Consider the following 92,546-nt stretch of genomic DNA (forward strand, 5'->3'; position numbering starts at 1 on the left):
TCGCCTGCAGGAAGCGGCTCCCACGTACAACAACGGTCGCAACACGTCCCGCCAAATAGGTGCCCCACCAGTCAGGCCAGCGGGAACCGCCGCAGCGGCGCCACTTTTCACGCCAGCCGCCGAATCCCGTCCCGCCGATCACGTACCCCGAAAGCCTGCCCGTGTCGGGCAAGCGCGACGAAATCGCGCGCGCGATCGCCGGTCATCAGGTCGTCATCGTCTGCGGCGAAACGGGTTCGGGCAAGACCACGCAGTTGCCGAAGATCTGTCTCGATCTCGGCCGCGGCCTCGGCGCCGGCGGCACGGGCCTGATCGGCCATACCCAGCCGCGCCGGCTCGCCGCGTCGTCGACCGGTCGCCGGATCGCCGAGGAACTCGGCACGCCGTTCGGCGAGGTGGTCGGCTACAAGGTGCGCTTTACCGACAATCTCGCGCCGGGCGCGTCCGTGAAGCTGATGACGGACGGCATCCTGCTCGCCGAGACGCAGACCGACCCGCTGCTGAAGGCGTACGACACGCTGATCATCGACGAGGCGCACGAGCGCAGCCTGAATATCGATTTCCTGCTCGGCTACCTGAAGGAAATCCTGCCGAGGCGGCCGGACCTGAAGCTGATCGTCACGTCCGCGACGATCGACGCCGATCGCTTCGCGCGCCATTTCGGCACCGACGAGCGCCCGGCGCCCGTGATCGAGGTGAGCGGGCGGCTGTATCCGGTCGAGATGCGTTACCGCCCGGTGGCCGAGGATCGCCCGGCCGTGAAGCATGCCGAAGGCACGGGCGGCCGCGACCGGGTGAAGACCGCGCGCGAAGCCGAGCGCGACCTGATGGACGCGATCGTCGACGCGGTCGACGAGCTGTGCCGCGAGGGCCCCGGCGACGTGCTGGTGTTCCTGCCCGGCGAGCGCGAGATCCGCGAGGCGGCCGAGGCGCTGCGCAAGCACCATCCGCCGCACACCGAGATCCTGCCGCTGTTCGCGCGGCTGTCGGCGGCCGACCAGGACAAGGTGTTCAAGGCGTCGAACGCCCGCCGGATCGTGCTGGCGACCAACGTCGCCGAAACCTCGCTGACGGTGCCGGGCATCCGCTACGTGGTCGACACCGGCCTCGCGCGCGTGAAGCGCTATTCGTACCGGAACAAGGTCGAGCAGCTGCAGGTCGAGTCGATCTCGCAGGCGGCCGCGAACCAGCGCGCGGGCCGTTGCGGCCGCGTGGCCGACGGCGTCTGCATCCGCTTGTACGAGGAAAGCGACTACCAGGCGCGCGCGCGCTTCACCGATCCGGAAATCCTGCGCTCGTCGCTCGCGTCGGTGATCCTGCGGATGAAGTCGCTGCACCTGACGGCGATCGAATCGTTCCCGTTCCTCGAACCGCCGCCCGGCCGCGCGATCGCGGACGGCTACCAGTTGCTCAACGAGCTCGGCGCGGTCGACGACGACAACGCGCTGACGCCGCTCGGCCGCGAACTCGCGCGGCTGCCGCTCGATCCGCGCGTCGGCCGGATGATTCTCGCCGCGCGCGACCAGCAGTCGCTGCGCGAGGTGCTGATCATCGCGAGCGCGCTGTCCGTGCAGGACCCGCGCGACCGGCCGATCGACGCGCAGGAGCAGGCCGACCAGGCGCACCGCCGGTTTGCCGACGAGCGTTCCGAATTCCTGCAGTGGCTGAAGATCTGGGCATGGTTCGAAGAGGCCGTCGCGCACAAGAAGTCGAACCGCCAGCTCGTCGACGCGTGCCGCCAGAATTTCCTGTCGCACCTGCGGCTGCGCGAATGGCGCGACGTCCATTCGCAGTTGCTGACCGTCGTGCGCGAGCACGGCTGGCGCCTGAACGAAGTCGAGGCGACCTACGAACAGGTCCATCTGGCCCTGTTGACGGGGCTGCTCGGCAACCTCGGCCTGAAGGCCGACGACGATCCGCACTATCTCGGCGCGCGCGGCATCAAGTTCTACCTGTGGCCGGGCTCCGCGCTCGCGAAGAAGGCCGGCCGCTGGGTGATGGCGGCCGAGCTTGTCGAGACGAGCCGGCTGTACGCGCGCTGCCTCGCGAAGATCGAGCCCGAATGGGTCGAGAAGATCGGCGCGCACCTGCTGAAGAAATCGCTGTCGGAGCCGCACTGGGAAAAGCGCCCGGCGCAGGTCAGCGCGTACGAGCGCGCGACGCTGTACGGGCTGCCGATCTACCACCGCCGGCGCGTCGCGTTCGGCAAGCAGGATCCGGCGCGTGCCCGCGAGCTGTTCATCCGTGGTGCGCTGGTCGAAGGCGAGTTCGACACGAAGCTCGCGTTCTTCGCGCACAACCGCAAGCTGCTCGCCGACATCGAGCAGCTTGAGCACAAGTCGCGCCGTCAGGACGTGCTGGTCGACGACGAGCTGATCTACGCGTTCTACGACCAGGCGATTCCCGAGGGGATCCACACGGGCGCGGCGTTCGAGCGCTGGTATCGCGACGAAGTGAAGAAGGGCGGCCAGCCCGAGGACAAGCTGCGGCTGCTGTACCTGTCGCGCGACGACCTGATGCGCCACGAGGCGGCCGGCGTGACGACCGAGCTGTTCCCGAAGCGCGCGACGATGGCCGGCGTCGAGATGGCCCTCACGTACCACTTCGAGCCCGGCACGCCGCGCGACGGCGTGACGCTCGCGGTGCCGCTGTACGCGCTGAACCAGGTCGATGCGCGCCGCTGCGAGTGGCTCGTGCCGGGGATGCTGAAGGAAAAGGTGCAGCTGCTGCTGAAGTCGCTGCCGCAGAAGCTGCGCCGGCACTGCGTGCCGCTGCCCGAATACGCGGCCGGCTTCGTCGAGCGGATGGGGCGCGAGCGCTTCGGCGCGGGCGGGCTCGTCGAGGCGCTGATCGCCGACGTGCGCGGCGAGACGCAGGTCGCGATGAAGACGGCCGACTTCAAGCTCGAGACGCTGCCCGCGCACCTGTTCATGAACTTCAAGGTGATCGACGAGCACGGCCGCCAGCTGGCGATGGGGCGCAATCTCGCGCAGCTTCGCCAGGAGCTCGGCGCGCAGGCGCAGCAGCAGTTCCAGAAGATCGCGGCGGCGTCGACGATCGCGACGGGCGGCGATGCCGATGCGGGCCAGCCGGTCGGCCAGGCGCCGGCGGCGGCCACGGCCGGTGCCGCCGGCCGTAACGCGAAGGCAGGCAAGGGCGCGGCGCCGCAGACGGCCGCGCCGGCGGAAGCCGGCGCGACGGCGCTGTACGAGAACCTGACGACGTGGAATTTCGGCAAACTGCCCGAGCTGCTGGAAATCCGCCGGCGCGGCCAGACGCTGTACGGCTACCCGGCGCTCGTCGACCGCGGCACGCATTGCGACGTCGAGGTGTTCGATTCGCCGGAGGAGGCCGCACGCATCCACCGGGCCGGCTTGCGGCGGCTGTTCGCGCTGCAGCTGAAGGAGCCGATCAAGTTCCTCGAGAAGAACCTGCCGGGCCTGCGCGAGATGGCGATGCAGTACATGTCGCTCGGCACGCAGGACGAGTTGCGCGACCAGCTGATCGATACGGCGCTCGACCGCGCGTGCCTGCAGGACCCGCTGCCCGACGACGACGCAAGCTTTCATGCGCGCCGCGACGAGGGCCGGAGCCGCCTGAACCTGCTCGCGCAGGAAATCGCGCGGCTGGTCGGCCAGATCCTCGCCGAATACGCGGGGCTCGTGAAGAAGCTCGCGCAGGCGAAGCCGTTCGCGCAGGCCCATGCGGACCTGCAGCAGCAGCTCGCCGCGCTGGTCGGCAAGCGCTTCGTGATCGACACGCCTTACGCGCAGCTTGCGCATTTCCCGCGCTACCTGAAGGGCATCGCGCTGCGAATCGACAAGCTGAAGGCCGATCCGGCGCGCGACGCGAAGCAGTCGGCCGACCTGCTGCCGCTTGTCCAGCAGTACCAGCGCGCGGTGTCGCAGCGCGGCGGCGTCGCCGATGCGCGGCTCGCGGAATTCCGCTGGCTGCTCGAAGAACTGCGGATTTCGCTGTTCGCGCAGGAACTGCGCACGCCGATGCCTGTCTCTGTCAAGCGTCTGCACAAAGTCTGGGAGTCGATGCAGCGCTAGCGCAACATCGGCGTCCCGGGCCCGCCGCGGCGGACGGCCCCGGCCGGCCGTACGGTGCCTGCCGCGGCGGCTCGTCCGGCCGCCGCGGCGTGCGTCGAAGTGGCGCAATACCGACCGCCGTCAACCGGCGCGGCCGGTTGAACGTTTTACAATGACGGTTGTTCCTCGACGTGAGTCTTCATGCGCACTTTCCTTTCCCTCGGCCGCACGCTCGCGCTGGCCGCCGCCGTACTGGCGCCCGCCGCACACGCGAATAACGTGATCGTCCTCAACTCGGCCGAAGCGACGCTTTCCCTGATCGACCAGCAGACCCGCGAGGTCGTCAGCACGATGCCGACCGGCAAGGAGCCGCATCACCTGATGGCGACGCCCGACAATGCGTCGCTGATCGTCGCCAATTCGGTCTCGAACAGCCTGATGTTCCTCGATCCGAAGACGGGCAAGCTGCAGCGCACCGTCGAAGGGATCGACGATCCTTACCAGCTCGGCTTCTCGCCGGACCGCAAATGGTTCGCGGCGGCCGGCCTGCGGCTCGACCGCGTCGACATCTACGGTTACGACGGCCGCGACCTGCACCTCGTGAAGCGCGTGCCGCTCGCGGTGATGCCGAGCCACCTCGCATTCACGAAGGACAGCAAGACGCTGCTCGTGTCGCTGCAGGTGTCCGGCGAGATCGCGGCGATCGACCTGCCGACGCAGACGGTCAAGTGGAAGATGAAGGTCGGCAAGGTGCCGGCCGGCCTGTGGCTCACGCCGGACGACAAATTCCTGCTGGTCGGGATGACGGGCGCGGATTACGTCGCGGTCGTCGACTGGCGCAACCAGAAGGTCGTCAAGCAGATCTACACCGGCAAGGGCGCGCACAACTTCCGCTCGCTCGCCGACGGCACGCACGTCGCGGTGACGAACCGCGTCGCGAACACGATCAGCATCATCGACGAGAACACCCTCACCAACGTCGGCGACATCACCGGCCTGCTGCCGGGCCCCGACGACATGGAACTGTCCGCCGACAAGAAGACGCTGTGGGTGACGTTCCGCTTCGCGAAGAAGGTCGGGATCATCGACCTGGCGTCGCGCAAGCTGGTGCAGACGATCGCCGTCGGCCGCTCGCCGCACGGCATCTACTTCTACGACCGCGCGCCGTGGAAGGCGGCGAACGGCGCGTGACGGGCGGAGGCGAGCGATGCTGCACCTGATCGATGCGTTCGTGTCGGACATCCAGACCTGGCTGTACGTCGACGTCGTGCAGCCGCTCCTCTTCAAGTTCAACCTGATGGACTATGACGAGGACACCTACGACGCGCTGTACTGGGTGATCATCGGCGCGTTGCAGATGGTGCTGATGTTCGCGTTGCTGCGCCCGCTCGAGGCGCTGCTGCCGGTCGAACGCTGGAAAAACCGCCGCGCGGTGCGGGTCGACGTGATCTACACGGCGATCTCGAAGCTCGGCATCTACACGCTGTTCTTCTTCTTCGCGCTGCAGCCGGTGTTCGACAGCTTCCAGTCCTGGCTGCGCCTGCACGGCGTCGCGAACGTCAATCTCGACTACCTGTGGCCGGGCGTGACCTCGCAGCCGATCGTCGCGTTCGCGATCTACCTCGTCGTGCTCGACTTCGCCGGCTACTGGTATCACCGCTGGCAGCACAAGTTCGGCATCTGGTGGGAGCTGCACGCGGTCCATCACAGCCAGCGGCAGATGTCGCTGTGGTGCGACGACCGCAACCACCTGCTCGACGACGTGATCCAGTCGTGCTTTTTCGCGGCGATCGCGCTCGTGATCGGCGTGACGCCGTCGCAGTTCGTCGTGCTGACCGCGTTCACGAACTTCATGCAGAGCATCCAGCATACGAATGCGCGCCTGTCGTTCGGCTGGCTCGGCGAGCGCCTGCTCGTCAGCCCGATCTTCCATCGGCGCCACCATGCGGTCGGCTACGGTCACGAAGGCACTAAGTACGGCTGCAACTTCGGCGTGCTGTTCCCGTGGTGGGACATGATGTTCGGCACCGCGTCGTGGAGTCGCACGGTCGAGCCGACCGGCATCCGCGAGCAGGTCGAGGGCGTGTCCTACGGCGACGGCTTCTGGTCGCAGCACGGCCTCGCGTTCGTGCGGATCTTCCGGCGTCTGTTCCCCGCGAAGCGCGGCGCGGCGTCGGCCTGACGCGATCCCGCTCCCGTTGAACGGCATTCCCACACGGCCCGCATGCGCTTCGGCGCATGCGGGCCGTGTGGTTTATCCTTTCCCCGTTTTTCTCCGTCGATACAGGTTCGCATGAACGACTTGCTGCGCTCCTTCGTCCGGGCGATCGCCAGCGCGCTGCACCCGCGCATGCTGTGGCTCACCCTGATGCCGTTCGTCGTCTCGGCGCTGCTGTGGGGCGCCGTGCTGTGGTTTTCGTGGCAGACGCTGCTGGATCTCGCGCGCGGCGCGCTCGACGGCTTCGTGCTGACGGCCGCGCTGTATCGCGCGTTCGACGCGATCGGCATGTCGCAGCTGCACGCGGTCGTCGCGCCGTTCGTGGTCGTGTCGCTCGCGATTCCGCTGATCGTGCTGACCGTGCTGCTGCTGATCGCGACGATCTCGATGCCGGTCGTGATCAAGCACCTGTCGAACCGGCAGTTCGCGGCGCTCGAGCCGAAGCGGGGCGGTACCTTCTTCGGCAGCGTGTTCAATTCGCTCGGCGCGGCGCTGGTCGGCGTCGTGCTGCTCGTCGTCACGATCCCGCTGTGGCTGATCCCGCCGTTCTTCGCGCTGCTGCCGCCGGTGATCTGGGGCTGGCTCACGTACCGCGTGATGACCTACGACGCGCTCGCGCTGCACGCGAGCCGCGACGAGCGCCGCGCGCTCGTGCGCCGCCACCGCTGGCCGCTGATCGGCATCGGCGTCGCGACCGGGCTGCTCGGCACCGTACCGACCTTCGTATGGGTGTCGTCGGTCTGGATGATGGTGCTGTTTCCATTCGTCGCGGCGGCCATGATCTGGGTTTACGCTTTCATCCTCGTCTTCTCGGCGCTGTGGTTCGGGCACTACTGCCTGCGCGCGCTGGAGGACCTGCGCGCGAGTGCGCGCGCCACCGCAATCGACATGGGGCAGGCATGAGCATCGGCATCATCATCATCGGCGACGAAATCCTTTCGGGCCGGCGGCAGGACAAGCATCTGGCGAAGGTCATCGAACTGCTCGGCGCGCGCGGCCTCGCGCTCGACTGGGCCGAATACGTCGGCGACGATCCGGCGCGCATCACGGCGACGCTCGCGCGTGCGATCGCGTCGGGCGACATCGTGTTCTCGACGGGCGGAATCGGCGCGACGCCGGACGACCACACGCGCCAGTGCGCGGCCGCCGCGCTCGGCGTGCCGCTCGAACTGCATCCGGAAGCGAAGGTGCTGATTTCGGAGCGGATCCGCGAAACGCATACCGATCCGGCCACGCCGGTCGACTTCGATTCGCCGGAGAACCAGCACCGCTTCAACATGGGCGTGTTCCCAGCGGGCGCGACCATCATCCCGAACGGCTATAACCGCATTCCCGGTTTCTCGGCCGGCGACCTGCACTTCGTGCCGGGTTTCCCGGTGATGGCCTGGCCGATGATCGAATGGGTGCTCGACACGAAGTACGCGCACCTGCATCACGCGACGCCGCACGCGGAGCGCTCGCTGTACGTGTTCGAGCTGCCGGAATCGACGCTCACGCCGCTGATGGAGCGCATCGAGCGCGATTTCCCGGGCGTGCGCGTGTTCAGCCTGCCGAGCGTCGGCGATGCGGAGCGCGGCGGCATCTATGCGCGCCGTCACATCGACCTCGGCGTGAAGGGCGAGCCGGAAGCCGTCGCGGCCGCGTTCGTGAAGCTGCGCGAAGGCGTGCACCTGCTCGGCGGCGACGTCGTCGAGCCCGATACGCCGCGCGCCTGAGCGGCCCGCCACGCGGCCGCAAAAAAAGCACGGGCCGCGCAACGCGGCCCGTCATCGGCATGTCATCGCCCGGCTCGACGATGAGGCTGTCGCCGCCGAGCGTCGTGCTTCGTCAGGCGCCGATCCACGGCAGTTTGCGGAAGCACCAGCCGTCGACCGTCTTGCGGTGGCCTTCGGCGTCCTTGGCGCCCTCGAAGCCTTCGAGCAGGTCGAACGCCTTCGTGAAGCCGGCCTGCGCGGACGCGACCGCGGCGAGCTTCGAGCGCGCGGCGCTGCGGCACAGGAACAGGATCGGCGTATCGGCCGGGAGGGCCGCCTTCAGTTCGTTGACGAATTCGGCGTTCGGCACGCCGCCCGGGTAGCGCGTCCATTCGAGGTGCAGGTACTGGCCGTCACCGACGAGCGGGCGGCCGATCCAGTCGAGTTCGGCGCGCGTGCGCACGTCGACGAGGCGCGCGGACGGGTCGAGCTGCAGCAGTTCGAATGCCTCGACCGGCAGCAGCGCGCCGGCGTAGTTGAGCGCGCCTTGTGCGCGGCGTTCGTCGGCCTTCGCGTAAAGCTGGTCGAGCGTACTCATGGCAGGGAGTCTCCGTATCGGTCAAACGAACATTCTAGCGCGGCGTCGCGGTACGGACGCCCGTCTACCGACAGGCACATGCACCGCCACGCACTCACCAAAAGGGTGCAGAATGGTGTGCATGCACCAGAATGATTCCGATGTGACGGCGCACTGGCGTGATTGCACTGTTTCGGTGCGTTCGCGCGGCCGCCGGTGCGGTGGCCGGCCCCGGAATTGCGCAGCCGGGTCCCGTCGCGACGCGCTCCGGCGCGATTTACGTCGGTTTTGCGATGGCTGGCACGGATGCTGCTATATAGAATTCGGTCGAATCGGGGCGCGCTGCGCTAAAGCAAGACCCCGGTCAGCTCGATAAACGAGGCGGTTCCCAGTCCGCCGGAATTGTTCAATCAGGAGAAGAGGTTATGAGTAAAACCGTCGCCGACGTCATGCAGCTCGTGAAGGACGAGGACGTCAAGTTTGTCGATTTCCGCTTCACGGATACGCGCGGCAAGGAACAGCACGTGTCGGTGCCGGTTTCGGCGTTTGACGAAGACAAGTTCGAAAGCGGCCATGCATTCGACGGTTCGTCGATCGCGGGCTGGAAGGGTATCGAGGCGTCGGACATGCTGCTCATGCCGGACCCGAGCGCGGCCTTCGTCGACCCGTTCTACGAAGAGTCGACCCTCGTGCTGACCTGCGACGTGGTCGAGCCGGCAGACGGCAAGGGCTACGAGCGCGATCCGCGTTCGCTCGCGAAGCGCGGCGAAGCGTACCTGAAGAGCACGGGCATCGGCGACACGGCCTACTTCGGTCCGGAACCGGAATTCTTCATTTTCGACTCGGTCCAGTGGAACACGGACATGTCGGGCTGCTTCGTGAAGATCAACTCGGAAGAAGCACCGTGGTCGGCCGGCAAGGAATTCGAAGGCGGCAACACGGGCCACCGTCCGGGCACGAAGGGCGGCTACTTCCCGGTCGCGCCGGTCGACACGTTCCAGGACATGCGTTCGGAAATGTGCCTGCTGCTCGAACAGCTCGGCATCCCGGTCGAAGTGCACCACCACGAAGTGGCGGGCCAGGGCCAGAACGAAATCGGCACGAAGTTCTCGACGCTGGTGCAGCGCGCCGACTGGACGCAATGGTCGAAGTACATCATCCACAACGTCGCGCACTCGTACGGCAAGACGGCGACGTTCATGCCGAAGCCGGTCGTCGGCGACAACGGTTCGGGCATGCACGTTCACCAGTCGATCTGGAAGGACGGCCAGAACCTGTTCGCGGGCAACGGCTACGCCGGCCTGTCGGAACTGGCGCTGTTCTACATCGGCGGCATCATCAAGCACGCCCGTGCACTGAACGCGATCACGAACCCGACGACGAACTCGTACAAGCGTCTGGTCCCGCACTTCGAAGCACCGGTCAAGCTCGCTTACTCGGCACGCAACCGTTCGGCATCGATCCGCATTCCGCACGTGTCGAACCCGAAGGGCCGCCGCATCGAAACGCGCTTCCCGGATCCGATGGCGAACCCGTACCTGTGCTTCACGGCGCTGATGATGGCCGGCCTCGACGGGATCCAGAACAAGATCCATCCGGGCGAAGCCGCGGACAAGAACCTGTACGACCTGCCGCCGGAAGAGGATGCAAAGATCCCGACCGTCTGCGCGGGCCTCGACCAGGCACTCGAAGCGCTCGACAAGGATCGCGAGTTCCTGACGCGCGGCGGCGTGTTCACGGACGGCATGATCGACGCGTACCTCGCGCTGAAGGAGCAGGAGCTGGCGAAGTTCCGCATGACGACGCACCCGATCGAGTTCGAGATGTACTACTCGCTCTAATCGGCGATGGCGCGACGATTCAGCGCCATTTTGCCGGTTCGTTCCCGTCGCGCGGCCTGCGGCGGGAACGGCGGAGTCTGAAAGGGGACGGCGTCCAGCCGTCCCTTTTTTGTTCCGGTGATTTTCATTTTCTGGCCCGGTGAGGCGCGACAAGCACGCAGATGGTTCTGAAGAATCTGATCAAGGCGAAAACGGGGCAGCCCGAGCGACTGACGGACGACGAGCGGCTCGCGCGTTCGGGCCTGCTGGCGGGGCTGGAAGCGCTGCCGACGGTCGTGATCGTGCTCGACCGCAAGACGCTGCGGATCGCGTTCGCGAACCCGTCGGCGGAGGCGATGCTCGACATCTCGCGCCGGCAGCTCGCGCAGCGGCCGTGGGGCGAGATTTTTCCGAACGCGAACGAGCTGGCATCGACGATCACCGCGATCGGCGAGGAACGCTTTCACGCGACGCACCTCGATACCGTGCTCGACCGGCCCGGCCGCGAACCGCTGCATGTGCATGCGATCGTCGGCTTCCTCGAGTCGGCGCCCGATTTCGTGCTCGTCGAGCTGTTCGAGAACGAGCGGCAGTCGCGTACCGACCGGGAAGAGCGCATCCACGACCTGACCGCGGTCAACAAGCAGCTGATCCGCAACCTCGCGCACGAGATCAAGAACCCGCTCGGCGGCATTCGCGGCGCAGCGCAGCTGCTCGAATTCGAACTGGGCGAGCGCGAGCGCGGCGAGTTGCGCGAATACACGCAGGTGATCATCAAGGAGTCCGATCGCCTGCAGACGCTCGTCGACCGGTTGCTGGAGCCGCATCGGCATCCGCACATCGTCGGCGACGTGAACATCCACGAAGTGTGCGAACGCGTGCGCGCGGTGATGCTCGCGGAGTTTCCGCGCGGGCTCACGATCGAGCGCGACTACGACGTGAGCGTGCCGGACCTGCGCGGCGACAAGGAGCAACTGATCCAGGCGCTGCTCAACATCGTGCGCAACGCGGCGCAGGCGCTGCGCGAGCGGATCGCGCAGGGCGACGCGAAGATCGAGCTGCGCACGCGCATCGCGCGCAAGATCACGATCGCGAAGCGCCTGTACCGGCTGGCACTGGACTTGCACGTGATCGACAACGGGCCCGGCATTCCGGACGAGATCCGCGACCGCATTTTCTATCCGCTCGTGTCCGGGCGCGAAGACGGCAGTGGTCTCGGCCTGACGCTCGCGCAGACTTTCGTGCAGCAGCACGACGGGATGATCGAGGTCGAAAGCCGGCCCGGACGTACCGAATTTCAGATTCTGCTGCCGCTCGACCATTGAGCGGCGACATTGCGATTCACCGGATTCACCCATACCTGACCGACCTATGAAGCCGATCTGGATAGTAGACGACGACCAATCGATCCGCTGGGTGCTTGAAAAGGCACTCGCCCGGGACAGCTTCGCGACGAAGAGCTTCGCGAACGTGCGCGATGCGCTGGCCGCGCTCGACCACGAGACGCCGCAGGTGCTCGTGTCCGACATCCGGATGCCGGGCGGCTCGGGCCTCGAGCTGCTGCAGGCGATGCACGAGCGGCTGCCGGGCTTGCCCGTCATCATCATGACGGCGTTCTCCGACCTCGATAGCGCCGTCGCGGCGTTCCAGGGCGGCGCGTTCGAATATCTCGCGAAACCGTTCGACGTCGACAAGGCCGTCGAGCTGATCCGCCGCGCGGTGGAGGAAAGCCTGCGCGGCGGCGCGCCGCAGGACGAGCGCGTTGCCGAGGCGCCCGAGATGCTCGGCCAGGCGCCCGCGATGCAGGACATGTTCCGCGCGATCGGCCGCCTGTCGCATTCGGCCGCGACCGTGCTGATCACCGGCGAATCGGGCACCGGCAAGGAGCTCGTCGCCCGGGCGCTGCATCGCCACAGCCCGCGCGCGAACGGCCCGTTCATCGCGCTGAACACCGCGGCGATTCCGAAGGACCTGCTCGAATCCGAGCTGTTCGGCCACGAGCGCGGCGCGTTCACCGGCGCGCAGACGACACGGCAGGGCCGTTTCGAGCAGGCCGAGAACGGCACGCTGTTCCTCGACGAAATCGGCGACATGCCGTTCGACCTGCAGACGCGCCTGCTGCGCGTGCTGTCGGACGGGCAGTTCTACCGCGTCGGCGGGCACAACCCGCTGCGCGCGAACGTGCGCGTGATCGCCGCGACCCACCAGAATCTCGAATCGCGCGTGCGGCAGGGGTTGTTCCGCGAGGACCTTTACCACCGGCTCAACGTGATCCGGCTGCGCCTGCCGCCGCTGCGCGAACGCAGCGAGGACATCGCGCTGCTCACGCGCCACTTCTTGCAGAAGAGCGCACGCGATCTCGGCGTCGAGCCGAAGCGCGTGTCCGACGACGCGCTCGCGTACCTGACGTCGCTGCCGTTTCCCGGCAATGTTCGGCAGCTCGAGAACCTCGCGAACTGGCTGACCGTGATGGCGCCCGCGCAGACGGTCGAGATCAAGGACCTGCCGCCCGATCTCGTGCCGGCCGGTGCGCCGGTCGTCGCGACGGGCGACGGCGCGGATGCGCCCGGCAGCGCGCCGGCCGTGCCGCCCGCGCTCGGTGCGGCGCCGGCGGCGAGCGCGCCCGTCGCGGCCGCGCCGAACGGCAGCGTGCCGAACGGCTATCCGCTGTGGGAGCATGGCCTGCGCACCGAAGTCGCGCGGCTGTTGCGCGAGAATTCGGCCGACGTGATGGACGAGCTCGCACGCCGTTTCGAGGCGGCCGTGATCCGCGAGGCGCTCGACTTCACGCGGGGCCGCAAGGTCGAGGCCGCGGAGCGCCTCGGTATCGGCCGCAACACGATCACGCGCAAGATCCAGGAACTCCACCTGGAGCCCTGAGCACGAATCGCGGCATGCGCGCGCGTCGCGCATGCCGCGATCGGACATAATCGCGGTTTGCACGCCGTTTGCCATTCCGCCGATCCTCAATGTCCGATTCCTTCCGCTGGCCCGCCGGGGCCGACCCGTTCCGTTTTCTCGAAGCGCTCGACAGCAAGCGCGCCCGCACGTGGGTCGACGAGCAGAATGCGCGCACGCGCGCCGCGCTGCGCGACGACGATGCGTATCGCGCGCTGGCCGCGCGTCTCGCCAAGGCCTATCTGCCGCGTGAGCGCCCGGTGATTCCGACCCGCTGGCGCGACTGGGCGTACGACCTGTGGCAGGACGATCTCCATCCGAAGGGGCTGTGGCGCCGCACGCGCTGGGACGACTGGCGTGCCGGTCGGCCCGCGTGGGAAACGCTGCTCGACGTCGATGCGCTCGGTGCCGAAGAGGGCGAGTCGTGGGTGTTCGAGCAGGATGCGATCCTGTATCCGGACGGCGATCGCGCGCTGCTGTCGCTGTCGCCGGGCGGTGCCGACGCGGTCGTCGTGCGCGAATTCGATCTCGTGGAACGCCGTTTCGTCGACGGTGGCTTCACGATCGACGAGCCGGGCCATCACACGGTCGGCTGGATCGACCGCGACACCGTCTACGTGAGCTGGGATCGCGGCGAAGCGCATGCGACCGCGGCCGGCTATCCGTACGAAGCGCGGCGCTGGGTGCGCGGCACGGCGCTCGCCGATGCGCCCGTCGTGTTCAGCGGCGAACCCGACGACATCAGCGCCGGGGCGTGGTTCGATCCGATCGATCGGCGTCACGTCGCGTGGCGCAGCGTCGACTTCTTCGACGCGCATGCGTACTGGCTGACCGACGCCGGCGAGTGGGCGCGCTACGACGTGCCGACGCACGTCGAGGTCGGGTTCTGGGAAGGCTGGCTCGTGCTGGAGCCGCGCCTCGACTGGGATTGCGACGGCGTGCGCCATGCGGGCGGCTCGCTGCTCGCGATCCGCGAGCAGGCGTTCCTGGCCGGGTCGCGCGCATTCACGACGCTGTTCGCGCCGCGGCCGACCACATCCGCGTGCACGTGGACGCACACGCGCACGATGCTGATCGCGAGCTGGCTCGACGACGTGCACAACCGGACGATGCTGTGGCAGCCTCGACAGGCCGACGACGGCACGTGGACATGGGACGCGCGGCCGTTCGAGTGGACGGGCGATGCGCAGATCGACGTCGAACCCGTCGAGGCGACGCTGAACGACGAGGTGTACGTCGACGTCGACACCTATCTCGATCCGCTCGAATGCTGGCTGGCCGATCTTGCCGATCGGGCGGACGACGCGCCGTCGCGCCGTGTGCTGCTCGACCGGCCGCCGGTGCAGTTCGTGGCGGCCGGGCTCGTCGTGCGCCGCGCGAGCGCGCGCTCGCGGGACGGCACGATGGTGCCGTACACGCTGATCGGGCCGCGCGATGCGCTCGATCCGGCCGACGGCGCCGCGCGCGTCGCGCGGCCGTGTTTGCTGTCGGGCTACGGCGGCTTTGCGATCCCGAACCTGCCGGGCTACAGCGACGCGTTCGGCATCGGGTGGCTCGAACGCGGCGGCGTGATGGCGTTCGCGCATATCCGCGGCGGCGGCGAGTTCGGGCCGCGCTGGCACGTCGACGCGCAGCGCGAACATCGGCAGCGTTCATTCGACGATTTCATCGCGGTGGCCGAGGATCTGGCCGCGACCGGCGTGACGACGGCCGCGCAGCTCGGGATCGAGGGCGGCAGCAACGGCGGATTGCTGGTCGCCGCGTGCATGATGCAGCGGCCGGAGCTGTTCGGCGCGGTGCTGTGCCGCGTGCCGCTGCTCGACATGCAGCGCTATCCGAAGCTGCACGCGGGCGCCGCATGGCTCGACGAATACGGCGACCCCGACGATCCGCGCGAGGGCGCGGCGCTGGCCGCGTATTCGCCGTATCACCGCGTGCGCGAAGGCGTCACGTATCCGCCGCTGCTGCTGACGACGTCGACGCGCGACGACCGCGTGCATCCCGCGCATGCGCGCAAGATGGCCGCGCGCATGCAGGCGCTCGGTCACGAACGGGTGTGGTATTGGGAGAACACCGACGGCGGCCACGGCAGCGCCGACGATCTGGAGCGTGCGGAGGCCGATGCGGCCGAGTTCGGCTTCCTGTGGGCCCATCTCGGGCCGGCGCCCGCGCGGCACTGAGCGCGCGGGCGGATGGGACGATCAGCCGACGACCGCGACGACGGGCGTGTGGTCGGACGGTTGTTCCCACGTGCGCGGCGTACGATCGACCTCGCACGACGTGCAGGTTTCCGCGAGCGCCGGCGACAGCAGGATGTGGTCGATGCGCAGCCCGGCGTTGCGGCGGAACGCCATCATCCGGTAGTCCCACCACGTGAAGGTTTTCTCGGGCTGCTCGAAGCGGCGGAACGCATCGACGAAGCCGAGCTCGATCAGTTGCGCGAAGTGCGCGCGCTCCTGCGGCGACACGAGGTTCTGGCCTTCCCATTTCGCGGGATCGTGCACGTCGCGGTCTTCCGGCGCGATGTTGTAGTCGCCGAGCAGCGCGAGCTTCGGGTAGCGCTGCAGCTCGGTGCGCAGCCACGCCTGCAGCGCGTCGAGCCATTGCATCTTGTAGACGAACTTGTCGGAGTCGGGCGCCTGGCCGTTCGGGAAGTAGGCGGAGACGATGCGCACGCCGTCGACCGTCGCGGCGACCACGCGCTGCTGCGGATCGTCGAAGCCGGGGATGTTGCGCACGATGTCCGATTCGTCGACGGCGAGCGACGCGCGCGCGAGGATCGCGACGCCGTTGTAGGTCTTCTGGCCCGTGAACCAGCTGCGATAGCCGATCGCCTCGAGATCGGCGCGCGGGAATTTCTCGTCAGGCAGCTTCAGTTCCTGCAGGCACAGTACGTCGGTGCCGCTTTGCGCGAGCCAGTCGAGCACATGCTGCTTGCGGACGTTGAGCGAGTTGACGTTCCAGGTGGCAATCTTCATTAAATCCTCTTCGCCTTATCTGGCGCGGGTTTGCGGGCGATGGGTAGCTGATATTCGGTTTTGACTACCCATCTAGCTACCCGATTCATTTTGTGTTGTTCGGGCGCGACACAAGCGCGTCCAAACTGGTCGACGTGATGCCGCTCGAACGCTTGCCGATCTTCACGAGCGTGAGCTTGCCGTCGCGCACCAGATTGTAGACGGTGGCCCGGCAGACGCCGAGCATCTTCGAGACCTCGGCGACGCGGTAAAGCTTCACGGGCGGCGTCGGCGCCGGCGGGGATTGAAGGGGCGTGTGCATGGTGGTTGCTCCTGGTCTGCGCGCGGTCAACGGCCGGCGCGGCGTTTCATGGCGTCGAGCAGGATGTCCTGCACGGCGCGCTTCGTTTCGCGGCGCTCGACGACGTCCTCGTCGATCGTGTCGCGCGCGATGATCGGGTAGATGAAAACGGGGCGGCGGTGCCCGGCCTGCAACTGGCGCACGGGCCCGATCCGCTCGACGATCTGCATGTATTCCTCGAGGTTCCACCAGTGGCCGAAGACCGCGAGGATGTTGCCGCCGTCCTGCAGGTTCAGGCCGTGGCCGGCACTGGCCGGGTGCGCGAACATCACAGGGATCTTGCCGGCGTTCCAGTCGCGGATCGTCTGCGGGTTTTGGTCGAGCTGGCGCCCGCGCGGAAACGCGCGCTGCAGCCGCGCGAGATCCGACTTGAAGTGGTACGCGACGAGCACCGGCATGCCGGCCGCTTCCTCGACGATTTCTTCGAGTGCCTGCAGCTTCAGGTCGTGCACCTCGTGCCACGGCGCGGTGTCGCGGCCGTCGTCCTCTTGCTTGTAGACGGCGCCGTTCGCGAGCTGCAGGCACTTCATCGTCTTGCTCGCCGCGTTCAGAGCCTCGATCGGGCTGTCGTCGATCTCCATGAACATCTGGCGTTCCATGTCGCGGTAGAGCCGCCGTGCGGCCGCCGGCAACTCGACGTAGATCGGGCGCACGATCGGGTCGTCGAGATCGAACCAGTCGGCCGGGTCGAGCGAGATCGTGCAATCGGCGAGTGCTTCCTGAATCTGCTGCTGCGCGTGCGGCAGCGGGCGCGTCTGGTGGTAGCCGTTGCCGCCGGGCACGGACTGGAACCATCGTTCCTCGAACGCCGAATAGCTGCGCCCGAGCCGCTGGCCGCCGTCGACGAACCACTGCTGCCCCCAGAGATCCTGCAGCCCATTCGGCGACGGCGTGCCGGTCAGGTTCACCCACCGACGCACCTTCGTGTGCGCAACCTCGGCAAGCGCGCGTCCGCGCACGCTGCCGCCGGACTTCTTCACGAACTCCTTGCCCTTGGTGCTGCGTTGGTTCGACACGCGCGTCGATTTCAGTTTCGTCGACTCGTCCGGGATCACCGTGCCAAAGGGCCACGGGCGCGGGTTGTGCTTGAACCAGTCGATCAACCAGGGCACGTTTTCATAATTGATCGAGAACACGGGCGCGTCGCGTCGCAGATTCATCGCCCGGCGTGCCGGATCGCCGACGAGCGGTACGACTTCCATGCCGGCCAGGTGCTCCCACTTCTCGCACTCGTCCGGCCACGTCGACTGAGCCACGCGGTACGGTGCGATGACGAGCGACGGCATCGTTTCGATCCCGAAGTGGTAGAGCGATTCGAGCGCCGTGAGCGTGCTGACCGTCTTGCCGAGACCCATACCGGCCCATACGTTCGAGCGCTCGATCTCCTGCTCGTGCTCGATGATGAGGCCCTGGTACTCCCACGGTGTGAACTTGCGGCGGGCGGTCATGAGCGGCGCTCCGTCGCCACGTGCAACACGCAGCGGAAGTACAGCGCGAGCGCGGCGTCGAGTGTCACGTCGAACGCGGTGATGCCGCGGCGGTCGGTCACATACCAGTTGAACGGGCTGAGCTGCCGCGCGCGCGGCTTGATCGTCTGCATCACGTGCCGTACCCCGCTGCGCAGAACTCGACTGCTGTCAGGCCGTAGTAGAGGCGGAAGTGGCCGATGCCGAGCGTGCCGGCGAGGCAGAGCGTCATGACGAGCGCGCCGACGCAAGCTGAGACGTAGATCGCGGCCTTCATGCTGCGTCTCCGTTCGTGGCCGGTTCGAACGCGAGCGGGGTCACGTCATAGCTGTCACGGCGCGAGAACGGCGCAGCCGGGTGGGCTTGTTCCCAAGCCCGATCCGACGCATACCAGCTATCCCATTCCGATTGCGGCGTGTCGATTTCCGGAATGGGCTTGCGTGCGTCTTCGTAGTCGCGGCATCGCTGCGCGAAGGCGTCGGCCGCTTCCTTGCTGGCGAATGCACGGGCCGGATCACTCCCTTCGTACATCGTGTTCGCCATCACGAGAAAAATTTCGCGATCGTCCGCAGGTGCGTGGTAGCGGTGCGCGCTGGCCTCACGCACGAACGCGTCGACAGCTTCGCGGTTGTCGATCACACGCACGTCGCAGCCGAGCGCGCGCAGGCGTTCGTGCTCGCGCTCCTGGCCACGCGTCGGCTTGCCGCCGGGCCGTTTCAGCTCGACGAAGTAGATCCGCGCCGGCGGGAACACGACGATCCGATCGGGCACGCTCACGCGCGCGGGGCTGCTGAATTTGTAGGCGTCGCCGCCCGCTGCACGGACACGGTCGACGAGGTAGGTTTCGACGGTCTTTTCGAGCATTGCCGTTTCCTTAGATCCAGGTGACATCGGCCGGGCGCGAATTCTTCGGTGCGCGCCAACCCATGATCACGCCCGCGAACTCGTCGTAGTTGTCGAACGTGACACGCGCGTTGTCGCCGTTGTAGGCGAGACGCGGCACGGGCGCGTGCGACTTTTGCATCAGCGTCTTGCCAGCATTGGCGAACGCGACGAGCAACTGCGGATCGAACTGGCCCGGCTCACCCGACGTCGCTTTCGGAAATATGCGGCGGTACTCGGGATAGCGGCCGTCGACCGGCGCGAAGGGCAACCGCAGGCCGGGTGCGTCGACGCACAGCGTGTGCTGGCCGTTGTCGATCTCGACGCGGGCGGGCGACAGCATGTCGCGCTTCGTCACCTTGGCTTTGTCGATGATGTCGTTCGGGACGATCAGCGCGGTGTCGACGGAAATGTCGTTCTCGACCGCGTAACGTACGACGCCGATTTTCGTGCCGTCGCAACCGACGCAGCGGGTTTCGAACGGCGTGGCTTCGAGGAACACACCGTTGAAGTAAGCGCGGATGTCGTTCTCAGCCGCGAGGAACTGCGCCGCCTTGAGCTGCGCGATGGTGAAGTGGATGGTCTGCACGCCGTTCTCCGTTCGTGTTAGGTGTTGCTGTACAATACACCTAACACGAACGTACAGCAATGCCTAACAACGAGAATTTTCGGCGGGGTCGATGACGACGAAATCGTCTTCGGACGGCGGGCTGCATTCGTGCCGCAGGAGCTGGTTGTGATCGCCGCGTTCGCGCTCGTACAGGCGCCAGCCGGTATCGTCCTCGCGCCACTTCAAACCGGCCTTGCCGCAGCGCTCGCACGTGCGGTCGAAGCCCCGCCGGAAGGGCGCTCGGCCGGTGAAAAAGCTGTCCTCGTCGTCGAACATCCGATCGAACATGCGGTCGAGGTGGTCGTCTGCAATTTCGCCCATGATCAGTCCTTCTTGTAGCGGTACGCCGAGAAGCCGGCGGCGGCCAGCGGCATGCCTTCGGCCCACGCCGGCGCGGTCGCGATCAGCTGCGACAGCTCGTCGGCCGAGTAGTCGTCGGTGTCAGGCGTCTCTGTAATCAGCTCGTCGTGGATCGACAGCACAATGTCGTAGCCGGCAGCCTCGACGGCGGGCGCGTTGTAGAACAGCACGTCGCGCGCGACGGCTTGGCACAAGTTCTCGAAGATCTTCCCGCCGTACGTCTTCGTGCGCTGCCACTTCCGGGTGTACTGGTTCACACCCATGTAACTGATCTCGCCGTCGTCGCTCACGCGCGGCGCGAGATAGCAGAGCTGACGCTTACTTGGCAGTTGCACGCGCAGCCACTCGCCATCGCGCCGCAGGATTACGCGCCGCGCGTGCACGGTCTTGCCCGGTGAGCTGATCGCCTGTACAGCCGAGTTCTTCAGTTCCTCCCAGTACCCCGAAATTTCGGGGTGCGCACCGCGCCACAGGCGTTTGAGGATGTCACACGCGACGAACACGTCCTGCGGTAGGCCGAGCGTGCGGCGCTTCTTCACAGCCCAATCCCACATGCGGCGTGCCTCGCGCACGACTTCGGGGTCGATCGTGCTGAGCGCTGCAAAGACCGCGGCGCGGATCGCTTCCAGTTCCATCTTGTACGTCAGTGTGAATGTGACGAACGCGCCGACGCCACCCTCGTATGCGAGCGCGAGTTCTTGCACTTTGCCGAGCTGGCGCATGGCCTTCGTGACGCTTTCGACGGACACACCGAACGACCGCGCGTAAGCCTGGATGTAGAGGTCAACGCCCTTACGGATCTCCTTGCCTTTCTCGTCGACGCCAAGGATCGTGTCGTAGTCGCGGAACGCCTGCAGCTTCCACTTCTCGCCAGCGAGCCATGCGGCGACGCGGCCTTCGATGTTCGACAAGTCGGACACATTGAGCTTGCGGCGGGGTGGGGCGATGATCGAGCCTCGCACGACGTTCGCCGTCAGGCCGATGACGTTCTCGAACACGAGATCCGCGCAGCCAGATTTCAGGGCCTCGATGCCGAGCTCGGTGTAGCGTTCCCCGTCACCGTCCGAGAACTTCGGCAGGCCGAGCTCGCGCGCCATCAGGCCGACGTCGGGGCGCGGCATGTTGCCAGGCTGATACAGCCGGTGCGCGACGCGGCCCGTGCGCGCGGCGCCGCAGAACTGCATGAGGCCGCGCAGGCGGCCGTCGGCCGACACACCGCGCAGCAGCGTTTTGTACTTCGACGAGCTCGTCATCGTCGCTTCGAGCCGAATCGCCAACAGCTCGCGCAGCGGGTCGGGCAGGTCCGGATCGTTGATGCGGCGCTCGAGCGTCGACTTCTTCATGTCGGGCAGGTCGACGCCGTATTCGGCGAGCAAGTGCGCGAGCAGCTTGTCGCGTTGCGTGGCCTTCGCGACTTCGCCGTCGGTGAGCTCGACCGTGCGCGCAGCGAGATCCTTCTGCGCGCGGTCGATCGCGCGCACCGCGGCCTCGGCGAGCTCGACATCCATCTGCATGCCGCGCATGTTGATGCGCTGATCCTGATGCCAATGCCCAAGCTCATCGACGTTGTTCGGGTAGTTCCAGCGCGGCATCGCCTTGTGCACGGCGCGCATGGCGGTGATGTCGTTGCCGGCGTAAGCGAGGAATTTCGCCCACTGCTCGGGGTGCGTCTCGCGCGTAGCGCGGCGCAGTTCGCTGAATGCGGGTCGGGGCTTGCAGAACAACTGGATCAGCTGCGCGCCTTCCTTGTCCTTCGCCTGGTCGACGGGCACGTTGAAGATCTCGCAGAGCATGCTGAGCGAGCCGGGCAGGCCGTGCGCGTACGCCTGCACCAGAGTGTCGCGCCACTTGTGCTCGGGCATGCGCGCGAAGATCTCCGGCTCGGCGTGCGACAGCACGACGCGATCGAACATGCCGCCGTTCTGCCACCAGTATTCATCGGCCTCGTCGATCGCCATGTCGAGCTCGGCCGGCATCGGCGTACCGGTGGTCACGTCCCAGGTGCCGACCGGGCCATCGTCGACCGCCCACGTCCAGATCATCACCTCGACCTGTTCTGCGTAGCGGTGCGTGCCGTGCTTCAGCGGGGTGGGGCTATACGTTTCGGTATCGAGCCAGAGCTTCATGCGTCGGCCTGTTGTGACAGCAGCGTGAGCTTGTGCGCGAGGCAGTAGCGCGCGAACGCCTGAACGGGCGTCTCGCCAGGCATCATGTCGGTGCCGTGCCCGATCGTGCCGCCTTTCCACGATCCTTTGCGCGGGCCGACTTCCTTGTTGAATTCGATGCTGAGCGAGCGGCGGATCTTTGGGCGGCGGAACAGCGACAGCCATTTAAACCAGCCTTCGCCGAATCGCCACTCACGTTCCTCGATGTGCGTGGTGGCCTCGATCACCTCGCCGTCGTAGTCGCGAAACACGAAGATGGCCTTCGGCATTTCCTTCTCGAATTCGTACCGCGAATCCGACTGCGCACGCCGCACTTCGCGATCGGTCGTGTCGAAATACGTGCGCAAGTGTTCGCCAGCCGGATCAAAGTAGCTGATGCGCACGTGACGCCACTGCGTCCACGGCAAGAATTTCGACCAGCTTTTCGTGGTCGCGCTATCGTTCGTCTGCGGGCCGAGGAACACTTGCAGGGAGCCGTCACATACGCGGAAACCCCACTCGCGCGGGTTCACGTCCCAATAGCCGCCGGATTCCGATGACCAGCTGTGCCGCGAAGTATCGACCCACACGCGAGAGGGTTTGACGAACTCGGGCAGCCGCCACTCGACGCGCCAGCGAAACGCGTAGATGACGATACGGTTCAGGCCGGGATTATCTTCGTCGTCGCCGGTCTCGTAAGTGACGCCGAACGGGTTCCAGTCGATGCGTTTGGCTTTCATTAGATAAGCTCCATTTGTTCGAACGGCATATCCGGCCACGTGTGCCACGCCTTCACTGCGTTCTCGCGCCAGTGCGTGACGCGCATGTTCCACGGCACGTGCAGGCCGCACACCAGCTTCCCGTCGAGCGGCACGATGTGATCGACGACGTGCAGGACGCCCGTGTCGCGCGTCAGCGTCTCGGCCCGTGCGTAGAGGATCGCGATCATCGTTCGCTGCACCTGCGACAACCACGGCGGCGTCGCGCGACGCTCGCGTGCACGCCGGCGCTTGCCAGCCATCAGGCCGGACGTGATCAGCGGCGCGCGGCGCTTCACGGGCACGAACAGCGGGCCGACGTGATGGCCGCCGCGCAGGTCAAGCGGCATCTGCTGTATCGGGTTCATAGTTCGGGTCCAGGTAGTCGGCGTCGCCCGGCTGGCGTTCCTCGCCGTTGCGCCGGTAGAAGCAGCCGACCGAGCCGCGGCGGTGCTTCGTGCATTCGTAGCGACCGGTCGAGCCTGTCCAGATGAACGCGCCGCATTGGCACTCGGTCGCGCAGGCTTCTTTCGCGCGGTTGTTGATCACGCGAAACCGCGTCCCGCCGCAGCCGGTGCACTTCCATCCGCGCACGTACTCGTCGGGGTGCTTCGGCAGAGTGAAGCGCCGTTTGCACTTCTCCCGACTGCAGCGGATGTGCACGCGCCGGCGCGGCAGAACGAGGCTCATTTCGCGGCGCGGCGGTCGATCTGCTCGATCGCGGCGAGGATCAGCGCGCCGGCCTTCACGAGCATCTGGCGCGGCGTGCCGGGCTTCCACCAGGCGCGGGCCCACGGCCACCACGCGGGCGTGAACGCGCATCGCTGGCTGTACGCGTGCAGTGCGTACGAGCCGGCGGCTTCCGCCAGTACGCCGTCGGCGAGCACCTCGTCGTCGCGCTCGGGCGTGAAGCCTTCGACGTTGATTTGGCGGCGGCGCTCGGCGATCACGTCGTGTGCTGCCGCCGTCAATACGGGGGCGGCAAACAGGTCGTGCGCACCATCGGGCAGCGCAGATGCGACGTGCGCGTGCAACATCATCAAGTAACCGCTACCGTGCTCGACGCGAACGGTAACGACGGGTTTGTTTTCGTGCAGCATTACGTTCCCCTGATAAGTAGTCCGAATGTCCGGCGTCCCGATCTTTCCGCTGTCTGATTTCAGCGCTCGCGGTTTGCGCATGCCGTCGCCGTGCGGCTGACTGCGGGCGGCGACGGTTAGCGAGAAAGGGTTTTGTGCCGTGGCGCCGGCCACGACTGGAGACGAGCGCCCCGCGTATCAGTGTGCGGCCGGGCACGAGGCCCGGCGCTGCAATCAGCCGAGCTCGTCCTCGGCTTCCGCCGGCGCGGCCGCCTCGAAGTCGTCTTCGTTCGCGCGGCTCGCGCCCGAGAAGCTGTCGCCCGGCGCGTGGAACTGCACGCCCATCAGACCGCAGCGGATGCCCGGGTTGGTCTTCGTCTGCGCGTAAATGTCGATCGTCGCGTTCACGTAGCAGCCGGCGTAGATGCGGCCTTCCTTGCCGGGCAACCAGTCGCCGTTCGCGTCGACGAGGCGCGCCGGCTTGTTGGTTTCCGGATCGGCGACGTTGTCGAGCAGCAGCGGGCGGCCGTCGTCGCGCTTGCGGTGCGCGGCGATGTACATGTTCCCTTCGAAGCCGTCGAAGTCCTTCAGGTCGCCGTTCTGGTAGCAGAACTTGTTCGAGTTGGTGCGGAAGCTGTCGACCATTGCCGGGCCTTTCTTCGGCCAGCCTTCGGCCGCGACCGCCTGGATTGCTGCCTCGATCGCCTTGTCGTTCTCGCTGCCTTTCTCGACGAGGAACGTCGCGCTGTAGCGGAACTTGCCGTCGCCGGCTTCGAACTCAGCGGCCGTGCGCAGGTTGTTGATGAAGGCGATACGGACGTTGGTGAGCTTGACTTTCATGGGTGGTGCTCCTTCGGTGGAATAGGGGTTACTGGTCGAGACGGTCGATCAACAGATCGGTGTAGCCGAGCGCGGCATTGACAGCGTCCATCGCTTGCGAATTGCTGAACACATGACCATTGACGAGGAACGCGGCCAACATCTGTGCGGCAATCCGCTCTCGACGCTGCGCCGCGAGTGACTGCTCGGCCGGCTCACGGACAGCGCGCAGTAGCGTCTGTGTATCGAAAACGGAGAAACCGGCTTGCTTCAGCGCGTCGACGACAGTGCGCTGCGGGTTGGAAAACTGGTCGTGCGTCATGCGAGGTCGCTCCCGTCGTCGGCCGTCGCGACTTCGAAGTCGTCTTCCGGCGGTTGGATTTCGAGGGCGGGGCGCGGGTCGGAGTCCGGCGCGACCGACGGGCGGCCGTCGCGCTGCACGATCAGGGCCTCGACCTTTTTCCAGCGGCGGGGCGATTCCCTCGACAGCAGCTTGTCGGCCTGCGTGGGGCTGATGAGCTTGAAGTTGTACATCTGGTCTTGCTTCAGGCGCATCGACTTGAGCAACGCCTCGGCGGCTTCCGGTTCGTTCCACTGGCGCGCGCCGCGGCGGCCGGCGACGAGCTTCACGCCGGGCACCGCGCGAGCCTGCAGCAGCTCGTGCTCGATGCGGCCGCGCACGGCCTTCCCCCACGAGTCGATCAGGTCGAGCGACGCGTAGATCAGGCCGAGGCGTTCGTTGTCGAGCAGCTTGACGTTCGTGTCGACGTACTCTTTCGGCACGTCGTACGCGGCGACGGCTTCGAGCACTTCGAAGTCAGCGCCGATCGTCTGCTCGACGTGCGCGGCGAGCGCCGGGCACACGGCCTTGGCCTTGCAGAACTTGCACTGCTTCTCGCCCGGGTTGAAGTCGCTCGGGCTGAGCGGTGCGAGCTCGACGCTGTCGACGTAGAGCAGCGCGCGCTCGGCGGCCGGCTTCGCGGTTTCAGCGATCCAGGCGTGCAGGTCGGCGGGCGTTGTGGCCCACTCGCTCGGCTTCTCGTTCACGCGCGGCTGATGGATCACGATGTTGATGCGCTCGAAGTCGTAGAACGCGCTGTGTTCCTCGTGCGCCGCATCAGCGTAGATCATGGCCTGATAGTTGCGTTCGGCCTGCACCGCGACGCCACGCCCGTACTTCAGGTCGCGCACTTCGATCTCGGCGCGGCCGTCCGGCCACGTCGCGATGATCACGCAGTCGCTCGTGCCCTTCGCGCCGGGCTCGCCCGTGATGTGCTCGATCGACAGCCGTTGCTCGACGAGCAGCGTCACCTCGGCGCCCGCAGCTTTCAGCAGCGTCTCACGGTCGTGAATCTCCGTGACGTACATATCGACATAGGCTGCCATTTCCTCGTCGACTTCAAACGTGCGGCGCGGCTCGGTGATCGTGTCGCCGGATTCCTCGTCACGGCGCGTGACCTTGCCGACCGGGATCACCGTGCCGATAAACTCGTCGGCGTAGCGCCGTTGTTCAAGACACCACTTCGCGAGCTCGTGCGCGGCGGTACCTTCGTCGGCGTACTCGCTCGACTCGTCCGGCTGGCCGATCTGCGCGGCCGTCGACGCGGCGCACTCGATCCAGGTATAGGCCGACGAGGGGGACAGGAGCGCGTGCTCCTGATCCTCGACGACGGCCGCGATGGCAGTCTGGTTCATTTGCGCACCGCCTTCCGCGTGGCCGGCTTCTTGCCCTTCGGCCAGCCCGCGGCGGTCAAATCTGCAACGAGGTTCGCGATCACCGGAACCGTGCGGTCGACCGCAGCGTCGGGCGACGGCAGGTACTTCGCGAATTCCGGCAGGCGTTCGTGCGCCTGCTTAACGGTCGTGCAGGCAGCGATCGCCGCGCTGATCTTGGCGCGCAGCGTCTTACGCGATTCGAGCTGTTCGCCACGCTGCTTGGACAGTTCGACGATCTGCGACCAGAACGGCGTGTCCGTTTGCATCACCGCCTTCGTGTCGGAGCCGGAGCCGCTCGTTACAACCGTCACCGACGACAACGAGCCGGGGAGCCCGATATATGCGTGATTGAAGTGATCTCCGAATTCCTTGTAGAGAGCGCGCAATTTCGGCGGCAGGTGGTCGACGGCCCATTTCTGGGCAAGAACGCGTGCTTGTTCTTGGTGATCGACGTACGGCACGTCGTCGAGAACAGACGCAACGAATGCCTCGCGCATGGTGGTGGTCAGTCGCATGGCGGCTTACTCCTGCGTCTCGGCTTCGCGCGGGTCGAGCGTGCCGGCCAGCACGCGCAGGCCGTACGCGAAGACGTCGGCGTACTGATCGGCGGTCAGGCCGCGCTTGCCGGCCTTCTCGCTGACAGCGTTCGCACCGAAGCGGGCGAGCACGGCCTCGGCGATCGCGCGGCCGTCGCCCGGGATCTTCGAATTGATGCCGGTGACGATCAGGCGCTTCACGTTCTCGAGCGTCGGCTCGGCGTCCTTCAGCTCGGCGTAGATCTCAGCCGTGTGCGTGGCCCACGGCTTGAGCTCGCCGCTCGGCTGCTCGGCGCTGGATTTCTCGGGAGTCTGTGCAGACGTCGCGCCAGACGGCTTCGATACGGTCGCGGTCTGCGCGGCATCCGAGGCAGCGGCGGCAGTCGCATCCGTTGCCGTGCCCGACGTCGGCTTTTTTGCAGCAGCGGCTTCCTTGTCGTTCAGCTGCTTCTGCGCGGCGGCGACAGCCTGCACGCCGGGTGCGGAGTGGAGCGCGGCGCTTGCCTGCGCGGTTTGCAGCGCGCCGGATGCAATCAGCGCGGCGGTGAGTTCCTTGATCGCCGCGGTGTTTTCGGCGATGGCCTGTTCGAGAGACATGTAAAGCACTCCTTAACGGTTGTGCGGCTTGTGTGGCCGCGGCGGGTGATGCAAAGTCGGTGTGGTGTGATTGCCCGCAGGGCGGGAGCGGGTGGTCAGGCGGCGTTCTCGCCGAGCGAGATTCGCAGGGTGACGCCACGCTGGATCGCTTTCTCGATTCGATCGTTGATCCGTTGCTCTGCGTCGCGCATGGCGTTGTTCACCAGATCGGACGTGTTGAGCTTGCGGTGAAAGTCACCCGCGATCTCACTCGTAAGCTGAGCGCGCACCGCAATACGCAGTTCATCGGCGATCTTCTTCACGCCGATCTGCGAGCGAATGTCTTCCTTCAACTGCGCAACCAATTGGCGGATCACTTCTTTCTTGATTGCGTCGGTGATCTCGATGTTCATCGTCTTTCTCCTGTAGCGGGATGGGTTGGTTAGGCCAGCCACTTCGCGCCGAGCGCGATCAGGTTCTTCGGTTGCCACGTCGCCCAGCTCTTCAACTGATCCCGAAGCGTCTTCGGCGTGACATTCATTTCGGCAGCCTTGCTATTAATCAGCTCGACGTCGGCGAGAAGCCGCGCGAGAACGGGCGCTGCGGCTGCCTTGTCCTGCTTCAGCTGCTCGACCCGCGCCTTCCGAGCGGACTTCTCGGCTGCTGCTTGCTCGCGCTTGTACGCGTCAATCTGGGCGTCGATGTCGCCGCGCTTCGCGAGTGGCAGATTGAGCAGACCGTGATCGAGTGCCATCGTCGTTCCCCTTCGTGTTGCGTTTGTAGCGTCACGTAAGGCAATGCTGTACACGAATCGTAGGCGACGCTGTACGTGAGTGTCAAGCGACACTGTACATAAAGTGCGAAAAAATACCCGCACGCGGCGGGTATCGGTTTGGCGGGGTAGGGTGCGCGTTACACGAGCGGGCGCCACTGGCCGGTGACGACGCCGATAATCTCGGTCGTCTTGTCGAACGGAATATATCGCGTGGGCCAGTTCGGGTTGAGTGCGTGCAGCATCGGGCCTTCGCTTTCGTCGAGCAACAGTTGCTTGAACGTTGCTTTCTCGCGGTTGCGGCGCGCGATCACCAGGCTACGGTGCAGAGGGTCGCGTTCCGGGTTCACGCTGATGAAGTCGCCGTCACGAAACGACAGGTCGCCGCCCGGGTTATACATGCTGTCGCCGACAACGCGCAGCACGAAGCCGTGTCGCCCGCTCGGGAACGGGCACGCGATCCAGTCCTCAGCGTCGCCCGGTTGAAAGTTGTCCACGATTTCGCTCCAGTCACCTGCTTGCACCCACGAAATTAGGGGCAGCTTTCCGACTGGCCATTCTGTAATGTTGCTTACTGGTTCGTCAACAATCTTTGGGGTTTGTTTCGCTTTCGTGAACTCTGACGCAGGGGCCGCGCGTAGACGGGCGCGAGCCGCGGCTGAATTGATGACCGTCGGCGGGTCGAACTTGAAGTGCTTACCACTGACGCTCGTGTCGGGCTCGTCGCCGGGCAACGTCATGTCGCCATCAAGGAGATAAGGCACCGTCGTCTGCAGCAAGAACGCGAGTTTCGACAAGCGGACCATATCCGGTTTGGAGCGTCCGCTTTCCCATTCCGCGACAGATGCGCGCGTGATCCCGAACTCATCGGCGACCTGCTGCAACGTTAGCTTGTGCTTCAGGCGCAGTGCGCGGATGCGGGTGCCAATGTGTGCGGCTTCGGTCACGACAATCTCCTATCTTTCAGTTGACTGTACAGCGGCACATAACTAACATGTACAGCAATACCTGACATTGAACGGGGGCAACGTGTCACTCATCAAGGACGCAGTAACCGAGGCCGGCGGCGCAACCGTCGTCGCGGCCGCGTTCGGCATCTCGCGAATCTCCATCTACGAGTGGATCGACAAGGGCCGCGTGCCCGAGCCGCGCGTCCTGCGCCTGGCCGAGCTGACGAAATGGAAGTTCACGCCGCACCAAATTGCGCCGGCGCTGTACCCCAATCCGCGCGACGGACTGCCCGTCTAAGTGTCAGGTAAGACCTAACACGGGCCGAACATTAACCGATAAATCAGGCACATACGGGAATACCCGTACTGCCTGTGTGGGTATTCGTCCATGCAAAACGCATCCGAATCTGCAAATTGGGTCGGCATCGCGAGCACCCGCCGACACCCCATCTTCGCGCGGTTCTGCGCACAATTCCTATGAATAATGAGACTCTGGTCGCGGCGCTCGCGCCGATCGTTTCGCGCGTCGTCACTTCGCACTGCTGGATAAAGCGCGACGGGCCGCCGTCGCACATTCGCCGGCCGCTCACGCCTGACAAACTCGCGCATCACGTGAACGGCGGCCCGGCCTACGGCGCCGCGCAGATCGCGCCGGGCGAGTCGACGACGCGCGTCGCGTGCCTGGATCTCGATTCGCACAAGGGCGAAACGTCGTGGTACGACATGCAGGCCGCGGCGCTGCGCGTGATGGCGCGGCTCGAGGCGTGCGGGCAGCGGCCGATTCCGTTCCGTTCGTCGGGCGGGGCGGGGCTGCACATTTACCTGTTGTGGGACGAGCCGCAGGACGCGTACAGCGTGCGGTGCCTGCTGCGCGACGCGCTCGCCGCGTGCGATCTGCGCGACGGCGTGAAGGGCGTGGCCGCCGGCCAGGTCGAGGTCTTCCCGAAACAGAACAGCGTGCCGAGCGACGGGTTCGGCAACATGTTCGTGCTGCCGCTGGCAGGTAAGTCGGTGCCGCTCGATTCGTTCGAGCTGGACGACATGCCGAAGGAATACGCGGCGGAAATGGACTGGCCGACGAGCGCGCCCGTGCCGCACGTCGCGCGCGAGGAAATCGTGATGCCCGGCGCGGTCGACGTGCCTGTCGAGCTCGAAACGCTGAAGTCGGCGCTCGACATGATCCCGAACGCGGGTGACGACGAGCTTGACTACGAGGAATGGCGCAACGTCGTGTTCGCGATCCATCACGCGGCGCGCGGCGATGACGCCGGCCTGGCGCTCGCGCACGAGTTCTCGGCGCGGTCGAGCAAGTACGAGCCGCGCTTCCTCGATGAGCGCGTGTGGCCGCACATCGGCAAGACTGGCGTCGACGAGCGCGCGCCGATCACCGGTCGCACGGTGCTGCACCTGGCACGCGCGCACGGCTGGCAAGAGCCGATCGAAGACGACTTCGAAGTCGCGGCCCGCGTCGAGGCGGTGGCCGTCGGCGCGCCGCGCGCTGCCGAGCCGGTAATCGAGGCCCGCGCACCGCAAGCGCCGGCGCCGACCGGTACGGGTGAGCAACCGCCGCGCGCCGCGAAAAAGAAGAGCGCCGACGAGCCGCCGAAGGGCTACCGCGCACGCACCGAGTTCGGCAATGCCGAGCGCATGCTCGATCGGTACGGCGAAGGGCTGATGTACGTGCCCGAGATCGAGAAGTGGTACATGTGGACGGGCGTCTACTGGCGGCAGGCTGCCGACGTCGAGCTCGCGCACATGGCGAAGGAGACGATCCGCGCGTTGCCCGACGAGGCCGACGAGCTGCAGACGGCCGAGGAACGGATCGAATTCTTCAAGTTCTGCGCGATCTGCCAGAAAGCCGCGATGGTCGCGAACATGATCCGGCTCGCTGCATCCGACCCGCGTGTCGTCGTGCCCGTCACCGAGCTCGACCGGCACACGCATCTGCTCGGCGTCGCGAATGGGGCCGTCGACCTGCGCACGGGCGAGTTGCTGGCGCCGGACAAGGCGCACCGTATCACCGTCGTGACGCCGCTGTCGTACGATCCGCGCGCGGCCGCGCCGCTGTTCGAGCAGACCGTGCGCGATGTGTTTTTCAACGACGCCGAGCAGATCGAGTTCTTCCAGCGCCTCATCGGCTACGCGCTGATGGGCGTGCCGATCGAGGATTTGCTCGCCATCCCCTACGGTATGGGCTCGAACGGGAAGTCGACCGTGCTCGGCGCGATCCGCAGTGCGTTCGGTGGGCACGCGAAGTCGGCCAGCGCCGAAACCTTCCTGTCGGCCGGCGCGGGTGGCGGTGGCTCAGCCGGCGCAGCGCGAGAGGATCTGCTGCGCTTGCGCGGCGCGCGCTTCGTCTACGTGAGCGAACCGGACGAGGGCAGTGAGCTGCGCGAGGGGCTGATCAAGAGCATGACGGGCGGTGATCCGATCCCGGCGCGCGGGATGTACGCGAAAGCGACGGTCGAGATCGTGCCGACGTGGGTCGCGTTCATGCCGACCAACCATCGCCCGATCGTGAAGGGCGACGATCACGCGATCTGGCGGCGCCTGATGCTCGTGCCGTTCACACGGAATTTCGACCGCGATCCGGACATCGTGAAGGATCCCGGCCGGGCGCAGCGCATCGCGGCAGAGCTGGCCGGCGTGCTCGCGTGGTGCGTGCGCGGCGCGCTTGCCTACCAGCAGCACGGGCTGAGGCCGCCAAAGACCGTAGCTGCGGCGCGCGATGCGTACAAGGCCGACATGGATCTGCTCGGCGAGTGGATGGACGAGCGCTGCAAGACCGACAACGGGGCCGCGTCATCGAACGAGGACTTGTGGCGATCCTGGCGCTCGTTCGCCGAGCAGCGCGGTGAACTGCGATTTATTGCTAATTCGCGCGCGTTGGCGCGTCGCCTTGGTGCGCGTGGTTTTTTGCAAGTTAAAGACACTCACGGAATTCGCGGACGCGGATTTGCAGGAATTTGCGTGAACAACGAAGTTGACTTCGAAGGTAGTGACCTTGGCTGAGTGAACGCGCAGAAGTTTGCACGTTGTTGAAGGGCGCGGGGCCGAAGTTGCGACGTTAGCGACGATAAACCCCCACTTTTCATAAACTTTTTGTCTCTATATAGGCGAAAAAAGTTTAGGGAAAAACGGGTTTTATCGTCGCTAACGTCGCAAAGCGGAACGTGCTGAAAATTACTTGTTAAGTTGTACTTATTTACGAGTTTGACTTTACCGAAGCGATGAACAATGCTCCGGTCAACGATGAAGGAAGGGCAAACCATGACCCAAAGCGGAATTGATTGGCGCGAGGTGCTATTCGACCTGCGGCGCCTCGACCTGATGCCGAAAGACGTGGCGCGCGAACTGCGTGGCGTGATCAGCGAGGCGGCCGTGCGCGCGTACACCGAGGAAGTGCGCGAGCCGTCGCACGTGCGCGGCGAACTGATCCTCGATCTCTGGTGCGCGAAGACGGGCAAGCGCCGTGAAGACGCGCCGCGCCGGCCGCTGTTGCTGCGCTCGAACCCTCTGGCGCGGGTGGTGCGCGCATGAGCAAGCTGAACGCAAAACAACGCGTGTTCGTCGGCGAGTATCTGAAGGACTTGAACGCGGCCGCAGCCGCGCGACGCGCCGGGTACAGCGAGAAGACCGCCGATCGGATCGGCGCGCAGCTGCTTGGGAAAACTTGGGTCGCCGAGGCGGTCGCCGAGGCGATGAAAGCGCGGGCCGCGCGCACCGAGATCGACCAGGATCGCATCGTGCGCGAGCTCTGGCACGTGCTGATAGCCGACGCGAACGGGCTCGTCGAATATCGCCGCACGTGCTGCCGCTACTGCTACGGCGCGGGCCATCGCTACCAGTTCACGGCGGGTGAGATGGAGATTGCGCGACGCGAGCACGCGGCGTTCGTGCTGAAGGCGCAGCAGGACGAAACCGAGCTGCCCGCCGAGCTGCTGATCTTCAACGAGCGCGGCGGCATCGGCTTCGATCCGCGCAAGCCGCCTGTCGACGGCTGCCCGGAATGCTTCGGCGAAGGCGAAGGCGAGGTGTTCGTGAAGGACACGCGCGACCTGTCGCCTGAGCTGCGCAGCCTGTACGCCGGCGTGAAGCGAACGAAGGACGGGCTCGAGGTGAAGATGCACGACAAGAAGGCGATGGGCGAATTGCTGATGCGCCACCTCGGCATGCTGAACGACAAGCTCGAACTGACGAAGCCGCGCGTGCGCGTGAAGGATCTGACGGGCCGCAAACCGAATTGAAATACTCACTGGCGATCTAAATCGACACTCGATCGCCTTATCTGACGGCCGCTGCGCGCCGCGCGGCATGCGAAAACGGCGCGCAGCTACCCACGTAGCTACCTTTCTGGCGGGCGCAGCGCCCGTTTTCCATGAGCGAAATCGAATTCCACTACAAGCCGCAGGGCGAAACGCTCGAACGCTACATCCTGTCCCGCGCGTCGCGGTCGTTCATCATGGGCCCGCTCGGCAGCGGCAAGACGAACGCGAGCTGTTGGAAGGCGTTCCGCATCATGTGCGAGCAGGAGCCCGACGCCGACGGCGTGCGGCGCACGCGCGGCGCGGCCGTGCGGAACACTTACCCCGATCTGTTGTCGACGACCGCGAAGGACTGGCTCGATATGTTCGGCGACCTGGGCCGGTGGGTGGGCGGGGGCCTTGAACCGCCGACGCACTACCTGTCGTTCGAGCTCGAGGATGGTACGAGCGTCGAGGCCGAAATGGTCTTCATTGCGCTCGATCGCCCCGAGCACGAGCGCAAGCTGCGCGGCATGCAGCTCACGTTCGCGTGGCTCAACGAGGTGAAGGAGCTCGCGAAGCCGATCCTCGACATGCTCGACCTGCGCGTCGGCCGCTACCCGAAGGACGTGCATCCGACCTGGTACGGCGTGTTTGGCGACACCAACGCGCCGGACTCCGACCACTGGTTCTATGTGCTCGCCGAGGAAACGAAGCCCGAGGGCTACGCGTTCTTCCGGCAGCCGGGCGGCGTCGTGCGCGACGGCGATCGGTGGGTCGTCAACCCGCATGCCGAGAACATCGACAACCTGCCGCCGGGGTACTACGAGCGCGGCATGCAGGGCAAGAAATTCGACTGGATCAAGGTGAACCTTGGCAACGATTACGGATTCGTCGTCGACGGGAAGCCAGTGCACCCGGACTATGCGGACTCGCTGCACTGCAAGCCGTTCGAGCTGTCGAAGTCGCTGCCGCTCTGGATCGGCATGGACTTCGGCCTGACGCCGGCCGCGGTGATCGGTCAGCGTAAGCCGATGGGCGGGTGGCGCATCCGGTCGGAAGTTGTCGCGACGAGCATGGGCGCGCGCAAGTTCGCGATCGAGCTGAAACGGCACCTCGCCGAGATCTACCCGGGCTTCGAGGTCGCGGGCATCTACGGCGATCCGGCGGGCGACCAACGTTCGCAGGCGGACGACGAGGACACGCCGTTCAAGATCCTGCGCGCAGCCGACTTCGAAGCGCGCCCCGCGCCGACGAATGACACGGCGCTGCGCTATGGCGCAGTCGACGAGGCACTGACGCGGATCATCGACGGGGAGCCGGGGCTGCTCATCCATCCCGACTGCCGTACGTTGCGCAAGGCGCTGTCCGGCGGCTACTGCTTCCGCCGCATGGCAGTGAGCGGCGAGCGGTACGCGGACAAGGCGGACAAGAACATGTATTCGCACGTGGCCGAGGCGAGCCAATACCTGCTGGTCGGCGCGGGCGAGCACAAGCACCTGGTGCGCGTGAAGCGCACGGGCAGCAAGCGCTCGACGCGCGCCACGATGGACTAGACTGGCAGGGCCATTTCGGCGAAAGGACCAGATAAAAGGGGATCAAACATGGCGACTTTCAAGGCGACAACGCAATACGGTGATTGGAAAGGATCCGCGTCCGCGGATCGTGCCGATGAGGTGGCTATTACCGAGTTTTTGCGGAAGAACGGCCAGGTCAAAGACAACGAATTCGTGGTCGGGGCAAACCTGTGGGTGGGCGAGAATCACGCCGGCAAGCTTGGACGGACGGCCGTTACCGCGTACGTGATAGATCTCGACGGTCATCGTACTGTTCCGGAGGCGATTGCAGCCGCGGGCGATGCGCTGCAACTTCGAAAGGTCGCCGTTGATGTGACGCTCGAACAGTTCCTCGGCCTGTTCAAGCGTTTCTCCGTTTCGTTGAGCGCGCCGGAGCTGGCGATCGAAGGTCGCGAGTTCACGGAAAGCGAATAACCCCTTCGCAACAACGCACGATTCTGCGTGCGTGACCGCCTAGCCTCTTCGGGAATCTCCGGAGAGGCGCATGAAATTCCTCGGGCTCAGCCCTGACATTCCGGCAGCAGCAGCCCCGCTGCCCGACAACACGCAACCGACGACCGACACCACGACGGCGGCCGACGACGCAACCGCGAAGTTGCGCAAGCGCCGCGGCACCGCCGCGACCATCCTCGCCGGCGACTCGACGACGGTCAGCTCGTCGTCCGTCAACGCGCCCGCGGCGACTGCCGCCGGCAAAGCCATGCTCGGGCAATGACGAACGACGACGCGAAGCTGCTGCAGGCGCTGAACGCCGACCACGGCCGCATGAAGGAAAAGCGGCAGTCGTTCGAAGCGGTGTGGAACGACGTCATCGATTACGTGATGCCGAGCATGGACAAGTTCGGCAAGACACCGCGCCCGGACACCGAGAAGGGTCGCGAGCGCGGGCAGAAGATGTTCGATTCGACAGCGCCGCTCGCACTGCGCAACTTCGTCGCCGCTGAAGATTCGATGATCACGCCGGCGACGCAGCTCTGGCACCGTCTGAAGACGAGCGACGATGCGCTCAACGAAACGCCCGCCGTGAAGGCATACCTGCAAGCCGTTGTCCGCGTGCTGTTCGCCGCCCGCTACCGCTGGCAGGGCGGCTTTGTCACGCAGATGGGCGCGACCTACCAGAGCATTGGGCTGTTCGGGCCCGGCGCGATCATGATCGAGCACGACATCGGCCGGGGGCTCGTTTACCGCAACCTGCCGATGCAACGTCTCTGGTTCGCCGAGAACAACGCCGGGATGATCGACAAGACGCACGTCGAGTGGTCGTTGACCTTGCGCCAGGCCGAGCAGCGTTTCGGCCGCGCGAACCTGTCGCCGGCCATGCAGTCGGCGCTTGAGCGCGACCCCGAGAAGTCCGCCACGTTCTACCACGTGGTTGAGCCGCGCGCCGACCGCGATCCACGCAAGCTCGACGGCCGCAACATGCGGTTCGCATCGTACTGGCTCGACGAGGGGCGCGAGCGCATCGTTCAGAACAGCGGGTTTCGCACGTTTCCGATCGCGATCGGTCGCTTCTACGTTGGCAGCGACAGCGTGTACGGCGGCAGCCCGGCATACGACTCGATGCCGGACATTCGCATGGCGAACGACATGGCGAAGACCAACATCCGCGGTGCGCAGAAGCTGGTCGATCCGCCGTTGCTCGCGAGCGAGGACGGCGTTCTTGAAGGCTTCGACCTGCGTTCCGGATCGCTGAATTGGGGCGGCCTGGACGACAAGGGCAACGAAATGGTGAAGCCGCTGCTCACGGGCAAGCAGGCGCAAATCGGCATCGAGTTCGCGCAGGACACGCGGCAGACGATCAACCAGTGGTTTTACGTGACCCTGTTCCAGATCCTCGTCGACAGCGGAGACATGACCGCGACCGAGGTGTTGCAGCGCGCGCAGGAGAAGGGCGTGTTGCTCGCGCCGACGCTCGGCCGCACGCAGGCCGAACTGCTCGGCCCGCTGATCGAGCGCGAGATCGACATCCTCGCCGAGGCAGGCCAACTGCCACAGATGCCGCAGGAACTGATCGACGCGGGCGCGGATGTCGACGTCGAGTACGACAGCCCGTTGAACAAGGCGATGCGTGCCGGCGAGGGCACGGCGATCCTGCAATGGCTGCAGCAGCTCGGGGTCGTTTCTCAATTCGATCCTGCCGCCGCGAAGGTGCCGAACGGCCAGCGCATCGCGCGCCTGCTCGCCGATTACGGTGGCGTGCCGGTCGAAGCGATGAGCACCGACGAGGAACTGCGGGCGCAGCAAGCCGCCGAGGCGCAGGCCGCGCAGATGCAGCAAATGCTCGCCGCCGCGCCCGTGGCCGCCGGTGCGATCAAGGATCTCAGCGATGCGCAGGTCAGCGCGCAGACGGCGAGGGTGTGATGGGCGCGCGCTTTCTTCGATTCTGGAACCGCCGCGAACAATACCGGCGTTGCTTCTGCGACGAACGCGGAAACCTGACGCCGGCAGGCGAGGCCGTGCTCGCCGATCTCGCGCAGTTCTGCCGCGCCAACCAGTCGACCGTCATCACGTCCCCCGTGCAACGCACGATCGATCCGCTCGCGACGATGGTCGCCGAGGGCCGGCGCGAGGTGTTCGTGCGCCTGATCCAGATCCTCGGGATGGATGACGCGCAGCTCAATTCCCTGAAGGACGAGGCCCCCGAATGAATCTCGTATCGATGAAGCTCACGCCCGCTGAGGCGAAGACCGAAGCCAACGAAGGCACCGCAATGGCTGCGCCGGAAGACCAACCCGCGTATCCGTGCGGTCTGTCGATCTACCTGGACGACGAGGTGCTCGCCAAGCTCGGGATGACCGCGTTGCCGGACGTCGGCGCGCCGCTGACGCTGATGGCGCGCGTCGAGGTGTGCAGCAAGAGCCAGTACGAGAACCAGAAGGGCACGGATACGAGCCTGTCGCTGCAGATCACGGACATGGCGCTCGCGCCCGAGACGCAATCGCCCGAGCAGCGCGCGGCGAAGTTCTACAGCAACGCGGCAGGCGGTCAGGCATGAGCACGCGAATCAAACAGTCAACAGCGTTCCTGGTCGACGATAACGGCCGGCTCGTCGGATACGTCGACGAGAACGGGCGCGAGCGCGAACTGAACGGCGCATTCATCACGCCGGGCGGCACACCGACCCGCGCGAATTACGTGTTGGCCTCGTCGAGCGCATCGAGTTCGGTAACAGGGACGACAAGCGAGGCGACCCTCGCTACGGCGCAGATTCCCGCGAACACGCTGGCGTCGCCCGGCGCGCGGTTGCGGGTCACGCTCAGCGTTACGTGCACCAACAACGCCAACGCGAAAACGCTGCGCGCTCGGCTCGCCGCCGTGCAGGCGTTGCAGCTCAGTTCGTCGTTCTCGAACGTGACGGGCGGCCGGGTGTACTTCGACATCGTGGCCACGAGCAGCGCAGCCCAGAAGTGCATGAGCGGCGTCGCGAGCTACAGCACGGCCGCCGGCGCTGCAGTTACCGCAATGGCGGTCGACATGACGCAGGCGCAGAGCTTGACGCTTACGGCGCAGCTCGCAACTTCGACCGACACGTTCCAGCTCGAGGAATACACCGTGGAGATTCTGCGCCCGTGATCACGATACCCGTTGCGATCGTTAATGGCGTGCTCGCGCCGTCAACTCCGATTCCGTCGGATGCACTGGCCGTCGCCTGCGACGGCGAGATCTACACCGTTTATCAGCCCGGCGACACGTTGCCGGAGGTACCCATCGAATAAGGAGGTTCCATGTTTTTCCGCATGTTCCGCAAATTCCGCCTGCTCGAAGGTGAAACCACGACGACCGGCGAGCCGGCTGGGGGCGCTGCAGCAACCGGCGCGACGGCGACGACCGATCCGGCTGCAGCCACCACGACCGCCACGCAAAGCGACGGCGCAGCGACGACGACGACCGAAGGCACGCACGATTCTGCGTCGACGTGGTTGCAATCTATCGCCGACGCTGACCTGCGCCAGTTCGTCGAGGCCAAGGGCTTCAAGGATGTGGGCGAAGCGGTCAAGGCGATGCGCGAGTTCGAAACGAAGCATGCGGCGCCGGCGAGTGCGGACGATTACCAGCTCGGCGATGGCGACTTCGCGAAGACCGCGGCGACGTGGTTCCACGAGGCCGGTATTCCGGCCGAGGCCGCGAAGGCGCTGGCAGCGAAGTGGAACGGGTACGTCGGCGAGCAGAACACCCGAGCCGAGGAAGCACGACTCGCTAAGGGCGAGGCAGAGCTCACGACGCTGAAAGGCGAGTGGGGCGACAACTACGACAAGAACGTCGAGCTCGGTCGCCAGGCGATGCGCAAGTTCGGCGTGTCGGCCGAGGTGATCGACAAGCTCGCTGGTGCATCCGGGGATGCGGCAACGATCAAGGTGTTTTCCTCGATCGGCGCGTCGCTGAGCGAAGGAACGTTGAATCCGGGTGGCGATGGCGGCAGCAGCGGCGCGGCGCTCACTCAAGAACAACGCGCTGCGAAGTTCTACGCCAACACGAAAACGTAAGGAGCTTTCATGGTCACTCTTGCTACGAACAACCCGACCCTCGCGGACATCGCGAAGGGCCTCGATCCGGATGGCGCCGTCGCGCAGACGATCGAGATTCTCGACCAGACGAACGAGATCCTCGCGGATGCGACGTTCGTCGAGGGCAATCTGCCGACGGGCAACCGCACGACGATTCGGTCGGGCCTGCCCGCTCCGACGTGGCGCAAGCTGTACGGCGGCGTTCAGCCGACGAAGGCGACCAAGGTCCAGGTGACGGACAACTGCGGCATGCTCGAGGACTATGCCGAAGTCGACAAGGCCGCTGCCGACCTGAACGGCAACGCGATGGCGTTCCGTCTGTCCGAGGACCACGCGCACATCGAAGGCATCAACCAGGAAGCCGCGCAGACGCTGATCTACGGTAACGAAGGCGCCGCGCCGTCCGAGTTCACCGGCCTCGCGCCGCGTTACAACTCGTTGTCCGCGCAGAATGCCGACAACATCGTCGATGCTGGCGGCACGGGCGCCGACAACACGTCGATCTGGCTGGTGGTGTGGGGCCCGAATACGGCGCACATGATCACGCCGAAGGGCTCGAAGACCGGGCTCACCGTGACCGACAAGGGACAAGTGACGGTCGAGAACGCCGACGGCGCGGGCGGTCGCATGGAAGCGTACCGCACCCACTACAAGTGGGATCTCGGGTTCACGCTGCGCGACTGGCGCTACGTGGCGCGTGTCTGCAACATCGACGTGTCCGACCTCGCGACGTCGGCGAATACGCAGGCGCTGATCCGCTACATGATCATGGCGTCGGAACGTATCCCGCAATTCGGCATGGGCCGCGCGGCATGGTACGTCAACCGCAACATCCGCGAAAAGCTGCGTCTCGGCATCATCGACAAGATTGCGAACAACCTGACGTGGGACACCGTGTCGGGTCAGCGCGTGATGATGTTCGATGGCATTCCGGTGCGCCGTACCGACGCGATCCTCAGCACGGAATCGCGCGTCGTTTAACGCGGCGGGGCGGCGCTTATGCGCCGTCCAATCTTACCGAACCCATTCGAAAGGACATCGCAATGTACATCGACTCGCTTCTCGAATTCTCGCGTGCGCAGGCGCTGTCGGCGTCGGGCGCATCGACGAACATCATCGATCTCGGCAGTGATCGCGACATCGGTCCCGGCCGCCCGCTGTGGATCGTGATCGGCGTCGCGGTTGCTGCCGTCGGTACGGGCACGTACCAGATCGATCTGGAAACCGACGACAACGCCGGGTTCGCGTCGCCGACGAAGATCGCGTCGGTCACGCCGGCCGCGGCAGCGCTCACCGCTGGCCAGCGCCTGGTGCTCGGCATGCCGTTCGCGAACGAGCGCTATCTGCGCCTGAACTACACGCTCGGCGGCACGTCGCCGGGTGTCACGCTGAACGCGTTCCTGACCGATCAGGATCCGACCGCGTGGCAGGCATACCCGGACGGCATCGCGTAACCCACGAAGCCTGATCGATGGGCGGCATCCGCCGCCCGTTCAACGCACACAACGAGGTAAGACATGCCGAAGGTCAAGGCGATTCAAACGGGCTTCTATCGCGGCGCGCGCAAGCGCGTCGGCGAAGTGTTCGACGTCGAGAAGGGCGAAAAGGCGAAATGGTTCGTGCCGACCGACGAGGCGCCGACGGGCCCAAAAGCCCGTGGTCGCAGCGACAGCACGTCGAATACGGATCCGACGACTGGTTCCGGCTCGTCCGGCGGGCAGGACGCCGACGATCTGCAGTAACGGATTGACGAATGGCGTCGCAGGTAGGCATCGCGAATCGCGCGCTGACCAAACTCGGGTCAGCGCGTATCACTTCGCTCGACGAGGACTCGAAGGCAGCCGCTGTGTTGAATTCGATGTACGACGACGTGCTCGACGCGTGCCTGCGTGAACACGTTTGGTCGTTCGCGAAGACACGCGCGCAGCTCGCCGCGCTCGCCGATGCGCCGCTGTTCGGGTTCAGCTATCAGTATCGGTTGCCTACCGACTTCATTCGCCTGATTCAGATCGGGCAATTCCTCGTCTACCCGCGCACCGACACGCGCGGCTTGTTCAGTATCGAGGCGGGAAATATCTTGACCGATCTGGCCGCGCCGCTCGCGATCCGGTACACGAAGCGTGTCACCGATCCGAACATGATGGATGCGCTTTTCCGCGAAGTGTTCGCGTGCCGCATGGCGGCTGAGGCGTGCGAAAGCATCACGCAGAGCTCGACGAAGCGCCAGGCCGCATGGGCCGAGCACGACCAGGCTGTCGCGAAGGCGATCCGCGTCAACGCGATCGAACGTCCGTCGCAGCCGGTCGGCGATGACACGTGGCTCGAAGCGCGCAACGGCGTGCCGTATCTCGCAGAGACACCCATCATCCGCAGCTAGGAGGGCGCATGGCGAAGGCAGCACCGCAGCAGGTATCGTTTGACGCCGGCGAGCTCTCGCCGCTGCTCGGCGCGCGCGTGGACCTGGCGAAGTACCCGAATGGGTGCAAGGTGATGGAGAACTTCATCGCCACGGTGCAGGGCCCGGCTATCCGCCGAGGCGGCAAGCGCTTCGTCGCGGCGATCAAGGATTCAACCAAACAGGCGTGGCTGCTGCCGTTCATCGTATCTGACGGCATCGCGTACATGCTCGAGTTCGGTGATCACTACATCCGCTTTTTCGTGAATCGCGGGCAACTGGTGAATGCTGGCACGCCGGTAGAGGTTGCGACGCCGTACGCACTCGCTGACCTGACGACCGAAGACGGTACTTTTGCGATTCGCGCGACGCAGAGCGCGGACACGATGTACCTGTTTCACGGTGCCTATCCGACGCAGAAGCTGCTGCGCACGACGGCGACGACGTTTTCGTTGCAGCCGGTAACGTTCGTTGGCGGCCCGTTCGCTACCGTCAACACTGACAACAGTGTGAAGGTGCAGGCGAGCGCGCAGGTTGGTGTGGTGAACCTCGCAGCGACGGCCGATGTATTCCGGCCGTCCGACGTGGGCACGTTGTTCTATTTCGAACAGGAAGATAACTCGTTCGTCCGGCCGTGGGGCGTGCATATGCGCGTCGCGGTGGACGACCTTCGCCGCGTTGGCGAGCGCGTCTATAAGTGCACCGCGATCGGCGCGAACACGCCGCAGGTTACTGGCTCGGAGACGCCAACGCACACGATTGGCCGCCGATGGGATGGAACCGGAAGCGACGAATCGACGACCGACGAGTGGGGGTCGATCGGGGCAGAGCAGGAGTATCAGCACTCCGGCTATGGCATGGTGATGATTACCGGATATACGGACGCACGGCACGTCACCGGCACCGTGACGACCGGCGATCCGGCTGATGCCTGCATGCTGCCGAGCATGGTCGTATTGAGCGGCACCTATAAGTGGGCGCGGTCGCTGTTCAATTCGACTGACGGGTTTCCGCAGATGGGTGTCTTCTGGCGGAACCGGTTGTGCTTGATGCGCGATCGCTGGCTCGCCATGTCGGTATCTGCGGATTTCGAGGTGTTCAAGACGAAGGACGCCGACCAAGCAACCGACGACTCGGCGATCGTGCAGCAGCTCAATGCGCGTCAGCTCAACAAACTGGCGTGGATGGTCGAATCCGATAGTCTGCTGATCGGTATGACCGGCGATGAGTGGGTCGTCGGGCCGGCGAACGCGTCGCAACCCGTCAGCGCGACCAACCTCAACGCCGCGCGGCGCACGTCGTACGGGTCGAAGCGCATCCAGCCGGTACAGGTCGGCGGAACGATCATGTTCGTGCAGAAGGCCGGCCGCAAGCTGCGCGACTTCAAATACGACTTTTCGTCCGACAACTACGTGTCGACGGACGTTACAAAGATCGCCGACCACATCACGCGCGGCCGGGCCGGCGCGAACAGCGGGGTCATGTCGCTCTGCTATCAGCAAGAGCCGCACACCGTCGTCTGGGCTGCACGGGCGGACGGGCAGCTGATCGGCTGCACGTACGACGAGGAAGCGAGCCGCAGCGACGTGTACGGCTGGCATCGACATCCGGACGCGAACGGCTTCGTTGAGTGCGTCGCATCGATGCCCGCGCCGGACGGCGCGTCTGATGACCTGTGGGTCATCGTTCGCCGCCAAATCAACGGGCAGACAGTGCGGTACGTCGAGTATCTGAACCCATCGCTGCAGGACGACGAGTCCGCGGCGGAATCGTTCTACGTCGACGGCGGCATTACCTATCGCGGCGCCCCTACCACCACGATCGATAGTCTCGGGCACCTCGAAGGGCAAACCGTCGCCGTGCTGACCGATGGCGCGGTGCATCCGTCGCGTGTGATCACCGGCGGCGCAATCGAGCTGGACTGGTCGGCGTCGGTTGTGCATATCGGAGTTCCGACGAAATGTCGTATCCAAACCATGCAGTTGAACGCCGGCGCCGCAAACGGGACAGCGCAAGGAAAGACAAAGCGCGTGGCGAACATCGTGACGCGCTTCTCGCGGAGCCAGGGCGGCGCCGTCGGCCCGTCGTTCGCCGACAGCGATCTGGAACCGTTGAATTTCCGTAGGCCATCGAACGCGATGGACAACGCGGTACCGCTGTTCGACGGCGACATGGAATCGAACTGGCGCGGCGACTACGAGGGCCAGTCGTGGGTTTGCTATCAGAACGATCAACCGTTGCCTGTGACGCTGCTCGGGTTCTTTCCGATTCTGGATACGCAAGATGATCGCTGAACACCTGACGCCTGCGCACATCCTCGCTGTCGACCTGCAGCCGGCGCAGGCGGGCGTCGCCGGCGCGCTGACCCGCGAGTACGCGGAAAAGCTATGCACGCTGACGCGCGTCGGGTGGGCGATCGTCGACGGCGACGTGACGCTCGGTTGCGGCGGCATTGTCGAGATATGGGAAAACCGCGCGCAGGCGTGGACGCTGATCTCGTCGGCGCTGCTGCGCCGGTTCCGGCCGGCGCATCGGATGGTGCGTGCCGTGCTCGACGACGCGCCATGGCGTCGTATCGAAATGGACGTCGATGCGTCGCATGCTGCGGGTATCGCGTGGGCCGAACACCTTGGCTTCGTGAACGAGGGCGTGCGCCGGAAATACACGGTTGACGGGCGGGACGTGATTCTTTTTGCGAGGGTGAAATAGTGGATCCGGTATCCGCACTGACCATTGGCAGCGCTGCGGTTTCGACTGTCGGCGCGATCTCCGGCGGAATGGCGAAGTCAGCGCAGGCAAGCCAACAAGCCGCCGCGCTCGATCGTAATGCCGCGTTGTCCGATCAACAGGCCGGACAGGTCTACGCGCAAGGTGTGAACCGCGAGGAAGCGCAGCGCGCGCAGGCCGGGCAGCAGCTCGGCACGCAACGAGCGGCGGTGGCCGAATCGGGTTTCAACCCGAACGTCGGTTCGGCGCTCGACACGCAGGTACAGAGCACGCGCAATGCCGAGCTCGACGCGCTGCAACTGCGCTATCAGGGCATTCTGCAGGGCCAGTCGCTCGAGGACCAGGCGCAGCAGGATCGGTACGCGGCACGCACCGCACGTGCCAGTGCGCGCAACAGCCTTGTCGCCGGCGGTATCTCGGCGGCCGCATCGCTGCTCGGCGGCGTTGCATCGTACGGAAAGAGCGGTGGCAGCTTGTTTTCGTCGGGCACTGGCGGCTCGTTCACGCCGCTCGGCGGGCTGTCGTCGTTCGGGCGAACTGGCAACATGACGGCGGGGCTGTACTCGGGCGCAAATAAATTCGGCTTCACGGGGGGCATGTAATGTCGATTCGCATTCCCGTCTACGACCGGCAGGTCACGCCTGCGCTGCAATCGTCCGGTGCGCAAACGCCGCTCACCGTGGTTGATGACGGCACGGGCGCGGCGCTGCAGCAGGCGGGCGCGGCTATCGGCCAGGTGGCCGGCGTGCTCGAAACGCAGAAACGGCAGGACGAACAGGCGGCGGTGGCGCGCCAGATCGGCGACGACCGTGTGACGTGGCTGCAGAACATGCAGACCGCGAAGGATAACGCCGCTCCGGGTGCGCCCGACTTCACGCCGAATCTGATCAAAGGGTTCGACGACTACGCACAGCAGCAACTGCAGCAAATGCCGGATGGCGCCGCGAAGCGGTTCTATACGCTGCAGCTCGGCGACCTGCGCACGTCGCTTGCGGGGCAGGCTGTCACGTGGCAGGCAGAGCAGCACCGCGCGTACAACGTCAGCCAATACCAGCAGGGCAACGACACCGCGGCGCGCGCGATCGCGATGGACCCGACCCTGTATGGATCGACGCGTGCCTCGCAGCTCGCGCTGATCGACACCGCGCAGCTCGACCCGCAAACAAAATCGAAGCTCGCCGAGAATTTCAAGGACGTGGCGTCGACGGCGGCAGGCATGCGCGCGGTTGCTGATGATCCGGTCAGCGCGCTCGGCGCGATGACGCAAAAGCCCGACCAGCCGTTGCCGGCTGGCTTCGAGTGGGTCGGCGACCTGCCGCCGCAGAAGCTGATCGCGCTGCAGGGACATGCGCGCTCGCTCGTCGCACAGCAACAGAATGCGGCCGACCGCGAGGCGTTGCAGCGCGAGAACGACGCGGCGACGGCGCACAACCAGGCCCTCGACCTGGTGAACGCTGGCAAGCAGCTCAGCCCCGAATACACAACGCAGTTGCTGACGGCCACGGCCGGCACGGCTGTCGCGGAACAGACGCGCCGGCTTATCGAAACCGCGGGCCAGCGCGCGGGATTCGCGAGCGCATCGCTGCCGCAGCAAGCCGCAACATTGCAGCGCTACCAGACCGAAGCGTCGGCGCGTGGCACTGATCCGGATACCGCCGCCGCGGTGAAGCAGCTCGAGCAGATCCACACGGCAAGCGTCGCCGCGTACAAGGCGGACCCGTGGAACGCGGCGCTCGACCGCGGCGTGCTGCAGGGCGTGCCGCAGGTCGACACGTCGAGCGTGCCGGGTCTCGTCGCGTCGCTCGCCGGGCGCGCGCAGGCCGCAGGCGCAGTCGAGCAGGCCGCCGGCCGGCGCGTGTCGCTGATGACGCCCGATGAAGCGCAAACCGTGCTCACCGCTGTGGACGCGCTGCCGCTCGATACGAAGGCGCAAGCGTTGAACCAGATCGGGCAGGCGTACGGCAACGCCGGCCGCATCGCGGATCTCGCCGCGCAGTGGAAGGAAAAGAGCCCGGCGATGGCGCTCGCGCTGAAGGCAGGCGCGGCGGACGTCGGCGGACGACCGTTGCTGACGACGAGTGGCGCGCCGCTCAGCACGTTCATCCTGACCGGCGCGCAAGCGTTGAAGGACAAGACGGTCAAGATCGACGACGTGGCCGGTACGGGCATGCGCGCCACGATCGCGAACGCGATCGGCGATTCGCTTCCGCCCGAGCAGGCTGACGATGCGAAAGAAGCCGCGTACTTCATCGCGGCGGGCAGCGCGGCGCGCGGCGGCCGCACGCAGCCGAGCAGCACGGACGTGCAGAACGCGATCAGCGGCGCGACGGGCGGGATCTCGACGACCGGCGGCCTGCAGATCAACGGCAAACCGAACATCGTTGCGATGCCGTATGGCTGGCGCGAGGAAGATTTCCAGACCGCAGTGAAGCAGGTCACGGCCGCGAACATCGAAAACCCGGGCGTCGACACCGTGCTCGCGAACGGACACGAGATTCCGGTTGCGGACTTCATGAAGCAGTTCGCGAGTTACCGGCTTGTGCGCGTCGGTGTGCGCGGCACGTACGCGGTGTCGACCGGGTCGAAGTTCGTCACCGATAAGACTGGCGCGCCGGTCACCGTGCACCTGACATTCCCGACGAAGAACGCACAGACCGGCGCGGCGCCGGCCGGACAATCTCCGACCATGCCGTTCCCGGGAGGTATGTAATGCCGGTCGATTCGCTGTACGCCGACCAGACCGCCAGCTTTCTGAGCGGGCAGAACCAGATCGACGTGCCGGAGCCGCGCGCGTATCCGTCGACGTCCATCACATCGATCGCGCGCGCGGTTGGGCGCGGCCTCGGGCAGGGTGGTACGGCGCTGTTCGGCGCGGCGTCGGATCTGGCCGCCGGCCTGAGTCAGATCTACGTCGATCCGGACACGCTCACCCTGAACCCGCAGGCGCAGGCTGACGCAGACAAGCAGGTGAACGCGGCGATCGCGAAGCAGCGCGCCGGGCACCTGTTCGAGTCGCCGCTCGGCACGCGCGCGTACGACCTGTCCGACACCTTCAAGCCGGATCCGACACGCACGACCGCCATCGATCAGACTGTGCAAGGCGTGATGTCGGGCCTGACGCAGATCGTGCCGGCCGCGGTGCTTGGCGGTCCGCTGGCCGGCGCGGCTGTCGGCGGTACGTCGATCGGCATGTCGCGCGCGGAAGACCTGAAGCGGCAAGGCGTCGATGTCGGCACGCGGACGGCAGTCGGTGCGGTCGAGGGTGCGATCACGGCTGCCGGCGCGGTGCTTCCCGTGGCAGGCTCAACGCTGCCGCGCACGATCGGGCTCGTTGCGGCGGGCGGTCCGGGCGCGGCGATCGCGCAGGCGACGATCGAGAAAGCGATTCTGCGCAACGCGGATTTCACGCACCTGGCCGATCAGATCAACCCGATGGATCCGGTCAATTTGGCTGCGGCGACATTCATGGCGGGCACGTTCGCGGGCGTGCATACCGCAGTGACGGCGCGCGCCGCGCGGCAGACGGCCGCTGCGGCAACGGCGCCGCTCGAAACACTGTCGATCGACGCGCGCCGCGCGTTGCCGTACAACTCGCCGCAGCTTGACGCGTACGCCGTGCAGGCCGCGCAGGCGGCCGGTGTACCGCCCGAGCTGATGCTCGCGCTGAAGAATGCGGGCGAGAAGTCGAATTCGGGACAGGTATCGCCGAAGGGTGCGGCGGGCGTGTCGCAGATGATGCCCGAGAACCTACGCAAGTACGGCGTGACGGATGCGACGGACCCTGTGCAGGCGCTCGACGGCATGGCGAAATACCTGGCCGACACGCAGAAGCAGTACGGCGGCAACCTGCAGGCGATGATCGCCGACTACAACGGCGGCCCGAAACAGGCGGCCGCGGTGCTGCGCGGCGAGCGGCCGCCAGCGAACGAGACGGCCGCGTATCTCGACCGCGTGAACGACTATCTCGCGACGCGCGGCATCGACTCGGCGACGTTCCATGTGACGCCCGACCAGGTCGACGCGGCGCTGCTCGCGCGGGGGCAACGGATCGTCGACGATGCGTATGTGTTTGGGCGGCCGGATGACATTGCTGCAATGTCCGCGCATCAGGACGCATTCGAGCTCGCCGCGCGCCAGATGGATGCCGGACAGTTCCCGGACGTCGCACGGTTCGTGACGGGCGACGATTCGGCGCGTGCGACCGCGCTCGACTCATTGATCGCGGAAACAGAAGCTCAACGCACCGATGTTGCGCAGCAGGCGTCCGGCCTCGCCGATCAGGGCGCCGTATCGCAGATGCGCGCCGAGCTCGATCAGCTCACGGCCGCGCGTCCTGATGATTCCGCCGCCGGGGTAAAGGAGCTTACGCGCCAACTGCAGGACCAAGGCATGAAGTACAAGGCTGCAGCCGCGAAGGCGCAGAAGCAGATCGAGGCGACACTCGCCGACCACGAGGCGCAGGTACAGCGCCTGCGTGGCGCGATCGAGGAAAACGCCCGCGCGCAGCAGGCGCACCAGCAACTCGGTGCGCTCGACGCTCAGCTGACCGACCTGCGCGCGGCGCGCGCCGGGATCGATGCGCCGGCAACGCGCCGCACGCCGCTGTCGCGGTTCGTCGAGGATGTGGTGCGCGCGCAGACACGGCGCGAGCCCGTGACGTACCGGCAGCCGCAAGAGCCGGTGCTGCAGGCGGCCGACACGATTCCCGGCGGTGCTGTGCCCCGCTCGGCCACTGCGCCGGCAAGCGGCGCCCCGAGCGCACGCGCCATCGAGGCGAACCTGCGCGACACTGCCGCGCTGCGGCCGGACGTGCAGGTCACGATCGACACGCCTGCCGGCGAGCGCACGGGCACCGTCGCCGAACTGATGCAGCAGATCGACGACGAGCACGCCATGAACACGCAGGACGCGGGGCTGTTCGACGTCGCCGCGAACTGCTTCATCAGCCTGGGAGGCTAAATGCACCAGAAGTGCGTCAACGCGGTCGAGGCGGCCGCTGGCCGGAAGCTCACGCAGACCGAGATCGACGGAATCGAGAACCGCGTGCGCGCGGGTATGCGCTCGACCGCGCGTCAAGACCCCGCCGCGTGGTCGGCGATGTCGCAGGCCGATCGCGTTGCGGCCGGCGCCGAGTGGGCGCGTCAGCAGCTCGTGCATGAGGCCGATCTCGATCGGGCACGCAAGCAACTGCAGATCGCGAAACAGATCGAGACGACCGATCGGATTCAGGAAGCACTGTACGCCGATCCCGAAAACGCTCACCGTAAGCGTGCGCGCGAGTCGGTTGTCGTGCACGACATCGAGCAGACCTACGTGCTGGCGGGCGCGATCAAGTCGGACTACATGCGGCAGACAATGGGCGCGATCGATGCGATGAAGGTCGGGCAGAACTTCCTCGCGCGCGCGTTCGATGTCGACAATCCGGCGATGGAACGTGACATCATCCGCGAGGTGTACCGTGGCGCGGACGGCTCGACGGGCAACGAGGTTGCGAAGGCCGCAGCAGAGCAAATCGGAAAGACCACGGGCGCGATGCGCGAACGGTTCAACCGCGCTGGCGGCAACGTCGGCGAGCTCGATTACGGCTACGTGCCGATCCGGCATGCGCAAGGGAAGGTGCTCGGCAACGGGTCGGATGCGCAGCGGCACGCCTGGGCGGACGCCGTTATGCCGCTGCTCGACCGCTCGCAGTATCTCGACGACGCCGGGAATCCGCTGAGCGACGCCGACCTGCGCAAGGTGCTGGTCGGCGAAGATCGCGAGGCGTGGGAACGTGCGAACGCGGCCGCGCGCGGCAACATCGCGCCGCGCAAACAGGGCGTGTGGGACACGATCGCGTACGGCGGCGTCAACAAGATCGTGCCGGGCGAGACGGCCGGCAACGCCGCGCGCGCGAACGCGGGGTCCGCGCACCGCGTGCTGCACTTCCGCGACGCTGACGCGCACATGCAGTACAACCGCCAGTTCGGCGAGGGCTCGCTGCTGAACGCGCTGGTCGATCACGTTGGCGGGATGGCGAAGAACATCGCGCTCGTCGAGCGCTACGGCCCGAACCCGACGCGCAACATGAAGACGCAGATGCAGCTGACAGCAGTGCACGACGGCACCGAAATGCGCACGCTTGAAGGCGGCATGACGTCTGTCGGCGCGTATTGGAACTACGTCACGGGCGCAACGAACACGCCCGTGAATCCCGCGCTCGCGCGGAAGATGGAAACGCTGCGCACGACGGTCAGCGCCGTGAAGCTGCAGGGCACGATCCTCGCAGCGCTCGGCGACGTCGGCACGATGTTCGTGACGGCCGGCTACAACAAGGTGCCGTTCTTCAAGACGCTTGGCACCGCCGCGCGCCTGATGGCGCCCGGCTCGAAGGACTTCCGGTCGTGGCTGTCGTCGCAGGGACTGATCGCCGAATCGCTCGAGCACGGGCTTAACCGATGGGGCACCGACAACCTCGCGACGACGTGGGCCCGCAACCTGTCCGCCGCGACGATGAAGTTCGGCGGCGTCACCGGCTGGACGGATGCGTTGCGCACGGCGTTCCAGTCGCACATGATGCGTGGCCTCGCCGGCATCGGTCGTACCGACTGGAACAGCTTGACGGAGTGGGACCGCCGCACGCTGACTCGTGCCGGCCTGACAGCTGACGATTGGGCGATCGTGAACAAAGCGACGCCGGGCCGCTACGGCGATGCCGAATACCTGACGCCGGACGCGCTGTACGCAACTGGCGACGCGCGCGCCGCGGACGTCGTGCCGAAGCTGCTCGGCATGATCCGCGAGGAAGGGGAGTTCGCCGTGCTGAATCCGGATCTGCGCACGAAGGTGATTGCCTCGGCCACGCCGGGGACGGTCACGGGCGAGCTGAAAAAATCGTTCATGCAGTTCAAGTCGTTCCCGATGGCGATGATCTCGCGGCATTGGGGGCGCATCGGTGACATGCGGCGGTCGGGCGACTTCCGTGTCGACGGCGCGCCTGCGCTCGCGAACCCGATGGCCTACGCTGCAGCGCTCGTGGTCAGCACAACGCTGATCGGCGCGATCTCGACACAGGCGAAGAACCTGCTCGCCGGCAAGGATCCGGAACCGATGTTCGACGACGTGAAGCACGCCGGCGGCTTTTGGACGCGGGCATTCTCGGTCGGCGGGGGCGCTGGCTTCGCGGGCGACATGCTCGTCGCCGCGTTCGAGTCGGCCGACTACGGCTCGCTGCTCGGAAGCGCTGTCGGCGGGCCGCTGCTGTCGACGCTGTTCCAGCCGCTGCGCGCGATCTCGTCGAACGTGCAGGACGCGGCGCAGGGCAAAGACACGCACGTCGGCGCAGACCTGCTGAAGATCGCGCAGTCGAACACGCCGCTCGTGAACCTGTGGTTCTGGAAAACGGTGTGGAACCGTCTTATCTGGGACAACCTCGCCGAGAACCTGTCACCAGGCGTCACGCAGCGGAACATGAACCGGTCGCGCAACCAGTACCACAACGATTATTTCTGGTCACCCGGCACGGGTGAGCCGCAGCGCGCGCCGAATCTCGCGGCGGCGCTCGGTTAGCGGACAGGGCCGTAAGCAATGGTGGGGTCGTAGAGATTGATGAGGCTCGCTATCCCACCGCTACCGCATACCTGCACGTGAACAAAATATCGATGCCCGACCCGAATGAGACTGTTAGCGCGTTGTCGATCGATATTTGATAATTTTCCGATGTTCGTGGGCACCGACCATTGGTTCCCGTTCTTATCGGTGAATCGAAACGTTTCGAGTGTCCCACCGCTCGGCGTAAACTGGATGCCTTCTACTTTAACGAAACCGATGAATTGGCCGCAGTTGGCACCTGCAAACTGATACACCGAATCCATTTCTTCAATACCGGCGACGCGTTCCGACGCTTTTGAGCTACCCGTCAAGTCGTTCGATTGCCACACTGAAATAAGGCGCGGCCCTGTTGATTCTTGTACGCCTACTGCAAATGTGACAAGAGGCAGCAAAGCTGCCGCAACCGTGACAACTAACCGTTTCATTTTGTCCCCCGTTTCGCGTTTCCGGCGATCCTAGCATAGACGGAAAGACGCACGATTATGTGGGGGATGGGCCGCAGCATGGCGCAGTCTCCTACAGGGCTGCGCGCCATGACTGTTGCCTCGGACGTACAGGACGTCACACACGACACCGACGGGGTTACCGTCGTGTTCCCGATCCCGTTCTACTTCTTGCGTGATGCAGACGTGCGCGCGGATCGGATCGATGCGTTGGGCGTCGCTGTTCCGCTGGTCTTCGGCACGGATTTTACGCTTACCGGCGCGGGCAATCCGGCCGGTGGTTCGTTGACGACCGTCAGCGTCATCGCTGCCGGCTATACGCTGCACATCTATCGCGATGTGCCGGCGACGCAGGAAACGCAGTATCAGCAAAACGACCCCTTCCCGTCGAAGACGACAGAGCGCGCGCTCGACAAGCTCACCATGCTCAGTCAGCGCGCATTCGGGCTGATCTCGACCGGCATCCGTTACCCCTTCTCTGAATTCGGTACGAACGCTGTCTTGCCGGCGGCCGCCGCGCGCGGCGGCAAGGCGCTCGTTTTCAAGTCGACGGGCGAGGTCGGTATCTCGCTGCAGAACTGGAAAGAGCCACAGACGATTCTCGACGAGGCGAAAGCTACCGCTGAAGCTATCGCGGCAGGCATCGCGCCGGGATCTGGCACGGGCACGTTCATTCAAGACGGCGCAGGCGCCGTGGTGCGCACTTTTCAAAGCAAGATGCGCGAACCCGTCAGCGTTATGGACTTTGGCGGCGTAGGCGCTGGTGCGGATGAAAGCTTGGCGTTCAATCTTGCGGCTGCGAAGGTGGGCCCGAACGGCCAGGTCAGCGTTCCGGCTGGCAACTGGCGAATCGAGACGACCCCTACGACGCCGATCACGTGGCTCGTTGACGCGCAGGCAACGTTCTCCGGCGCGGGCGCGTTGTCCGGCCGCATCATCAAGTTCGGTAACAACGGTGCGCATTCGAAGGGCACGAAGTTCGGCGCGCAATCGGCGTGGTTGGAAAGTCTGCGGCCCTTCACCGAATCGATCGCCGAGGTCGCTGTCGTGTCGACGATCGGCCAGATCGGCATCATCGGCGCGTCGCGCACTTCCGATTTTGGCGTGGCTGGATCGCAGGGTTGCATCGGCGTCAGCGGCTACGCAAACAACGACAACACCGCACTGCTCCAGACCGGTTACGGCGGTTACTTCGAGGCTCGACGGCAGGTCGGCGCGGGCATCACGCAGGCCGTCGAAATCGACATCGTCAATTTCGGTTCGGTCGGCGTCGTCTATCCGGGCAACGTGTACGCGCCGGACCTGACTTCGTGTCTGTGGCTGGCGAGTGGTGGCGATATTCCCGGTGCGCGCGGCGCATCGCTGGCGCTTGGGATTATCGCGAATGGTGCGCCTTTCGATAAGGGCATCGTCATTCAGACGGGCGCGGTAACCCCGTATTTCGGCGAGGCCGTGGCGATCGCGCTCGGCTCGCAGAACGGGATCGTCTGGTACGACGGCGCCACTAACAAGCTCGCGCGCATTCGAAGCGACGCAACGGCGCCTTCGATCGGCCTCATCTTCGCAAACAGCAGGTTGGCCTTTCAGGACATGAGCACTAACCCCGTGCTCACGTTGCAGGACAACGGCGTCCTGAATATCGAGAAGGGGACCGGCGGTCTCTATTTCGTCGGCACACAGGTGATCAGTGCACGCCAGGTCGGTTGGCACGGTGCTACTGGCCCGAGCCGCGTTGCGCTTAACGCCGCGACGGCAACCCTTCCACAGGTCGCGGCGGCCGTCGCGGCACTCATCATCGATTTGACTACCCACGGGCTTATTGGAGCTTAGCAATGGAAAGCATCACCCTGACCCTGCCGACGGCGTACCTCGCAGTCATCAACAAGGGCCTGCTGCAGGTTCCTTACGGCGAAGCCGCGCCGGTCGTGAATCACATCAATGCCGAGATCCAGGCGCAGTTCGACAAGAAGCGCGACGCCGAAGTCGAGGCAGCTGCGGCCGAAGCGAACGCAACTGCCGATGGCGCATCGCAAGCGCCGGCGCGTTCTCGTCGCGCGCGTCGGAGTACCAAGCATGGCTGAACCGACGACCAGCCTCGCGGCCGCGGCCGGCGCGCTGCTCGTGAAGATCGTTCCGGGTGCCGTCGGTTCGCTGATCGCGTTGCGCTTCATCGGTGACGGCCTGACCGGTCGGCAGAAAGCAGTGTCGTTTCTTTCTGGCGCGGCGATCGCGTATTACGGCGGCCCGGCCGTCGTGTCGTGGTTTGCGATCACCGACAACGGCGCACAGCAGGCGATCGGTTTTCTGGTCGGCCTGTTCGGGCTGGCTGTCACGAAAGAGCTGTTCAAAGAAATCAACAACGCAGACTTCATCGGGGCCCTCAAACGACGCATCTTCGGAGGTCCGTGATGGTCACGATTTTCATTTTCGCAAACCTCGTCGTCCTCGCTTTCTGCATCTGGATCGCCGTCACCGACGCGATCGCGACCGGGTGGTGGGGCACGGTCGGCTTCTCGATCATCGGCCTCGCGGCCGCCGTCAACGTCCTGAAGCCGATCCGCATGCTGCCCGCGATCGACCCACCCGAAACGCTGATGATGGTCGGCATGTCGATCGTGTGCCTGTGGGTGATGGGGCGCAAGGCTTACTGGTGGACGAAGGGACACAACCATGGCACGCATTGACGCAGCCGCCGCGGGCGGCAAAAACCGCGTCGCTTTCCTCGACATGATCGCGGTGAGCGAAATCGGTGCCGCGCTGCTCGCGAAGTCGGACGACGGATACAACGTGCTCGTCGGCTCGACGCCGGCGCGGCCACTGCTGTTCTCCAACTACGCGACGCATCCGAACGTACGGAACCGGCAGATCCCGGTGCCGTCGACGGCGGCCGGCCGCTACCAGATCCTATTTCGTTGGTGGCGCATCTACCAGGCGCAGATGAAGTTGCCCGACTTCGGTCCGGTCTCGCAGGACCGTTACGCGCTGCAGCAGCTGCGCGAGCGCGGCGCGCTGCCGCTGATCGATGCCGGGCGCTTCCGCGAGGCGGTCGCGAAGGTGTCGGATGTATGGGCCAGCCTGCCGGGCGCCGGCTACGGCCAGCACGAGAACGACATCGAGCGGTTGCTCGCCGCGTACCAGGCGGCGGGCGGGGAGGTCGCAGCATGACGATCCTCGACCCGCGCGTCTGGCTGGCCTTCATCGTCTCGCTCGCGATCACGGCCGGCGGTTGCTACTTCAAGGGCCACGCCGACGGCGTGCGCACGACAACCGCCGCGGCGCAGAAGGCGCAGATTGCCGCCGTCGCGGCCGCTCGAGCCGAAGAACAACGCCGCACTGCGGCTCAATCGGAGATCGCAAACGATGCGAACCAACAACGCACGGCCGCGCTCGCGGATGCTTTTGCTGCTCGTGCTGCCGCTGGCAGCCTGCAGCAGCGCGTCGACCAGCTCGTCGCGGCCGCCCGCCATTCCACCGCTACCGCCGGAAGCCCGGCAGCCGGCGACGCCCTCGATCTGCTTGCCGACGTGCTCGGCAGCGCTGACCAGCGCGCGGGCGAACTGGCAGAGTACGCTGACCGGGCCCGCATCGCCGGCCAGCAGTGCGAGCGCGACTACGACGCGCTGACCGCGGCGAAATAGATCACTTTCGCACGCCGGTGTACTTGGTCGGCCGCGCGAACTGATGCGCGAGCCGGTCGCACGTTTCATCGTCGAGATTGTCCAGTCCGATCGCTCGCTCCCAGAATGCGCACCCAAGACGCGGCCGCGTGACCACCCCGTTTATGTTTCCAGGGTGCATACAGATCGCATGGCTGCCGCCACAGATCGCAATGCCGGACCAGTGCTCGCAGGTCCAGCACGGGTGGTTGATCGTCTCGATGAATAGGCCATAGCCGGGTCTGTTCATGACGCAGAAATACTGTATGGATGTACAGTATTCGCTCCCGGTCACTGCATGTCAAGCGGCGGCGGCGGCGGCGGCGGCGTTCAGCGACGCCCGGATCGGAATGATCTCGGCCTCGCGACCGTCCGCGCATGCGCCGACGAACTCGGCCCACTTCTCGAGCGCTGCGCGTCGCTCGGGGATCTCCTGGCGTACATCGTAGATCCCTTCCATCCCTTTCAGCTTGTGGTTCAGCGCAATCTCGGTGATCTCTTTCGGGATACCCATGTTCATCATATGGCCCTTGGCCGTGCTGCGCGTGTCATGCGGCGTGAAGCGCCGGACTTCGAGGCCGCCGCGCAGAAACGCGCGGTCGATCGCCGCCCATAGCGTCGTGTTCCCGACGTGGGTATCGCCGAGTCGGTTGATGCGGCGCTGGCCGCGCGCCGGCAGCAGCCACGGCGAGTCGCCGGATAGGGCGATCAGTTCCTCAATCCACGACGCGACGAGCGGTACGAGAGGCACGAGGAAGCCGTTCCGGGTTTTGACCGTATCGTCGGCTACGAACCACGTGCCGCGCTGCAGGTCGATGAATTCTTTCCGGGCCTTGACGAGCTCGTTCGTGCGCACGCACGTCGCGAGCAGCACGCGCAGCATCAGGCCGTTGGCGCGGCCGATCGTATCGTCGATGCCGGGCAGCATCCGCGCGAGCTCGTCGACGGCCAGCATCACGCGCGGCTTGACCTTCGGGCGGGCGCCCATGATCGCGGTCAGCTTCACGCCGGCGCACGGGTTCGCGGCGATGATCTTGCGGCCGCACGCGTGGTCGAACACCTGCGTCATGGTCGTGAGAATCCGCTTCGACATCGTCCAGCCGCGACCGGCATCCTCGATCGCCTGCACGACATCGGCCGGCGTCACGCGACGCACTTCCAACGAACCGAGCTTCGGGCCGACGACATTGTCGAGATCCCACGTGCGGTAGTAGATCGTGCCGGCCGACAGCGGTTTCTCGATGTCCTGCGCGAAGCGCTTCGCGCGGAAGTCGGCAACGAGCTCGTTCACCGTCCAGGCGGCGGCCGACGCCGCGCGCTCGGTTTTCTTCGCGGCGGCCGGGTCGGCGCCGTTGTCGATCGCGACGCGGTGCGCGCGGGCCGCCTTGCGCGCGGCCGCGAGCGACAGGTCGGGGTAGTTGCCGAGCGTCAGCTCGCGCCGGCGGCCGCCGGCCAGCCGATACCGCAGGATCCATGCGGCCGTGCCGCGGGCGGAAAGAGTGAAGGTCAGCCCGTCACCGTCGGACTTTGCGACCGGTTTCCCGGCCGCCATCCAGCGCCGCAGCTGCATGTCGTCGAGCGTATTCGTTTGCCTGGCCATAGCGTTCCTCGTGGGTAGTCAGGCGATATTGCCGCCGTATTAGCTACCCGTCTAGCTACCCGAATTTACTTAGTCAGTCTTGGATTTTGTTAGACGCCATTGGGCTAAAACCCTTGATTGGCTTAGGGTTTCGGGCGATGAGGTGGTCGTTTTTAGACAGGCTTAGACGTAAATGAAAATAGCAGGTGGCGATTTTCATGAACGGGAGTATGTGTGCGGCGTGAATGCGAAGGCCGCCATCTTACCGCGAGCATGCGGGGCGAACGCGCGCGAAACGCGACGCGGAGCAGGGCGCGGGCCACGCCGTCTGGAAGACGAGAGAAGAATTTGTGACAAAAGTGTTGACGTGAGTACTTCATCACCCTATAATTTATTTCTCTGACGCGGGGTGGAGCAGTCTGGCAGCTCGTCGGGCTCATAACCCGAAGGTCGTAGGTTCAAATCCTACCCCCGCAACCAAGCACACCAGACGATGTGCAGCGCAAGTGACCGATGCGCGCTTCGTCGACAGGAACCCGGCCCCGTGCCGGGTTTTTTGTTTTCCGCGCGCGATATCGTCGGCGCGATTGTCGTGGTTACCGCGCCGCCCACTCCACGGCCGCCTTCGCATGCAGCGCGGTCGTGTCGAACACCGGCAGCGGCGAATCGTCCGCGCCGATCAGCAGCGTGATTTCCGTGCAGCCGAGAATCACGGCCTGCGCGCCGCGCCGCGCCAGTGCCTCGATGATCGACACGTAGGTCGCGCGCGATTCCGCCGCGACGATGCCGTGGCACAGCTCGTCGTAGATGATCCGGTGCACGTCGTCGCGCCCGCGTTCGTCCGGCACGAGCACGTCCATCCCGAATTTGTCGCGCAGCCGCTCCGCATAGAACGGCAACTCCATCGTGTAGCGCGTGCCGAGCAGCGCGACGCGCTCGACGCCCGCGTCGCGCAGCGCGCTGCCGGTCGGATCGGCAATGTGCAGGAACGGCAGCTTCACCGCGGCTTCGATTGCGTCGTGCACGCGATGCATCGTATTGGTCGTCAGCACGACGAGATCGGCGCCGGCCGCTTCGAGCTGGCGCGCCGCGTCGGCCATCCGTTCGCCGAGCGCCGCCCAGTCGTGCGTGCGCTGCAGCGCTTCGATTTCCGCGAAGTCGACCGTGACCAGCACGCTCTTCGCGTTGTGGTGGCCGCCATGCAGCGCCTTCGAATGGCGGTTGATCATCCGGTAGTACTCGGCCGACGATTCCCAGCTCATGCCGCCGATCAATCCGATCGTCTTCATCCGTCACCTTCTCGTTTGGTGTGTCGCGGCAGACGAGTATAGGCGTCGCTGCCGGCGCGCGGCCGGTACGATCCGCGCAAAGCGGGCCGGTACGGCGCAGCCGGGCGCGGCCGCACGCGACAGTTGAAACCGGCACTGTGTTTTTGTACAGTATCGGCACCGTGAACCCGACCACCATCCCGCCTGCCGATCCGCACGTGCCGCCACCGGGCGACGCGCTGCCGCGCATGCGCAAGATCATTCACTGCGACTGCGACTGTTTCTACGCGTCGGTCGAGATGCGCGACGATCCGTCGCTGCGCAACCGGCCGCTCGCGGTCGGCGGCCGGCCCGACCAGCGCGGCGTGATCGCGACCTGCAACTACGAGGCGCGGCGCTATGGCGTGCATTCGGCGATGTCGTCGGCGCTCGCGATGCGCAAGTGCCCGGACCTGCTGATCCTGCCGTCCGCGATGGACAAATACCGCGCGGCGTCGCGGCAGATCATGGCGATCTATCGCGACTACACGCCCGACGTCGAGCCGCTGTCGCTCGACGAGGCGTACCTCGACGTCAGCGGGTCCGAGCGGTGCCAGGGCAGTGCGACGCTGATCGCGCGCGAGATCCGCCAGCGCGTGTTCGACACGGTCGGCGTGACCGTGTCGGCCGGCGTCGCGCCGAACAAGTTCATCGCGAAGATCGCGTCGGACTGGAACAAGCCGGACGGCCTGTTCGTCGTGCGGCCGCACGAGATCGACGCGTTCGTCGCGGCGCTGCCGGTGCGCAAGCTGCACGGCGTCGGCAAGGTGACGGCCACGCGGCTCGACCGGCTCGGCATCCAGACCTGCGCGCAGTTGCGCGACTGGCCGCTGATCGACCTGCATCGCGAGTTCGGCGCATTCGGGCGGCGGCTGTACGAACTGTCGCGCGGCATCGACGAGCGGCCCGTGCAGGCCGACCAGGAGCGCAAGTCGGTCAGCGTCGAGACGACCTACGTGACCGACCTGACGACGCTCGAGCAATGCGCGGACGAGATTCGCCGCCTCGTCGTGCAGCTCGACGCGCGGATCGCGCGCGCCGGCGCCGCGCGGTCGATCCGCAAGCTGTACGTGAAGATCCGCTTCGCCGATTTCCAGCGCACGACGGTCGAATGCGTGGCCGACGCGACGCATGCGGAGACGGCCGTCACGCTGCTCGCGAAGGGGCTGCAGCGGCGCGCGCAGGCCGTACGGCTGCTCGGCGTCGGCGTGCGCATCGACGAGGACACGGCCGAGCGTCACGGGCAGTTCTCGCTGTTCGACGACGAAGCGCCCGCGCCATGAAAAAAGGCACCGCCGTGGCGGTGCCTGTCGATGCAGCCGGAAGGGTCGGGCGGCGCGCTCAGTGCGCGGGCGCGGCCATCCCGTTGTGGCGCAGCAGCGCATCGATTTCCGGCTCGCGGCCGCGGAACGCCTTGAACGAATCCATCGCCGGGCGGCTGCCGCCGACCTCGAGGATCTCGCGGCGATAGCGCGTGCCGGTGGCCGCGTCGAGCACGCTGCCGCTCTGGGCGGCCGCTTCCTCGAACGCCGCGTACGCGTCGGCCGACAGCACCTCGGCCCACTTGTAGCTGTAATAGCCGGCCGCGTAGCCGCCCGCGAAGATGTGGCTGAACGTGTTCGGCCAGCGCGAGAAGGCCGCCTGCGGGATCACGTGGTAGCGCTCGTTGATCTCGCGCGCGAACGCGGTCACGCCAGTGGCGCCGGCCGGGTCGAAGTCGACGTGCAGCAGCATGTCGAACATCGAGAACACGATCTGGCGCAGCGTGCCGAGCCCGCTCTGGAAATTCTTCGCGGCGATCATCTTGTCGAACAGCTCGCGCGGCAGCGAGGCGCCCGTATCGACGTGCGACGACATCGACGACAGCACGTCCCATTCCCAGCAGAAGTTTTCCATGAACTGCGACGGCAGCTCGACCGCATCCCATTCGACGCCGTTGATGCCCGACACGCCGAGTTCGTCGACGCGCGTGAGCATGTGGTGCAGCCCGTGGCCGAACTCGTGGAACAGCGTGATGACTTCGTCGTGCGTGAAGCACGCGGGCTTGCCGCCGATCGGCGCCGAGAAGTTGCAGGTGAGATACGCGACCGGCGTCTGCACGTCGCTGCCGCGCTTCGCACGCGAACGCGCGTCGTCCATCCATGCGCCGCCGCGCTTGCCTTCGCGCGCGTACAGGTCGAGATAGAACTGCGCGACGAGCGAGCCGTCGCGGTTCTCGACGCGGAAGAAGCGCACGTCCTTGTGCCACACCGGCGCTTCATCCGGCTTGATCCGCACGCCGAACAGCGTTTCGGTGACGGTGAACAGGCCCTTGAGCGCGGCCGGTTCCGGGAAGTACTGCTTGACCTCGTTTTCCGAGAACGCGTAGCGCTGCTGGCGCAGCTTCTCGGCCGCGTACGCGACGTCCCACGGTGCGAGTTCGGCGAGGCCGAGTTCCTTCGCGGCGAACGTGCGCAGCTCGTCCCAGTCCTTGTCCGCGTGCGGACGCGCGCGCGTCGCGAGATCCTCGAGGAAGGCGATGACCTGTTGCGGCGATTCGGCCATCTTCGGCGCGAGCGACACTTCGGCGAAATTGCGGTAGCCGAGCATCTGCGCCTCTTCGCGGCGCAGCTTCAGCTCGTCGGCGACGATCGCCGTGTTGTCCCATTCGGCCTTGCCGCCGCCGTACTGCGGCCCGAGTTCCGACGCGCGCGTCGCATAGGCGCGGTAGAGCGTCTCGCGCAGCGCGCGGTTCTCGGCGTACTGCAGCACCGGGAAGTACGACGGGAAGTGCAGCGTGAATTTCCAGCCTGCCTTGCCGTCCTTCTGCGCGGCTTCGCGGGCGGCCTCGATCGCATCGCCGGGCAAGCCGGCCAGTTCGGCTTCGTCCTCGACGACATACGCGTACGCGTTGGTCGCGTCGAGCACGTGGTCGGAGAAGGCCTTCGACAGCGCGGCCTGCTGCTCCTGCAGTTCCGCGAAGCGCGGCTTCTGGTCCTCCGGCAGCTCGGCGCCCGACAGGCGGAAATCGCGCAGCGCGTTATCGAGGATCTTCTTGCGTTCGGTGGACAGCGTCGCGTATTCGGCGCTCGCGGCAATTGCCTTGTACTTCTCGTACAGCGCGAGATTCTGGCCGACGCTCGACCAGAACTCGGTCACGCGCGGCAGGTTTTCGCCGTAGGCGGCGCGCAGCTCCGGCGTGTCGGCGACCGCGTTCAGATGGCCGACGATGCCCCATGCGCGGCCGAGCGGCTCCGTGGCCTGCTCGACCGTCTCGACGACGGCGGCCCAAGTCGACGGCGTCTCCTGCGCGCTCGCGGTTTCGACCGCGCGGCTGGCGGCGTCGAGCAGCGTATCGAGTGCGGGCGTCACGTGTTCCGGGCGGATTTCGCCGAAACGGGGCAGGCCGGAGAAGTCGAGGAGCGGATTGGTGTTGGCGCTGGCGGACATAAGACTCCCTGTCTGTTGCCGGATGAACCGGGATGAAAAGGGTAACGGCGGCTGGGCGCGACGGCGCCCGATACCGACATTATTGGGGCGCATCGTGCGCTTTCCAATCGTTAGTTTCTAATGGCGCGATTGACGCAGGGTCGGATGCGTGGCCGCGCGCATCCGACAGCGGGCATCCGGGGACGGGCGTCCGGCGGCTTGCGGCCGGACGCGGTGCGGCCGCATCGACGCGGCCGGCGAGACGCCGGCGCACGCAGGCGCGCCGGCTGAACGGGGATGCGTCAGGCCGCGGCGGCAGCGGCGCGTTCGGCGGATTCGATCGTGTTGACCAGCAGCATCGTGATGGTCATCGGGCCAACGCCGCCCGGCACCGGCGTGATGTAGCCGGCCACTTCCTTCACGCCCGCGAAATCGACGTCGCCGCACAGCTTGCCCGCATCGTCGCGGTTCATGCCGACGTCGATCACCGTCGCGCCCGGCTTCACCATGTCGGCGGTCAGGATGTTGCGCTTGCCGACCGCGGCGACCACGATGTCGGCCTGCCGCGTGTGCGCGGCGAGGTCGCGCGTCTTGCTGTGGCAGATCGTCACGGTCGCGCCGGCGTCGAGCAGCATCATCGCCATCGGCTTGCCGACGATATTCGAACGGCCGATCACGACCGCATTCGCGCCCTGCAGCGCGATGCCGTGCGCCTCGAACATCTTCATCACGCCGTACGGCGTGCACGGGCGGAACAGCGGCTTGCCGGTCATCAGCGCGCCGGCGTTCGCGACGTGAAAGCCGTCGACATCCTTCTCCGGCGCGATCGCCTCGATCACCTTGTGGCTGTCGATATGCGCGGGCAGCGGCAGCTGCACGAGGATGCCGTGGATCTTCGGGTCGCGGTTCAGCTCGTCGATGCGCGCGAGCAGGTCGGCTTCCGACAGCGTGGCCGGGTAGGCATCCTTCAGCGAGAAGAAACCATTGTCCTCGCACGCCTTGATCTTGTTGCGCACGTAGACTTCGCTCGCCGGGTTTTCGCCGACGAGGATCACCGCGAGACCGGGCTGGTGGCCGCGAGCGGTCAGGGCGGCGGCGCGTTCGGCGGCCTGGGCGCGCAAGGTCTTCGAAAGGGCGTTGCCGTCGATGAGGAGGGCTGTCATGGTGGTGGGTCCTGCCGGGAAGTTGGAATGCGGGCGTACGGCGCCGGAAGTGCCGCAGCAAAGCACGCAATTATACCGTTCGCTTGCTGCCGTCCGACAGCGAATCAACGGGAAGCGTCATGGTCGCGGCGCGCGTGCGCCGGGAGGAAAGGCCGCCGCCGCGCGAGTGGGCCGCATCGCGCGAGGCGGCAAGCGCCGGTGGCGGGCCGGGCGGGCAGCGCCGCCGCGGCCGCTGAAGACGCTCAGGCCTGCTTCTTCGACAGCGCGAGGCGCAGCAGGTCGGCCACCGTGTTGACGTTGAGCTTTTCCATGATGTTCGCGCGGTGCGCTTCGACCGTCTTGATGCTGATGCCGAGATCGTCGGCGATCTGCTTGTTCAGGCGGCCCGCGATGATGCGTTCGAGCACCTGCTGCTCGCGCGCGGTCAGCTTCGACAGGCGCTCGCTCGCGGCACGCTGTTCCTGGACGCTCTTGCTTTCGCTTCGGGCCTTGTCGAGCATCCGCTCGACGAGCTTGCGCAGCTCGGCTTCGTCGAACGGTTTCTCGATAAAGTCCATCGCACCCTTTTTCATCGTCGACACGGCCATCGGCACGTCGCCGTGCCCCGTGACGAAGATGATCGGCAGCGCGGCGTTGTCGGCGATCAGGCGCTCCTGCAGCTCGAGGCCGCTCATGCCCGACATCCGCACGTCGAGGATCAGGCACGCGATCTGGCCGGCCTGCTGCGCCGGCTGGTAGGCATCGAGGAACTGCTCGGCGCTCGAGAAGCATTGCACGCGATAGCCGTTCGCCTCCAGCAGCCAGCGCAGCGAGTCCCGTACGGCCTCGTCGTCGTCGACGACAAAGACGGTTTCCTGAGTGGTGGTGACAGGGCTATTCATAGTTCTCCCGTAACGGTATGTGATGCCGATGCCTCGCGCCCCCCTTGGCCGAGATCAGCGGGTTCCCCAATGGGCAGGCTGCAGTGGAACGTCGCGCCGGAAATGCGGCCATCCGGCTCGACGTTGTTGACCACCCACAGACGCCCCCGATGCGATTCGATGATCGAACGGCAGATGTTCAGCCCCATGCCCATGCCATCGGACTTGGTGCTGTAAAACGGTTCGAACAGGCGCTCGGCGGTCGCTTCGTCGACGCCCGGACCCTGGTCGATCACGCGGATGTCGACGAAACCCGCGTCGATGTCGGCGACGACGCGGATCACGCCGTCCGCCGAGGCCGGCTTCACGTCGGCCATCGCCTCGGCCGCGTTCTTCATCAGGTTCATCAACACCTGCTCGATCAGCACGGGGTCGACATAAATAATAGGCATTCTTGCGAGGATTTCCGTGACGATCCGGATCCTGCGCTTCCTGGCCTCGATTTCGGCGAGCCCGACCGCGTCGGCGACGATGTCCGCGACCCGGGCCGGCTGGCGTTTCGGCTCGCTGCGCTTCACGAATTCGCGGATCCGCTTGACGATCATCCCGGCGCGCAGCGCCTGCTGCGCGGTCTTTTCCAGCGCGGGCTGCAGCGTCTCGGGCGTGCCGCGGCCGCTCTTGACGAGCGCGAGCGTGCCCGAGCAGTAGTTGTTGATCGCGGCGAGCGGCTGGTTCAATTCGTGAGCAATCGACGACGCCATTTCACCCATCGTCATCAATCGGCTCGTGAACTGCAGCTTTTCTTCCTGCTGGTGCGCGAGTTCCTGCGCCTTCTTGCGGGTCGTGATGTCGGTCGCGATCTGCATCTGCGCGAGGTGGCCGTCGACCCACTGGATGTACTGGCGGCGCACCTCGAACCATTTCTGGATGCTTTCGACGTACACCTCCTGCGCATCGGCGGTGCTGCTCGTCAGCGCGGCGGCCGGCAGGCCCGCGAACGCGTCGACCATGTCGATCGAGTCGGACGATGCCTGCGCGCGGTCGAAGCCGCCGCCCGACAGTTCCAGATGGCCGTCCGGGCGGATGCCGAACAGGTGGCGGTAGTAGCGGTTCGCGAACAGCAGCTCGGCTTCGTCGGCGGCGAGCACCGACACCGCGGCGTCGAGGCTTTCGAGCACCGTCGTGAAGCGTTCGTGCGCGGCCGCGAGTTCCTCGCGCGCGCGCTTCGGTTCGGTGATGTCGGTCATCGACGACATCCAGCCGGTCTGGCGGCCCGAGCTGTCGATCAGCGGCGACACGTACAGGCGCGCATGGAACAGCGTGCCGTTCTTGCGCCGCACGCGCAGCTCGAAGCCCGAGCTCGGCGCCTTGCCGCGCAGCGTCATGTCGAGCTGGCGCTGCATTTCCGGGTAGGCGTCGCGCGGCCAGTACGGGAACGGCGCGACCTTGCCGACGAGGTCGGTTTCGTCCCAACCCGTCATCCGGCAGAACGCGGGGTTCACGTGCGTGATGCGGCCGTGCATGTCGAGCACGCGCATGCCGATCAGCACCGAGTTTTCCATCGCGCGGCGGAAGAACGCTTCCGCGTACAGCGCCTGCTGCGCCTCGAAGCGCTGGCGCGTGTGCTTCCACAGACTCCAGAGGCTCCACAGCACGAAGCACGACAGGCCGGCGACGAGCCACACGAGCGTGTTGTTGGTCAGGTTCGTGAGCTGCGGGAATGCGTACACGCGCACCGTCAGCCCTTGGCCGGGCGGATCGAGCGGCAGGTCGTAGTGCGAGTCGCGCGGCAGGCGCGGGCGCGTCGACGTGGACGACAGCTCGCGGTTGTTCGCGTCGGTGATCGAGATCTTGTACTTTGACGACAGTTCCTGCGGGATGTCGTGCTTCAGGATGCCCTCGACCGAGAACACCGCGGCGATCGAGCCGAGATATTCGCGGTCGCCGCGCATCACGGGCGTCTGCAGCGTGATGAAGCCGTTGCCGAAGTCGTCGTAGATCAGCGGCGAATAGGCCTGGCGGCGCGTGCTGCGCGCTTCGTCGTACGCGCCGCGCACGGCGTCCTGCATCTGCGCGTCGCCCGGCTTCGCGAGCCGCTGGCCGAGCAGCGGCGGATGCACGGTCGGCCAGCGCTGCACGCCGGGCGCGGTGTACCAGTTCAGGTAGAGGATTTCCGGATGCGTCTGCATCACGTCCGCGACGGCCATCTGGAATGCGTTCTGGTCGAGGCGGCCCGACGCGAGATCGCGCGACAGCGCCTGCAGCTGTTCTTGCGCGCCCGTCATCGACAGGCGGATCTGTTGCTGCGCCCAGGCGACGTTACGGAACAGGGTGTCTTCCTGCTGCTGCTGTTCGCGGCGATTGAGGCTCCACAGGATGAGGCTCATCACCACGAGAAATACCAGGATCGACAGCAGCGGCGTCAGCAAATAGGAATTGGACCACCACGGTCCGTGGTGCCAACGGGACGGCTGCGACTCCGCCGGCGGGCCCGACGGTCGCGCCGAGCGTGCGAAAAGCCGATCGGTCAACATGGCAGGATTGTAGCGCAGCGCAATACATGGAAAACCGGTACCGGATATGTTGAACGGAAACGGATTTGTTCCGCCGTGGCGTGCCGCCGCGCCCCGAAGTATGGGTGCGGCGCAGCAATATTTCGCATTGCGAGAAAAGATCTCACAATTCGAAAATTTTGTTGCGCAGGCCTGCGCACGCTCATTACAATCCGCTGGAGCTTGCCCGCAGCCGGCCGCGTCGCGTCGTCTGCATGAGAGCGATCCTCACATTCCAGGACCCAGGAGACGAGAATGTCCGCTGTACCGAACGAAGTGATGAAATATGTCGCCGCCGATCGTGACGACGACCCGCAAGAAACCATCGAGTGGCTGGAGTCGCTCGATGGCGTGATCTCCTCCGTGGGCACCGGCCGCGCGCATTACCTGATCGAAAAACAGATCGAGTTCGCCCGCATGCACGGCGAGCACCTGCCGTTCTCCGCCAACACCCCGTACATCAACACGATCCCGGTCGAAGCCCAGGCGAAGATCCCGGGCGACCAGGACATCGAGCACCGCATCCGTTCGTACACGCGCTGGAACGCGCTGGCGATGGTGCTGCGTGCCGGCAAGGACACGAACGTCGGCGGCCACATCGCCTCGTTCGCATCGGCCGCGACGCTCTACGACGTCGGCTACAACCACTTCTGGCACGCGGCGTCCGACCAGCACGGCGGCGATCTCGTGTTCGTGCAGGGTCACTCGTCGCCGGGCGTGTACTCGCGCGCGTTCCTGCTCGGCCGCCTGAAGGAAGAGCAGCTCGACAACTTCCGCCAGGAAGTCGACGGCCAGGGCATCTCGTCGTACCCGCACCCGTGGCTGATGCCGGACTTCTGGCAATTCCCGACCGTGTCGATGGGTCTCGGCCCGATCATGGCGATCTACCAGGCGCGCTTCATGAAGTACCTGCAGGCGCGCGGCATCGCGAAGACGGAAGGCCGCAAGGTGTGGGCGTTCCTCGGCGACGGCGAGACGGACGAACCGGAATCGCTCGGCGCGATCGGGATGGCGAGCCGCGAGAAGCTCGACAACCTCGTGTTCGTGATCAACTGCAACCTGCAGCGTCTCGACGGCCCGGTGCGCGGCAACGGCAAGATCATCCAGGAACTCGAATCGGAATTCCGCGGCGCCGGCTGGAACGTGATCAAGGTCATCTGGGGCAGCCGCTGGGATGCGCTGTTCGCGCGCGACAAGTCGGGCGCGCTGATGCGCCGCATGATGGAAGTCGTCGACGGCGAATACCAGACGTACAAGTCGGAGTCGGGCGCGTTCGTTCGCGAGCACTTCTTCAACACGCCTGAACTGAAGGCGCTCGTCGCCGACTGGTCGGACGACGACATCTGGGCGCTGAACCGCGGCGGCCACGATCCGCACAAGATCTACGCGGCGTTCCACGAAGCGTCGAACACGAAGGGCGCGCCGACCGTCATCCTCGCGAAGACCATCAAGGGCTACGGGATGGGCGAGTCGGGCCAGGCGATGAACATCACGCACCAGCAGAAGAAGCTGCCGGTCGAGCAACTGAAGAAGTTCCGTGACCAGTTCCGTCTGCCGATCACCGACGAGCAGATCGCCGACGTGCCGTACCTCAAGTTTGAGGAAGGTTCGAAGGAACTCGAATACATGCGCCAGAAGCGCATGGACCTCGGCGGCTACCTGCCGCATCGCCGCGAGAAGGCGACGTCGCTGCCGGTGCCGGCGCTCGACGCGTTCGAGCCGCTGCTGAAGGGCACGGGCGAAGGCCGCGAGATCTCGACGACGATGGCGTTCGTGCGGATCCTGAACATCCTGCTGAAGGACAAGGCGCTGGGCAAGCGCGTGGTGCCGATCGTCCCGGACGAATCGCGTACGTTCGGCATGGAAGGCCTGTTCCGCCAGATCGGCATCTGGAACCAGGAAGGCCAGAAGTACGTGCCGGAAGATTCCGACCAGCTGATGTTCTACAAGGAATCGGAAACCGGCCAGATCCTGCAGGAAGGCATCAACGAAGCGGGCGGCATGTGCGACTGGATCGCGGCGGCGACGTCGTACTCGACGCACGGCGAGATCATGGTGCCGTTCTACATCTTCTATTCGATGTTCGGCTTTCAGCGGATCGGCGACCTCGCATGGGCCGCGGGCGACATGCGTTCGCGCGGCTTCCTGCTCGGCGGCACGGCGGGCCGCACGACGCTGAACGGCGAAGGCCTGCAGCACGAAGACGGCCACTCGCTCCTGTGGGCGGCATCGGTGCCGAACTGCGTGAGCTACGACCCGACGTTCGGCTATGAACTCGCCGTGATCGTCCAGGACGGCCTGCGCCGCATGGTGCAGGACCAGGAAGACGTGTACTACTACATCACGGTGATGAACGAGAACTACGAGCACCCGGCGATTCCGCAGGGCGACCACGTGGCGGCCGACATCATCAAGGGCATGTACGCGTTCAGGAAGGCCGACGCCGACAAGAAGGCGCCGCGCGTCCAGCTGCTCGGCGCGGGCACGATCTTCAACGAAGTGATCGCCGCCGCCGACCTGCTGAAGAACGACTGGGGCGTCGCCGCCGACCTGTGGAGCGTGCCGAGCTTCACCGAGCTCGCGCGCGAAGGCCACCAGGTCGAACGCTGGAACCTGCTCCATCCGACCGAAGAGCGTCGCCTGTCGCACGTGCAGAAGTGCCTGAAGGACACGCAGGGCCCGGTCATCGCATCGACCGACTACGTCCGTGCGCTGGTCGACCAGATCCGCGGCCAGATCGATCGCCGCTTCGTCGTGCTGGGCACGGACGGCTTCGGCCGCTCGGATACCCGCGAGAAGCTGCGTCACTTCTTCGAAGTCGACCGTCACTGGGTCACCGTCGCCGCGCTCAACGCGCTGGCCGACGAAGGCACGATCGAGCGCAAGGTGGTCGCGGACGCGATTGCCAAGTACAACCTCGATCCGTCCAAGCCCAACCCGATGACCGTTTAACGCACACGCCGTGTAATGCCCGCGTCGCTCCCGCGAGGAGCGCGCGCGGCCATGGAGACAGAAACAGATGAGTCAAGCGATCGAAGTGAAGGTGCCGGATATCGGCGATTACAAGGACGTGCCGGTGATCGAGATCGGCGTGAAGGTCGGCGATACGGTCGAGCCCGAGCAGTCGCTCGTCACGCTCGAGTCCGACAAGGCGACGATGGACGTGCCGAGCCCGGTGGGCGGCGTCGTGAAGGAAATCAAGGTCAAGGTGGGCGATTCGGTATCGGAAGGCACGCTGATCGTGCTGCTCGAAGCCGCAGGCGCGTCCTCTCCCGCTGCGCAGGCGAGCACACCGGCGCCGGCTGCGGCCGCGCCGGCTCCGGCAGCCGCCGCCGCACCGGCACCCGCGAAGGCAGCGCCGGCACCGGCTGCCGCCGCACCGGCCGCCGCGCCGTCGGGCGAGTACCGCGCGAGCCATGCATCGCCGTCGGTGCGCAAGTTCGCGCGCGAACTCGGTGTCGACGTCGCACGCGTGCAGGGTTCGGGCCTGAAGGGCCGCATCACGAAGGACGACGTCACCGGTTTCGTGAAGGGCGTGATGACGGGCCAGCGCGCGGCACCGGGTGCAGCAGCGACTGCGCCGGCAGGCGGCGGCGAGCTGAACCTGCTGCCGTGGCCGAAGGTCGACTTCTCGAAGTTCGGCCCGTTCGAGGCGAAGCCGCTGTCGCGCATCAAGAAGATTTCCGGCGCGAACCTGCATCGCAACTGGGTGATGATCCCGCACGTCACGAACAACGACGAAGCGGACATCACCGAGCTCGAAGCGCTGCGTGTCCAGCTGAACAAGGAACACGAAAAGGCGGGCGTGAAGTTCACGATGCTCGCGTTCGTGATCAAGGCAGTCGTCGCCGCACTGAAGAAATTCCCGACCTTCAACGCGAGCCTCGACGGCGACAACCTCGTGTTCAAGCAGTACTTCCACGTCGGTTTCGCGGCCGATACGCCGAACGGCCTCGTCGTGCCGGTGATCCGCGATGCGGACAAGAAGGGCCTCGTCGACATCGCGAAGGAAATGAGCGACCTGTCGAAGGCCGCGCGCGAAGGCAAGCTGAAGCCGGACCAGATGCAGGGCGGCTGCTTCTCGATCTCGTCGCTCGGCGGGATCGGCGGCACGAACTTCACGCCGATCATCAACGCGCCGGAAGTGGCGATCCTCGGGTTGTCGCGTGGGCAGATGAAGCCGGTGTGGGACGGCAAGCAGTTCGTGCCGCGTCTCATGCTGCCGCTGTCGCTGTCGTATGACCACCGTGTCATCGACGGTGCGGAGGCCGCACGGTTCAACGCGTATCTCGGTGCGTTGCTGGCCGATTTCCGCCGCATCATTCTTTGATGAGATGAGGGGCTCGCGGGGGCGTGGTTCTTGTCGGTTCGCCACGCGCTTGTCGTTGAACCTGTTTTGCCAACGGTCTGCCGGCGTCGCCCCTGCGCGGGGCGGCGGTCACTTTTCTTTGTCTTCCAAAGAAAAGTAACCAAAAGAAAGGCGCGTCCTTGGGCGGACGGCAAAGGTGGTCCTGCCCAACGTCGCGTGCTCTTGTCAGGCCGCTTGTCGTCAGGTTCCGTCTTTCCGCCAGTCCCTCCCTCTCTCTCTGCAGCCAATCAAGAAGGGGACAGTCATGAGTCTCATCGAAGTCAAGGTTCCGGATATCGGCGATTTCAGCGGCGTCGATGTCATCGAAGTCAACGTGAAGCCCGGCGACGTGATCGAAAAAGAGCAAACGCTCATCACGCTCGAATCCGACAAGGCCTCCATGGAAGTGCCCAGCGACGTCGCCGGCACCGTCAAGGAAGTCAAGGTCAAGGCCGGCGAGAAAGTCTCGCAAGGCACCGTCATCGCCATCGTCGAAGCGTCGGCCGGTGCCGCCGCCCCCGCGAAAGCGCCTGAAGCGCCGAAGCCCGCAGCCGCGCCGGCACCGGCACCGGCTGCCGCCGCTCCGGCGCCCGCGCCGCAAGCCGGCAGCTATGCCGGCGCCGCCGACATCGAGTGCGACATGCTCGTGCTCGGCGCCGGCCCCGGCGGCTACTCGGCCGCGTTCCGCGCGGCCGACCTCGGCATGAAGACCGTGCTCGTCGAACGCTACTCGACGCTCGGCGGCGTGTGCCTGAACGTGGGCTGCATCCCGTCGAAAGCGCTGCTGCATACGTCGCTCGTCGTCGAGGAAGCCGCGGCGCTCGCGTCGCACGGCATCACGTTCGGCAAGCCGCAGGTCGATCTCGACAAGCTGCGCGACTTCAAGGGCGGCGTCGTCAAGAAGCTGACGACGGGCCTCGCCGGCATGGCCAAGGCACGCAAGGTCGAAGTGGTCACCGGCGTCGGTGCGTTCGTCGATCCGTTCCACATGGAAGTGCAGGGCGAAAACGGCAAGAAGGTCGTGAAGTTCAAGCAGGCGATCATCGCCGCGGGCTCGCAAGCCGTGAAGCTGCCGTTCATGCCGGAAGACCCGCGTGTCGTCGACTCGACCGGCGCACTCGAACTGCGCCAGCTGCCCAAGCGCATGCTCGTGATCGGCGGCGGCATCATCGGCCTCGAAATGGCCACGGTGTACTCGACGCTCGGCGCCGAGATCGACGTCGTCGAAATGATGGACGGCCTGATGATGGGCGCGGACCGCGATCTCGTGAAGGTCTGGGAAAAGTACAACGCGAAGCGCTTCGGCAACGTGATGCTGAAGACCAAGACGGTCGGCGCGGAAGCGAAGGAAGACGGCATCTACGTGAAGTTCGAGGGCGAGAAGGCGCCGGCGGAAGCGCAGCGCTACGACCTCGTGCTCGTCGCGGTGGGCCGCAGCCCGAACGGCAAGAAGATCGGTGCCGACAAGGCCGGCGTCGCGGTCACGGATCGCGGCTTCATCGACGTCGACAAGCAGATGCGCACGAACGTCCCGCACATCTTCGCGATCGGCGATATCGTCGGCCAGCCGATGCTCGCGCACAAGGCCGTGCATGAAGGCCACGTCGCAGCGGAAGCCGCGCACGGCGAGAAGGCGTATTTCGACGCGCTGCAGATCCCGTCGGTGGCCTACACCGATCCGGAAGTGGCGTGGGCCGGCAAGACGGAAGACCAGTGCAAGGCCGAAGGCATCAAGTACGGCAAGGCCGTGTTCCCGTGGGCCGCTTCGGGCCGCGCGATCGCGAACGGCCGCGACGAAGGCTTCACGAAGCTGATCTTCGACGAGGAAACCCATCGCGTGATCGGCGGCGGCATCGTCGGCCTGAACGCAGGCGACCTGATCAGCGAAGTGTGCCTCGCCGTCGAGATGGGCGCGGACGCGGAAGACATCGGCAAGACGATCCATCCGCACCCGACGCTCGGCGAGTCGGTCGGCATGGCCGCCGAACTGTACGAAGGCGTCTGTACGGACCTGCCGCCGCAACGCAAGAAGTAACGCGACCGGCACGGCCGGCCATGCGCCGGCCACGAAAAACGCCGCCGCCCGGACGATCCGGGCGGCGGCGTTTTCTTTTGTGCGCAGCCGGCGCGGTGGCCGGACGACGGCTTGAAGCCGGCCTGCGTTTGCCGGTTCGCACGTGTTCCGGCGCCAGAAACGAAAAAGCCGCGCTGGGCGCGGCTCTTTCAGGAGCAGGGGGCGCTTACGCGGCCGGCTTGCTCGAACGGCGTGCGGCGGCGGCGGTAGCAGCCTTCGTCGCGACGGCAGCAGCAGCGTTGAAGTTCGTTTCAGCGATTTCGACGGCTTGCTTCGTGGCCTTCTGAACCGTTTCGTACGTGGTGTTCGCGGCGTTCAGTGCCGACTTCAGCGCGGCGACAGCCGTTTCCGAACCGGCCGGGGCGTTCTTCGCGACGTTGTCGACGAGTGCCTGGACCTTCTTGTTCTGCTCGTCGAATTGCGCTTCGGCAACCTTCGCGAACTCGGCTTGCGTCGACGATGCGATTTCGTACAGGTGACGGCCGTACGACAGCACCTTTTCAGCGACCGGCTGCGACAGGCTGGCTTGCAGCGCGATCAGTTCCTGCGCGTCCTTCACCGACAGCAGGCGTTGTGCGTTTTCCTGGCCTTCGGCCAGCGTCGACTTCACGACCTGCAGGTTCAGTTCGATCAGCTTTTCGACGCCTTCGAACGCCTTGGTCGTCAGACCGAACAGGCTCTCGAGGTTGGCTTTCTGTGCAGCGGCGATTTGCTCGGGGGTCAGCAAGGACATGTCCAGCTCCTGAAAAGCGATCGCGTCGATCGCAGGGTAAAGGGCACTACGACGGGGAATCTCGGATGCGCGTGCTTTGTGCAACGCAGCAATGAGGCTTATTTTAGGGCAGAGAAAACGGATGTCAAGTGTTTTTTGTGCGTTGCACAATCGCGACAAATTATCGATAAAACAACGGGTTATCGCGGTCGTCCGGAATCGGTTTCAGGCGCGTTCCCAGATGGTGCGCACGACGGCGGGGAAAGCGCGGCGCACCATGATCATGCACAGGTAAACCTGACAGGCCCATGGAACGTTATCCTTCTGTTCCTGTCGAAAAACGCGCCGTTTCGATGCGCGTGCCGTGGCGACGTGCCGCCGCCACGGTCGAGACCGGCGCCCCTGGCACGCCGAGCACCGGATACGTAGTTTCCCCGCTTTAAATCGCCTCCGAAGTGACGTTATCTCAATTAACCGAGTGGTAATCGGGAGACGGGCGCTGTCGGGCAGTGCACCCATGAGTTTTTTCGATGGGGGCGGGAGGGTCGATTGGTCTGAGGTTGGCCGACCCTTACATTCCGGTTTAACGACGATCGGTAAGTGCCTAATATTGCTCTTTTTTTCAGCTTTAACTACACTTGCGGAAACCTCCCGCCGCTTTGTCCAGACCCCAATGAAAGCCGAATCGTTTTCACCGCGCAGATTGTTGCAGAGCATGACGCTCGGCACGGCTGTGTCGGTCGCAGTCGCCTTGCTGGCGACCACCGCGTCCGTCGCGCCTGCTGACGCCTTTGCCGCCACTGCGAAGACCCAACAAGCCGCCAAGAAAAAAGCCGTCGCTCCTGCTTCGTCAGCGAAGAAGAAGTCGGCGAAGGCGACGTCCGACAAATCCGCCAAGGTCGCCGCGGCCGATGCGCCGCGCGCGAAGGCGTCGCGAAAGCGCGTGACGCTCGCGGCGAACAACCTGCATGGCGGCCATCGCGGCGCGGTCCGCAAGGTCGCGTTCCAGCCGCGCCGGCCGACGGTCGGTCAAGCGTTCGGCCTGCACGATACGCCCGACGCGCTCGCGCTGCGTTCGAGCGTCGCGTACGTCGTCGACCAGAATTCCGGCGAGCCGCTGTTCGACAAGAATTCGCACGCCGTCGTGCCGATCGCGTCGATCTCGAAGCTGATGACGGCGATGGTCGTGCTCGACTCGAAGGCGCCGATGACCGATCAGATCGAAGTCACCGACGAAGACCGCGACTACGAGAAGGGCACGGGCTCGCGCCTGTCGGTCGGCTCGGTGCTGTCGCGCGAGGACATGCTGCACATCGCGCTGATGGCGTCGGAAAACCGCGCGGCCGCGGCGCTGTCGCGTTATTACCCGGGCGGCCGTCCGGCGTTCATCGCCGCGATGAACGCGAAGGCGAAGGCGCTCGGCATGGCCGATACGCATTTCGAGAATTCGACCGGCCTGTCCAGCTCGAACGTGTCGAGTGCGCGTGATCTCGTGAAGATGGTCAATGCCGCGTATCAGTATCCGATGATCCGCCAGTTCTCGACCGATCGCAGCTACGAGGTGTTCACGGGCAAGCGCAATCTCGCGTACAACAGCACGAACGCGCTGATCCGCGGCAACGGCTCGTGGGACATCGGCCTGCAGAAGACGGGCTTCATCAACGAAGCGGGTGAATGCCTCGTGATGCAGGCGACGATCCATGGCCGGCCGATGGTGATGGTGCTGCTCGACTCGTTCGGCAAGTACTCGCGCTTCGCCGACGCATCGCGCCTGCGCAACTGGCTCGACGCCGGCGGCGGCGAGCGCCTGACGGCGGCCAACACGCCGAACGGCGGAACCTGATCGCGCCGCAGGCTGCAACAAGAAAGCCCCGCAATCGCGGGGCTTTTTTACGTCCGGCGGAACCGGCATCGAGGCCGGCGGGCGGCTTACGCCTGCCGCTGCAGCCCGTCCACGTCCTTCGCCGGCGTCGGCCGGTAGCCGAGCGATTCCGAGATGGTGAGTGCCGTGCGGCTCAGCTGGCCGAGCCATGCGTCCTGCAGGCGGTCGGCCGGTGCCGACAGCGACAGGCCCGCGACGAGCTTGCCCGAATCGTCGTAGATGCCGGCCGCGATACAGCGCACGCCGAGCTCCAGCTCCTCGTTGTCGCGCGCGCACGATTGCTGGCGGACGATCGTCAACTCGCGCTCGAGCTTCGCGATGTCGGTGATGCTGTTCTGCGTATGGCCGGACAGCCCCGTGCGCGTCGCATAGGCGCGCACGCGCGACGTTTCGTCGGCCGCGAGGAACAGCTTGCCGACCGACGTCAGGTGCAGCGGCGCGCGGCCGCCGATCGCGCGGACGACCTGCATCCCCGAGCGCTCGGAATACGCACGCTCGATGTAGACGATCTCGTCGCCCTGGCGCACCGACAGGTTCACGGTCTGCCCGGTGAGGCGATGCAGCTCGCGCATCGGCATCAGCGCCGCGTCGCGTACCGACAGGCGCGCCTTCACGAGGTTGCCGAGCTCCAGCAGCCGCATGCCGAGGCGGTAGGTGCCGGGATCGGAGCGGTCGACGAGGCGACAGGTCACCATGTCGTTGAGGATGCGGTGCGCGGTCGACGGGTGCAGCTCCGTGCGCTGCGCCAGTTCCTTCAGGCTGACAGGATCACTGTGCGCGGCGAGCGCGTCCAGCAGCCGCATCATGCGTTCGATCACCTGGATCGACGTTTTTGAATCCGGGGTGGGTTGGCTCATGTCGGGGGGAGAAATCGGTTGACGCGTCAAGCGGTGTTGCAACGATTGTATCTCGTATTGTGAAAAAAGCGAACGCCGTTCGAGGAAGTCCTCGTTTCGTGCACGACGGGCTTGCATGCGAGCCGGCGTTGGTCTTGCTGGCCAAACGGCGGATAATGAGAGTCGTTTTCTCGAAGGAGCACGTATGCGAGTCGGTTTGTTCGTGACCTGCCTGGTCGATCTGATGCGCCCCGAAATCGGTTTCTCGGCGCTCAAGCTGATTCGCGACGCCGGCTACGAAGTGATCGTGCCGCCCGCGCAGACCTGCTGCGGGCAACCGGCCTACAACTCGGGCGACCGCGCGCTCGCGCGCGACCTCGCCGAAAAGACGCTGCGCGAGTTCGAGCAGTTCGATTACGTCGTCGCGCCGTCGGGCTCGTGCGGCGGGATGATCCGCGCGCACTACGGCGACCTGTTTCGCGACGACCCCGAACTGATGGGGCGCTACACGCGGTTCCAGCAGAAGGTCTACGAACTGACCGATTTCCTCGCGAACGTCGCGAAGGTGTCGCTCGCGCCGGGCGAGTTCACCGGCCCCGTCACCTATCACGACTCGTGTTCGGGCCTGCGCGAACTCGGCGTGAAGGCGCAGCCGCGCGCGCTGCTCGCGCAGCGCGGCGTTGCGGTCACCGAGATGAAGGACTGCGAGCACTGCTGCGGCTTCGGCGGCACGTTCGCGATCAAGTACGGCGACATCTCGGCGGCCATCGCGGACGAGAAATGCGCGAACGTGCGTGCGTCGGGCGCGGGTGCCGTCGTGCTCGGCGATCTCGGCTGCATGCTGAACATCGAAGGGCGGTTGCGCCGCACCGGCGACCGCGACACGCGCGTGCTGCACGTCGCGCAGGTGCTGGCGGGCGACGTCTGACGCCCGGTTCCGCTCACTTTTCCCGATACCGCGATGCAAGTCCAATCGATGCATTTCAAGGCGCGCGCCGGCCAGAAGCTGGCCGACCAGCGCCTGCAGCAGAACCTGAAGAAGCTGTCGACGAAGTTCGTGTCCGCGCGCGCCGACGCGATGACCGCGATCGACTTCCCGGCCACGCGCGCCGCGCTCAAGGCGCGCCGCAACCGCGCGCTGGAGAACCTCGACGTGTGGCTCGAGGCTTTCGAGCAGGAGGCGACGCGGCGCGGCACGACGGTGTTGTTCGCCGAAACGACCGCGGATGCCGCGCGGCTGGTGGCCGACATCGCGCGCCGGCACGACGTGAAGAAGGTCATCAAGACCAAGTCGATGGTGTCCGAGGAAATGCGCCTGAACGCGGTGCTCGCGGAGATGGGCGTGCAGTCGATCGAGACGGACCTCGGCGAATACATCCTGCAGATCAACGACAACGAGCCGCCGAGCCACATCATCGCGCCCGTCGTGCACAAGGACAAGGACGAGATCGCCGACCTGTTCGCGCGCACGCACCACCGCGAGCGGCTCACCGAGATTCCGGACATGACGCGCGAGGCGCGCGAGGTGCTGCGCCCGCATTTCATGTCGGCCGACATGGGCGTGACGGGCGGCAACTTCGTGATCGCCGAGACGGGCTCGGTCGCAATCGTGACGAACGAAGGGAACGAAGGCATGTGCACGGTGATGCCGCGCGTGCACGTCGCGGTGACGGGCATCGAGAAGGTGCTGCCGACCCTCGAGGATCTCGCGACCGCGATGCGCCTGCTGCCGCGTTCGGCGACCGGGCAGAAGACGTCGAACTATTTCTCGCTGCTGACCGGGCCGCGCGGGCCGGCCGACGAGGATGGCCCCGAGCACAACTACGTGGTACTGGTCGACGGCGGCCGCACGGGCCTGATCGGCGGCGAATTCCAGGAGATGCTGCGCTGCATCCGCTGCGGCGCGTGCATGAACCATTGCCCGGTATATCAGAAGGTCGGCGGCCATGCGTACGGCTGGGTCTATCCGGGGCCGATGGGGTCGGTGCTGACGCCGAGCTACGTCGGGCTCGACCGTACGCTCGACCTGCCGCAGGCCGCGACGCTATGCGGCGAATGCGACAGCGTGTGCCCGGCCGGGATTCCGTTGTCGCACCTGCTGCGCACGCTGCGCGAGAAGCAGGTCGAGCGGCACCTGCGGCCGTGGCGCGAGCGGGCGGCGCTCGCCGCATGGGGCTTCTTCGCGCGGCGGCCGATGCTGTACGCGCTGACGACCAAGCTCGCGGTGCGCGTCCTCGAGCGGCTGGGCAACGGCGGCACGCTGCGGCGCCTGCCGATGATGGGCGGCTGGATGGACACGCGCGACATGCCGACGCCGACCGGGCGCACGTTCCGGGAGCTGTACGCGGCGTCCCAGAGCCACCTCGGCTGACGACTGTTCAGCGGGCGGCAACAGTGCGTTCGCTATTTGCATATTTATCTCGATAGATGCGGTCTATAGAATCTGGTCTGTAGTCCCCGGAATTGGGTTTCGGGGTACCGGGTCAAGGAGGTCCGCATCATGAGAAAGACAATATCGATGTACTGGCCGCTGGCAATCGTCGTCCCGCTGGCAGCGGCAGCCTATCTGCACACGATGGCCGATGCGCCGTCGCGCGGTCCGCTCGCGGTTCATCAGGCGTCCGCCGAGCTGGCGCGCGCGGTGTCGTTCGGGCTGGTCGGCGACGCGGCGCAGCCGCTGCCGGCGGCATCCGGCGACATCGTGCTCGCCGCGCCGAAGGCGCTGTGAGGCATGGCGCCGTCGCGTCGGGCGGCGGCGCGATTTTGGCCGCCTTTGTATAATGGCGTGTTGTTCTTCCACGCGGTCCGCCGCACCTTTTCGATAGTGCGATGACCCGCGTTGCGATCTGTTTCGTCTGTCTCGGCAACATCTGCCGTTCGCCCACCGCGGAAGGCGTGATGCGCCACCAGGTCGACGCGGCCGCGCTGGCCGACCGGATCGCGATCGATTCGGCCGGCACCGGCGACTGGCACGTGGGCGAGCCGCCCGATACACGGGCGCAGGCGGCGGCACGCGGTCGCGGCTACGATTTGTCGGCGCTGCGCGCGCGGCAGGTGAGTGCGGCGGATTTCGAGCGCTTCGACCTGCTGCTTGCGATGGATGAGGCGAATCTCGCGGAATTGCAGCGCCGCTGCCCGCCGCGGTATCGCGACAAGGTGCGCCTGCTGATGGAATTCGCGCCGGATTCGACCGAAACCGAAGTGGCCGACCCGTATTTCGGCGGCGCGCAGGGCTTCGAACAGGTGCTCGATCAGGTCGAACGCGCGTGCGCGGGCCTGCTGGAGACACTCCGGGCCCGTACGGCGCGCTGATCGCACGGTGGTATTCAGCGGTCTGCGAATACCCTTTCAAAGACATGGATACTTGACTAAAAACGTCAAATATTTATACTTGACCAAAATCGTCAAGATTGCAGTCCCCTAGACACCATGAGACTCACCACCAAAGGCCGTTTCGCCGTCACGGCGATGATTGACTTGGCACTGCGCCAGGAGCAGGGCCCGGTGACGCTTGCAGGCATCAGCCAGCGCCAGCGGATTTCGCTCTCGTATCTCGAACAGCTGTTCGGCAAGCTGCGCAGGCATGAAATCGTCGAATCCGTGCGCGGCCCGGGCGGCGGCTACAACCTCGCGCGCCGCGCGCAGGACGTCACCGTTGCCGACATCATCATCGCGGTCGATGAACCGCTCGACGCCACGCAGTGCGGCGGCAAAGGCACGTGCGACGGCTCGAAGCAGCCCGACGGCCATTGCATGACGCACGAGCTGTGGTCGACCCTGAACCAGAAGATGGTCGAATACCTCGACTCCGTGTCGCTGCAGGATCTCGTTGATCAGCAGCGCGCACGCGAGGGCGCGCCCGCGGTGCTGCGCGACCGCCGCGCGCCGGAGCCCGTCGCCGCACCGGCCGAGCCCGTGCGCACGATGCCGCTGGGCCCCAATTCGGTGTTCAACATCGCGAGTTCGTGAGCGCGAAGGCGCCCGCCATACCCCATAACGCACATAGTCCCTGCACAGAATACCCGGAGCGACAGATGACCCAAGAGACTCTCCACCTGCCCATCTACATGGATTACAGCGCGACGACCCCCGTCGACCCGCGCGTGGTCGACAAGATGGTGCCGTACCTGCGCGAGCAGTTCGGCAACCCGGCGTCGCGCAGCCACGCTTACGGCTGGGACGCGGAGCGTGCGGTCGAGGAAGCGCGCGAACAGGTGGCCGCACTCGTGAACGCCGATCCGCGCGAGATCATCTGGACGTCCGGCGCAACCGAATCGGACAACCTCGCGATCAAGGGTGCCGCGAACTTCTACAAGGGCAAGGGCAAGCACATCGTCACGGTGAAGACCGAGCACAAGGCCGTGCTCGATACCTGCCGCGAGCTCGAGCGCGACGGTTTCGACGTCACCTACCTCGACGTGAAGGATGACGGCCTGATCGACCTCGACGTGTTCAAGGCCGCGCTGCGCCCGGACACGATCCTCGTGTCGGTGATGCACGTGAACAACGAGATCGGCGTGATCCAGGACATCGAGACGATCGGCGAGATCTGCCGCGAGAAGGGCATCGTGTTCCACGTCGACGCCGCGCAGTCGACCGGCAAGGTCGGCATCGACCTCGCGAAGCTGAAGGTCGACCTGATGTCGTTCTCGGCGCACAAGACCTACGGCCCGAAGGGCATCGGCGCGCTGTACGTGCGCCGCAAGCCGCGCGTGCGCATCGAAGCGCAGATGCACGGCGGCGGTCACGAGCGCGGCATGCGCTCGGGCACGCTGCCGACGCACCAGATCGTCGGCATGGGCGAAGCGTTCCGCATCGCCCGCGAGGAAATGGCGACCGAGAACGAGCGCGTGCGCATGCTGCGCGACAAGCTGCTGCGCGGCCTGTCGCAGATCGAGGAAACCTACGTGAACGGCGACATGGAACGCCGTGTCCCGCACAACCTGAACATCAGCTTCAACTTCGTCGAAGGCGAGTCGCTGATCATGGCGATCAAGGACGTCGCGGTGTCGTCGGGCTCCGCGTGCACGTCGGCGTCGCTCGAGCCGTCGTACGTGCTGCGTGCGCTCGGCCGCAACGACGAACTCGCGCACAGCTCGATCCGCTTCACGGTCGGCCGCTTCACGACGGAGCAGGAAGTCGACTTCGTGATCAACCTGCTGAACAGCAAGATCGCGAAGCTGCGCGAACTGTCGCCGCTCTGGGAAATGCACCAGGAAGGCATCGATCTGTCGACGATCGAATGGGCCGCTCACTAATACCGCATTGAATGCACCCGCGGGCGGATTGACGCACGCAGACGTAACGAGTCAAGGAGTCTGAGTCATGTCTTACAGCAACAAGGTTCTGGATCACTACGAAAACCCGCGCAACGTCGGTTCGTTCGCGAAGGACGACGACACGGTCGGCACGGGCATGGTCGGCGCGCCGGCGTGCGGCGACGTGATGAAGCTGCAGATCCGCGTCGGCGCGGACGGCGTGATCGAAGACGCGAAGTTCAAGACCTACGGTTGCGGTTCGGCGATCGCGTCGAGCTCGCTCGTCACCGAGTGGGTGAAGGGCAAGACGCTCGACGAGGCACTGTCGATCAAGAACACGCAGATCGCCGAGGAACTCGCGCTGCCGCCGGTGAAGATTCACTGCTCGATCCTCGCGGAAGACGCGATCAAGGCAGCCGTGGCCGACTACAAGAAGCGCCACGACACCAAGGAAGGCGATCAGGCAGCAGCCTGAGCGGCATCGAGCGGGTTAGAGAAGGGAACGCGGCGGGCCCCGGTGGCGCGCCGCGGCAAGGACATCATGGCAATTACACTGACCGAAAAAGCAGCACAGCACGTTCAGAAATACCTCGTCCGTCGCGGCAAGGGGGTGGGCCTGCGGCTTGGCGTTCGCACGACCGGATGCTCGGGGCTCGCGTACAAGCTCGAGTATGTCGACGAGCTGGCTCCCGAGGATCAGGTGTTCGAGAGCCATGGCGTGAAGGTCGTCGTCGATCCGAAGAGCCTCGCGTACATCGACGGCACCGAGCTCGACTTCGCCCGCGAAGGCCTGAACGAAGGGTTCAAGTTCAACAACCCGAACGTGAAGGACGAGTGCGGTTGCGGCGAATCGTTCCGCGTGTGACGCGGGTCTCCGCGCGATGCGGGCAAGAGGCGGCACGGGCCGCCTTTTTAATGTGCGGCGTTTGCCGCGCGACGAACCGGAATTGAACGCGACGATGGTCTCGCTGAAAGACAGCCACTTCGACCTGTTTCACCTGCCGGCGCAATTCGCGCTCGACGAAACGGCGCTCGACGCCGCCTATCGAACGGTGCAGACGCAGGTGCATCCGGACCGCTTCGCGGCGGCCGGCGATGCGCAGAAGCGCATCGCGATGCAATGGGCAACCCGTGCGAACGAGGCGTACCGCACGCTGCGCGATCCGCTGAAGCGCGCGTCCTATCTGCTGTCGCTGCGCGGTGTGGACATCGGCGCGGAAAACAACACGGCGATGGAGCCTGCATTCCTGATGCAGCAGATGGAGTGGCGCGAGGGCATCGAGGATGCCGCGGCCGCCCGCAACGTCGACGCGCTCGACGCATTGCTCGCCGAGTTGCGCGACGAGAAGCGCGTGCGCGTCGAGCGCCTCGGTACGCTGCTCGACAGCGGCGCCGACCAGGCCGCCGCGGAAGCCGTGCGCCAGTTGATGTTCATCGAACGCGTCGCGTCGGAAGTGGGCGCGCAGATCGAGCGCCTCGAAACTTAACCGCGTGCCTCGCGGCACGCGCAGCAAACGGGCCGAGCGCCCGAACGAACCAAGATGGCTTTACTGCAAATTTCCGAACCGGGCATGGCGCCGGCGCCGCACCAGCGGCGACTTGCCGTCGGGATCGATCTCGGCACGACGAACTCGCTCGTCGCGGCCGTGCGCAACAGCGTGCCGGAGGTGCTGCCGGACGAAGCGGGCCGTGTGCTGCTGCCGTCGGTGGTCCGCTACCTCGAAAAGGGCGGCCGCCGCATCGGCCACGAAGCGAAGGAGCAGGCCGCGACCGATCCGCGCAACACGATCGTCTCGGTCAAGCGCTTCATGGGCCGCGGCAAGGCCGAAGTCGAAGGCGCGGCGAACGCGCCGTATGAATTCGTCGATGTGCCGGGCATGGTGCAGATCCGCACCGTCGACGGCGTGAAGAGCCCGGTCGAAGTGTCGGCCGAGATCCTCGCGACGCTGCGCTATCGCGCCGAGGATTCGCTTGGCGACGATCTGGTCGGCGCGGTGATCACGGTGCCCGCGTACTTCGACGACGCGCAGCGCCAGGCGACCAAGGACGCGGCGCGTCTCGCGGGCCTCAACGTGCTGCGCCTGCTGAACGAACCGACCGCCGCCGCGATCGCCTACGGGCTCGACAACGGGTCCGAAGGCCTCTACGCGGTGTACGACCTCGGCGGCGGCACGTTCGACCTGTCGATCCTGAAACTGACGAAGGGCGTATTCGAGGTGCTGGCCGCGGGTGGCGATTCAGCGCTCGGCGGCGACGATTTCGACCATGCGCTGTTCGGCCACGTGCTCGCGCAGGCCGGCATCGACGCGAAGACGCTGGCGCCCGAGGACGTGCGCCTGCTGCTCGACCGCGTGCGCGTGCTGAAGGAAGCGCTGTCGTCGGCACCGGAGGCCGCGCTCGACGTGACGCTGTCGGGCGGTGCGCACCTCGTTCAGACGATTTCGCACGATACGTTCGCGTCGCTCGTCGAGCCGCTCGTGCAGCGTACGCTCACGCCGACCCGCAAGGCGCTGCGCGACGCGCAGGTCACGCCGGCCGACATCAAGGGTGTCGTGCTGGTCGGCGGCGCGACGCGCATGCCGGTGATCCGCGACGCGGTCGCGAAATATTTCGGTCAGCCGCCGCTCGTGAACCTCGATCCGGACCAGGTCGTCGCGCTCGGCGCGGCGATCCAGGCCGACCTGCTCGCGGGCAATCGCGGCACCGGCGACGACTGGCTGCTGCTCGACGTGATTCCGCTGTCGCTCGGTGTCGAGACGATGGGCGGTCTCGTCGAGAAGATCATCCCGCGCAACTCGACGATTCCGATCGCGCGTGCGCAGGAATTCACGACCTTCAAGGACGGCCAGACCGCGATGGCGATCCACGTCGTGCAGGGCGAGCGCGAGCTCGTCGCCGACTGCCGGTCGCTCGCGCGCTTCGAGCTGCGCGGCATTCCGCCGATGACGGCCGGCGCCGCGCGCATTCGCGTGACCTACCAGGTCGACGCGGACGGCCTGCTGTCGGTGTTCGCACGCGAGCAACTGTCGGGCGTCGAGGCGTCGGTCGTCGTGAAGCCGTCGTACGGCCTCGCCGACGACGACATCGCGAAGATGCTCGAGGACAGCTTCAAGACCGCCGAAATCGACCTGCGCGCCCGCGCGCTGCGCGAAGCGCAGGTCGAGGCCGAGCGGATGCTCGAGGCGACGCAGGCCGCGCTGGCGGCCGACGGCGAACTGCTCGACGCCGACGAGCGCACGCAGGTCGATGCGCTGGCCGCCGCGCTGCGCGCGGTCGCGCAGGGCGACGATACGAACGCGATCGAAGCGGCGACCAAGGCGCTGGCCGACGGCACCGACGAATTCGCGGCGCGCCGGATGGACAAGAGCATCAAGCGCGCGCTGTCGGGCCGCCGGCTCGACGAGATCTGAACTTGCGAACCGCGCGTCGGCCGGCGACGGCCCGCGCGCGATCATGTAATGAACCGTGCGGCGCGTGGCGCCGTACCCTGACTGACGGAACGGACATGCCTCAACTGGTGGTGCTGCCTCACGTCGAACTGTGCCCGGATGGCGCAGTGATCGACGCGACGCCCGGCAAGAGTATCTGCGACAACCTGCTCGATCACGGGATCGAGATCGAGCACGCATGCGAGAAGTCGTGCGCATGCACGACGTGCCACGTGGTGATCCGCGAGGGCTTCAACGATCTGGCGCCGTCCGAGGAGGACGAGGACGATCTGCTGGACAAGGCGTGGGGCCTCGAGCCGACGTCGCGGCTGTCGTGCCAGGCGATCGTGACGGAAGATTCGGACCTGGTGGTCGAGATTCCGAAGTACTCGATCAACCACGCGAAGGAAAACCACTGACCTAACCCGGAGGCAGGCGATGAAATGGACCGATTCGCGTGAAATAGCCATTGCGCTGGCGGACAAGCACCCCGACATCGACCCGCAGCGGATCAATTTCGTCGACCTGCGCCAGTGGGTGCTCGAACTCGACGGCTTCGACGACGATCCGAAGCACTCCGGCGAGAAGATCCTCGAAGCGATCCAGGCACACTGGATCGACGAATCGGATTTCGACGACGAGGACTGACCGATCGGGCACGGCGTGCGTCGCGTGGGCGCGCGTGGGAGCAATGAAAAAACGGCTCGCGGGCAATTGCTCGCGAGCCGTTTTCGTTTTCCGGCCGGCCATGCCCCCGCACGACAGGCGGGCAGGGGGCGCAGCGATCGGGCGATTACGCGCCGACCAGCGTGCCGTTCTCGATCCGCACGCGCTGGCCCTGGCCGAACGGCGGCGGGTTGTGGTACGTGAACGTGCGCGTCGCGCCGCTTTCCATCTGCACTTGCACCTGATAGTCGGTTTCCGCGCGCACCTGCTTCTCGACCTGGTTACCGGCGAGACCGCCGCCCAGCGCGCCGATGATCGTCATCGCGGTGCGGCCGTTACCGTGGCCGAACTGGTTGCCGAGCAGGCCGCCGGCGGCGGCACCGCCCACGGCGCCGATCCCCGAGCTCTGGCCCGGCGTGCGCGTCTGCGTGATCGCGACGATCGTGCCGCAGCTCTGGCAGTAAGTCTGCGCGGGCGCGGACGGCTGCTGCGCGTACTGCGGCGGCTGCGGTGCCGTCGTATGACGGCGATGCGGCGCGGCGGGACGCGGCGCGGGCTTCGGCTCGGCTTGCGCGGCCGCCGCTTTCTCGGCGGCCAGCTTTTGCTGTGCGGCCTGTTCCGCGGCCTGCTGCTGCGCTTGCGCGGCGAGCGCCGCGCTGGCGGCTGCGGCCGTGTCGACGGCCGGCTGCGACGCGATCAGCGCGGCCTGGGTCTGGCCGCTTTGCGCGTTGTTGCTGCTGGCCTTCGGGATGAGCCCCGTGATCGCTGCCGTCGCCGCGAGGCTGGCGACGATGACGGCGCCGGCGGCGGTGGCGATGAGCGGATGGAGGCGTTGCTTTTGCGGCGTGGTCTGATTCTGGTTGTCCATTTTTTTCTCCGATGTCGATCCGGATCGGCGCGGCGCCGGGCCGGATCCCACGCTCGGGAGCGAGCAGACTCGGCGTTCCTGCGCCCAGTTCTGGTCCCGTGGTCATGCGTGGTGACGCAAGAGGAGTGTCGTCCACCGGCAAGCGGCGCGCCGTATCAAGGTGTAACGAATTGCAGCAGGGCAGCGGCGGTCATGGCAGGGAAAACCCGCAGAAGGCCGTCGCGACGAGGGAATAAAACGGGGAGAGATCGAAAGCCGGCGAACGCCGGCTGGCGGGATTTACGCGTCGTTACAAAGCTGACGCGTGCGCGCCGCAGGGGCGCGGCGCACACGCGGTCGCGGCCGTCAGTCTTCGCGGCGCAGATGCGGGAACAGCAACACGTCGCGGATCGTCGGGCTGTCGGTCAGCAGCATCACGAGACGGTCGATGCCGATCCCGCAGCCGCCCGTCGGAGGCATCCCGTATTCGAGCGCGCGGATGTAGTCGGCGTCGAAGAACATCGCTTCCTCGTCGCCCGCATCCTTCTGTTCGACCTGCTTCTTGAAGCGCGCGGCCTGGTCTTCCGGATCGTTCAGCTCGGAGAAGCCGTTCGCGATCTCGCGGCCGGTCATGAACAGCTCGAAACGCTCGGTGATGCCCGGCACGGTATCCGATGCGCGTGCGAGCGGCGACACCTCGACCGGGTAGTCGATGATGAACGTCGGTTCCCACAGCTGCGCTTCGGCCGTTTCCTCGAACAGCGCGAGCTGCAGCGCGCCGATGCCTGCGTTCAGGAACGCCGGCTGCGACACGTCGACGCCGAAGCGCTTCAGTTCGGTGCGCAGGAACGCGTCGTCCGACAGCTGGCCGTCGGTATAGTCCGGTGCGTACTTCTGGATCGCCTGCGTGATCGTCAGGCGATGGAACGGCTTCGCGAGGTCGAGCTCGCGGCCTTGATACTGGATCGTCGCGGTGCCGAGCGCATCGATCGCCGCCTGGCGGATCAGTTGCTCGGTGAAGTCCATCAGCCAGCGGTAGTCGGTGTACGCGGCGTAGAACTCCATCATCGTGAATTCCGGGTTGTGGCGCGGCGACACGCCCTCATTCCGGAAGTTGCGGTTGATTTCGAACACGCGTTCGAAGCCGCCGACGATCAGGCGCTTCAGGTACAGCTCCGGCGCGATGCGCAGGAACATCTGCATGTCGAGCGCATTGTGATGCGTGACGAACGGCTTCGCCGCGGCGCCGCCCGGGATCGGGTGCAGCATCGGCGTTTCGACTTCCATGAACGCGGCGTTGTCCATGAACTTGCGGATCGACGCGATCGTTTTCGTGCGGGCGCGGAACGTATCGCGCGTTTCCGGCGTGACGATCAGGTCGACGTAGCGCTGGCGGTAGCGCATTTCCTGGTCGGACAGGCCGTGGAACTTGTCCGGCAGCGGACGCAGCGCCTTCGACAGCAGGCGCAGCTCCTTGCACTGGACCGACAGCTCGCCCTTGTTGGTGCGGAACAGCACGCCGCGCGCGGCGACGATGTCGCCGAGGTCCCACTTCTTGAACGCGTCGTAGGTGTCGGCGCCGACGTCGTTCGGCGTCACGAAGAACTGGATCTGGCCCGAACCGTCCTGCACCGTTGCGAAGCTCGCCTTGCCCATCACGCGCTTGAGCATCATGCGGCCGGCCACCGACACCTCGACCGGGTTCGCTTCGAGCGCGGCCTTGTCCGAGTCGGCGAATTTCGCCTGCAGGTCGGCTGCGTGGTGCTCGGGCCGGAAGTCGTTCGGATAGGCGACGCCTTGCTCGCGCAGGGCGCGCAGCTTCTCGCGGCGCTCGGCGATGATCTGGTTTTCGTCCGCCGTGACGGCGGGCTGCGTTTGGGTCGGTTCGGTCATGATGGTCGGAATTCGGAATGGGTGCGGCAACGCAAACGGGAAGGGCGGCGCGGGCCAGGCCGCGCCGCTTACACGCCCTGTTTGAGGCTCGCGCTGATGAAGTCGTCGAGATCGCCGTCGAGCACCGCACGCGTGTTGCTCATTTCGACGTTCGTACGCAGGTCCTTCACGCGGCTCTGGTCGAGCACGTACGAGCGGATCTGGTGGCCCCAGCCCACATCGGTCTTGCTCGATTCGAGCTTGTCCTGTTCGGCCTGGCGCTTGCGCATCTCGACTTCGTACAGGCGCGACTTCAGCATCGCCATCGCTTCGGCACGGTTGCGGTGCTGCGAGCGGTCGTTCTGGCACTGCACGACGATACCGGTCGGCATGTGCGTGATCCGCACCGCGGAGTCGGTCTTGTTGATGTGCTGGCCGCCCGCGCCCGATGCGCGGTACGTGTCGATGCGCAGGTCGGCCGGGTTGATCTCGACCTCGATCGAGTCGTCGATTTCCGGATAGACGAACACCGACGAGAACGACGTGTGGCGGCCGCCCGACGAGTCGAACGGCGACTTGCGCACGAGGCGGTGGATGCCCGTCTCGGTGCGCAGGAAGCCGTACGCGTATTCGCCCGTGACCTTGACCGTCGCGTTCTTGATGCCGGCGACGTCGCCGTCGGACTCTTCGAGCACTTCGGCCTTGAAGCCCTTGCGTTCGCAGTAGCGCAGGTACTGGCGCAGCAGCATCGACGCCCAGTCGCACGCCTCGGTGCCGCCGGCGCCTGCCTGGATGTCGATGAAGCAGTTGTTCGGGTCGGCCGGGTTCGAGAACATCCGGCGGAATTCGATGTCGCCGACGCGCGCTTCGAGCTTCGCGGCGTCTTCTTCCGACGCGACGAGCGTGTCTTCGTCGCCTTCCTCGCGCGCCAGCTCGAACAGGTCGAGCGCGTCGCGCAGGTCGCTATCGAGCGCGGTGAGCGTCGTGACGACGCCTTCGAGCAGCTTTTTCTCGCGACCGAGCGCCTGCGCGTTCTTCGAATCGTTCCAGACGTTCGGGTCTTCGAGTTCCTTGTTGACTTCGGTCAGACGCGCAGCCTTGGCGTCGTAGTCAAAGATACCCCCGGAGCTCGCCCGCGCGGTTGCGCAGGTCGAGCAGGGAGCTTTCGATCGCGTTGAGTCGTTCCGCTTCCATGATCGTTCGCTGTTCTTGCTTCGTAAAAAAGCGGAATTATAGCCGATCGGCCGGGTTGCCCGGTGACGCAAACGGTGGGCGCATGCGTGCCGCGGCCCCGTCCGGCGCGGTGCGCGTGCGGGGGCGTACTCGGGGGCGCACTCGGGGCGGGCCCAGTGGCCCGCCGCTCAGCCGGCCGCGTGCTCGACGATCAGCTGGACGCGCGTGACGCCGTTCCACGTGTCGGCAACGAGCCGGTACGCGACCAGCGCGCTCGCGGGCAGCGGCTCGGTGTGGTTGAACCAGATCGCGTTGAAGCGCTGGCGGCCGCGCGCGAGCTGCAGCTTCAGGTGCTTTTCCTTCACGAGCGACTGCGATACGACGTCGAATTCACCCGAGAAAAGCGGGGCCGGAAAGCCTTGCCCCCACACGGCCTCGTCGAGCAGGCCGACGAACTGCGGCGTGAAGTAGGCGTCCTCGAGCTCGCCGTCGGTCTCGATCACGCGGGCGAGCGCGTCGTCGGACAGCCATTCGCGCGCGACGGCCTCGAACGCGGCCGCGAAGCGCGGCACGTTCTCGGTGTCGAGCGTGAGGCCGGCCGCCATCGCGTGGCCGCCGAATGCGACGATCAGGTCGGGCTCGCGCTTCGACACGAGGTCGAGCGCGTCGCGCAGATGGAAGCCGGCGATCGACCGGCCCGAACCCTTGACCCGCTTGCCTTCTTCGTCGGCGTGCGCGAACGTGAACGACGGCCGGTGGAATTTTTCCTTGAGCCGGCCGGCGACGATGCCGATCACGCCCTGGTGCCACTCGGGGTTGAACAGCGTGATCGTGCACGCGTCGGCCGGGTCGACATCGGCGAGATCGGCGAGCGCCTGCTGCTGCATGCCGGCCTCGATCTCGCGGCGCTCGCGGTTCATCACGTCGAGCTGCTGCGCGAGATCCCACGCGCGGCCGATGTCGTCGGTGATCAGGCACTCGATGCCGAGCGACATGTCGGACAGCCGCCCGGCGGCGTTCAGGCGCGGGCCGAGGCCGAAGCCGAGGTCGAAGCCCGATGCGGTGCGCGCTTCGCGCGCGGCGGCGCGGAACAGCGCGGCGACGCCCGGCTGCATGCGCCCGTTGCGGATGCGTTGCAGCCCCTGCGCGACGAGCACGCGGTTGTTGCCGTCGAGCCGCACGACGTCGGCGACGGTGCCGAGCGCGACGAGGTCGAGCAGCCCGTCGAGGCGCGGTTCGGCTTCCTTGCTCGCGAACGCGCCGCGGCGGCGCAGCTCGGCGCGCAGCGCGAGCAGCACGTAGAACATCACGCCGACGCCGGCGAGGTGCTTGCTCGGGAACGCGCAGCCGGGCTGGTTCGGGTTGACGATCGCGCGGGCGGCGGGCAACGCGTCGCCGGGCAGGTGGTGGTCGGTCACGAGCACGTCGATGCCGCGCGCGGCCGCGGCTTCGACGCCCGCGACGCTCGCGATCCCGTTGTCGACGGTGATCAGCAGGTCGGGCTTGCGCGCGGCCGCGAGTTCGACGATCTCGGGCGTGAGGCCGTAGCCGTATTCGAAGCGGTTCGGCACCAGGTAGTCGATCTGCGCGCCGAACATCCGCAGGCCGCGCACCGCGACCGCGCAGGCGGTCGCGCCGTCGCAGTCGTAGTCGGCGACGACGAGCAGGCGCCGCTTGTCGGCGATCGCGTCGGCGAGCAGCGACGCCGCATCGGCGCAGCCCTTCAGTTCGGTGGGCGGGACGAGGCGCGCCAGCGCGGTCTCGATGTCGGCGGGCGACTGCACGCCGCGCGACGCATACAGGCGCGCGAGCACGGGGTGCAGGCCGTGGCGCGCGAGCACTTCTGCGTCGGCGGGCGCGACGGGGCGGGTAACGATCCGGGTCATACGCGGTGGGTGGGTTATTCGAACAGGGAGGCGAGGGCGCGGCGGCGCCAGAACTTGCGCAGGTCGCCGCGCGTCGCATGCAGCGTCACGGAACTCGTGTCGCCGCACAACGTGACATCGACGCTCGACAAGGCGCCGGTCTGCAGCGCGGCGAGGGCCGGCGCGAACCAGTCGCGCTCGAGCGCGGCGAGCCCGTCGTGCCAGCGCGCCCAGTCCTGTTCGATGAACGGGGTGGTCAGCGCCGGCAGCTCGACGAGCGTCGCGCCGTCGGCGGCGGGCAGCGCGCCGAACGTCGCGGGGGCGCTGCCGCCTTCGATTTGCGCGGCGCGCG

At 66.0% G+C, this 92,546-nt stretch carries 91 protein-coding genes, 1 tRNA gene and 1 pseudogene; 56 read left to right on the forward strand and 37 right to left on the reverse strand.

The window, feature by feature from the left end; translation table 11 throughout:
• The first annotated feature begins 59 nt into the window (after positions 1-59).
• The 5 genes from hrpA (at position 60) to G3N62_RS05545 (ending at position 7,967) form a co-directional block, all read left to right on the forward strand.
• Positions 60-4,055 carry an ATP-dependent RNA helicase HrpA gene (gene hrpA, locus G3N62_RS05525; protein ID WP_346778201.1) on the forward strand — a complete coding sequence of 1,332 codons (3,996 nt, stop codon included), beginning with the start codon at positions 60-62 and terminating at the stop codon, positions 4,053-4,055.
• A 180-nt stretch (positions 4,056-4,235) separates the two neighbouring features.
• Positions 4,236-5,225, forward strand: coding sequence for a beta-propeller fold lactonase family protein (locus tag G3N62_RS05530; protein ID WP_034188964.1), 990 nt, complete (start codon positions 4,236-4,238; stop codon positions 5,223-5,225).
• Between the two features lie 16 nt (positions 5,226-5,241).
• The gene (locus tag G3N62_RS05535) at positions 5,242-6,216 is read left to right on the forward strand and encodes a sterol desaturase family protein (protein ID WP_034188963.1); all 975 of its coding nucleotides are present in this window, start codon (positions 5,242-5,244) and stop codon (positions 6,214-6,216) included.
• Between the two features lie 111 nt (positions 6,217-6,327).
• On the forward strand, positions 6,328-7,155 hold the full coding sequence (locus G3N62_RS05540) for an EI24 domain-containing protein (protein WP_034188962.1): 828 nt from the start codon (positions 6,328-6,330) through the stop codon (positions 7,153-7,155).
• Positions 7,152-7,967 (forward strand): molybdopterin-binding protein, encoded by an 816-nt coding sequence (locus G3N62_RS05545; RefSeq protein ID WP_049034902.1) that lies wholly within the window; start codon positions 7,152-7,154, stop codon positions 7,965-7,967. The genes G3N62_RS05540 and G3N62_RS05545 overlap by 4 nt, the downstream gene beginning before the upstream one ends.
• Before the next feature lie 112 nt (positions 7,968-8,079).
• Here the strand turns inward: G3N62_RS05545 and G3N62_RS05550 are convergent, their stop codons facing one another.
• The gene (locus G3N62_RS05550) at positions 8,080-8,544 is read right to left on the reverse strand and encodes a rhodanese-like domain-containing protein (protein ID WP_006478364.1); all 465 of its coding nucleotides are present in this window, start codon (positions 8,542-8,544) and stop codon (positions 8,080-8,082) included.
• A gap of 404 nt (positions 8,545-8,948) precedes the next feature.
• Here G3N62_RS05550 and glnA point away from each other — a divergent pair, with 404 nt between their 5' ends.
• The 4 genes from glnA (at position 8,949) to G3N62_RS05570 (ending at position 15,421) form a co-directional block, all read left to right on the forward strand.
• Positions 8,949-10,364: a type I glutamate--ammonia ligase gene (gene glnA / locus G3N62_RS05555; RefSeq protein ID WP_017331833.1), complete on the forward strand. Its 1,416-nt coding sequence runs from the start codon at positions 8,949-8,951 to the stop codon at positions 10,362-10,364.
• Positions 10,365-10,525: 161 nt separating this feature from the next.
• Positions 10,526-11,668, forward strand: coding sequence for a nitrogen regulation protein NR(II) (gene glnL, locus G3N62_RS05560; RefSeq protein WP_034188960.1), 1,143 nt, complete (start codon positions 10,526-10,528; stop codon positions 11,666-11,668).
• 46 nt (positions 11,669-11,714) lie between these two features.
• Positions 11,715-13,223: a nitrogen regulation protein NR(I) gene (gene ntrC, locus G3N62_RS05565; RefSeq protein ID WP_034188959.1), complete on the forward strand. Its 1,509-nt coding sequence runs from the start codon at positions 11,715-11,717 to the stop codon at positions 13,221-13,223.
• An 89-nt stretch (positions 13,224-13,312) separates the two neighbouring features.
• Entirely contained in the window at positions 13,313-15,421 is a 2,109-nt protein-coding gene (locus tag G3N62_RS05570) for a prolyl oligopeptidase family serine peptidase (RefSeq protein WP_124670797.1), read from the forward strand.
• A 21-nt stretch (positions 15,422-15,442) separates the two neighbouring features.
• Here the strand turns inward: G3N62_RS05570 and xth are convergent, their stop codons facing one another.
• The 21 genes from xth to G3N62_RS05675 all read right to left on the reverse strand — a co-directional run bounded on the left by xth (position 15,443) and on the right by G3N62_RS05675 (position 29,224).
• Complete coding sequence (gene xth / locus G3N62_RS05575) at positions 15,443-16,219, reverse strand: exodeoxyribonuclease III (protein WP_034188957.1); 777 nt, start codon at positions 16,217-16,219, stop codon at positions 15,443-15,445.
• Between the two features lie 85 nt (positions 16,220-16,304).
• Positions 16,305-16,520, reverse strand: a complete 216-nt coding sequence (locus G3N62_RS05580; RefSeq protein WP_206141149.1) for a helix-turn-helix domain-containing protein — start codon at positions 16,518-16,520, stop codon at positions 16,305-16,307.
• A 26-nt stretch (positions 16,521-16,546) separates the two neighbouring features.
• Positions 16,547-18,007, reverse strand: a complete 1,461-nt coding sequence (locus tag G3N62_RS05585; RefSeq protein ID WP_206141150.1) for a DEAD/DEAH box helicase — start codon at positions 18,005-18,007, stop codon at positions 16,547-16,549.
• Complete coding sequence (locus tag G3N62_RS05590) at positions 18,004-18,159, reverse strand: hypothetical protein (RefSeq protein WP_206141151.1); 156 nt, start codon at positions 18,157-18,159, stop codon at positions 18,004-18,006. Before G3N62_RS05590 ends, G3N62_RS05585 begins: the two co-directional genes overlap by 4 nt.
• Positions 18,159-18,302, reverse strand: coding sequence for a hypothetical protein (locus G3N62_RS05595; protein ID WP_206141152.1), 144 nt, complete (start codon positions 18,300-18,302; stop codon positions 18,159-18,161). The genes G3N62_RS05590 and G3N62_RS05595 overlap by 1 nt, the downstream gene beginning before the upstream one ends.
• The gene (locus tag G3N62_RS05600) at positions 18,299-18,889 is read right to left on the reverse strand and encodes a VRR-NUC domain-containing protein (protein ID WP_206141153.1); all 591 of its coding nucleotides are present in this window, start codon (positions 18,887-18,889) and stop codon (positions 18,299-18,301) included. Before G3N62_RS05600 ends, G3N62_RS05595 begins: the two co-directional genes overlap by 4 nt.
• Before the next feature lie 10 nt (positions 18,890-18,899).
• A complete protein-coding gene (locus tag G3N62_RS05605; protein ID WP_206141154.1) occupies positions 18,900-19,556 on the reverse strand; it encodes a hypothetical protein in 657 nt (218 codons plus the stop codon).
• Between the two features lie 3 nt (positions 19,557-19,559).
• On the reverse strand, positions 19,560-19,838 hold the full coding sequence (locus G3N62_RS05610) for a hypothetical protein (protein WP_206141155.1): 279 nt from the start codon (positions 19,836-19,838) through the stop codon (positions 19,560-19,562).
• Positions 19,839-19,840: 2 nt separating this feature from the next.
• Entirely contained in the window at positions 19,841-22,003 is a 2,163-nt protein-coding gene (locus G3N62_RS05615) for a DNA polymerase I (protein WP_206141199.1), read from the reverse strand.
• Positions 22,000-22,800 carry a hypothetical protein gene (locus G3N62_RS36385; protein WP_206141156.1) on the reverse strand — a complete coding sequence of 267 codons (801 nt, stop codon included), beginning with the start codon at positions 22,798-22,800 and terminating at the stop codon, positions 22,000-22,002. Before G3N62_RS36385 ends, G3N62_RS05615 begins: the two co-directional genes overlap by 4 nt.
• Positions 22,761-23,147: a hypothetical protein gene (locus tag G3N62_RS05625; protein ID WP_206141157.1), complete on the reverse strand. Its 387-nt coding sequence runs from the start codon at positions 23,145-23,147 to the stop codon at positions 22,761-22,763. Before G3N62_RS05625 ends, G3N62_RS36385 begins: the two co-directional genes overlap by 40 nt.
• Positions 23,119-23,469, reverse strand: coding sequence for a hypothetical protein (locus G3N62_RS05630; protein WP_206141158.1), 351 nt, complete (start codon positions 23,467-23,469; stop codon positions 23,119-23,121). The genes G3N62_RS05625 and G3N62_RS05630 overlap by 29 nt, the downstream gene beginning before the upstream one ends.
• Positions 23,466-24,032 (reverse strand): hypothetical protein, encoded by a 567-nt coding sequence (locus tag G3N62_RS05635; RefSeq protein ID WP_206141159.1) that lies wholly within the window; start codon positions 24,030-24,032, stop codon positions 23,466-23,468. The genes G3N62_RS05630 and G3N62_RS05635 overlap by 4 nt, the downstream gene beginning before the upstream one ends.
• Before the next feature lie 60 nt (positions 24,033-24,092).
• Positions 24,093-24,698 (reverse strand): ssDNA-binding protein, encoded by a 606-nt coding sequence (locus tag G3N62_RS05640; protein WP_206141160.1) that lies wholly within the window; start codon positions 24,696-24,698, stop codon positions 24,093-24,095.
• Positions 24,699-24,726: 28 nt separating this feature from the next.
• Positions 24,727-24,999 carry a hypothetical protein gene (locus G3N62_RS05645; RefSeq protein WP_206141161.1) on the reverse strand — a complete coding sequence of 91 codons (273 nt, stop codon included), beginning with the start codon at positions 24,997-24,999 and terminating at the stop codon, positions 24,727-24,729.
• Positions 24,996-26,372 carry a DUF2800 domain-containing protein gene (locus G3N62_RS05650; protein ID WP_206141162.1) on the reverse strand — a complete coding sequence of 459 codons (1,377 nt, stop codon included), beginning with the start codon at positions 26,370-26,372 and terminating at the stop codon, positions 24,996-24,998. Before G3N62_RS05650 ends, G3N62_RS05645 begins: the two co-directional genes overlap by 4 nt.
• Entirely contained in the window at positions 26,369-26,908 is a 540-nt protein-coding gene (locus G3N62_RS05655; protein WP_206141163.1) for an Nmad5 family putative nucleotide modification protein, read from the reverse strand. The genes G3N62_RS05650 and G3N62_RS05655 overlap by 4 nt, the downstream gene beginning before the upstream one ends.
• 6 nt (positions 26,909-26,914) lie before the next feature.
• Positions 26,915-27,526 carry a hypothetical protein gene (locus G3N62_RS05660; protein WP_206141164.1) on the reverse strand — a complete coding sequence of 204 codons (612 nt, stop codon included), beginning with the start codon at positions 27,524-27,526 and terminating at the stop codon, positions 26,915-26,917.
• Between the two features lie 95 nt (positions 27,527-27,621).
• The gene (locus G3N62_RS05665) at positions 27,622-27,918 is read right to left on the reverse strand and encodes a hypothetical protein (RefSeq protein ID WP_206141165.1); all 297 of its coding nucleotides are present in this window, start codon (positions 27,916-27,918) and stop codon (positions 27,622-27,624) included.
• Positions 27,919-27,947: 29 nt separating this feature from the next.
• Positions 27,948-28,259 (reverse strand): hypothetical protein, encoded by a 312-nt coding sequence (locus tag G3N62_RS05670; protein ID WP_206141166.1) that lies wholly within the window; start codon positions 28,257-28,259, stop codon positions 27,948-27,950.
• 158 nt (positions 28,260-28,417) lie between these two features.
• Complete coding sequence (locus tag G3N62_RS05675; RefSeq protein ID WP_206141167.1) at positions 28,418-29,224, reverse strand: XRE family transcriptional regulator; 807 nt, start codon at positions 29,222-29,224, stop codon at positions 28,418-28,420.
• An 82-nt stretch (positions 29,225-29,306) separates the two neighbouring features.
• Between G3N62_RS05675 and G3N62_RS05680 the strand changes: the two genes are divergently transcribed.
• The 23 genes from G3N62_RS05680 (at position 29,307) to G3N62_RS05790 (ending at position 52,223) form a co-directional block, all read left to right on the forward strand.
• Positions 29,307-29,525 (forward strand): YdaS family helix-turn-helix protein, encoded by a 219-nt coding sequence (locus G3N62_RS05680; RefSeq protein ID WP_175800898.1) that lies wholly within the window; start codon positions 29,307-29,309, stop codon positions 29,523-29,525.
• A gap of 179 nt (positions 29,526-29,704) precedes the next feature.
• Positions 29,705-32,239 (forward strand): phage/plasmid primase, P4 family, encoded by a 2,535-nt coding sequence (locus tag G3N62_RS05685; protein ID WP_241012886.1) that lies wholly within the window; start codon positions 29,705-29,707, stop codon positions 32,237-32,239.
• Between the two features lie 240 nt (positions 32,240-32,479).
• Positions 32,480-32,767 carry a hypothetical protein gene (locus G3N62_RS05690; RefSeq protein WP_241012888.1) on the forward strand — a complete coding sequence of 96 codons (288 nt, stop codon included), beginning with the start codon at positions 32,480-32,482 and terminating at the stop codon, positions 32,765-32,767.
• On the forward strand, positions 32,764-33,474 hold the full coding sequence (locus G3N62_RS05695; RefSeq protein WP_206141169.1) for a terminase small subunit: 711 nt from the start codon (positions 32,764-32,766) through the stop codon (positions 33,472-33,474). Before G3N62_RS05690 ends, G3N62_RS05695 begins: the two co-directional genes overlap by 4 nt.
• A 131-nt stretch (positions 33,475-33,605) precedes the next feature.
• On the forward strand, positions 33,606-35,027 hold the full coding sequence (locus G3N62_RS05700) for a TerL (RefSeq protein WP_206141170.1): 1,422 nt from the start codon (positions 33,606-33,608) through the stop codon (positions 35,025-35,027).
• Positions 35,028-35,075: 48 nt separating this feature from the next.
• On the forward strand, positions 35,076-35,462 hold the full coding sequence (locus G3N62_RS05705; protein WP_206141171.1) for a hypothetical protein: 387 nt from the start codon (positions 35,076-35,078) through the stop codon (positions 35,460-35,462).
• Between the two features lie 70 nt (positions 35,463-35,532).
• Positions 35,533-35,763 carry a hypothetical protein gene (locus tag G3N62_RS05710; protein ID WP_206141172.1) on the forward strand — a complete coding sequence of 77 codons (231 nt, stop codon included), beginning with the start codon at positions 35,533-35,535 and terminating at the stop codon, positions 35,761-35,763.
• Positions 35,760-37,409 (forward strand): portal protein, encoded by a 1,650-nt coding sequence (locus G3N62_RS05715; RefSeq protein ID WP_206141173.1) that lies wholly within the window; start codon positions 35,760-35,762, stop codon positions 37,407-37,409. Before G3N62_RS05710 ends, G3N62_RS05715 begins: the two co-directional genes overlap by 4 nt.
• Positions 37,409-37,696 (forward strand): hypothetical protein, encoded by a 288-nt coding sequence (locus G3N62_RS05720; RefSeq protein ID WP_206141174.1) that lies wholly within the window; start codon positions 37,409-37,411, stop codon positions 37,694-37,696. The genes G3N62_RS05715 and G3N62_RS05720 overlap by 1 nt, the downstream gene beginning before the upstream one ends.
• Entirely contained in the window at positions 37,693-38,043 is a 351-nt protein-coding gene (gene gp10 / locus G3N62_RS05725; RefSeq protein ID WP_206141175.1) for a capsid staple protein, read from the forward strand. The genes G3N62_RS05720 and gp10 overlap by 4 nt, the downstream gene beginning before the upstream one ends.
• Positions 38,040-38,621, forward strand: a complete 582-nt coding sequence (locus G3N62_RS05730; protein WP_206141176.1) for a hypothetical protein — start codon at positions 38,040-38,042, stop codon at positions 38,619-38,621. The genes gp10 and G3N62_RS05730 overlap by 4 nt, the downstream gene beginning before the upstream one ends.
• Positions 38,618-38,764 carry a hypothetical protein gene (locus tag G3N62_RS05735; protein WP_206141177.1) on the forward strand — a complete coding sequence of 49 codons (147 nt, stop codon included), beginning with the start codon at positions 38,618-38,620 and terminating at the stop codon, positions 38,762-38,764. Before G3N62_RS05730 ends, G3N62_RS05735 begins: the two co-directional genes overlap by 4 nt.
• A 9-nt stretch (positions 38,765-38,773) precedes the next feature.
• On the forward strand, positions 38,774-39,532 hold the full coding sequence (locus tag G3N62_RS05740) for a hypothetical protein (RefSeq protein ID WP_241012889.1): 759 nt from the start codon (positions 38,774-38,776) through the stop codon (positions 39,530-39,532).
• 9 nt (positions 39,533-39,541) lie between these two features.
• Complete coding sequence (locus G3N62_RS05745; protein WP_206141178.1) at positions 39,542-40,534, forward strand: major capsid protein; 993 nt, start codon at positions 39,542-39,544, stop codon at positions 40,532-40,534.
• A gap of 62 nt (positions 40,535-40,596) precedes the next feature.
• Positions 40,597-41,007: a Bbp16 family capsid cement protein gene (locus tag G3N62_RS05750; protein WP_206141179.1), complete on the forward strand. Its 411-nt coding sequence runs from the start codon at positions 40,597-40,599 to the stop codon at positions 41,005-41,007.
• 63 nt (positions 41,008-41,070) lie between these two features.
• Entirely contained in the window at positions 41,071-41,295 is a 225-nt protein-coding gene (locus G3N62_RS05755) for a hypothetical protein (protein WP_206141180.1), read from the forward strand.
• A gap of 11 nt (positions 41,296-41,306) precedes the next feature.
• Positions 41,307-41,930, forward strand: a complete 624-nt coding sequence (locus tag G3N62_RS05760; protein ID WP_206141181.1) for a hypothetical protein — start codon at positions 41,307-41,309, stop codon at positions 41,928-41,930.
• 8 nt (positions 41,931-41,938) lie between these two features.
• On the forward strand, positions 41,939-44,242 hold the full coding sequence (locus G3N62_RS05765; RefSeq protein WP_206141182.1) for a hypothetical protein: 2,304 nt from the start codon (positions 41,939-41,941) through the stop codon (positions 44,240-44,242).
• On the forward strand, positions 44,232-44,657 hold the full coding sequence (locus G3N62_RS05770) for a GNAT family acetyltransferase (RefSeq protein WP_206141183.1): 426 nt from the start codon (positions 44,232-44,234) through the stop codon (positions 44,655-44,657). The genes G3N62_RS05765 and G3N62_RS05770 overlap by 11 nt, the downstream gene beginning before the upstream one ends.
• Entirely contained in the window at positions 44,657-45,277 is a 621-nt protein-coding gene (locus G3N62_RS05775; protein ID WP_206141184.1) for a hypothetical protein, read from the forward strand. Before G3N62_RS05770 ends, G3N62_RS05775 begins: the two co-directional genes overlap by 1 nt.
• Positions 45,277-47,385 carry a hypothetical protein gene (locus G3N62_RS05780; protein WP_206141185.1) on the forward strand — a complete coding sequence of 703 codons (2,109 nt, stop codon included), beginning with the start codon at positions 45,277-45,279 and terminating at the stop codon, positions 47,383-47,385. Before G3N62_RS05775 ends, G3N62_RS05780 begins: the two co-directional genes overlap by 1 nt.
• Complete coding sequence (locus G3N62_RS05785; RefSeq protein WP_206141186.1) at positions 47,385-49,634, forward strand: lytic transglycosylase domain-containing protein; 2,250 nt, start codon at positions 47,385-47,387, stop codon at positions 49,632-49,634. The genes G3N62_RS05780 and G3N62_RS05785 overlap by 1 nt, the downstream gene beginning before the upstream one ends.
• On the forward strand, positions 49,635-52,223 hold the full coding sequence (locus G3N62_RS05790; protein ID WP_206141187.1) for a hypothetical protein: 2,589 nt from the start codon (positions 49,635-49,637) through the stop codon (positions 52,221-52,223).
• On the opposite strand, the gene G3N62_RS05795 is transcribed toward G3N62_RS05790, so the two are convergent.
• The gene (locus G3N62_RS05795) at positions 52,220-52,690 is read right to left on the reverse strand and encodes a hypothetical protein (RefSeq protein ID WP_206141188.1); all 471 of its coding nucleotides are present in this window, start codon (positions 52,688-52,690) and stop codon (positions 52,220-52,222) included. The two genes, G3N62_RS05790 and G3N62_RS05795, sit on opposite strands and share 4 nt — an antisense overlap.
• Positions 52,691-52,756: 66 nt before the next feature.
• Here G3N62_RS05795 and G3N62_RS05800 point away from each other — a divergent pair, with 66 nt between their 5' ends.
• From G3N62_RS05800 to G3N62_RS05825, 6 genes are read left to right on the forward strand one after another with little or no spacing between them, the layout of a single operon-like run.
• Positions 52,757-54,538, forward strand: a complete 1,782-nt coding sequence (locus tag G3N62_RS05800; protein WP_206141189.1) for a hypothetical protein — start codon at positions 52,757-52,759, stop codon at positions 54,536-54,538.
• Between the two features lie 2 nt (positions 54,539-54,540).
• On the forward strand, positions 54,541-54,789 hold the full coding sequence (locus G3N62_RS05805) for a hypothetical protein (protein WP_206141190.1): 249 nt from the start codon (positions 54,541-54,543) through the stop codon (positions 54,787-54,789).
• A complete protein-coding gene (locus tag G3N62_RS05810; RefSeq protein ID WP_206141191.1) occupies positions 54,782-55,117 on the forward strand; it encodes a holin in 336 nt (111 codons plus the stop codon). The genes G3N62_RS05805 and G3N62_RS05810 overlap by 8 nt, the downstream gene beginning before the upstream one ends.
• Complete coding sequence (locus G3N62_RS05815) at positions 55,117-55,392, forward strand: holin (RefSeq protein ID WP_241012892.1); 276 nt, start codon at positions 55,117-55,119, stop codon at positions 55,390-55,392. Before G3N62_RS05810 ends, G3N62_RS05815 begins: the two co-directional genes overlap by 1 nt.
• Positions 55,379-55,873: a glycoside hydrolase family 104 protein gene (locus G3N62_RS05820; RefSeq protein WP_206141193.1), complete on the forward strand. Its 495-nt coding sequence runs from the start codon at positions 55,379-55,381 to the stop codon at positions 55,871-55,873. Before G3N62_RS05815 ends, G3N62_RS05820 begins: the two co-directional genes overlap by 14 nt.
• The gene (locus G3N62_RS05825; RefSeq protein WP_206141194.1) at positions 55,870-56,346 is read left to right on the forward strand and encodes a DUF2514 family protein; all 477 of its coding nucleotides are present in this window, start codon (positions 55,870-55,872) and stop codon (positions 56,344-56,346) included. Before G3N62_RS05820 ends, G3N62_RS05825 begins: the two co-directional genes overlap by 4 nt.
• Before the next feature lies 1 nt (position 56,347).
• Here the strand turns inward: G3N62_RS05825 and G3N62_RS05830 are convergent, their stop codons facing one another.
• A complete protein-coding gene (locus tag G3N62_RS05830; RefSeq protein WP_206141195.1) occupies positions 56,348-56,614 on the reverse strand; it encodes a hypothetical protein in 267 nt (88 codons plus the stop codon).
• Between the two features lie 51 nt (positions 56,615-56,665).
• Complete coding sequence (locus G3N62_RS05835) at positions 56,666-57,964, reverse strand: site-specific integrase (protein WP_206141196.1); 1,299 nt, start codon at positions 57,962-57,964, stop codon at positions 56,666-56,668.
• A 382-nt stretch (positions 57,965-58,346) separates the two neighbouring features.
• Between G3N62_RS05835 and G3N62_RS05840 the strand changes: the two genes are divergently transcribed.
• A tRNA-Met gene (locus G3N62_RS05840) sits at positions 58,347-58,423 on the forward strand.
• Positions 58,424-58,539: 116 nt separating this feature from the next.
• Here G3N62_RS05840 and G3N62_RS05845 read toward each other — a convergent pair.
• Positions 58,540-59,232 (reverse strand): aspartate/glutamate racemase family protein, encoded by a 693-nt coding sequence (locus tag G3N62_RS05845; RefSeq protein ID WP_034188956.1) that lies wholly within the window; start codon positions 59,230-59,232, stop codon positions 58,540-58,542.
• 137 nt (positions 59,233-59,369) lie between these two features.
• On the opposite strand from G3N62_RS05845, the gene dinB reads away from it, so the two are divergent.
• Entirely contained in the window at positions 59,370-60,533 is a 1,164-nt protein-coding gene (gene dinB, locus G3N62_RS05850) for a DNA polymerase IV (RefSeq protein ID WP_034188955.1), read from the forward strand.
• Positions 60,534-60,591: 58 nt separating this feature from the next.
• Here the strand turns inward: dinB and G3N62_RS05855 are convergent, their stop codons facing one another.
• The 4 genes from G3N62_RS05855 to fixL form a co-directional block, all read right to left on the reverse strand.
• The gene (locus G3N62_RS05855; RefSeq protein WP_124670796.1) at positions 60,592-62,679 is read right to left on the reverse strand and encodes a M3 family metallopeptidase; all 2,088 of its coding nucleotides are present in this window, start codon (positions 62,677-62,679) and stop codon (positions 60,592-60,594) included.
• A 281-nt stretch (positions 62,680-62,960) separates the two neighbouring features.
• Complete coding sequence (folD, locus tag G3N62_RS05860; RefSeq protein ID WP_034188953.1) at positions 62,961-63,821, reverse strand: bifunctional methylenetetrahydrofolate dehydrogenase/methenyltetrahydrofolate cyclohydrolase FolD; 861 nt, start codon at positions 63,819-63,821, stop codon at positions 62,961-62,963.
• 242 nt (positions 63,822-64,063) lie between these two features.
• Entirely contained in the window at positions 64,064-64,702 is a 639-nt protein-coding gene (gene fixJ, locus G3N62_RS05865; RefSeq protein ID WP_006493245.1) for an oxygen response regulator transcription factor FixJ, read from the reverse strand.
• Positions 64,699-67,215, reverse strand: coding sequence for an oxygen sensor histidine kinase FixL (gene fixL / locus G3N62_RS05870; protein WP_034188952.1), 2,517 nt, complete (start codon positions 67,213-67,215; stop codon positions 64,699-64,701). Before fixL ends, fixJ begins: the two co-directional genes overlap by 4 nt.
• A gap of 273 nt (positions 67,216-67,488) precedes the next feature.
• Between fixL and aceE the strand changes: the two genes are divergently transcribed.
• The 3 genes from aceE (at position 67,489) to lpdA (ending at position 73,616) form a co-directional block, all read left to right on the forward strand.
• Positions 67,489-70,185, forward strand: a complete 2,697-nt coding sequence (gene aceE, locus G3N62_RS05875; RefSeq protein ID WP_034188951.1) for a pyruvate dehydrogenase (acetyl-transferring), homodimeric type — start codon at positions 67,489-67,491, stop codon at positions 70,183-70,185.
• Between the two features lie 67 nt (positions 70,186-70,252).
• Positions 70,253-71,563, forward strand: coding sequence for a dihydrolipoyllysine-residue acetyltransferase (aceF, locus tag G3N62_RS05880; RefSeq protein WP_206141197.1), 1,311 nt, complete (start codon positions 70,253-70,255; stop codon positions 71,561-71,563).
• A 283-nt stretch (positions 71,564-71,846) separates the two neighbouring features.
• The gene (gene lpdA / locus G3N62_RS05885) at positions 71,847-73,616 is read left to right on the forward strand and encodes a dihydrolipoyl dehydrogenase (RefSeq protein ID WP_124670794.1); all 1,770 of its coding nucleotides are present in this window, start codon (positions 71,847-71,849) and stop codon (positions 73,614-73,616) included.
• 205 nt (positions 73,617-73,821) lie between these two features.
• Here lpdA and G3N62_RS05890 read toward each other — a convergent pair whose 3' ends face one another.
• Positions 73,822-74,388, reverse strand: coding sequence for a phasin family protein (locus tag G3N62_RS05890; protein ID WP_034188948.1), 567 nt, complete (start codon positions 74,386-74,388; stop codon positions 73,822-73,824).
• Positions 74,389-75,040: 652 nt separating this feature from the next.
• Here G3N62_RS05890 and pbpG point away from each other — a divergent pair.
• On the forward strand, positions 75,041-76,210 hold the full coding sequence (pbpG, locus tag G3N62_RS05895; protein WP_034188947.1) for a D-alanyl-D-alanine endopeptidase: 1,170 nt from the start codon (positions 75,041-75,043) through the stop codon (positions 76,208-76,210).
• Between the two features lie 86 nt (positions 76,211-76,296).
• Here pbpG and G3N62_RS05900 read toward each other — a convergent pair whose 3' ends face one another.
• The gene (locus G3N62_RS05900; protein WP_034188946.1) at positions 76,297-77,106 is read right to left on the reverse strand and encodes an IclR family transcriptional regulator; all 810 of its coding nucleotides are present in this window, start codon (positions 77,104-77,106) and stop codon (positions 76,297-76,299) included.
• 184 nt (positions 77,107-77,290) lie between these two features.
• Between G3N62_RS05900 and G3N62_RS05905 the strand changes: the two genes are divergently transcribed.
• The 12 genes from G3N62_RS05905 (at position 77,291) to iscX (ending at position 86,419) form a co-directional block, all read left to right on the forward strand.
• Positions 77,291-78,013: a (Fe-S)-binding protein gene (locus G3N62_RS05905; RefSeq protein WP_049031305.1), complete on the forward strand. Its 723-nt coding sequence runs from the start codon at positions 77,291-77,293 to the stop codon at positions 78,011-78,013.
• Between the two features lie 33 nt (positions 78,014-78,046).
• The gene (locus G3N62_RS05910; protein ID WP_059562024.1) at positions 78,047-79,456 is read left to right on the forward strand and encodes a lactate utilization protein B; all 1,410 of its coding nucleotides are present in this window, start codon (positions 78,047-78,049) and stop codon (positions 79,454-79,456) included.
• A gap of 129 nt (positions 79,457-79,585) precedes the next feature.
• On the forward strand, positions 79,586-79,813 hold the full coding sequence (locus G3N62_RS05915) for a hypothetical protein (protein WP_034188943.1): 228 nt from the start codon (positions 79,586-79,588) through the stop codon (positions 79,811-79,813).
• A 101-nt stretch (positions 79,814-79,914) separates the two neighbouring features.
• On the forward strand, positions 79,915-80,397 hold the full coding sequence (locus tag G3N62_RS05920; RefSeq protein WP_124670793.1) for a low molecular weight protein-tyrosine-phosphatase: 483 nt from the start codon (positions 79,915-79,917) through the stop codon (positions 80,395-80,397).
• A gap of 117 nt (positions 80,398-80,514) precedes the next feature.
• Complete coding sequence (gene iscR / locus G3N62_RS05925) at positions 80,515-81,054, forward strand: Fe-S cluster assembly transcriptional regulator IscR (RefSeq protein WP_006401955.1); 540 nt, start codon at positions 80,515-80,517, stop codon at positions 81,052-81,054.
• 65 nt (positions 81,055-81,119) lie between these two features.
• Entirely contained in the window at positions 81,120-82,343 is a 1,224-nt protein-coding gene (locus tag G3N62_RS05930) for an IscS subfamily cysteine desulfurase (protein WP_034188941.1), read from the forward strand.
• A 67-nt stretch (positions 82,344-82,410) separates the two neighbouring features.
• Positions 82,411-82,818 carry a Fe-S cluster assembly scaffold IscU gene (gene iscU / locus G3N62_RS05935; protein ID WP_006481982.1) on the forward strand — a complete coding sequence of 136 codons (408 nt, stop codon included), beginning with the start codon at positions 82,411-82,413 and terminating at the stop codon, positions 82,816-82,818.
• A gap of 66 nt (positions 82,819-82,884) precedes the next feature.
• On the forward strand, positions 82,885-83,208 hold the full coding sequence (gene iscA, locus G3N62_RS05940; protein ID WP_011885413.1) for an iron-sulfur cluster assembly protein IscA: 324 nt from the start codon (positions 82,885-82,887) through the stop codon (positions 83,206-83,208).
• 94 nt (positions 83,209-83,302) lie between these two features.
• Complete coding sequence (gene hscB, locus G3N62_RS05945) at positions 83,303-83,830, forward strand: Fe-S protein assembly co-chaperone HscB (RefSeq protein ID WP_006491598.1); 528 nt, start codon at positions 83,303-83,305, stop codon at positions 83,828-83,830.
• Positions 83,831-83,884: 54 nt separating this feature from the next.
• Positions 83,885-85,753, forward strand: a complete 1,869-nt coding sequence (gene hscA, locus G3N62_RS05950) for a Fe-S protein assembly chaperone HscA (RefSeq protein WP_124670792.1) — start codon at positions 83,885-83,887, stop codon at positions 85,751-85,753.
• A gap of 95 nt (positions 85,754-85,848) precedes the next feature.
• Positions 85,849-86,190: an ISC system 2Fe-2S type ferredoxin gene (fdx, locus tag G3N62_RS05955; RefSeq protein WP_034188939.1), complete on the forward strand. Its 342-nt coding sequence runs from the start codon at positions 85,849-85,851 to the stop codon at positions 86,188-86,190.
• A 19-nt stretch (positions 86,191-86,209) separates the two neighbouring features.
• Positions 86,210-86,419: a Fe-S cluster assembly protein IscX gene (iscX, locus tag G3N62_RS05960; protein WP_021157676.1), complete on the forward strand. Its 210-nt coding sequence runs from the start codon at positions 86,210-86,212 to the stop codon at positions 86,417-86,419.
• 145 nt (positions 86,420-86,564) lie between these two features.
• Here iscX and G3N62_RS05965 read toward each other — a convergent pair whose 3' ends face one another.
• The 5 genes and pseudogenes from G3N62_RS05965 to G3N62_RS05985 form a co-directional block, all read right to left on the reverse strand.
• Positions 86,565-87,305: a glycine zipper 2TM domain-containing protein gene (locus G3N62_RS05965; protein ID WP_034188938.1), complete on the reverse strand. Its 741-nt coding sequence runs from the start codon at positions 87,303-87,305 to the stop codon at positions 86,565-86,567.
• A gap of 345 nt (positions 87,306-87,650) precedes the next feature.
• A complete protein-coding gene (gene lysS / locus G3N62_RS05970) occupies positions 87,651-89,177 on the reverse strand; it encodes a lysine--tRNA ligase (RefSeq protein WP_034188937.1) in 1,527 nt (508 codons plus the stop codon).
• A gap of 68 nt (positions 89,178-89,245) precedes the next feature.
• Positions 89,246-90,350, reverse strand: a protein-coding gene (prfB, locus tag G3N62_RS05975) for a peptide chain release factor 2 (RefSeq protein ID WP_124609692.1) whose coding sequence is annotated in 2 segments (ribosomal slippage) — positions 89,246-90,268 and positions 90,270-90,350 — 1,104 coding nt in all. Because the reading frame shifts where the segments join, the coding sequence is not laid out codon by codon here.
• Between the two features lie 167 nt (positions 90,351-90,517).
• Positions 90,518-92,215 (reverse strand): single-stranded-DNA-specific exonuclease RecJ, encoded by a 1,698-nt coding sequence (gene recJ, locus G3N62_RS05980; protein WP_034188936.1) that lies wholly within the window; start codon positions 92,213-92,215, stop codon positions 90,518-90,520.
• Between the two features lie 14 nt (positions 92,216-92,229).
• Positions 92,230-92,546: pseudogene (locus G3N62_RS05985) on the reverse strand (regulator); the annotation flags it as partial.

The organism is Burkholderia sp. Tr-20355 (assembly GCF_017104685.1).
Classification (GTDB): domain Bacteria; phylum Pseudomonadota; class Gammaproteobacteria; order Burkholderiales; family Burkholderiaceae; genus Burkholderia; species Burkholderia seminalis.

What these genes read in the sequence shown, in the direction of transcription:
- G3N62_RS05530 (WP_034188964.1), top strand. Translation starts at nt 4,236, where the DNA reads ATGCGCACTTTCCTTTCCCTCGGCCGCACGCTCGCGCTGGCCGCCGCC.
- G3N62_RS05535 (WP_034188963.1), top strand. Translation starts at nt 5,242, where the DNA reads ATGCTGCACCTGATCGATGCGTTCGTGTCGGACATCCAGACCTGGCTG.
- G3N62_RS05540 (WP_034188962.1), top strand. Translation starts at nt 6,328, where the DNA reads ATGAACGACTTGCTGCGCTCCTTCGTCCGGGCGATCGCCAGCGCGCTG.
- G3N62_RS05545 (WP_049034902.1), top strand. Translation starts at nt 7,152, where the DNA reads ATGAGCATCGGCATCATCATCATCGGCGACGAAATCCTTTCGGGCCGG.
- G3N62_RS05550 (WP_006478364.1), bottom strand. Translation starts at nt 8,544, where the DNA reads ATGAGTACGCTCGACCAGCTTTACGCGAAGGCCGACGAACGCCGCGCA.
- glnA (WP_017331833.1), top strand. Translation starts at nt 8,949, where the DNA reads ATGAGTAAAACCGTCGCCGACGTCATGCAGCTCGTGAAGGACGAGGAC.
- glnL (WP_034188960.1), top strand. Translation starts at nt 10,526, where the DNA reads ATGGTTCTGAAGAATCTGATCAAGGCGAAAACGGGGCAGCCCGAGCGA.
- ntrC (WP_034188959.1), top strand. Translation starts at nt 11,715, where the DNA reads ATGAAGCCGATCTGGATAGTAGACGACGACCAATCGATCCGCTGGGTG.
- G3N62_RS05570 (WP_124670797.1), top strand. Translation starts at nt 13,313, where the DNA reads ATGTCCGATTCCTTCCGCTGGCCCGCCGGGGCCGACCCGTTCCGTTTT.
- xth (WP_034188957.1), bottom strand. Translation starts at nt 16,219, where the DNA reads ATGAAGATTGCCACCTGGAACGTCAACTCGCTCAACGTCCGCAAGCAG.
- G3N62_RS05580 (WP_206141149.1), bottom strand. Translation starts at nt 16,520, where the DNA reads ATGCACACGCCCCTTCAATCCCCGCCGGCGCCGACGCCGCCCGTGAAG.
- G3N62_RS05585 (WP_206141150.1), bottom strand. Translation starts at nt 18,007, where the DNA reads ATGACCGCCCGCCGCAAGTTCACACCGTGGGAGTACCAGGGCCTCATC.
- G3N62_RS05590 (WP_206141151.1), bottom strand. Translation starts at nt 18,159, where the DNA reads ATGCAGACGATCAAGCCGCGCGCGCGGCAGCTCAGCCCGTTCAACTGG.
- G3N62_RS05595 (WP_206141152.1), bottom strand. Translation starts at nt 18,302, where the DNA reads ATGAAGGCCGCGATCTACGTCTCAGCTTGCGTCGGCGCGCTCGTCATG.
- G3N62_RS05600 (WP_206141153.1), bottom strand. Translation starts at nt 18,889, where the DNA reads ATGCTCGAAAAGACCGTCGAAACCTACCTCGTCGACCGTGTCCGTGCA.
- G3N62_RS05610 (WP_206141155.1), bottom strand. Translation starts at nt 19,838, where the DNA reads ATGGGCGAAATTGCAGACGACCACCTCGACCGCATGTTCGATCGGATG.
- G3N62_RS05615 (WP_206141199.1), bottom strand. Translation starts at nt 22,003, where the DNA reads ATGAAGCTCTGGCTCGATACCGAAACGTATAGCCCCACCCCGCTGAAG.
- G3N62_RS05625 (WP_206141157.1), bottom strand. Translation starts at nt 23,147, where the DNA reads ATGAACCCGATACAGCAGATGCCGCTTGACCTGCGCGGCGGCCATCAC.
- G3N62_RS05630 (WP_206141158.1), bottom strand. Translation starts at nt 23,469, where the DNA reads ATGAGCCTCGTTCTGCCGCGCCGGCGCGTGCACATCCGCTGCAGTCGG.
- G3N62_RS05640 (WP_206141160.1), bottom strand. Translation starts at nt 24,698, where the DNA reads ATGAAAGTCAAGCTCACCAACGTCCGTATCGCCTTCATCAACAACCTG.
- G3N62_RS05645 (WP_206141161.1), bottom strand. Translation starts at nt 24,999, where the DNA reads ATGACGCACGACCAGTTTTCCAACCCGCAGCGCACTGTCGTCGACGCG.
- G3N62_RS05650 (WP_206141162.1), bottom strand. Translation starts at nt 26,372, where the DNA reads ATGAACCAGACTGCCATCGCGGCCGTCGTCGAGGATCAGGAGCACGCG.
- G3N62_RS05655 (WP_206141163.1), bottom strand. Translation starts at nt 26,908, where the DNA reads ATGCGACTGACCACCACCATGCGCGAGGCATTCGTTGCGTCTGTTCTC.
- G3N62_RS05660 (WP_206141164.1), bottom strand. Translation starts at nt 27,526, where the DNA reads ATGTCTCTCGAACAGGCCATCGCCGAAAACACCGCGGCGATCAAGGAA.
- G3N62_RS05665 (WP_206141165.1), bottom strand. Translation starts at nt 27,918, where the DNA reads ATGAACATCGAGATCACCGACGCAATCAAGAAAGAAGTGATCCGCCAA.
- G3N62_RS05670 (WP_206141166.1), bottom strand. Translation starts at nt 28,259, where the DNA reads ATGGCACTCGATCACGGTCTGCTCAATCTGCCACTCGCGAAGCGCGGC.
- G3N62_RS05685 (WP_241012886.1), top strand. Translation starts at nt 29,705, where the DNA reads ATGAATAATGAGACTCTGGTCGCGGCGCTCGCGCCGATCGTTTCGCGC.
- G3N62_RS05690 (WP_241012888.1), top strand. Translation starts at nt 32,480, where the DNA reads ATGAAGGAAGGGCAAACCATGACCCAAAGCGGAATTGATTGGCGCGAG.
- G3N62_RS05695 (WP_206141169.1), top strand. Translation starts at nt 32,764, where the DNA reads ATGAGCAAGCTGAACGCAAAACAACGCGTGTTCGTCGGCGAGTATCTG.
- G3N62_RS05700 (WP_206141170.1), top strand. Translation starts at nt 33,606, where the DNA reads ATGAGCGAAATCGAATTCCACTACAAGCCGCAGGGCGAAACGCTCGAA.
- G3N62_RS05705 (WP_206141171.1), top strand. Translation starts at nt 35,076, where the DNA reads ATGGCGACTTTCAAGGCGACAACGCAATACGGTGATTGGAAAGGATCC.
- G3N62_RS05710 (WP_206141172.1), top strand. Translation starts at nt 35,533, where the DNA reads ATGAAATTCCTCGGGCTCAGCCCTGACATTCCGGCAGCAGCAGCCCCG.
- G3N62_RS05715 (WP_206141173.1), top strand. Translation starts at nt 35,760, where the DNA reads ATGACGAACGACGACGCGAAGCTGCTGCAGGCGCTGAACGCCGACCAC.
- G3N62_RS05720 (WP_206141174.1), top strand. Translation starts at nt 37,409, where the DNA reads ATGGGCGCGCGCTTTCTTCGATTCTGGAACCGCCGCGAACAATACCGG.
- gp10 (WP_206141175.1), top strand. Translation starts at nt 37,693, where the DNA reads ATGAATCTCGTATCGATGAAGCTCACGCCCGCTGAGGCGAAGACCGAA.
- G3N62_RS05730 (WP_206141176.1), top strand. Translation starts at nt 38,040, where the DNA reads ATGAGCACGCGAATCAAACAGTCAACAGCGTTCCTGGTCGACGATAAC.
- G3N62_RS05740 (WP_241012889.1), top strand. Translation starts at nt 38,774, where the DNA reads ATGTTTTTCCGCATGTTCCGCAAATTCCGCCTGCTCGAAGGTGAAACC.
- G3N62_RS05745 (WP_206141178.1), top strand. Translation starts at nt 39,542, where the DNA reads ATGGTCACTCTTGCTACGAACAACCCGACCCTCGCGGACATCGCGAAG.
- G3N62_RS05750 (WP_206141179.1), top strand. Translation starts at nt 40,597, where the DNA reads ATGTACATCGACTCGCTTCTCGAATTCTCGCGTGCGCAGGCGCTGTCG.
- G3N62_RS05755 (WP_206141180.1), top strand. Translation starts at nt 41,071, where the DNA reads ATGCCGAAGGTCAAGGCGATTCAAACGGGCTTCTATCGCGGCGCGCGC.
- G3N62_RS05760 (WP_206141181.1), top strand. Translation starts at nt 41,307, where the DNA reads ATGGCGTCGCAGGTAGGCATCGCGAATCGCGCGCTGACCAAACTCGGG.
- G3N62_RS05765 (WP_206141182.1), top strand. Translation starts at nt 41,939, where the DNA reads ATGGCGAAGGCAGCACCGCAGCAGGTATCGTTTGACGCCGGCGAGCTC.
- G3N62_RS05770 (WP_206141183.1), top strand. Translation starts at nt 44,232, where the DNA reads ATGATCGCTGAACACCTGACGCCTGCGCACATCCTCGCTGTCGACCTG.
- G3N62_RS05780 (WP_206141185.1), top strand. Translation starts at nt 45,277, where the DNA reads ATGTCGATTCGCATTCCCGTCTACGACCGGCAGGTCACGCCTGCGCTG.
- G3N62_RS05785 (WP_206141186.1), top strand. Translation starts at nt 47,385, where the DNA reads ATGCCGGTCGATTCGCTGTACGCCGACCAGACCGCCAGCTTTCTGAGC.
- G3N62_RS05790 (WP_206141187.1), top strand. Translation starts at nt 49,635, where the DNA reads ATGCACCAGAAGTGCGTCAACGCGGTCGAGGCGGCCGCTGGCCGGAAG.
- G3N62_RS05795 (WP_206141188.1), bottom strand. Translation starts at nt 52,690, where the DNA reads ATGAAACGGTTAGTTGTCACGGTTGCGGCAGCTTTGCTGCCTCTTGTC.
- G3N62_RS05800 (WP_206141189.1), top strand. Translation starts at nt 52,757, where the DNA reads ATGGGCCGCAGCATGGCGCAGTCTCCTACAGGGCTGCGCGCCATGACT.
- G3N62_RS05805 (WP_206141190.1), top strand. Translation starts at nt 54,541, where the DNA reads ATGGAAAGCATCACCCTGACCCTGCCGACGGCGTACCTCGCAGTCATC.
- G3N62_RS05810 (WP_206141191.1), top strand. Translation starts at nt 54,782, where the DNA reads ATGGCTGAACCGACGACCAGCCTCGCGGCCGCGGCCGGCGCGCTGCTC.
- G3N62_RS05815 (WP_241012892.1), top strand. Translation starts at nt 55,117, where the DNA reads ATGGTCACGATTTTCATTTTCGCAAACCTCGTCGTCCTCGCTTTCTGC.
- G3N62_RS05820 (WP_206141193.1), top strand. Translation starts at nt 55,379, where the DNA reads ATGGCACGCATTGACGCAGCCGCCGCGGGCGGCAAAAACCGCGTCGCT.
- G3N62_RS05825 (WP_206141194.1), top strand. Translation starts at nt 55,870, where the DNA reads ATGACGATCCTCGACCCGCGCGTCTGGCTGGCCTTCATCGTCTCGCTC.
- G3N62_RS05830 (WP_206141195.1), bottom strand. Translation starts at nt 56,614, where the DNA reads ATGAACAGACCCGGCTATGGCCTATTCATCGAGACGATCAACCACCCG.
- G3N62_RS05835 (WP_206141196.1), bottom strand. Translation starts at nt 57,964, where the DNA reads ATGGCCAGGCAAACGAATACGCTCGACGACATGCAGCTGCGGCGCTGG.
- G3N62_RS05845 (WP_034188956.1), bottom strand. Translation starts at nt 59,232, where the DNA reads ATGAAGACGATCGGATTGATCGGCGGCATGAGCTGGGAATCGTCGGCC.
- G3N62_RS05855 (WP_124670796.1), bottom strand. Translation starts at nt 62,679, where the DNA reads ATGTCCGCCAGCGCCAACACCAATCCGCTCCTCGACTTCTCCGGCCTG.
- folD (WP_034188953.1), bottom strand. Translation starts at nt 63,821, where the DNA reads ATGACAGCCCTCCTCATCGACGGCAACGCCCTTTCGAAGACCTTGCGC.
- fixJ (WP_006493245.1), bottom strand. Translation starts at nt 64,702, where the DNA reads ATGAATAGCCCTGTCACCACCACTCAGGAAACCGTCTTTGTCGTCGAC.
- fixL (WP_034188952.1), bottom strand. Translation starts at nt 67,215, where the DNA reads ATGTTGACCGATCGGCTTTTCGCACGCTCGGCGCGACCGTCGGGCCCG.
- aceE (WP_034188951.1), top strand. Translation starts at nt 67,489, where the DNA reads ATGTCCGCTGTACCGAACGAAGTGATGAAATATGTCGCCGCCGATCGT.
- aceF (WP_206141197.1), top strand. Translation starts at nt 70,253, where the DNA reads ATGAGTCAAGCGATCGAAGTGAAGGTGCCGGATATCGGCGATTACAAG.
- lpdA (WP_124670794.1), top strand. Translation starts at nt 71,847, where the DNA reads ATGAGTCTCATCGAAGTCAAGGTTCCGGATATCGGCGATTTCAGCGGC.
- G3N62_RS05890 (WP_034188948.1), bottom strand. Translation starts at nt 74,388, where the DNA reads ATGTCCTTGCTGACCCCCGAGCAAATCGCCGCTGCACAGAAAGCCAAC.
- pbpG (WP_034188947.1), top strand. Translation starts at nt 75,041, where the DNA reads ATGAAAGCCGAATCGTTTTCACCGCGCAGATTGTTGCAGAGCATGACG.
- G3N62_RS05900 (WP_034188946.1), bottom strand. Translation starts at nt 77,106, where the DNA reads ATGAGCCAACCCACCCCGGATTCAAAAACGTCGATCCAGGTGATCGAA.
- G3N62_RS05905 (WP_049031305.1), top strand. Translation starts at nt 77,291, where the DNA reads ATGCGAGTCGGTTTGTTCGTGACCTGCCTGGTCGATCTGATGCGCCCC.
- G3N62_RS05910 (WP_059562024.1), top strand. Translation starts at nt 78,047, where the DNA reads ATGCAAGTCCAATCGATGCATTTCAAGGCGCGCGCCGGCCAGAAGCTG.
- G3N62_RS05915 (WP_034188943.1), top strand. Translation starts at nt 79,586, where the DNA reads ATGAGAAAGACAATATCGATGTACTGGCCGCTGGCAATCGTCGTCCCG.
- G3N62_RS05920 (WP_124670793.1), top strand. Translation starts at nt 79,915, where the DNA reads ATGACCCGCGTTGCGATCTGTTTCGTCTGTCTCGGCAACATCTGCCGT.
- iscR (WP_006401955.1), top strand. Translation starts at nt 80,515, where the DNA reads ATGAGACTCACCACCAAAGGCCGTTTCGCCGTCACGGCGATGATTGAC.
- G3N62_RS05930 (WP_034188941.1), top strand. Translation starts at nt 81,120, where the DNA reads ATGACCCAAGAGACTCTCCACCTGCCCATCTACATGGATTACAGCGCG.
- iscU (WP_006481982.1), top strand. Translation starts at nt 82,411, where the DNA reads ATGTCTTACAGCAACAAGGTTCTGGATCACTACGAAAACCCGCGCAAC.
- iscA (WP_011885413.1), top strand. Translation starts at nt 82,885, where the DNA reads ATGGCAATTACACTGACCGAAAAAGCAGCACAGCACGTTCAGAAATAC.
- hscB (WP_006491598.1), top strand. Translation starts at nt 83,303, where the DNA reads ATGGTCTCGCTGAAAGACAGCCACTTCGACCTGTTTCACCTGCCGGCG.
- hscA (WP_124670792.1), top strand. Translation starts at nt 83,885, where the DNA reads ATGGCTTTACTGCAAATTTCCGAACCGGGCATGGCGCCGGCGCCGCAC.
- fdx (WP_034188939.1), top strand. Translation starts at nt 85,849, where the DNA reads ATGCCTCAACTGGTGGTGCTGCCTCACGTCGAACTGTGCCCGGATGGC.
- iscX (WP_021157676.1), top strand. Translation starts at nt 86,210, where the DNA reads ATGAAATGGACCGATTCGCGTGAAATAGCCATTGCGCTGGCGGACAAG.
- G3N62_RS05965 (WP_034188938.1), bottom strand. Translation starts at nt 87,305, where the DNA reads ATGGACAACCAGAATCAGACCACGCCGCAAAAGCAACGCCTCCATCCG.
- lysS (WP_034188937.1), bottom strand. Translation starts at nt 89,177, where the DNA reads ATGACCGAACCGACCCAAACGCAGCCCGCCGTCACGGCGGACGAAAAC.
- recJ (WP_034188936.1), bottom strand. Translation starts at nt 92,215, where the DNA reads ATGACCCGGATCGTTACCCGCCCCGTCGCGCCCGCCGACGCAGAAGTG.